General features: G+C 41.4%; 85 protein-coding genes and 2 pseudogenes (1 of these 87 cut by a window edge). 44 read left to right on the top strand and 43 right to left on the bottom strand.

The window, feature by feature from the left end; translation table 11 throughout:
• Positions 1-315 precede the first annotated feature (315 nt).
• The 5 genes from HLH18_RS07565 to HLH18_RS07545 all read left to right on the top strand — a co-directional run bounded on the left by HLH18_RS07565 (position 316) and on the right by HLH18_RS07545 (position 4,372).
• Positions 316-1,269, top strand: coding sequence for an MlaA family lipoprotein (locus HLH18_RS07565; protein WP_171546339.1), 954 nt, complete (start codon positions 316-318; stop codon positions 1,267-1,269).
• 110 nt (positions 1,270-1,379) lie between these two features.
• Complete coding sequence (gene gigA / locus HLH18_RS07560) at positions 1,380-2,348, top strand: RsbU family protein phosphatase GigA (RefSeq protein WP_131290227.1); 969 nt, start codon at positions 1,380-1,382, stop codon at positions 2,346-2,348.
• 113 nt (positions 2,349-2,461) lie between these two features.
• A complete protein-coding gene (gene gigB / locus HLH18_RS07555) occupies positions 2,462-2,980 on the top strand; it encodes an anti-anti-sigma factor GigB (protein WP_171546338.1) in 519 nt (172 codons plus the stop codon).
• Positions 2,981-3,003: 23 nt separating this feature from the next.
• Complete coding sequence (locus tag HLH18_RS07550) at positions 3,004-3,828, top strand: carbon-nitrogen hydrolase family protein (RefSeq protein WP_171546337.1); 825 nt, start codon at positions 3,004-3,006, stop codon at positions 3,826-3,828.
• Between the two features lie 118 nt (positions 3,829-3,946).
• Positions 3,947-4,372 carry an organic hydroperoxide resistance protein gene (locus HLH18_RS07545; protein WP_171546336.1) on the top strand — a complete coding sequence of 142 codons (426 nt, stop codon included), beginning with the start codon at positions 3,947-3,949 and terminating at the stop codon, positions 4,370-4,372.
• A gap of 430 nt (positions 4,373-4,802) precedes the next feature.
• Here the strand turns inward: HLH18_RS07545 and gspE are convergent, their stop codons facing one another.
• On the bottom strand, positions 4,803-6,290 hold the full coding sequence (gene gspE / locus HLH18_RS07540; protein WP_171546335.1) for a type II secretion system ATPase GspE: 1,488 nt from the start codon (positions 6,288-6,290) through the stop codon (positions 4,803-4,805).
• A gap of 99 nt (positions 6,291-6,389) precedes the next feature.
• On the opposite strand from gspE, the gene HLH18_RS07535 reads away from it, so the two are divergent.
• A complete protein-coding gene (locus tag HLH18_RS07535) occupies positions 6,390-7,211 on the top strand; it encodes a DUF432 domain-containing protein (RefSeq protein ID WP_171546334.1) in 822 nt (273 codons plus the stop codon).
• Positions 7,212-7,219: 8 nt separating this feature from the next.
• Positions 7,220-8,146 (top strand): mechanosensitive ion channel family protein, encoded by a 927-nt coding sequence (locus HLH18_RS07530; protein WP_171546333.1) that lies wholly within the window; start codon positions 7,220-7,222, stop codon positions 8,144-8,146.
• A 91-nt stretch (positions 8,147-8,237) separates the two neighbouring features.
• On the opposite strand, the gene HLH18_RS07525 is transcribed toward HLH18_RS07530, so the two are convergent.
• Entirely contained in the window at positions 8,238-10,931 is a 2,694-nt protein-coding gene (locus tag HLH18_RS07525) for a DUF2339 domain-containing protein (RefSeq protein WP_171546332.1), read from the bottom strand.
• A gap of 163 nt (positions 10,932-11,094) precedes the next feature.
• Between HLH18_RS07525 and polA the strand changes: the two genes are divergently transcribed.
• Complete coding sequence (polA, locus tag HLH18_RS07520) at positions 11,095-13,860, top strand: DNA polymerase I (protein ID WP_171546331.1); 2,766 nt, start codon at positions 11,095-11,097, stop codon at positions 13,858-13,860.
• A gap of 242 nt (positions 13,861-14,102) precedes the next feature.
• On the opposite strand, the gene HLH18_RS07515 is transcribed toward polA, so the two are convergent.
• The 5 genes from HLH18_RS07515 to ppx are packed head-to-tail and all read right to left on the bottom strand — an operon-like array spanning position 14,103 to position 19,240.
• Positions 14,103-14,672: a YggT family protein gene (locus tag HLH18_RS07515; RefSeq protein ID WP_067721822.1), complete on the bottom strand. Its 570-nt coding sequence runs from the start codon at positions 14,670-14,672 to the stop codon at positions 14,103-14,105.
• 27 nt (positions 14,673-14,699) lie between these two features.
• Positions 14,700-15,530, bottom strand: a complete 831-nt coding sequence (proC, locus tag HLH18_RS07510; protein WP_171546330.1) for a pyrroline-5-carboxylate reductase — start codon at positions 15,528-15,530, stop codon at positions 14,700-14,702.
• A 28-nt stretch (positions 15,531-15,558) separates the two neighbouring features.
• The gene (gene tilS / locus HLH18_RS07505) at positions 15,559-16,908 is read right to left on the bottom strand and encodes a tRNA lysidine(34) synthetase TilS (RefSeq protein WP_171546329.1); all 1,350 of its coding nucleotides are present in this window, start codon (positions 16,906-16,908) and stop codon (positions 15,559-15,561) included.
• Positions 16,845-17,669, bottom strand: coding sequence for an acetyl-CoA carboxylase carboxyltransferase subunit alpha (locus HLH18_RS07500; RefSeq protein ID WP_131267058.1), 825 nt, complete (start codon positions 17,667-17,669; stop codon positions 16,845-16,847). The genes tilS and HLH18_RS07500 overlap by 64 nt, the downstream gene beginning before the upstream one ends.
• 50 nt (positions 17,670-17,719) lie before the next feature.
• Positions 17,720-19,240 carry an exopolyphosphatase gene (gene ppx, locus HLH18_RS07495; RefSeq protein ID WP_131290264.1) on the bottom strand — a complete coding sequence of 507 codons (1,521 nt, stop codon included), beginning with the start codon at positions 19,238-19,240 and terminating at the stop codon, positions 17,720-17,722.
• 258 nt (positions 19,241-19,498) lie between these two features.
• Here ppx and trxA point away from each other — a divergent pair, with 258 nt between their 5' ends.
• From trxA to HLH18_RS07480, 3 genes are all read left to right on the top strand, one after another.
• A complete protein-coding gene (gene trxA / locus HLH18_RS07490; protein ID WP_086175779.1) occupies positions 19,499-19,825 on the top strand; it encodes a thioredoxin in 327 nt (108 codons plus the stop codon).
• Between the two features lie 329 nt (positions 19,826-20,154).
• Positions 20,155-21,423: a transcription termination factor Rho gene (gene rho, locus HLH18_RS07485; protein ID WP_131290267.1), complete on the top strand. Its 1,269-nt coding sequence runs from the start codon at positions 20,155-20,157 to the stop codon at positions 21,421-21,423.
• 420 nt (positions 21,424-21,843) lie between these two features.
• Positions 21,844-22,104 carry a hypothetical protein gene (locus HLH18_RS07480; RefSeq protein WP_171546328.1) on the top strand — a complete coding sequence of 87 codons (261 nt, stop codon included), beginning with the start codon at positions 21,844-21,846 and terminating at the stop codon, positions 22,102-22,104.
• A 189-nt stretch (positions 22,105-22,293) separates the two neighbouring features.
• On the opposite strand, the gene HLH18_RS07475 is transcribed toward HLH18_RS07480, so the two are convergent.
• The 3 genes from HLH18_RS07475 to pheS form a co-directional block, all read right to left on the bottom strand.
• A complete protein-coding gene (locus HLH18_RS07475) occupies positions 22,294-22,590 on the bottom strand; it encodes an integration host factor subunit alpha (RefSeq protein ID WP_004649746.1) in 297 nt (98 codons plus the stop codon).
• The gene (gene pheT, locus HLH18_RS07470; RefSeq protein WP_171546327.1) at positions 22,587-24,968 is read right to left on the bottom strand and encodes a phenylalanine--tRNA ligase subunit beta; all 2,382 of its coding nucleotides are present in this window, start codon (positions 24,966-24,968) and stop codon (positions 22,587-22,589) included. The genes HLH18_RS07475 and pheT overlap by 4 nt, the downstream gene beginning before the upstream one ends.
• A gap of 151 nt (positions 24,969-25,119) precedes the next feature.
• Complete coding sequence (gene pheS / locus HLH18_RS07465; protein WP_171546326.1) at positions 25,120-26,100, bottom strand: phenylalanine--tRNA ligase subunit alpha; 981 nt, start codon at positions 26,098-26,100, stop codon at positions 25,120-25,122.
• 156 nt (positions 26,101-26,256) lie between these two features.
• Here pheS and HLH18_RS07460 point away from each other — a divergent pair, with 156 nt between their 5' ends.
• A complete protein-coding gene (locus HLH18_RS07460; protein ID WP_171546325.1) occupies positions 26,257-27,300 on the top strand; it encodes a hypothetical protein in 1,044 nt (347 codons plus the stop codon).
• Between the two features lie 114 nt (positions 27,301-27,414).
• Here HLH18_RS07460 and HLH18_RS07455 read toward each other — a convergent pair whose 3' ends face one another.
• The 3 genes from HLH18_RS07455 to orn all read right to left on the bottom strand — a co-directional run bounded on the left by HLH18_RS07455 (position 27,415) and on the right by orn (position 29,877).
• The gene (locus tag HLH18_RS07455; RefSeq protein WP_171528120.1) at positions 27,415-27,924 is read right to left on the bottom strand and encodes a pyridoxamine 5'-phosphate oxidase family protein; all 510 of its coding nucleotides are present in this window, start codon (positions 27,922-27,924) and stop codon (positions 27,415-27,417) included.
• 443 nt (positions 27,925-28,367) lie between these two features.
• Positions 28,368-29,153: a tRNA threonylcarbamoyladenosine dehydratase gene (locus HLH18_RS07450; protein WP_171546324.1), complete on the bottom strand. Its 786-nt coding sequence runs from the start codon at positions 29,151-29,153 to the stop codon at positions 28,368-28,370.
• Positions 29,154-29,319: 166 nt separating this feature from the next.
• Complete coding sequence (gene orn / locus HLH18_RS07445) at positions 29,320-29,877, bottom strand: oligoribonuclease (RefSeq protein ID WP_131290284.1); 558 nt, start codon at positions 29,875-29,877, stop codon at positions 29,320-29,322.
• A 125-nt stretch (positions 29,878-30,002) separates the two neighbouring features.
• Here orn and rsgA point away from each other — a divergent pair, with 125 nt between their 5' ends.
• The 4 genes from rsgA to secB all read left to right on the top strand — a co-directional run bounded on the left by rsgA (position 30,003) and on the right by secB (position 32,333).
• Positions 30,003-31,061: a small ribosomal subunit biogenesis GTPase RsgA gene (gene rsgA, locus HLH18_RS07440; RefSeq protein ID WP_171546323.1), complete on the top strand. Its 1,059-nt coding sequence runs from the start codon at positions 30,003-30,005 to the stop codon at positions 31,059-31,061.
• A gap of 93 nt (positions 31,062-31,154) precedes the next feature.
• On the top strand, positions 31,155-31,562 hold the full coding sequence (locus HLH18_RS07435; RefSeq protein ID WP_131290290.1) for a rhodanese-like domain-containing protein: 408 nt from the start codon (positions 31,155-31,157) through the stop codon (positions 31,560-31,562).
• Positions 31,563-31,584: 22 nt separating this feature from the next.
• Positions 31,585-31,839 carry a glutaredoxin 3 gene (gene grxC / locus HLH18_RS07430; RefSeq protein WP_086175788.1) on the top strand — a complete coding sequence of 85 codons (255 nt, stop codon included), beginning with the start codon at positions 31,585-31,587 and terminating at the stop codon, positions 31,837-31,839.
• A gap of 38 nt (positions 31,840-31,877) precedes the next feature.
• Positions 31,878-32,333 (top strand): protein-export chaperone SecB, encoded by a 456-nt coding sequence (secB, locus tag HLH18_RS07425; RefSeq protein WP_131290293.1) that lies wholly within the window; start codon positions 31,878-31,880, stop codon positions 32,331-32,333.
• 146 nt (positions 32,334-32,479) lie between these two features.
• Here secB and HLH18_RS07420 read toward each other — a convergent pair whose 3' ends face one another.
• The 8 genes from HLH18_RS07420 to HLH18_RS07385 all read right to left on the bottom strand — a co-directional run bounded on the left by HLH18_RS07420 (position 32,480) and on the right by HLH18_RS07385 (position 43,619).
• The gene (locus tag HLH18_RS07420) at positions 32,480-33,286 is read right to left on the bottom strand and encodes an enoyl-ACP reductase FabI (protein WP_131290296.1); all 807 of its coding nucleotides are present in this window, start codon (positions 33,284-33,286) and stop codon (positions 32,480-32,482) included.
• Positions 33,287-33,447: 161 nt separating this feature from the next.
• A complete protein-coding gene (locus HLH18_RS07415) occupies positions 33,448-34,182 on the bottom strand; it encodes a Bax inhibitor-1/YccA family protein (RefSeq protein WP_171546322.1) in 735 nt (244 codons plus the stop codon).
• 175 nt (positions 34,183-34,357) lie between these two features.
• Complete coding sequence (locus HLH18_RS07410) at positions 34,358-35,179, bottom strand: TatD family hydrolase (RefSeq protein WP_171546321.1); 822 nt, start codon at positions 35,177-35,179, stop codon at positions 34,358-34,360.
• Entirely contained in the window at positions 35,179-36,156 is a 978-nt protein-coding gene (locus HLH18_RS07405) for an RsiV family protein (RefSeq protein WP_171546320.1), read from the bottom strand. Before HLH18_RS07405 ends, HLH18_RS07410 begins: the two co-directional genes overlap by 1 nt.
• A 66-nt stretch (positions 36,157-36,222) precedes the next feature.
• Complete coding sequence (locus HLH18_RS07400; protein WP_171546319.1) at positions 36,223-37,047, bottom strand: hypothetical protein; 825 nt, start codon at positions 37,045-37,047, stop codon at positions 36,223-36,225.
• A 108-nt stretch (positions 37,048-37,155) separates the two neighbouring features.
• Positions 37,156-38,748, bottom strand: a complete 1,593-nt coding sequence (locus tag HLH18_RS07395; RefSeq protein ID WP_131290311.1) for a peptide chain release factor 3 — start codon at positions 38,746-38,748, stop codon at positions 37,156-37,158.
• 124 nt (positions 38,749-38,872) lie between these two features.
• Positions 38,873-40,942, bottom strand: coding sequence for a bifunctional diguanylate cyclase/phosphodiesterase (locus tag HLH18_RS07390; RefSeq protein WP_171546318.1), 2,070 nt, complete (start codon positions 40,940-40,942; stop codon positions 38,873-38,875).
• Positions 40,943-41,420: 478 nt separating this feature from the next.
• A complete protein-coding gene (locus HLH18_RS07385; protein WP_171546317.1) occupies positions 41,421-43,619 on the bottom strand; it encodes a carboxy terminal-processing peptidase in 2,199 nt (732 codons plus the stop codon).
• Between the two features lie 200 nt (positions 43,620-43,819).
• On the opposite strand from HLH18_RS07385, the gene nagZ reads away from it, so the two are divergent.
• Both nagZ and HLH18_RS07375 read left to right on the top strand, forming a co-directional pair.
• Positions 43,820-44,842: a beta-N-acetylhexosaminidase gene (nagZ, locus tag HLH18_RS07380; protein ID WP_171546316.1), complete on the top strand. Its 1,023-nt coding sequence runs from the start codon at positions 43,820-43,822 to the stop codon at positions 44,840-44,842.
• Between the two features lie 182 nt (positions 44,843-45,024).
• Entirely contained in the window at positions 45,025-45,882 is an 858-nt protein-coding gene (locus tag HLH18_RS07375; protein ID WP_171546315.1) for a class I SAM-dependent methyltransferase, read from the top strand.
• Between the two features lie 32 nt (positions 45,883-45,914).
• On the opposite strand, the gene HLH18_RS07370 is transcribed toward HLH18_RS07375, so the two are convergent.
• On the bottom strand, positions 45,915-47,246 hold the full coding sequence (locus tag HLH18_RS07370; RefSeq protein WP_171546314.1) for an alpha/beta fold hydrolase: 1,332 nt from the start codon (positions 47,244-47,246) through the stop codon (positions 45,915-45,917).
• 302 nt (positions 47,247-47,548) lie between these two features.
• On the opposite strand from HLH18_RS07370, the gene HLH18_RS07365 reads away from it, so the two are divergent.
• The 4 genes from HLH18_RS07365 to pta all read left to right on the top strand — a co-directional run bounded on the left by HLH18_RS07365 (position 47,549) and on the right by pta (position 53,069).
• On the top strand, positions 47,549-48,814 hold the full coding sequence (locus tag HLH18_RS07365; RefSeq protein ID WP_171546313.1) for a glutamate-5-semialdehyde dehydrogenase: 1,266 nt from the start codon (positions 47,549-47,551) through the stop codon (positions 48,812-48,814).
• Between the two features lie 122 nt (positions 48,815-48,936).
• Entirely contained in the window at positions 48,937-49,338 is a 402-nt protein-coding gene (locus tag HLH18_RS07360; protein ID WP_131290333.1) for a hypothetical protein, read from the top strand.
• A gap of 312 nt (positions 49,339-49,650) precedes the next feature.
• Positions 49,651-50,871: an acetate/propionate family kinase gene (locus tag HLH18_RS07355; RefSeq protein ID WP_171546312.1), complete on the top strand. Its 1,221-nt coding sequence runs from the start codon at positions 49,651-49,653 to the stop codon at positions 50,869-50,871.
• 56 nt (positions 50,872-50,927) lie between these two features.
• The gene (gene pta / locus HLH18_RS07350; RefSeq protein ID WP_171546311.1) at positions 50,928-53,069 is read left to right on the top strand and encodes a phosphate acetyltransferase; all 2,142 of its coding nucleotides are present in this window, start codon (positions 50,928-50,930) and stop codon (positions 53,067-53,069) included.
• A 108-nt stretch (positions 53,070-53,177) separates the two neighbouring features.
• On the opposite strand, the gene HLH18_RS07345 is transcribed toward pta, so the two are convergent.
• Positions 53,178-53,636 (bottom strand): hypothetical protein, encoded by a 459-nt coding sequence (locus HLH18_RS07345; RefSeq protein ID WP_171546310.1) that lies wholly within the window; start codon positions 53,634-53,636, stop codon positions 53,178-53,180.
• Between the two features lie 16 nt (positions 53,637-53,652).
• Positions 53,653-54,300, bottom strand: a complete 648-nt coding sequence (locus HLH18_RS07340) for a class I SAM-dependent methyltransferase (protein WP_171546352.1) — start codon at positions 54,298-54,300, stop codon at positions 53,653-53,655.
• Between the two features lie 641 nt (positions 54,301-54,941).
• Here HLH18_RS07340 and HLH18_RS07335 point away from each other — a divergent pair.
• Entirely contained in the window at positions 54,942-56,468 is a 1,527-nt protein-coding gene (locus tag HLH18_RS07335) for a fumarate hydratase (RefSeq protein ID WP_171546309.1), read from the top strand.
• A gap of 104 nt (positions 56,469-56,572) precedes the next feature.
• Here the strand turns inward: HLH18_RS07335 and HLH18_RS07330 are convergent, their stop codons facing one another.
• The 4 genes from HLH18_RS07330 to tig form a co-directional block, all read right to left on the bottom strand.
• Entirely contained in the window at positions 56,573-57,286 is a 714-nt protein-coding gene (locus HLH18_RS07330; protein ID WP_131287343.1) for a DUF2846 domain-containing protein, read from the bottom strand.
• A 204-nt stretch (positions 57,287-57,490) separates the two neighbouring features.
• A complete protein-coding gene (gene clpX / locus HLH18_RS07325; RefSeq protein WP_131287345.1) occupies positions 57,491-58,801 on the bottom strand; it encodes an ATP-dependent protease ATP-binding subunit ClpX in 1,311 nt (436 codons plus the stop codon).
• Positions 58,802-58,828: 27 nt separating this feature from the next.
• Complete coding sequence (gene clpP, locus HLH18_RS07320) at positions 58,829-59,434, bottom strand: ATP-dependent Clp endopeptidase proteolytic subunit ClpP (protein ID WP_171546308.1); 606 nt, start codon at positions 59,432-59,434, stop codon at positions 58,829-58,831.
• A 192-nt stretch (positions 59,435-59,626) separates the two neighbouring features.
• Positions 59,627-60,961: a trigger factor gene (gene tig / locus HLH18_RS07315; RefSeq protein WP_171528140.1), complete on the bottom strand. Its 1,335-nt coding sequence runs from the start codon at positions 60,959-60,961 to the stop codon at positions 59,627-59,629.
• 806 nt (positions 60,962-61,767) lie between these two features.
• Between tig and HLH18_RS07310 the strand changes: the two genes are divergently transcribed.
• The 10 genes from HLH18_RS07310 to rdgB all read left to right on the top strand — a co-directional run bounded on the left by HLH18_RS07310 (position 61,768) and on the right by rdgB (position 74,698).
• Entirely contained in the window at positions 61,768-64,017 is a 2,250-nt protein-coding gene (locus HLH18_RS07310; protein ID WP_171546307.1) for a TonB-dependent receptor, read from the top strand.
• A 107-nt stretch (positions 64,018-64,124) separates the two neighbouring features.
• Positions 64,125-64,808, top strand: a complete 684-nt coding sequence (locus tag HLH18_RS07305) for a Fe2+-dependent dioxygenase (protein ID WP_171546306.1) — start codon at positions 64,125-64,127, stop codon at positions 64,806-64,808.
• A gap of 367 nt (positions 64,809-65,175) precedes the next feature.
• Positions 65,176-67,413: a catecholate siderophore receptor Fiu gene (locus tag HLH18_RS07300; protein ID WP_171546305.1), complete on the top strand. Its 2,238-nt coding sequence runs from the start codon at positions 65,176-65,178 to the stop codon at positions 67,411-67,413.
• Positions 67,414-67,789: 376 nt separating this feature from the next.
• Positions 67,790-68,473: a Fe2+-dependent dioxygenase gene (locus HLH18_RS07295; RefSeq protein ID WP_171546304.1), complete on the top strand. Its 684-nt coding sequence runs from the start codon at positions 67,790-67,792 to the stop codon at positions 68,471-68,473.
• Positions 68,470-69,582, top strand: coding sequence for an alpha-hydroxy acid oxidase (locus HLH18_RS07290; protein WP_171546303.1), 1,113 nt, complete (start codon positions 68,470-68,472; stop codon positions 69,580-69,582). The genes HLH18_RS07295 and HLH18_RS07290 overlap by 4 nt, the downstream gene beginning before the upstream one ends.
• Positions 69,583-69,840: 258 nt before the next feature.
• Positions 69,841-71,538, top strand: a complete 1,698-nt coding sequence (leuA, locus tag HLH18_RS07285; RefSeq protein WP_171546302.1) for a 2-isopropylmalate synthase — start codon at positions 69,841-69,843, stop codon at positions 71,536-71,538.
• Positions 71,539-71,626: 88 nt separating this feature from the next.
• On the top strand, positions 71,627-72,787 hold the full coding sequence (gene metX / locus HLH18_RS07280; RefSeq protein ID WP_171546301.1) for a homoserine O-succinyltransferase MetX: 1,161 nt from the start codon (positions 71,627-71,629) through the stop codon (positions 72,785-72,787).
• Entirely contained in the window at positions 72,787-73,380 is a 594-nt protein-coding gene (gene metW / locus HLH18_RS07275) for a methionine biosynthesis protein MetW (RefSeq protein WP_131287365.1), read from the top strand. Before metX ends, metW begins: the two co-directional genes overlap by 1 nt.
• Positions 73,377-73,964 (top strand): tetratricopeptide repeat protein, encoded by a 588-nt coding sequence (locus HLH18_RS07270; RefSeq protein ID WP_171546300.1) that lies wholly within the window; start codon positions 73,377-73,379, stop codon positions 73,962-73,964. Before metW ends, HLH18_RS07270 begins: the two co-directional genes overlap by 4 nt.
• Before the next feature lie 107 nt (positions 73,965-74,071).
• Positions 74,072-74,698, top strand: a complete 627-nt coding sequence (gene rdgB / locus HLH18_RS07265; protein ID WP_171546299.1) for an RdgB/HAM1 family non-canonical purine NTP pyrophosphatase — start codon at positions 74,072-74,074, stop codon at positions 74,696-74,698.
• A gap of 141 nt (positions 74,699-74,839) precedes the next feature.
• Here rdgB and HLH18_RS07260 read toward each other — a convergent pair whose 3' ends face one another.
• Positions 74,840-75,727: an AEC family transporter gene (locus tag HLH18_RS07260; protein ID WP_171546298.1), complete on the bottom strand. Its 888-nt coding sequence runs from the start codon at positions 75,725-75,727 to the stop codon at positions 74,840-74,842.
• Between the two features lie 154 nt (positions 75,728-75,881).
• Here HLH18_RS07260 and tatA point away from each other — a divergent pair, with 154 nt between their 5' ends.
• The 4 genes from tatA (at position 75,882) to HLH18_RS07240 (ending at position 79,792) form a co-directional block, all read left to right on the top strand.
• Positions 75,882-76,115 (top strand): twin-arginine translocase TatA/TatE family subunit, encoded by a 234-nt coding sequence (tatA, locus tag HLH18_RS07255; RefSeq protein ID WP_171528151.1) that lies wholly within the window; start codon positions 75,882-75,884, stop codon positions 76,113-76,115.
• Positions 76,116-76,121: 6 nt separating this feature from the next.
• Positions 76,122-76,589, top strand: a complete 468-nt coding sequence (tatB, locus tag HLH18_RS07250; protein WP_171546297.1) for a Sec-independent protein translocase protein TatB — start codon at positions 76,122-76,124, stop codon at positions 76,587-76,589.
• Complete coding sequence (gene tatC, locus HLH18_RS07245; RefSeq protein ID WP_171546296.1) at positions 76,586-77,365, top strand: twin-arginine translocase subunit TatC; 780 nt, start codon at positions 76,586-76,588, stop codon at positions 77,363-77,365. The genes tatB and tatC overlap by 4 nt, the downstream gene beginning before the upstream one ends.
• 171 nt (positions 77,366-77,536) lie before the next feature.
• Positions 77,537-79,792 (top strand): PhoX family protein, encoded by a 2,256-nt coding sequence (locus HLH18_RS07240; RefSeq protein ID WP_171546295.1) that lies wholly within the window; start codon positions 77,537-77,539, stop codon positions 79,790-79,792.
• Positions 79,793-79,834: 42 nt separating this feature from the next.
• Here HLH18_RS07240 and HLH18_RS07235 read toward each other — a convergent pair whose 3' ends face one another.
• Positions 79,835-80,617 (bottom strand): NRDE family protein, encoded by a 783-nt coding sequence (locus HLH18_RS07235; RefSeq protein ID WP_171546294.1) that lies wholly within the window; start codon positions 80,615-80,617, stop codon positions 79,835-79,837.
• A 93-nt stretch (positions 80,618-80,710) separates the two neighbouring features.
• Between HLH18_RS07235 and lgt the strand changes: the two genes are divergently transcribed.
• From lgt to HLH18_RS07220, 3 genes are all read left to right on the top strand, one after another.
• Entirely contained in the window at positions 80,711-81,523 is an 813-nt protein-coding gene (gene lgt, locus HLH18_RS07230) for a prolipoprotein diacylglyceryl transferase (RefSeq protein ID WP_171546293.1), read from the top strand.
• 82 nt (positions 81,524-81,605) lie between these two features.
• On the top strand, positions 81,606-81,992 hold the full coding sequence (locus HLH18_RS07225; protein WP_171546292.1) for a hypothetical protein: 387 nt from the start codon (positions 81,606-81,608) through the stop codon (positions 81,990-81,992).
• A complete protein-coding gene (locus HLH18_RS07220) occupies positions 81,992-82,357 on the top strand; it encodes a hypothetical protein (RefSeq protein ID WP_171546291.1) in 366 nt (121 codons plus the stop codon). Before HLH18_RS07225 ends, HLH18_RS07220 begins: the two co-directional genes overlap by 1 nt.
• 74 nt (positions 82,358-82,431) lie before the next feature.
• Here the strand turns inward: HLH18_RS07220 and rplT are convergent, their stop codons facing one another.
• Both rplT and rpmI read right to left on the bottom strand, forming a co-directional pair.
• Positions 82,432-82,791, bottom strand: coding sequence for a 50S ribosomal protein L20 (gene rplT / locus HLH18_RS07215; protein WP_131287394.1), 360 nt, complete (start codon positions 82,789-82,791; stop codon positions 82,432-82,434).
• Between the two features lie 11 nt (positions 82,792-82,802).
• A complete protein-coding gene (gene rpmI, locus HLH18_RS07210) occupies positions 82,803-82,997 on the bottom strand; it encodes a 50S ribosomal protein L35 (RefSeq protein WP_004278281.1) in 195 nt (64 codons plus the stop codon).
• A 239-nt stretch (positions 82,998-83,236) separates the two neighbouring features.
• Between rpmI and HLH18_RS07205 the strand changes: the two genes are divergently transcribed.
• On the top strand, positions 83,237-84,493 hold the full coding sequence (locus tag HLH18_RS07205; protein WP_171546351.1) for an MFS transporter: 1,257 nt from the start codon (positions 83,237-83,239) through the stop codon (positions 84,491-84,493).
• A 104-nt stretch (positions 84,494-84,597) separates the two neighbouring features.
• Positions 84,598-85,341, top strand: coding sequence for an energy transducer TonB family protein (locus HLH18_RS07200; RefSeq protein ID WP_171546290.1), 744 nt, complete (start codon positions 84,598-84,600; stop codon positions 85,339-85,341).
• 50 nt (positions 85,342-85,391) lie between these two features.
• Here the strand turns inward: HLH18_RS07200 and HLH18_RS07195 are convergent, their stop codons facing one another.
• The 3 genes from HLH18_RS07195 to HLH18_RS07185 all read right to left on the bottom strand — a co-directional run bounded on the left by HLH18_RS07195 (position 85,392) and on the right by HLH18_RS07185 (position 86,850).
• Positions 85,392-85,814: a YqaA family protein gene (locus HLH18_RS07195; protein ID WP_171546350.1), complete on the bottom strand. Its 423-nt coding sequence runs from the start codon at positions 85,812-85,814 to the stop codon at positions 85,392-85,394.
• Between the two features lie 18 nt (positions 85,815-85,832).
• Positions 85,833-86,117 (bottom strand): hypothetical protein, encoded by a 285-nt coding sequence (locus HLH18_RS07190; RefSeq protein ID WP_171546289.1) that lies wholly within the window; start codon positions 86,115-86,117, stop codon positions 85,833-85,835.
• Positions 86,118-86,226: 109 nt separating this feature from the next.
• Positions 86,227-86,850 (bottom strand): glutathione S-transferase N-terminal domain-containing protein, encoded by a 624-nt coding sequence (locus HLH18_RS07185; RefSeq protein ID WP_171546288.1) that lies wholly within the window; start codon positions 86,848-86,850, stop codon positions 86,227-86,229.
• A 317-nt stretch (positions 86,851-87,167) separates the two neighbouring features.
• Here HLH18_RS07185 and HLH18_RS07180 point away from each other — a divergent pair, with 317 nt between their 5' ends.
• Positions 87,168-87,635: an Hsp20 family protein gene (locus tag HLH18_RS07180; protein WP_171546287.1), complete on the top strand. Its 468-nt coding sequence runs from the start codon at positions 87,168-87,170 to the stop codon at positions 87,633-87,635.
• Between the two features lie 202 nt (positions 87,636-87,837).
• On the opposite strand, the gene infC is transcribed toward HLH18_RS07180, so the two are convergent.
• The 4 genes and pseudogenes from infC to HLH18_RS07160 form a co-directional block, all read right to left on the bottom strand.
• Positions 87,838-88,389, bottom strand: coding sequence for a translation initiation factor IF-3 (infC, locus tag HLH18_RS07175; RefSeq protein ID WP_131287406.1), 552 nt, complete (start codon positions 88,387-88,389; stop codon positions 87,838-87,840).
• Between the two features lie 5 nt (positions 88,390-88,394).
• Positions 88,395-90,317, bottom strand: coding sequence for a threonine--tRNA ligase (thrS, locus tag HLH18_RS07170; RefSeq protein WP_171546286.1), 1,923 nt, complete (start codon positions 90,315-90,317; stop codon positions 88,395-88,397).
• 232 nt (positions 90,318-90,549) lie between these two features.
• Positions 90,550-91,704: pseudogene (locus HLH18_RS07165) on the bottom strand (alanine racemase).
• A gap of 10 nt (positions 91,705-91,714) precedes the next feature.
• Positions 91,715-92,971 (bottom strand): annotated as a pseudogene (locus HLH18_RS07160) (D-arabinono-1,4-lactone oxidase).
• A 257-nt stretch (positions 92,972-93,228) separates the two neighbouring features.
• On the opposite strand from HLH18_RS07160, the gene HLH18_RS07155 reads away from it, so the two are divergent.
• Complete coding sequence (locus HLH18_RS07155; protein ID WP_171546285.1) at positions 93,229-94,869, top strand: acyl-CoA synthetase; 1,641 nt, start codon at positions 93,229-93,231, stop codon at positions 94,867-94,869.
• Between the two features lie 148 nt (positions 94,870-95,017).
• On the opposite strand, the gene yjgA is transcribed toward HLH18_RS07155, so the two are convergent.
• The 4 genes in view from yjgA to panC are tightly spaced (at most 25 nt apart) and all read right to left on the bottom strand, a layout consistent with a single transcriptional unit that may run on beyond the window.
• Positions 95,018-95,554, bottom strand: a complete 537-nt coding sequence (gene yjgA / locus HLH18_RS07150) for a ribosome biogenesis factor YjgA (RefSeq protein ID WP_131287412.1) — start codon at positions 95,552-95,554, stop codon at positions 95,018-95,020.
• Between the two features lie 2 nt (positions 95,555-95,556).
• Positions 95,557-95,826 (bottom strand): HPr family phosphocarrier protein, encoded by a 270-nt coding sequence (locus HLH18_RS07145; protein ID WP_010325935.1) that lies wholly within the window; start codon positions 95,824-95,826, stop codon positions 95,557-95,559.
• Positions 95,823-96,674 carry an RNase adapter RapZ gene (gene rapZ / locus HLH18_RS07140; RefSeq protein WP_131287414.1) on the bottom strand — a complete coding sequence of 284 codons (852 nt, stop codon included), beginning with the start codon at positions 96,672-96,674 and terminating at the stop codon, positions 95,823-95,825. The genes HLH18_RS07145 and rapZ overlap by 4 nt, the downstream gene beginning before the upstream one ends.
• 25 nt (positions 96,675-96,699) lie before the next feature.
• A protein-coding gene (gene panC / locus HLH18_RS07135; protein ID WP_171546284.1) for a pantoate--beta-alanine ligase crosses the window boundary here: on the bottom strand, positions 96,700-96,919 show its end. 626 nt of this gene lie beyond the right edge of the window; only the last 220 of its 846 coding nucleotides appear in the window; its start codon lies off the right edge, out of view; the stop codon is at positions 96,700-96,702.

Here is a 96,919-nt window from a genome sequence, read left to right as displayed (position 1 = left end):
CAACAGGTTTTATTGATTATTTTTAAACTTATTCAAGACTTCCAGATTCACACCACTCAGGCTAAATCCTTGTTTCTCAACAAGTTTTAATCAACATCACCGCCGATGGATGTGCATTATAGGGGATTTATTTTACCATGCAACCCCTTTTTTCAACTTTACTCACCATACGGGTATTTTTTAATCATTTTATCTTTTTTCCTACATATTTTGATCAAATTTGTTTTAATACCATCTCTCAAAGAACTGTTAATATACTTAATTAGGTATTTTTAGCTTTAAGCACCAGCTTACGATAAAGCTCTAGGATTTTTTATGCGTCACTTTCATTATGTTTGGGTTTGCCTTTTCTCTTTTGGACTTACTTCCCCTGTATTCGCAAATGATGCGATAGAAAATTCTGAATCTACTGCAACTAAAAACGTAGAAGCTTCCACAAAAAAAATCCAAACGGCTCAAAACCCTCGTCTTGAAGCATTGAAAGAATTAAAAAATATTAAAGCGAAAGATTTAAAAGTAAATGCAAATGCAACCCAACCTGAAAGTCAAAAAGATCCCTTGCAACCCTTGAATAGACAGATCTTTGCTTTTAATGATGTTTTGGATCGTCATGTGGCCCGCCCTTTGGCCGTTCAGTATAAGGAAAAAGTACCCACTGATGTACGTGGGTCGTATCGTCAGTTTCGCAAAAACTTGGGCGAACCTTGGAATGTGGTAAATCAGCTCATTCAAGGTCGTCCTCTTCGAGCTGCAGAATCTTTAGGACGATTTACGATTAATACCATCACTACTTTAGGTTTTGTAGATCCAGCTCGACGTATGGGATTAACTGCTGAAGAAGAAAATTTTGGTACCACATTAGGCTATTACGGTATCCCTTCTGGGGCATATTTAGTGTTACCCGTTTTCGGTCCAAGTACATTTCGTGATGGATTGGGTACCCTAGTAGACAGTCAAGCCCGCCCACAAAAATACCTTCTGGAAGATCATGACGGAATTTACTGGGCTGACCAAGCTTTAGGTGGCATTGATGCCCGCTCACAACTTTTAGATATAGAAGATGTGTTGCAAGGTGATAAATATGCTGCAATTCGTGATATTTACTTGCAACGTAAAAATTTCGCAATTGCAGAAAAAAAAGGGCTAGAATCTGAAAGCCTATTCATTGAAGATAATCTCGATAGCACTGAAGATGACGTGCCAGAAGATAATCAAAATAACAACCCAGATGAAATGCAAAATGATGATGTAGACACAACCACTAAATAAGTCTTTGCCATTGATTAAAAATATGATCAGCAGAGTATCTTTCTTTGCTGATCATTAGCTTGTTATAGTACAGCTATACGTTATTACCTTAAGGATTATACAATTTCTTTATGTATTTCATTCAACCGACTCGCAATATTCCTTATTTAGATGAGGTTCTAAGCACACTTCCAAGTGTGCAAATGATTCACATAGATGATATTGATTTGTATGATCCCACAATTTTAGCGATTGCAGATGTACAAGACTATCTGACTTATCAATGGTCACTCCCCACGATTGTGCTGGCTTTTGAAAATGAAGGCACAGCTTTAGCCCAAGCCTGGGAGCTGGGTGCTTTAGCTGGTTGGATCTGGAACAAATTACCCAGCGATCCCGAAGCCTCATTACTCAAAATTGATGCGCAATATAAACGTAATCAAGATAGTCGCGACCTTCCCTCAGCAGCACATTTGCAACAATGCCTACTTCCTAATCCGATTGAACTGATGAATTATAAAGTTGAAACCTTGTTTCAACCTTCTGCATACCTATCAGGTGATTGGTACGATTACTGGAAAATCAGCGATAAAGAAATTATGTTTTATCTGGCTGATGTTTCTGGGCATGGGGTAACCAGTAGTTTATTAACCTCTTGGATGGCTGCCTTTCATGGTCGCTCTAAAACACCGCGCGAGTTAATTAAAAAGCTCAACGGGATGCTGGTTCAAGAGAATATCGAAAAACATATTACGATGATTGCCGGGGTTTTAAATTTAGAAACGCATCAGCTACGTTGGTCCAGTGCCGGACATTACCCACCTGCAATTATCTTTGAACCGAACCAACCACCGCGCATTTTAAATACCAGCAGTTTCCCTCTAGGACTCACTGAAGATCTTGAAGTTGAAGAATTTGAATGTGTGTTGAATCGTCAGGCCCGGTTTATTATTTGTTCAGATGGTGCACTTGAACCTTACGATGGTGGTCTGAATGAACAATTTGAAAAATTAGTCTTCCATTTACAGAATCAATCCTTCCAAGCCCCTGAACATGTTGCAGACGATATTGCAATCCTAAGTTTACGTAGAATGAATTAATCATATAATCAATACGTTAACTTTCAACTAAGCGATATACGACTCTTGAGCACTTGAGTCTGTAGTAGCCCTATGTGATAATTTTAGGATCCTTCTCTGCAAATGGCATTTATATGTCAACAGGTCATGTTGAATATGCAAGCTTGAATGGAACGCATATTTTTAAGCTTATTGGCGAAGTGCGTGCCCAATCTTGTATCAGTCTAGACAAACTCCTTAGTAAAATTGAACAGCAATCAAATGTCGTTGGGGCAATCGTAGATTTAACCCAAACTACATTTATTGACAGCACTGTTTTAGGTGTACTTGCCAAGCTTGGTTTAAAGCTGAAACAGACTCACCAAATTCAGGCAGTTATGTTATCCACCAATCCAGATATTACCACCTTGGCCAATAGCATGGGCTTGGGTCAGGTTTTTGTGATCTTAAATTACTGCGGTGATCCAAAAGTATGTACCCGCGAATTAATTGAAGATCACATTACTCATAACGCAATGTTAACCACTGTTTTAGATGCCCATAAAACACTGATGAAGTTGAATGAAAGTAACCAAAATATGTTTGAGCCTTTGGTTAAACAATTACAAAAAGAACAAGACACCTTAGAACAAGTGTCTCAACAAAACGTATAAAAATTATTATTTAGAGCCATCACATGACTTTACTCTCTGTTGTACAAATGAATTCCCAAGATGATATTGAAGCCAATTTCATCGTGATCGAGTCATTGATACAACAAAGTAAAGCAGATGGTGCAGAGCTGATTGTTTTCCCTGAAAACTTTGTCTGTTTTGCGGGTGGAAAACAACGCGAGACGGCAGCGCAATTCGAAGCCATTCAACAGCGCTTGGAAAAACTTGCCCATCAATATCAAATCTGGATTGTAGCAGGCACTCTCCCATGCCCGTTCCGTCCAGATGGCTCTGTTATTACTGATGGTCGTGTACGTACGGTGAGTTTATGTATTAGTCCAGAAGGTACTGAAGCGCGTTATGACAAAATTCATTTGTTTGATGTACAAGTGGGTGATGCTGTCGGCGGATATCAGGAGTCTAAATTCTTTGAACCGGGAACAGATGTCGTTGTTGCAAAAACACCCTTCGGTAATATTGGCCTGATGGTCTGCTATGACTTACGTTTTCCTGAACTGGCGCTCACTTTACGTAGTCAAGGTGCAAATATCCTTACTGCACCCGCGGCATTTACCTACACCACAGGTCAAATGCATTGGCAGTTACTGTTGCAAGCACGTGCGATCGATAGCCAATGTCATGTCTTAGGCGCAGCTCAACAAGGCTGGCATGGTGAAAAGCGTCAAACTTGGGGACATGCCGGTGCAAGCAATAGTCGTGGTCAAATTTTAGATATCATTGATAGCGAAGGTGCAAGTTTAATTTCTGTTCCTTTTGACCTTACTGAACAAGAGGCTATTCGTGCATCTATGCCTTTAATTCAGCACCGTAAAATTATTAATTTCTAATTCAATTTAGCTTTAAACTTGAAATTTCTGCTTTATAAAAATTACAAAATCACTGCTTATTCTTTCATCAAAATCCCACACGATAACCGCTCATATCAAAATTTCAGGGATCATAAAAATGCCTTTAGAAAAAGCAGTCTATACAGCAAAAGCGAAAGCAACCGGCGGACGTGATGGGCGAGCCATTTCATCCTATGGAATTTTGGATGTCCAATTAGCCGTACCTAAAGAAATGGGTGGTGCGGGTGGTGGTACCAATCCGGAACAACTTTTTGCAGCCGGTTATTCAGCATGTTTCCTTGGTGCGATGAAATTTGTCGCCAACCGCGATAAATTAAATATCGCTAAAGATGCCTATATCGAAGGCGAAGTTAGGATTGGTCCCATCCCGACGGGCTTTGGGATTGAAGTAACACTGAATATTCATCTGGAAGGTATGGATCAGGCCGAAGCACAAAAATTGGTGGATGCTGCGAATATTGTTTGCCCTTATTCAAATGCAACACGTGGCAATATTAATGTGACGTTAAATACGATTACCTAACTAGAATCTAAATCTATCCTAAAATGAATCAGGTCATTTGAGGATAGAGTCTATTAATCATTTCTCAACTCTCTCATCGACATGAGCTATACCTACTGATCTGATTCAATCAGAAAAGCCAGGCAAATCCCCCAAGTAAATCTAGCCATCCAGAGATTACCAAAACCATCTTAAATTTAACGAATTTTATTAATAAATACTTTGCTCAGAAAAAATCTTAACAGCATCATTAACAGATATAAAAGGCTCAAAATCTAAGATATTTTTACTTTAGAGATGATTTGAACTGGGTAAAATTTTTATGAAAATGAAGCTTAGCTAATCGTAGTCATCCGACTGCCCCATTTCGCGCTCAACTGATGAAAAAAATTGCCGAACTTTGTTAAGTTCGGCAATTTATCAAATCATAAATAGTAAACAGAACTTGGTTTTAGTCCGCTGCTTCATTGGTGACACGAAGGACTTCTTCTAAAGTGGTTTTGCCTGCCAACACCTTACGCAAACCATCATCGCGGATGGAACCCGACTGTTTACGCGCATAGCTTTCCAGCTCATATTCCGCAGCATTGCCATGGATCAGACGGCGCATTTGATCATCGACAGGGACAATTTCATAAATAGCAGTACGTCCCATAAAACCGGTATGTGAACAATGATCACAGCCTTTCGGTTGCGGTAATTTTAGAGCAGTATCGATTTGTAAATGCTTGAAAATTTCGGTTTCAAAAGTATCCGCCTCATGCCATGTAGCACAGCGTGGGCATAAAGTTCGTACTAGGCGCTGCGCAATCACTCCAATCAGAGAACTGGCCAGCAGGAATGGTTCAATGCCCATATCTTTTAAACGGGTGACAGCACCAATTGCGGTATTGGTATGTAGGGTAGATAGAACCAAGTGACCTGTAAGCGATGCCTGAACCGCAATTTCGGCAGTTTCCAGATCACGAATCTCACCGACCATTACCACATCCGGATCTTGTCGTAACATGGCTTTTAAAGCACGGGCAAAAGTCATATCCACTTTGGTATTGACCTGAGTTTGCCCAATCCCTTCCAGCTGATATTCAATCGGATCTTCTGCCGTTAAAATATTTTTTGAACCATCATTGAGGTCTGACAATGCCGCATACAAAGTGGTCGTTTTACCTGAACCGGTGGGTCCGGTGACCAAAATAATGCCGTGTGGACGATGTACCAGATGGGTTAAGCGCTCATAGTCGGGCTGCATCAAACCCAAATGGGTCATATTGAGACGTCCAGCTTGCTTGTCGAGCAAACGCATCACCACACGTTCACCATGCGACGATGGCAAAGTCGATACACGGACATCTACTTCACGTCCGGCAAGACGTAAGGAAATACGGCCATCTTGCGGAACGCGCTTTTCAGCAATATCCAGTTTGGCCATGACTTTGATCCGCGACACCAACAACGGTGCCAATTCACGGCGCGGCTGAACAATTTCGCGTAGCTGACCATCGACACGTAAGCGTACGGATAATTTTTTTTCAAAAGATTCAATATGAATATCGGATGCACCGACGCGAATCGCTTCAGACAAAAGTGCATTAATCAGTCGCACAATCGGGGCGTCATCTTCCTGATCCATTAAGTCTTCAGCTTCAGGCACCGAATCTGCCAAACTAAGTAAATCGGGATGATCTTCCAGACCTGCAGCCACTTGTTGTGATTCGCCAGTATCTCCGGCAAAGCTTGAACTGAGCAATTGATGAAATTCTTGTTCGCTACATAATTGATGCTGTGCAGGATGACCCAAATATCGACGGGCTTCTTGTATCGCCAGCAATGGGGTATTTTCACGACGTACAATAAAGGCCTGATCACCCTCGTATCGAAGCAATACGCCATGACGCTTGGCAAAACTATAGGGTATTTGTAATTGTTTAAGTAGTTGCATCAAAGTTTATAATGATGAATAAATTGATTTGAGTGTACTCTAAGCATAAGACAGCGTGAAGTCTGTTTTTACTGATTAAGCAATAAAGGAAATGTGCCGTTGTCTAAAAGCAATGAATTGATCGAACCAGAGCACCCGAATTTAAAATGGTGGGGTGAACACACTTTTGAATTGAATCAGCCCAAAGCATGGCAATTTGGTTCACTGTTATTTCGCCTTACCCGTGGTCTGCAGGAATGGCGCATGGAATACCATCGCCCTCAAGTTCAGTACGACTATGAACAAAAGTGGCATGAAATTGAAGATCCCAATTTTGGTTTTCCACAACCGGTCAAAGTAGAACGCTATATGTTCAAGTCAACGCAAAACAAGTTGCAGCTTATGCCGCGTTTGGCTGATCGTTCCGTGGTGATCAAACCGGTTGATCCGATTTATATTCCTGCCGGACAACGTGGGACGCTGTATATCAGTACCCCCTTATGGATTGCCGGTTTTGTCGAAGGACAAAAAGATCCACTATTTGATATTCCAGTCATTCTGCCTAAAGACACCTGGTTTGGACCGAATCATCGCACTGGGGAGATTTGCTATGCCACTTCGGTCGATGGTCGGACTGAATTGCATCAGTTAAAACCACGGGCTTTTCGCGCTGTCACCCCGATTGAATTTCACAATACCAGTCATCAACAATTACGTTTTGACCGGATGAATGTACCTGTTTCTGCACTTCCCCTATTTTATAGTGAAAGCACCGGACGGTTATGGACTTCACAAATTAAAGTCTTGCATGAAGGTTCGGATCGACCGCCTCGAATTCGGATTGAAAACCGTACCCCGCCCCATGCAGGTGAAGTGATGTATCTGCATCCGCCACGTGCTCCAGCCAGTGCTTTGTTTAATATGTTTGATTCATTTTTCTAGGGGGTAATATGGCAGATTCAAATATTCCGAAAGAAATTACCCAAAGCGTCAAAGGCATTTTTACCAATATCAATACGGAACGCCTCACTGAAATTTTAGTGGCCGTGATCTTATCACTGATTGGCTTCCTGATTGCCCGCTTTGTCTCGAACGCCTTTATTCGCACCATTGGCTCACGTTTTAATGCACACCAGAGTCTAGTCTGGCGACGCGGTATTTTCTATTTCATCTTCCTGATTTTTGTGATGGCAAGCCTTAAAGAAGCCGGCTTTAAACTGAGTGTATTTTTAGGTGCTGCCGGTATTCTAACCGTAGCCTTAGGTTTTGCTTCACAAACTTCTGCCTCCAACTTAATCAGTGGCTTGTTCCTGATTGGTGAAGGTTCTTTTGAAATTGGCGATACCGTGCAAATGACCCTGATTCGCGGACATACCATTGAGGGTGAAGTGATTTCGATTGACTTGCTCTCGGTCAAACTGCTGACTCAGGACAATGTCTATGTTCGAGTTCCGAATGAACAACTGATTCGTGCACCCGTCTATAATCTGTCCAAGTTCCCCATTCGGCGTATTCCAATTACTCTAGCCATCAACTTTCATGAAGACATCATTAAAGTCCGTGAAGTGTTGCTCGATGTTGCCAATAAATATCCCCTGGTTCTGGCTGACCCAAAACCTGCCGTTACCGTCACCGCCTTCCGTGAATCATCCATTGAACTGTTATTTGCGATTTGGTGTGATCGTGAAAACTTTTTAAAAGTTCGTGACGAAATGCAGGAACGCATTCGTAATGGTTTCTTGGACAATCAGATTGAAATTCCTGTGCCGAAAATGGGCTTTGTCGATCGACCTGCGAATGTTCAGCCTTTAAATGAAGAAGATATTGATCAGTACACGAATGCCAAAGAAGTGAAGCGTGAGGCGGGGTTGAAATAGTTTTGATAAACCCCTCATCCTAACCTTCTCCCAAAGGGAGAAGGAAACAATTCCCTCTCCTATTAGGAGAGGGTTAGGGAGAGGTAAAATGTTAAATTTTTTCCACTTCAGGAATCGGTGCAATATACGCAATCACCAACATCACAAAACCTGCACCCAGGAATGAAATAACGCGGGTTATAGTCCCGATATGCGATAAATCAAACAGCACCAACTTCAAGGTCACAATCACCAGAATACTGCCACCTAGAATCCAGACTGAACGCAATTGTTTTCGACTAGCGAAGCTCATGGTCATAAAGGCCAAACTGACCCACAGCAAAGTCAAACTGAGTTGCACCGTGCCATCTTCCCATACAGCCAGTTCATTAAACGGCGTGCCCAAATACATGTGTAATGCGCGTAGCACAATATAACTGCTGAGCCAAAGCAGACTGAGTACCATAAGTACTGCCACGATGCCTTTATCTAAGCCCGATTTAACCTGCAATGACAGCATCCAGATAAAGCACGCCAGCATGGCGATACTGACCAGATCAAATGGATTAATAATCGGTAGAAAATAGCTTTGGAAAGCCTGTTGAGTAAAAAGTTGCGAACAGACAATCCATGTCGCCATCAACAGCAAACTACTTCGTGCTTGCCAGAACATTTTCCAGTCAGGATTATCCACTTGCCAATAACACCAGGCACAGAAAAACAAAGGTAAGATCACCACACTGATATAAGGCATGCTCGGAAACAAAGTTAAACTGGTCATGGCAAGACTGCTTAGCGTCCCAAAACTGACCCACTCTTTTTCAGTCCGCACACCTAACATCGGACGCAGCCATAATACAGTCAGCATCAAGCCAGAGAGTGCAAAACCAATGCGATCAAACATAGATAACCAAACAATAACCCCCTGCTTACTCTGATCAATCACAATAATCAGGGCAAATACAAAGACTGGAATTAAACCGAGCCATTTCGGAAATAACCACGACCACGTGGCTTTGCAACGTAACATGATCTCATTCATCAATAGATATAATCCACTAACAATCAACAGACTCATCACAAGCTGGTGAGGACTGTCAATTTCATCCAGCAACAGCACAATCAACATCGTGGTTGCAGACAGCATCTGCAAACAGTGAAAAGCGATGGTTGAATTGGTCAGCTGATTTCTAAAAGATTCTCGGCTATTAGCGACCAAGACCACGGCAAAATAGCTTAGGCATAGCCCCCAATACATCTCTCGTGGAAATTCATTCAACTCCACCAAGTAATACAAACTGGATAATCCGGCAACAATCAATAAGCCCATTGCAAGATAACGACTGATCTCCGACTTGCGATACAAGGCATAAGTAAAAATAACCAGCCCTTCCACTGCCCAGCCAATGACACTCCATTGTTTGTGTAAAAGAATCGGTGGAATCAGCGCCAGAAAAATCAGCATTAAACTAAAATAGCTTTGTGAAATTAGCTGCACTGCCTGATTGCGTTTCGACAGTTGATACAAACCTGCATAAACGGCTGCAAACGCCAGACTTGCACCGGCTTGTCGCAGCATTTCATCGAAATACATTAAATAAATAAAAATATAACCGACAATCGGTGCACCAAAAATCAGGGCAATATCTAAAGCAGGTTTGAGTTTGAATTGGGTAAGATCATCTTTGGCAATAAGCTGGCTAAAACGAAAACTCAACCATACAAATATGGCAGTATGGATAATAACCAACAACGTTAAAGTATTGCGTTCTTGTTCTTCACCCTGATAAAAGGCATAGCCTCCCCCGACAATCACCGTCATTAAAAAGGCAATTTGATTGAGGATTTTCCAGGGGCGTAAAGTACTTAAGATCGCAACGGCAAGATTGATCACCACATAATAGGCAATCAGTTCAATGGCGGTGGCATTACGAACTGGTAGGGTAAATGGTGCAATATAAGCAATGATCAGCGCCATCAGTGCCAGTTCAATGGATTGTTGTTTTAAGCTTAGCGCGAGTGTCACGCTCATAATGACGGCAAAACACAATGCAGCCATACCTAGAGTAAGAATCACGGCATTGTAATAAGCAAAGAATAGGGTCAAAAATAATGCCGCCAAACCCAGACCTTCTAAAGCCAGTGCAAAACTGCGGTTTTTAGTCTGCAACCAGTAACCGAGTCCGGTCACTGCAGCACTAACACTGGCAACAATCGCCAGCTTCAATGCCAGACTGAGTTGCCAATGTTCGGTAGCAAAACGCAGTAATAATACGATGCCAATCACCAACACCAATATTGCCACTTTTAAAACCGGATTACCTTGAAAAATCCACTGCTTTAACTGTTCAATCAATTCCGATGACGATGATGCAGGCTGAGTTTCATGAGGCTGAGACGGTGGATTTTCAACAACAGAAGAAGCCAGTGTTTGAGTGTGCGGCAATTGCGTTTGAATCTGGTTCAATAAACCTTCTAAACGGCGCAACCACCTCAGAAAGAAAAAAATCCACGCCGTGATGCCCAGTCCCACGACAAAATGCCACTCCATTGCACCACCGACAAGAGCAACAATTGAACAAAGATATAAAGGAACTTTAGAGCTTTCTTGAACTGAAAGATTTGTTTCTGCAGCAATTTTAACTACCGGTGTCTGAATAGCATCGACATATTGCATCAGGCTCATGACAAAGGCTAAACCACATAAATAGGTGAAGATGCGTACATCCAAAAACCAGGACCCCACGCCGACAATAATCAGTACCATCAGCCAAATCATCCGGATTTCGCCCTGTCCTTTCCTCATTTTTTCTTTATCTCAATCCTGATTGATTCGATGATACAACAGCTGTGACCTTGATTTTTAAGCATTCATCAGATATTCGGTAACACGCATCTTGAATGATGTGTCTATGTTCATGGGCAAAATCACGTACAATAAGGCCGATATTTGAATTAGGAATCTTTCAATGCCACCATTTGTTTTGGTCGATGGCTCATATTTTTTATTTCGTGCATATCATGCACTGCCACCACTAACCACTTCGACTGGTTTACAGACCAACGCAATTCGTGGTGCCATTTCTGCAATTCAAAAGTTGATGCGCCGTATTCAGCCAACGCATATGGCAGTGATTTTTGATACGCCTGAGCCGACGTTCCGTCATCAGCTTTCACCCATTTATAAGGGTGACCGTCCAAGTATGCCGGATGAACTGTCTCAGCAGATTCCCTATCTTCACAACCTGATCCGTGCTTTGGGTATTCCTTTGTATACCCTTCCAGGTGCTGAGGCGGATGACGTGATTGGTACCTTGGCTAAACGTGCAGAAGCCAAAGGCTATCAAGTGCTGATCTCGACTGGCGATAAAGACATGGCGCAGTTGGTCACCGACAAAGTGACCCTGGAAGACAGCTTTAAAGATAAGCCGATGGATGTCGATGGCGTGTTTGAAAAATTCGGGGTTTGGCCGAATCAAATTATCGATTATTTAACCCTGATGGGCGATGCCTCGGATGGCATCCGTGGCGTACCGGGCGTGGGCGCTAAAACGGCTGCTAAACTTTTGACTGAATACGGTTCAATTGGTGGCATTTTAGAAAATGTCGATCAAATCAAAGGTAAAGTCGGTCAAAACATTAAAGACAATGTTGAAGGCATTACTCTGGATCATCAATTAGCCAGTATTGTTTGCGACCTTGATATGGGCCTCACTTATGAAGATCTTAAACTTCTTGATCCCAATGTCGAAGAACTGCGTCGCCTGTATACCGAACTTGAATTCCGTAACCAGTTACAGTCTTTGGATCATCCAAACAATCCGAATAATTCAGTTTATAAACAAACCTCTAAAGTGATTGAAAAAACTGCGCACTCAGAAGTCGTCATTGAAACTGAAGATCAGGCAGATATCACCAGTGTAGATGATCAACTTGGCAAAGCCAATTATCATACCATTTTAACTCAAGCAGACTGGGAGCAGCTTTTCCAGCGCTTAAACAGCGCCAAACGTTTTGCCTTTGACACTGAAACCACCAGTCTGGATTATCGTGTTGCTGAAATGGTCGGCTTTTCACTGGCTTTTGATGCTAATGATGCCTATTACATTCCACTGGCACACGACTATGAAGATGCACCGGAACAGCTGAATCGTGAAACCATCCTTGCGCAAATCAAACCGATTTTAGAAGATGATTCAATACAAAAAATTGGACATCATTTAAAATATGATGCACACATTTTGCAAAATCACGGCATTGAATTACAAGGCTGGTATTTCGATACCATGCTGGCTTCATATGTTTTAAATTCTGTGGCGACCCGTCACGGCATGGATGATGTTGCGCGTTTATATTTGAGTCATTTGACCACCACCTTTGAACAAATTGCCGGCAAAGGGGTTAAACAAAAAACCTTTAACCAGATCGAGATTGAAACTGCCGCGCATTATGCTGCTGAAGATGCGCATGTGACCTATCGTCTCTACGAAGTCTTGTCGAAAAAGTTGCAGACCATTCCTGAGCTGAACAATATTTTGCACAATATTGAAATGCCGGTAGCGCGTGTGCTGACCATTATGGAAGAAAACGGCATTGAACTGGATCTGAAATTTTTAGATCAGTTGAGTGTCGATTTTTCGAATACTATCCAAAATCTGGAAAACCAGATTATCGAATTGGCCGGTCAGCCGTTTAATGTCAGCTCGCCGAAACAGGTCGGTGAAATCCTGTTTGATAAACTGGGACTGAAAGGTGGCAAAAAAACCTCCACCGGTCAATACAGCACCAGTGAAAGTATTCTGGAAAAAATCGACCATCCGATTACCGATTTAATTTTGCAATACCGTGGTCTTTCCAAACTGAAAAGCACCTATACCGATGGTCTACAAAAACAGGCCAACAATGACAGCGGACGTGTACATACCAGCTATCATCAGGCTTTAACGGCAACAGGTCGTTTGTCATCGACTGATCCTAACTTACAAAACATTCCAATTCGTGAAGAAATTGGCCGTCAGATTCGTAAAGCTTTTATTGCACCTGAGGGTCGGGTCTTGCTTGCAGCCGATTATTCACAAATTGAATTGCGTTTAATGGCCCATCTTTCCCAGGATGAAGCCTTGGTCGATGCCTTTAAGCATGGTCAAGACGTGCATCGCCGTACTGCGGCTGAAGTTTTGGGGATTGCGCTTGAAGACGTAACTAATGATCAACGTCGTCAAGCCAAAGCCGTCAACTTTGGGCTTCTATATGGTATGTCGGAATTTGGTTTGATTCGTCAACTGGGCTTTACCCGCCAAGAATCGCAAGACTATATCAAGCAATATTTCCATCGCTATCCGGGCATTTACGAGTATATGCAACGTACGCGTCAGGTGGCTTTGGAACAAGGTTTTGTTGAAACGATTTTAGGTCGTCGCCTTTATACACCGGATATCGACGCACGAAACATGATGGTCCGTAAAGGCGCTGAACGTGCTGCAATCAATGCACCGCTACAAGGCAGTGCAGCCGACATCATTAAAATGGCGATGATTGAAGTCGATAAAATGTTACCGAAAGATCAAGCCAAAATGCTGTTACAAGTACACGATGAATTGGTATTTGAAGTCGATGCCGACATTGCCGATGAACTGGCACCTAAACTGGCTGAAGTGATGCAATCAGTGGTTAAACTTTCAGTTCCATTGATTGTGGAAGTGGGTAAAGGCATGAATTGGGATGAGGCGCATTAAAGAAGTAGAGAGTTCCTTCTCCTTTTAGGAGATGAAGATTCTCGAAATTTCGAGTCTGCAAGGGAGAGGTTAAGTTTGAAAGCCCCTCTCTTGCGTAGCCGTGCTGCTCATCTCCCGGAGGGAGAGCACCTGTCAATACTCTCCCATAAATCCCCGATCTATTCCCTATTTTCATAAATCATAGAGCATTTCAACAGACCATAAAAAAGGACTCCATCGAGTCCTTTTTTATTGAGCAAATTTTAAAGCCCTGTCAAAAGCACAATCGCCACTTGATTCATGATGATTTCAGCAATATACAAAGTCAAAAATGCAATGATTGGAGATAAATCAATCATCCCCATATTCGGCAAAATACGACGGAATGGTGCCAATAATGGTTCTGCCAGTTCTTGAATTACTTCAATATAAGGTGAGCGCGACTGTGTAAACATCACTACCCAACTTAAAATAATCGTCGCAAAAATCAAATAACGGCAGAAACGGATCAAGTCCTGAATCATGGTGACAAAAGTCAAAATCACCAAATGCACAGGGCTATTCGGCATGGCACCTGAAAGGTACATCACCCCAAAAATCTTGAGCAAATATAACAGTACCACCAATGCCAAAGCCGCTAAATTGACACGACCTTTTGCCACAGTGGGAAAAATACGACCAAAAACATCAACGATTTTCGTGGCTTTTACCGTAGACATGACCACTGGATTATAAGCATTCACCGCTGCCAACTGCATGAGAAAACGGAAGAACACGAGCAAAATCGCTACGTTAATGATAATGCCAAAAATTAGCGCAGAGTTTGCACCCATACTGGAACTTTCCTAAATAAAAACGAGTTATTTGCTACTTTCACTTAGCTCTTGAGCAAGTTCTTGACTGCGCTTTTGAGCTGCAGCCAAAGCGGCCTGAATATTTTGAGAGATTTGTGCACGATCAAATACTTCGAGTGCAGCCTGTGTTGTACCGTTTGGAGAGGTCACATTTTTACGTAACTCAGCAGGTGTGTTTGCACTGGTGATTGCCATTTGTGCAGCACCTAAAGCCGTTTGTAAAGTCAGGGCTGTCGCCACTTTCTCATCCAAGCCCAAGTTTTTCCCTGCACGAATCATGCTTTCCATCATATAAAAGAAATATGCTGGACCAGAACCAGACACGGCAGTCACTGCATCAATCTGTGCTTCTGAATTCACCCAAAGGGTTAAACCGGTTGCTGCTAAAACCTGGCTTGCAAGCTCACGGTCTTTTGCATTCACCGCGTCATTTGCATACAAACCATGTGCCCCGGTTTGTACCAAAGCAGGCGTGTTCGGCATGACACGAACAATTCGATCGGTGTCTAACAGATTTGCGATGGTCGCAATTTCTGCCCCTGCAACAATCGACATCACCAATTTGCCATTGAACAAACCTTTAAGGGGTTTTAATACGCTGGCCAACACTTGTGGCTTCACCGCAAAAAGTACGATATCGGCATCACGAATAGCAGCAATATTGTCATCGGTGACATGCACATCTTTTTCTTCTAATAAAAGACGGACTTTTTCGACCGGATCAGAAACTGTAATACGTGTTGGCGGCAAACCACGCGAAATAAGTCCGCCAATCAAGGCTTGAGCCATATTACCGCCACCAATAAAACAAATATTACAATTTAAAGCTGCATTCATGAATCATACTCGAATTAGAATTTTTTAACTAAGAGATCAAATTTGGTTGCCAACCACCGAATTCACAATATTCAGATTGAGCTAACCAAAACCCTTTCGGTGTAAAAACACCAAGCATAACATTATCTATGCTTAATATTTGAATTCTATAACGCTGCCAAGGAAAAATTTGTGCTTCCTGAATGGCTTTTTTTAACGGCCAAGCCCCCACTCGTCCATACAAATGAATTTTTTCTCCGCCTTGGCGCATCACCAGATTCAATTCTTTACCTAACAATGACGCTGACAATCCAGTTTTTGCAGTTTCAGCAAGATACTCTCCTGAAAGGACATTCACTTTTTGACCTAGTTCCAGACAGACGGTTTGTTCGGGAATATGGCTTTGATTTTTTTCAGCCAGATATTCTTCAGGACTTAAACGATAAAGTTTTTGCTGATAACGCACATAATAATATTGGTTCCAGTGCAATGCTGCCTGTGAATCCGACTTGGATTCAATCACTTCATGCAACAAGCGTTCCACCATTTCAAAACTAGGTCGATAGGTATCCGTCCCTTTCATCCAGGCGGATAACAGTTGTCTTTGACGCGCGTTTGATAATTGGGATAATTTTTTTAAATCAATTTTTGTTGTTGATCCGCAAAGTGCTAAATCTTGTTGTAATACTTCTTGCAGAATTTCGTCAGCATCTTGCATTAAATAGCTGGTGCGACTGAGTGCCTGTTGCATTTTAGGATAACGGTTTTGCAACACTGACCACAATTCATGACGGCACCAGGCACGATCATAATAGGTATCTAAATTAGTGGGATCTTCAATATTTTGCACATTGAGTTGTATTGCCCATTGGCAAATCTGCTCACGTGAGAGATCCAGCAGTGGTCGCCAAATCGTGAATTGCTCACGAACATCAACCTGTTTCATGGCAGCTAAACCATGCACGCCTGCACCGGAGAGCAAACGCAACATTAAAGTTTCCGCTTGATCTTGCTGATGATGTGCCAGAACTAAAATTTCATTGGATTTTAAATGTTTTGAATAGGCTTGATAACGTGCGCTACGTGCCTGATGTTCCAAGTTGCCGGCTTGCACCTTGACTGTTTCTACAACACAAAGAACATTCAGCGCAGCACATTGATCAGATACAAACTGTCCCCAATCTGCACTCATTGCTTGCAACTGGTGATCTATATAGATGGCACGGATTTTTTCAGGATATAAATAAGACATTAAATGCAGCAGCAGCATGGAATCCATGCCGCCACTACATCCAATTAAAAAAGTGCTCTCTGAAGGAAAGCACTGGATTTGATTTAAGACGCCAGACCTAAATTGTCGCTGCCAAACTTCATTAAACGCTGGTAACGTGCTTCGCATCTTTCATTCGCATCCATCGATTGCAATTCTTCTAAAGCCTGTTGTAACACATCTTTAAGAGCTTGCATGACTTGTTCAGGCTGCAAATGTGCGCCTTCACCTTCATCCACTACATATTCCACAATACCCATTTTTTGTAGTTTTTCAGCAGTCAATGCCAATGCTTCACTGGCTTGTTCCGCTTTTTCTGCTGTTTTCCACAAAATGGATGCACAACCTTCAGGTGAAATCACTGAATAAATACTGTGAGAGAGCATCACCACACGATCTGCTACACCAATACCCAGTGCACCACCAGAACCGCCCTCACCCAATACTGTTGCAATCACAGGTACTTTCAAGCTTGAAAGTTGCGCAAGGCTGGTGGCAATCGCTTCTGCCTGACCACGTTCTTCTGCACCCACACCTGGATATGCACCCATGGTATCGATAAAAGTAAATACTGGCAGATTAAATCGCTCAGCCATATCAAGCAAACGCTGTGATTTGCGATAGCCTTCAGGATTACTCATACCGAAGTTATGTTGCAATTTTTCACGCGTGCTACGACCACGGTGTTGCCCAACAATCATGACTGGCTGACCATTAAAACGTGCCAAGCCACCGATCATTGCACCATCATCACCAAACAACCGATCACCATGTAGAGCATCGAATTCAGTGAAGATTTCACCAACATAATCCAAAAATTGCGGACGTTCCGGATGACGTGCAATTTGAACCGTTGTCCATGCCTTAGATTGAGCAGCTTTATTTTTCATAGGTCGACCATTATCCCAAAACTAACAATAGCTTGTTAACCAGTAACTTGTTAATAGATAAATTGTTCCGACTGAATATTCAATTCAATATCCCAATGCTTGAACTGCACCTGTTCATCGTGCAAGTCTGCTACAAGCAAAGGCCATTGTTTGGCATCGCCAGAAACGCTTAATTGCCATTGTTGCTCATTGTCGACACTTAATTCAATGGCAGGAAGCATCTCATCGCTACGACTATGATTTAGTAAAACAGCTAAACGAAGCAATAGACTTAGGTAAACTAATTTGCTACCGCCCACCTTCATCACATCCACTCGGCCGTCACTGCGTAACTTGCGACGATGATGTGCAACTAAGTGTGAAAGGTGGTTTTGGTCAATTTGCGAGAAGCCGGCAATATCTGAATGTTGTAATAAATACGCCCCATGACGGTGATAACCCGCATGACTAATCGCCAAGCCTATTTCATGTAAATAGGCTGCACGACGTAATAAATCACTGTCTTCACTGTTTAAATTCAGCACCTTAGCGACACCATCAAATAAATACTGTGCAGATTTCACCACCCGTTCAGCCTGTTTTGGATCTGCGTTATAGCGTCCCATTAAAGCTTGTACACTTCGGTCACGAATATCTTCATGCTGGAAACGACCCAGCAAGTCATACATCACCCCTTCGCGTAATGCCCCATCGGAATACACCAGCTTGTTCAACTCTAGTACGTCGAACACAGCATATAAAATGGCAACCCCTGCTGGCAAAACTGCTCGACGGTCTTCTTTTAAACCATCAAAATCAACTTCAGAGATATGCTTAAATTTGAGTAATTTTTCTTTGAGTTTTTCCAGACCTTCGCGAGTCAAGTTCTCCTTCTCATCGCTCCAGCCCATATTGACAGTAATTTGACGACAGGCTTTAATGGTGCCGCTTGAACCGACAACCGTATCCCAACCCGCTGTTTTATAAGTGTTGGCAATACCTGAAAGTTCTTTACGTGCAGCAACGACTGCTTTATCAAAACTTTTCTGATTAATTTCACCTTCACTAAAATAAGCTTTAGTAAATGCTACACAGCCCATTTGCAAAGATTCGGTATGAATTGGCTCGAATTCTTCACCAATAATGAGTTCAGTTGAACCACCACCAATGTCAATCACCAGACGACGACCACTATTGGCCATGGTATGAGAGACACCCAAATAAATCAGACGCGCTTCTTCACGACCGGCAATGATTTCAATCGGTTTAGGTAAAATTTCCGCAGCCTTTTGAATAAATTCATGACCATTCTTGGCTTGACGTAAAGCATTGGTCGCTACAATTCGCATCCGGTTCGCCTGTACTGAACTTAAGCGTCCGACAAAGCGTGCCAAACAAGCCAACCCCCGTTGCTGTGCAGCTTCAGTCAGGTTTTTATTTTCATCCAGACCAGCAGCCAATTGTACTTTTTCTGACATTGAAGCAACTTTCTTTACTTCGCCATGATCTACACGTGCAATAGCAAGATGAAAACTGTTCGACCCCATATCGATGGCAGCAAGTAACTCTTCATCAATCAAAAAATCAGACATTATTCAACGAACCTATAAGAATTATGCTTAGAGTAATTCACATGCATCCAATTTAAAAGCCATTTATCAGCTCAAATGAATCAGTTTTTATGTTTTTATAATTGACAATTGCATGACACGATTATCAATATCGTGAGCATCAATTAGACAAACTCAATATAATGTTTGAAAATCTACATATCCCACTACATAGTTAAACGAGGCTATGTAATACTTATAGATATAGAACTATCTTAAAATTTTATCTGGAGCATATCCATGTCTGGCAATATCGTAAACACAACTGATGCAAACTTCGAAGCTGACGTTTTACAATCTGACGTTCCTGTACTAGTTGATTTCTGGGCAGGTTGGTGTGCACCATGTAAAGCCATTGCACCTGTATTAGAAGTACTCTCTACAGAATTCGAAGGCAAAGTTAAAGTTGTTAAAGTTGACGTGACTGCTTGTGAAGCAACTGCCGTGAATTACAACATCCGTAACATTCCTGCACTTTTGATGTTTAAAAATGGTGAAGTAGTCGCTCAGCAAGTAGGCGCAGCACCAAAATCTAAATTGACTGCATTTATTGAAGAAAACATCTAATTCAAAAACAGTACAATTTAATCAAATACGCTATCTCCGGATAGCGTATTTTTTTCGTCTATAAATTGACAAAACTTGTATTCTCTCTTATATTGCATGTTCAAGGAATAAAGGATTTTCAATCCGCAATTTTCTTACAAGACACAACACATAAGATCGCCGCTCGGCAACAGAAATTGTTTTTACACTTTTTTCTTCGAAACAATGAATCAGACCTCTGAATTGTTATTGTGCAAATACAATTACGTTACTTTTATTGCGTGCACGCGGCTGAATGTTGCTCCCTTTCCTCATCTGTATTCCAGAATTTTGATTCTATCTGACCACCTATGAATTTAACTGAACTCAAGAAAAAACCGATTGGCGAACTCATCAAGATTGCCGAGTTTATGGGCCTCGAAGGAATGGCTCGTAACCGTAAGCAAGACATCATTTTTGCCATCTTAAAGCGCCATGCAATGAATGGCGAAGAGATTTTTGGTGATGGTGTTCTAGAAATTCTATCTGATGGTTTTGGTTTCCTCCGCTCTGCAGCAGGTTCATATCTTGCAGGTCCTGATGACATTTATGTCAGCCCATCTCAAATTCGTCGCTTTAACCTACGTACAGGTGACACCATCACAGGTACGATTCGCCCACCGAAAGAAGGCGAACGCTATTTTGCTCTATTAAAAGTTAATCAAATTAACTACGACACGCCTGAAAACTCACGTAACAAAATCCTATTCGAAAACTTAACCCCATTGTTCCCAACGGAACAATTGGTGATGGAACTGGGTAACGGTACCACGGAAGATTTAACTGCACGTGTGGTTGACTTGGTGGCTCCAATTGGTAAAGGTCAACGTTCAATTATTGTTGCACCGCCTAAAGCCGGTAAAACAATGTTGTTGCAAAATATCGCGCAGTCGATTGTACGTAACAACCCTGAAGTGTTCCTGATCGTTCTTCTCATTGACGAACGTCCAGAAGAAGTAACTGAAATGGAACGTACAGTTCGTGGTGAAGTCGTTGCATCAACATTTGATGAAGCACCTGCTCGTCACGTACAAGTCGCTGAGATGGTCATCGAAAAAGCAAAACGTTTGGTCGAACACAAGAAAGACGTGGTGATTTTGCTTGACTCAATTACTCGTTTGGCACGTGCATATAACACGGTTATTCCTTCATCAGGCAAGGTACTTACCGGTGGTTTGGATGCACATGCACTTGAACGTCCAAAACGCTTCTTCGGTGCAGCACGTAATATTGAAGAAGGTGGTTCACTGACAATCATTTCTACTGCCTTAATTGAAACAGGCAGCAAGATGGATGACGTGATCTACGAAGAATTCAAAGGTACCGGTAACCAGGAAATTACCCTTGATCGCCGTATTTCTGAAAAACGCGTATTCCCTGCCATGAATATCAAGAAATCAGGCACACGTCGTGAAGAACGTCTCATGAGTGAAGATAACTTACGTAAAGTTTGGATTCTGCGTAAGCTGCTTCACCCGATGGATGAATTGGCGGCAATGGAATTCTTGCTTGACCGCATGAAAGAAACCAAAACCAATGATGATTTCTTCGATCAAATGAAACGTAAAGCAACCAGCTAATTCGATTCATTATTATTTTATGTATAAAAGGCTATCTATAACGATAGCCTTTTTATTTGGTTGACTTCACTTACATAACGCTACAATTGACCTTTTTCTTTGTAAACTTTTATGCAAGCTTATGATTGTTAAAATATTCATACAAAAAAAACCATAGTTTTTAGCAAGTTATTTAGTAATTATCCAATATAAACCCTCTACTTGATTGTTATTTTCTGTTAATAAATTGCTCATTTCTCATCATTTTTTGCATTTTTTGCTCGCTCCCTAGTAGTAATTCAAAAGATGCAGTGATAGCATATTTGCAGACCAGTTAGACTGCCTTTGCATTGTTACTGCCTAACAAATATTAGGAAGAATAAAAGCACTCAACAGGCTAACATAGGTTTTTTTTAATCTCATATTTTAGAGAGTGATGCCATGTTATTCAAAAAAATCGCTATTGCTGCTGCAGTTGCTACTACTTTAGCTTTCGTTGGTTGTGCTAAAAAAACTGAAGAAGCTCCTGCTGCTGAAGCTGCTGCTTCTGAAGCTGTAGCTGCTGCATCTGAAGCTGAAGCTGCTGCTTCTGCTGCTACTGTTGAAGCTGCTCCTGCTTCTGCTGCTGAAGCTGCTGCTTCTGTAGCTGTTGATGCTGCTGCTGCTGCAACTGATGCTGCTTCTGCTGCTAAAGCTCAATAATCTTTACGATTATTAAGTAAAAAAAGAGAGCCTTTGGCTCTCTTTTTTTATGGCTAAAATAAAGATCAGTAAAATAAAAATTATTCAATCTTATGTTCAGCTACAACTTTACTTCCAGTCATAGCCGACAACCTACCCCCTCTCACTCAAGTGATAGAGTTTCGCAAATTTTAAAATAAAAAAAGCAGATCAATCGATCTGCTCATTTCCTACGCGCTGGCGGAATTTCTGCCCTGCACGGAATGTGACTACACGGCGTGCAGAAATTGGAATTTCTTCACCCGTTTTCGGGTTTCGACCTGGACGTTGACGTTTATCACGCAACTCAAAGTTACCGAACCCCGAAAGTTTTACTTGCTCGCCTGAGATTAGCGCTTGGCTAATCTCATCGAAGAACAACTCGACCATTTGTTTTGCTTCACGACGGTTTAAACTCGTGAGCTCACTTAAATGATCAGCCATTTCTGCTTTTGTTAGTGCTGTCATGAAGCCCTCAATGTCGCTTGGTAAGTGTTTTCCAACACTTGAAGGATATTATCCATACCTGATTTAATTTCAGCATCTTCCAATGTACGGTTTGGATGCTGCCAGAGAAGTGCAAATGCCAGTGAGCGTTTCCCTTCTTCTACTCCTTGTCCAGTGTACACATCGAATAACCATGTCGAGTCTAGCATCTCTCCACCCATTTTTTCGATAAGTCCCTGAATTTCGCTAACATTAATCTTATCATTAATTAAAAGCGCAATATCACGTCTTACTGATGGAAAACGTGATAATTCTGTAAAATTAGATACATAAGTTTGCAAAACAGCCTTTTGGTCCAGTTCAGCAACCCAAGTCATACCCAAATCGAGTTCATCTTCCAAAGACGGATGTAAGCGCCCCAGGTAACCGATCGACTGACCATCAACCAGAATTTCAGCCGATTGTCCAGGATGTAACCAGCTACGCTCTGAACGTACATATTCGACTTTAACACGTCCTGCTGTCAAAATTTCCTCAACTTCACCTTTCAAGTCAAAGAAATCCATCGGCTGTGCTTTACCATGCCAAGATTCAGCGGTTTTAGCACCCACAGCGATTAAAGCCAAAGTCGGTATTTGTTTCAGATCATGAATGCTTTTTGCATCTTGATAATCAAAACGTAAACCGAGTTCAAAGAAACGTACGCGGCTTTGTTGACGGTTAATATTGTACTGCACACATGGAATCAAACTGGATAACAAAGTCGAACGCATCGCAGCCAATTCACTTGAGATCGGATTTGCCAACATCAATGGATTAACTGCAGGATTCAATTGTTTTTCAAGTTTGGCATCGGCAAAGCTAAAGCTAATCGCTTCTTGATAACCTAAAGTTACCAATGTTTGACGAAGTTGAGCCAATTCAAACTGATCTTGATGTTTTGCTAATTTCACATCGATCACAGGCAGGCTGATTTGAATATTGTCATAACCGTGAATACGGGCAACTTCTTCAATCAGGTCTTGATAAATGGCCATGTCATAACGGTGTGAAGGAGGAACAACGCTCCACTCGCCTTGTGCTTTTACCGTTACGATACAACCGAGACGTTGTAACGCATCAGTAATAAAGTCACTTTCTACGGCGTAACCCAACAGTTGATCCACTTGAGCTTGATTCAGTTCAATCGCATCACGTGTTGGTAAAAGTTCAACCTTTTCTGCAACAGTAATCGGACCAAACTCACCACCGGCAAGATCAGCAATTAATTGAGATGCACGGTTCATTGCGATTAATGGCAATTCAAAATCTACACCACGTTCATAACGCTGCGATGCATCGGTATGTAAACCATAACGACGTGCACGGCCAGCAATGTGCAAAGGAGCGAAGAAAGCAGATTCCAGGAAGATTTCAGTGGTTTCATCGGTGACTGATGAAGATAGACCGCCCATGATGCCGGCAATCGCCAAGGCTTTTGCATCATCTGCAATCACCATCACATCTTCAGTCAATTCAACTTCTTGTTCGTTTAACAATACCAATTTTTCGGCAGCTGTTGCCTGACGAACATGAACTGAACCTTGAACTTTACCGCCATCAAATGCGTGTAGAGGCTGACCAAGTTCAATCAGAACATAATTGGTAATATCGACCAAAATGCTGTGCTGACGGATACCAGAACGAGCAAGTGCACGCTCCATCCATACCGGTGTCACAGCTTTGGTATTGACGTTTTTAATGACACGACCTAGGTAACGTGGACAACCTTCAGTATCGACAACAACTTTTTTCTCTTCAGAAATGGTCGCAGCCACTTCCTTGATTTCAGGTGCAGTGACTTGAAGTTGGTTGATCACCCCCATTTCACGGGCAATACCACGGATACTGAAACAGTCACCACGATTTGGCGTGATACTGATATCAATAACGTTGTCATCAAGGTCTAAGTATTCACGGATGTTCACGCCTACAGGTGCATCCGCTGGAAGCTCTAACAGGCCATCAATTTTATCTTCAAGATCAATTTCAGAAGCACCGCAAAGCATACCTTGTGATTCAATACCACGAAGCTTGCCTTTTTTGATTTTAAAATCGCCCGGCAATACTGCACCAATCGTTGCCACTGGCGCTTTCATACCTGCGCGTACATTTGGCGCACCACATACAATTTGTAAAGGCTCACCTGATCCAATGTTTACTGTGGTTACACGTAAACGGTCAGCATCCGGATGTTGTTCTATAGTCAGAACTTCACCTACAACCACACCTGTAAATGGTTTAGCCGCTGGAGCCAACTCATCCACTTCCAGACCAAGCATAGTCAATTGATCAGACAGTTTTTCACTATCAATGGCTGGATTGACCCAGGTGCGTAACCAATTTTCGCTAATTTTCATAAATTCAATTTCCTTAATCTCCCCTAACCCCTCTTTTAAAAAGAGGGGAAAGCCACACACTCTATTTTGACTGTGGAAGTCCCCCTTTCTTAAAGGGGGATTTAGGGGGATTTCTATAAACCTTTAAATTGTTAAATCTGTATTTAAACCATTAAGCAAATTGGCGTAAGAAACGCACATCATTTTGGAAGAACATACGCAAGTCATTCACACCGTAGCGAAGCATTGCAAAGCGTTCTACACCCAGACCAAAAGCAAAACCTTTATATTTTTCAGGATCGATGCCCGCTGCTTGAAGCACGTTCGGATGCACCATACCGCAACCTAGAACTTCTAACCAACGACCGCGTTCATCCATGATATCCACTTCGGCACTTGGCTCAGTGAATGGGAAGTAAGATGGACGGAAACGTACGGTTAAATCTTTTTCAAAGAATTCGTTCAGCAAGTTAATCAACAAACCTTTCAGTTCTGCGAAGCTGGTATTTTCGGCAATGTATAAGCCTTCAATTTGGTGGAACATTGGCGAATGGGTTTGATCCGAGTCACAGCGATAGACACGGCCCGGGCAGACAATGCGAATCGGCGGTTGTTGAGTTTCCATGGTACGGATCTGCACACCTGAAGTATGCGTACGCAATAAATGGCTCACATCAAAATAGAACGTGTCATGCATGGCACGTGCCGGGTGATGACCCGGAATATTCAATGCTTCAAAGTTGTGATAATCATCTTCAACTTCAGGACCTGTCGCAACCGTAAAACCTGCTTTGGTAAAGAATTGGCAAATACGTTCTTGCACTTGAGTCACCGGGTGGATACTCCCCACGCTTTGACCACGACCTGGCAAGGTAATGTCGATCATTTCGCTAGCAAGTTTTTGTTCTAGTGCAGCTTTTTGTAATTCCGCCTGGCGTGTCGTTAATGCACCCGTAATGGCTTCACGTACAGCGTGAATTTTCGCCCCAAAAACTTTACGTTCTTCAGGGTCCATTTTACCGAGTGCCTTCGATTGTTCCGCGAGCTGGCTTTTCTTCCCTGTAAATTGCACTCGTACTTGATCGAGTGTAGCAAGGTCTTGAGCTGCTGCAATCGCAGCGAGCGCTTCAGTGGTCAGGGCTTCCAGTGACATAGTAACTCTCAAAGCAACAATTTAAAAATATAATAAAACCCCATATTCTAACAGTTTTTGAACGGATTGATGAAGTTCCCTGTAGAGGAAAATTAGATTGGCATCCAGATTTATAAAAAGTATAAGATAAAGCCATTATTCATGAGATCAATAACAATGGCACTCGATCCAATTTGGAAACAACAATTGACTTTGGTAACGTATGGTAATGAGTATCTCAGCCAGAATTTAAGCTTTAACCATTGGGTCCAGCATTCCATTTTTAACCAGCATAACTTGCGTTTCCGTGATCTCATGTCACAACATTTACTGGCGCAACATTTTCAAATCTGGCTTGAAGGATTGAAAAAACAAGGCAGCCACCGTATTAGCTTGCATAGTTCAAGTCTTTTAATTGACGAAAAAAATCCAAATGCTAATGTAGAGCTACTCGCGATTCCACATTTTATTGTCAGCCATGAACATAACAAAAAAACCGCATGGATTTTTGGTAAGGAATTACCTGAATGGTATAGCGCTGACAATGACTATGAAGCGCCTAAACCCCAACAAGAACAATGTCGTCAGGAAACATTTTGGCGTTTTGAATTAAATCCCAAGCTTGCAAAACGTGTAGATGCCGATTTACAACAGCCCAATTGGGATGATATTCAGACCTATACCGATAATGAATTATTTGACAGCAAATTTGCACAAGGCTTTAGCGAACCCGCAAACCGGGATTTTCCTTATTACGGCATCACTCAAGCTGAGACCGAAAATGCCGATGGCTCGCCTTTGCTTGAAAGTAAATATCTGCCTTTACTGCCAAGTGAATATCAGGCGGATTATGCGCATAGCACCTTACATCGTTTAGAAGCATTATCGACTTACATTCAGCACAAACTGCAACATCCGTTTCATGCTGATGGCAGTGAACTTACAGCTGAAGATCAACTGAATCTGCGTCACTTTTCGCAAAAACTGGATGATTTAAGAGCAAAATTTATTGTCAAAGTTGCCAATCATTATCAGTCTGCAAAACTGAGTAAAGTAGAAATTGCCAATCCTTTAGACGGCGCACATGCCACTCCGCCCGCATCACCCCATTTAAAAACCCACAAAGCAGCGGCTTCACATAAAGTCGGTGCATCGGGGGTGATTAAACTGATTTTGTTGACCATCGTGATTTGTCTGTTGGCTTATTATTTTGGACTTTAAATTTTATAAAGATACTAAAAAATTCAGCTCAATAGCTATAAAAAGAAGAACACGTCTCTTATCTATACATGTTCTTCTTGTTTTTTGTTTTTATTAGCCTTAAAGATAAGCGGATTATAAGTCTAGTTTTTTGTGATCCGTTTCCACTCCGTCGGCATGACCAGTAAGACTGCCTTTAAGCAATTTAAAGAGTTGAGTCACTTTATTGTCGGTCACGTTCCAATATTCCGCACTCACCGCTTCAGCAACCAAAATGCGTATGCTCGGATCCTCCTTTCCTTCAAACCAGTTTTCAGCCCACGGATTCCATATCTTATCAATCAAGGTTGCATCTGTGCTGATATGGGCATGTGCGCTAATCGAGACATAAATACCATCAGCGGGTTTGGCATAAGATAATCCAATTTTATTACGCCCCGAATTGACTGCATTCACCAGATCATTGCTATCACTCATGATAAAATACAGACTGTGACCTTCACTTATCTTCTCAGTCTTCTCGGAATTCAGCATGGTCATCGGTTGTGAATGTAATTCCTGCGTTTCAGTCGTATGACTGATCATGGCATATCGTACTTCCTTGATCAGTTGCCATAATTTTTCGCGATTATGATTATCCGTCATTGCTCTTCTCCTGAAGCTAAACTTTAGAAATAAGAAATTATTTAATTTTGTGTATTCGCTTCTTTACTAGAGTAGTGATATTTTTCACTTTGGATATCCCACCTTACTCAACTTATACATTTGAATAATAAAAAATTGGCTTAAAGATCATAAGAAACAACGAAAAAGAATTTGCTTATAAACAGAGTTAAGAAGTCGAATTTATCTTTAGATTGATTAAAGGCTCATGAGCGATAAATTTTACAGTTGCTCGCATACCTGAACTATTTTTAACTGGGTTAAATATCTCTGCTTCAATTGTTTTAATTTTTATGAATTGTGCATTAATAGTCTGCTGAAATTTAACAGGAGCGTTCAAACGTATTAATGCCCAGCTTAAAAATCAACAGGAGCGTTCAAACGTATTAATGCCCAGCTTAAAAATCAACAGACTCGGGTTTAGCTCATGATTTTGATGCTTCCGTTTTCGCTTTTTTAAGCGTCAGCTTTTTCAATACCTCTGACACAGCCACCATGGCAAAACTTGAAGTCACCACCACGGCTGAACCATAACCGCCACAACGCAAGCCGGCACTTGGACAGACATCGGCACTTGAGAATGGATTATCAATCGAATAGACACAGGTAATGCCAAATTTCTCTTTGGGCTTTTTACAAATTCCTTTGGCACGCAATTGACTGCGTAATTTGGCCAACATCGGATCCTGTTCAGTTTTAGACAAATCTGCAACACGAATTTTTAAGGGATCCAGCTTGCCGCCTGCACCGCCCGATACAATCAAAGGAATTTTATTAAATCGGCAATGCAGCATTAACGCCAATTTGGCTTTGACATCATCAATGCAGTCTAGAACCACATCGGGTTTGTTTTCTAACAGTTCTTTGACATTCTCGGGCGTTAAATAATCATCCACCAAATTAATTTTGATACGTGGATTAATCGAATGACAACGCTCTGCCATCACCTCAATTTTTTCACGCCCCAAGGTCGAACTCATGGCAGGCAACTGACGGTTAATATTGGATGCAGCAACGACATCCATATCAATGATCGTCAGCTCAGCAATGCCGGTACGTGCTAAAGCTTCAACTGCCCAAGAACCGACACCGCCAATTCCAATGACCATGACATGGCTGTGTTCATACTGACGAAAAGCTTCATCTCCATAAATTTTTTCCACACCTGCAAAGCGGCGCTCATATTCATCATCTTCAGGAAGATCAGTCATTCGTCATCTGGTATCTAAAAAACACCGGCGCATTTTATCAAATTCAACCTCAATGCGATAATCTATATCTTTAAGTCTATTCAATAGCCCCAATCAAAGATGAAATAAAGAGAATTCTTAACGATAAAAAAAGAGGCTTGCGCCTCTTTTATTCATCCTAGTAGGATCAGTCTTTATTCATGATAAAGAAATACTCACGATAATATTTGAGTTCAACAATCGAATCACGAATATCATCCATGGCTAAATGTGAGGCATTCTTTTTCAAGCCACTCATAATTTCTGGACGCCAGCGTTTCGCCAACTCTTTTACTGAAGATACATCAAGATTACGGTAATGGAAGAATTGTTCCATTTCCGGCATTAAACGGTGCAAGAAACGACGGTCTTGGCAGATGGAATTACCACACATTGGTGATGATTTTGGCGTCACCCATTTTTTCAGGAATTCTAAGGTTTGTTGTTCGGCATCTTGTGCAGTGAGTTTACTACGGCGTACACGTTCAATCAGACCCGATTGTCCATGTTGACGGGTATTCCATTCATCCATCGCATTGAGCACGCGATCTGACTGATGCACAGCAAGCACAGGGCCTTCCGCCAAAATATTGAGGTTATCGTCTGTCACAATTGTTGCAACTTCAATAATTTGGTCGTTATCTGTATCTAGACCTGTCATTTCAAGGTCAATCCAAATGAGGCGAGTATCAGGAGTGCTGCTCATAAATGTGCAATCTTATTAGGCTTAAAAACGGCTATAGTAGCAAATTTATTGCATCTTGGCTGTAACTCGTACCCCGCTTCATGCTATTTTTGACATCCTTAGTTCATGGTTTTCTTAGGATATGAATGGCTTTAATTCGTAAACGTCGTTTAACTGAACAGCAGCAACGTCGCATTCAGAAACAACATCAAACACGTCAAGAAGAACTCGACACTTCAAGTGATTTAGAAGGCTTGGTGGTACAGCACTATGGTCGTCAACTTGAGGTTCAAGCCCTATCAACGCCTGATGAGCATCCGATCAAACCTGAAGTACTCGCAGGTGAACCAGAACCTTTTTGGAAGCCGATTGAACTCGGCAGTGTATGGCGCTGTCATACACGTACCAATTTAGAAGCCTTGGTCACCGGTGACCGGGTCAAATGGCAGGCCGATCCGAATACCGGACTCGGCATTATTACTGCGATTCATCCACGTCAATCACTACTGACACGTCCTGACCGCTACCATAAAGTTAAGCCGGTCGCCGCTAATGTCAGCTTGATTGTGATTGTGTTTGCATCCTTCCCCGAAGTCGCTCCCAGCTTAATCGACCGTTATATCGTGGCATGTGCCGATGCAGAAATTCCTGCACTTTTGGTGCTGAATAAATCTGATTTGATTAAAGAAAATGATCCGATCTTGATCCTGATGCAAGAGTATCAGGCATTAGGTTATGAAATCATTCAAACACAATCTGGTGGTGATTTATCGGAACTAGCCAATCGTTTGGCTGGTGAAACTGTGGCCTTTGTGGGACAGTCCGGTGTCGGGAAAAGCTCACTGATTAATGCCATGGTTCCTGATGCTGCGCAAAAGACCAATATCATTTCGGAAAACTCTGCACTGGGTCAGCACACCACCACCTCTACACGTCTAATTGCGTTTGGTGAAGGTGCAGCACTGATTGACTCACCGGGAATTCGCGAATTTGGCTTATGGCATTTGAACCCGGACAAAGTTCAGCAAGGTTTCCCTGAAATTGAAAATCTGCTTGGACATTGCCAGTTCCGTAACTGTACCCATAAGCATGAAAAACAATGTGCTTTGCGTCAGGCAGCGCAATCGGGTGAAATTTTGCAGCGTCGTTTAGACAGTTATTTACGTTTAACCGATGAAATTGCTGAAGCTCAGCAAAAAAATTAGTTTTTCTTAACCCTTAGCCCTTGAAGCGGTGATTTTGATCGCCATATTTATGAGCTATACTCTACGCAATTTAAAATTGTACTTAGGTGACTTGTGGAACGTTGGTTGGAATTTATGGGGAATCACCCCTTCTTGTTTGGAACACTTGGGGTTCTCATTGTTTTGTTCTTCGTTTTAGAAGGACAACGCCATGGTCGTAAGATTTCACCACAATCTTTGGGCATTTTAGTCAAAGCTAAGAATGCCATGCTGATTGATTTACGCGATGCCAAAGACTTCCGTGAAGGTCATATCAGCGGTAGCCGCAACATTCCGTATAGCCAAATTACAAGCCATCTTGAAGAGTTAAAATCTTCAGATCGTCCACTGGTGTTTATTTGTAACCTCGGTCAAATCGCAGGTACAGCTTTGCAACAGGTCGGTCATGCTGATAGCTACCGTTTAGACGGCGGTATCAACAACTGGAAAGTCCAAGGCTTACCACTGATTAAAAGCAAGTAATTCGCTTAAGGAGATTATTTTAATGGCTGAAGTAACTATCTATTCAACGACTGTATGCCCTTACTGCGTTCGCGCAAAACAACTTCTTGAGCGTAAAGGCGTTGCATATAAAGAAATTAATTTATCTAACGAAGCGCCTGAAGTACGTGTTGAACTGATGCAACGCACCAATCACCGTACTGTTCCACAAATTTTTATTAACGACCAATTTATCGGTGGTTTTGATCAACTTTATGCTTTAGAGCGTGAAGGAAAACTCAACGAATTATTGGCTTAATACTTTCATTAAGTCACCCTCATATTAAGGATTAAAAAATGAGTGAACAACAAGCTCAAGCACAATTAGCACTTGAACGTATTTATACTAAAGATATTTCTTTTGAAGTACCTGGGGCTCAAGTATTTACCAAAGAATGGCAGCCTGAATTAAATATCAATCTGTCTTCTTCTGCAGAAAAAATTGATGCGACACATTATGAAGTTTCATTACAAGTGGTTGTTCAAGCAAATAACGCAGGTGAAACCGCATTCATCGTTGATGTAACACAATCTGGAATCTTCTTGGTTGATAGCGTTGAAGAAGAACGCCTTCCTTATATTTTGGGTGCATACTGCCCAAATATTCTGTTCCCATTCTTACGCGAAGCTGTAAATGACATGGTAACTAAAGGAAGCTTCCCGCAATTGCTACTTACTCCAATTAACTTCGATGCTGAATTCGAAGCGAATATGCAACGTGCTCAAGTTGCCGCTGCTGAAGGTCAGGCTTAATCGTTTAAGCCAACCTCATATAAAAAGACCGCATATGCGGTCTTTTTTATTGGCGTTTAAGCCCCTCTTTATCAAAGAGGGGTTGGGGGAGATTACAGAATCCCTCCCACCCCCCCTTTAAAAAAGGGAGGAGCTTTTAGATGAATTTATTCACCATCCATCATTAAATCTGCGCTCATACCGACTGTATTGAAGCCAGCATCAACATACATAATTTCACCAGTAATACCATTTGCCCAAGGTGAGCATAAGAATAATGCAGCATTACCCACTTCTTCAATCGTGACATTACGTTTAAGTGGCGCAACTTTTTCATTCAGGTCTAACATTTTACGGAATGATTTAATGCCTGATGCAGCCAATGTACGAATTGGCCCCGCTGAAATGGCATTCACACGAATACCATCGCTACCCAAGCTTGACGCTAAATAACGTACGCCTGCTTCCAATGAGGCTTTAGCCATACCCATCACATTGTAATTTGGCATCACACGTTCAGAACCTTGGTAAGTCAACGTCAGTAAGCAACCTTGACGAACTTTGAGTAAAGGTTTCGCAGCACGTGCCATTGCAACAAAACTGTATGCACTAATGTCGTGGGCAATGTTAAAACCTTCACGGTCAGTCACATCGGTAAAGTCACCATCCAAAGTGTGTGCAGGCGCGAAACCGATTGAATGAACTACGCCATCCAGACCATCCCAATGTTTTGCCAAATCTGCAAAGGCCTGGTCAATTTCAGCATCAACTGCCACGTCACAAGGGAAAACTAGCGTTGAACCAAATTGTTCAGCAAAATCATCAACACGTTTTTTTAATTTTTCATTTGGATAAGTAAATGCAAGTTCCGCACCTTCACGGTGTAAGGCTTGAGCAATACCAAATGCAATTGATAACTTACTTGCAACACCCGCGATTAAAAAGCGCTTACCCGCCAATAGTCCTTGTGCCATGTGAATCTCACTCAAAATAATTTACAAGCATAATGCCAAGTCTGGAGCATTTGCGAAATTGCATAATGCGCCTTTTTTTACCATGTTCTGTAAAAGTCATAAAAAAATGCCCCCACGATCTGGGAGCATTTTTATTTAGATGCATTTTACTTTTAAGATGATTAATCATCGCCTTGTAATAAACTGAGCAAACGCAGGAATGAATAATACATCCAGACCAAAGTCGCTAACAAGGCAATACCACACAACCATTCCATCGCTTTCGGGGCGTATTGCGCAGCTGATGATTCAATCAGGTCAAAGTCGAGAATCAGGTTTAAAGAAGCAATCACTGCAACAAATGCAGCAAAGCCGATACCGAGCCAATTGCTTTCAAAAATGTAAGGAATGCTTGAACCAAAAGCCAAACGCATGACAATTTGCACCACAAAGACAATTGCGATCGCAATGGAGGCGGACAAAACCACGGCTTTAAATTTTTCTGTAGCACGAATAATTTGAAAGCGATACAAGGCAAACATCACCAAGGTGGTAATAAAGGTGGCCAGTAATGCCTGTAAAGGTACGCCCGGGAATTTCACCTGGAATATTACTGAAATTCCGCCTAAAAAGGCACCTTCAAATAAGGCATAAGGAATCGCCAATACCGGTGCTGTATTCGGCTTAAATGTAGCGATGAGTGCCAGGATCAATCCACCAACCGCACCGACCATTGCACCCGCATAGGCCAATGATAAATTTAAGCTGATGAAGCTATAAAAAAACAGAGACAAACCTACTGTAGCAGCAATGACTGTCAATAACACAGATTTTTGAATCGCGCCTTGTACAGTCATGGTCTGGTTATAATCACTGTGGGTTTCCACCCGGGTTAAAATGGGGTTATTACTTTGCATAATTCACTCATTATTTTTCATTTCAATTTTTAAAATAGTATAGACAGGTTTTAACCATAGAAAATGGATCTTTTCAATATTCCACAAAACAGGATGACTCAACAAAATATATTCATAGCAAATTATGTAATCAAATACGAATATTTATGGATAAAAGGTTATTTAATAACGTTTTTTAAGCATCAAGCTGTAAAGCATTGAGCGAGTTTTGCCAGAGTTGCAGGGCAAGAATATCTGGTGCAAGATGAAGAGATTGTGCCAATCCGGCTAAAACATAAGGCAAATTGACAGGGGTATTTCGGGTTCGCTGCTCGGTTGAGCTTTGACAACATAAAGGTGTCATATCTGGACAATCGGTTTCCAATACCAGATGTTCCGCCCCAATGGCCTGAACCACCGCATGTATTTTTTTTGCATTCGGATTAGTAATTTGCCCGGTGACCCCAATTTTAAAACCCAGTTTAATAAAAGCCTTGGCTTCTTCTATCCCACCGCTAAAGGCATGGGCAATACCGCCCAATTTAAATTGATGCTGCTTCAAGATAGACAAGGTTTCAGCATGCGATTTACGAATATGCAACAACACAGGCTTATCAAATTGTTGCGCCAATTCAAGTTGTGCCGAAAAAAAATCTTGTTGCTTTTGAAAAGCATCTGCTTGCTTGTGCTGTTTTAAAAAGCTATCCAAACCGATTTCACCAATCGCCACACATGCTTCAGTTTTTAAAAGTCGCTCTAAATCGGCAAGGTGAGATGCTTGATGCTGTTCGATATAAACCGGATGCAGACCAGGAGCTAAATAGCTTTTGGGTGCATCCGGTAATTGATTTAAAAAATGCTGACTTTGAACTAAATCATTAAAGCGAGATTGCACAAAACCAATCAAAATTAACCGTTCCACCCCCACTGCTTTTGCAGCATGCGCCAGTTGCTCCCGATCATGATCAAAATCGGGAACATCAAAATGGGTATGGGTATCAAACAGTGGATAAGGCATTAAGATTTAGCTTTATTTGCCGTAGCTGTACTTGCCGGCGCTTCAACCTGAGGTAAATACTGTTTCTTCAGCACGGTTTGCAATTGATCATAAGAAATGGTCAAACGTGGCAATCCCACCACATAAGGGCCAATTTCATATTCGCCATATTGCAAAATCAAACCTTGGCTAGATAAATAGAAATTATCCGATAAGGTGAATTTCCATGCCTGTTCATATTCATCAACGCTATTCGCCAACTTGGATTCAATCACCCAAGTTTTAAACACTTCATGGGCTTTCTTTTCCAAAGCGGCTTTTTGATTTGGCGCCAGAATACCATTCAGCTCAACCTGTTTTTTCTTTTCCAGGTCAAAATTATAGTAGCGCTGTGATGCTGAACCATGTGCCCCACCCAAATAACTACTCGAATTCAAAACTACAGTCGCTAAAGGCAAGTCTGCATTTAAGATTTTCGGCTTGATCATTAAACTAATTTGATGATTGGCGCTTAAAGCCTTCAATTCTTTATCCAATGACAAAAAATTCACTAAATAAGGTGCAACTTGTTGTTCCAGTTTTTGCTTTGGCGTTTCAATCGCTACTGATGCGGCCTGTTCAGCAGCCTGATCCTGAGCTTTTGAATCTTTCGAATTTTCTGCTGTTGTTGCCTGTTGATTTTCTTTTGCCAACTTCGGAGAAATATCTAAAATATGATCCAGCTGTTTTAAAATTTGCTGGTCAATGAATTCATCAATAAAGGCCTGGTTACTGGAAAGACGTTCTATCGAAATTTCAGGACAACTATTGCCATCACACTCAGGCAAATCTAAAGTTAACTTTTCAGAATCCCCTGCCAATTTTAATACTTCAGCTTGAACCGCTTCCGATGCCGGCGTTTGATCCTGTTTAGGTTCGGTCTGTTTAGGCTGGCATGCACTCAATGCAATCGCTGATGCAAGAATACTGATGGTAAATATTGTTTTATTTTTCAACATGAGGCTGACCTATAACTTTAATCGGGTAAAGTGACTCTGTTAGATGTCTGTATTTAAAATAGATAACTAGAACATATGCTGATAAACATCAACTTTCAATAACTGTTGCGTTTGTTGTTTGGTTAAATAAATATCCAGTTGTGCTCCATCCTGAACAATTTCATGGGTACGATAATGTACACCAATGCCTTCCTGATCAAAGAACCAGTCGGCTTGTCCCCAATACAGTTTTTTCGGCGCCTTCTGCTTCACTTCAGCCGTTTGTTCATTTAACCATTTTTGATAAGCCTGCTGCACAAGGCTATTCATACTGTTTTGCTGTTTCGGTTCAATCACATCCAATAAAGTGACCGCTTTCTGTTTTTTACGGTCGGCCACAAAGAAGTAATAACGTTCCTTAACCTTAATGCCTTCTTGGTTGGTATCTACGCCTAATTGCATCAACACATATTGATTACGCTGATAGGCAATTCGCGTATACATCGACAGCTCATAAGCTTTATTTTTGGAAAATTCAGCTTGCCATGCGTCCGACTTTTTCACATACGCATTGATGGCTTGTTGCAGGCTCATATTTTGTTTCATACCGATTTGATCTTGAATCACCAGCGCCTGGCTTTTCGCAATCCAGTCATTTAACCAGGCATCTTCGGTATGTACGGTTTGAATACTCAGATCGATACAATTTTTGGTTTCACAGAAAGGCAAAGCAATTCTTGCATCTTGCTCTTGAATATTTAAATATGGCAAAACTTCTGCTTTTTCTGTTTTGAATACAGAAGTTTCAGACTTTTCATGTGATGGGTCTGGTTGTTCTTTTTTTGAAGCATCGCAGGCACTGAGTATCAAACCAATGGCGATCACTGATGCACCCACTATTTTCCCATTCATGCTTACAACTCTTTTTCTAAAGTGACTGATCTATATAAATGTATCTATATAAATGATTTTACATAATAAAACAGCTTCATAAAGAAGCTGTTTTATTTTTCGTTATGTTTAGTGTTCGCGTGTAGCACGGAATTGAATATCCGGATAACGCTCTTGCATGAGTTGCAAGTTCACACGACTTGGCGCCAGGTAAGTCAAATGACCGCCACCATCAATCGAAAGCTGGTCATGCGCTTTTTTCTTAAATTCGTTGAATTTCTTTTCATCATCACATGAAACCCAACGTACGGTATTAATGTTTACAGGCTCATAAACACAATCAACCTTGTATTCTTCTTTCAAGCGATACGCTACCACTTCAAACTGAAGTACACCGACTGCCCCGACAATCAAATCATTATTAATTTGCGGCATAAATACCTGAGTCGCGCCCTCTTCCGAAAGCTCTTTCAAACCTTTTTGCAGTTGTTTTGATTTAAGCGGATCTTTAAGACGTACACGGCGGAACATTTCTGGTGCAAAGTGTGGAATACCAGTGAAGTGAATATTTTCACCCGATGAAAAAGCATCACCGATTTGAATGGTACCGTGGTTATGCAAACCAATGATGTCACCTGGCCAAGCTTCTTCTAGCTGTTCACGTTCACCCGCCAAGAAAGTTAATGCATCACTAATCCGTACATCTTTACCCAGACGGACATGATTCATTTTTAAACCTTTCTCATACTTACCTGAACAGATTCGCATGAATGCAATACGGTCACGATGTTTCGGATCCATATTGGCCTGAATTTTAAATACAAAGCCGGTGAAACCTTCTTCAGTGGCTTCTACAGTACGTTCTTTGGTTGGATGCGCCTTAGGTTCAGGTGCCCACTTAATGAAAGCATCCAAAACATGATCCACCGCAAAGTTACCTAAAGCAGTACCAAACAAGACTGGGGTTTGTTTACCTTGCAAGAATAGCTCACGATCAATCGGATCATTGGCCATTTGCACCAGTTCCAAAGATTCTTCAAAAGCAGCAAAAGCAAGATCACCGACTTTTTCACGCAAGTCTGGATAATCATAACCCTCACGGATTTCAATGTCGGTAATGGTTGAACCAAAACCGGCTTTGTAGACGTAAAATTTTTCTTCTAAAAGATTATAGACACCGGCGAAATCACGTCCTGTACCCATTGGCCAGGTCAGTGGCACACAACGGATTTTTAACACGTTTTCAATTTCATCAAGCAATTCTAACGGCTCGCGGATTTCACGGTCCATTTTGTTGACGAAAGAAATGATCGGTGTGTCGCGCATACGACACACTTCCATCAATTTAATGGTACGTTCTTCGACACCTTTTGCACCATCAATCACCATAAGTGCAGAGTCAACCGCAGTTAAAGTACGGTAAGTATCTTCCGAGAAGTCTTCATGTCCCGGAGTGTCAAGTAAGTTAATCACATGCTTTTTATAAGGAAACTGCATAACCGATGTGGTGATGGAAATACCACGTTCTTTTTCCATTTCCATCCAGTCAGAAGTTGCAGCACGGTCTGACTTACGGCTTTTGACCATCCCAGCAACCTGAATCGCTTTACCCCATAACAACAGTTTTTCTGTCATGGTGGTTTTACCAGCATCGGGGTGGGAAATAATCGCGAACGTCCGTCGCTTCGCGACCTGTGCCGCTAATTCGTCTTTAAAACTCATGAAAGATACCTACTGCAGAATGGCAGTGTAAAAGATCAGAACTGATCAATATAAAAATTTGGCGATATTGTAGCAGATCATCAAACTTTTGAAATGAACTAAACTTGTTCAAAGCTCAGCAAGCTTAAATAGGCAGCGCGTATCTGCTCTCTTCCAATCGATCAACATTCACCGGCATTCCTAACAGATATCCTTGCAATTGCTGGCAACCTAAACGGGTCAAGATGTCTGCCTGCGCTGGCGTTTCCACCCCTTCCGCGGTAACCACCAAACCCAATTTAATCGCTAACTGGATAATACTTTCCAAAATAATTTCATCTTTTGAACCCATGCACAGATCACGAATAAACTCTCGATCTATTTTCAATTCATCTACAGGCAAATTCTTTAAATACAAGAAACTGGAATGGCCGGTTCCAAAGTCATCAATCGCCAGTTTGATACCCATCTGACGCAGGCGCTCAAAACTGCGAATACTGGCATCAATATGATGCATCGCGGTAGATTCAGTAATTTCAATGGCTAAATGATTGGGATGAATTTGATACTTATCAAATAAGCGCTCAAGGGTTGAAAATAAATGCTTATGTTCAAACTGTACTGCAGATAAATTCACAGCGAGCGGGAAATAATTTGAATCATTTTGTTCCCAAATCTGAATCTGCTTGCATGCTTGCTCAAGTGCCCAATAGCCCATTTGAATAATGAGTCCGGTTTTTTCAGCACCATCGATAAACATATTCGGGGTCAACAGTCCCAAGCTGGGATGATTCCAGCGGATCAGTGCTTCCACACCACAAACTTCATGGCTGTTGGTGGTAAATTTAGGTTGATAAAATAGAATAAATTGTTGCTCTTCAACCGCTTTGTACAAATCATTGATCAACTTGGTCTGGCTTTTGGTTTCTTGTTGATCAACACTGTAATTAAACACCGAATAGGTATTTCTGCCCTGATATTTAGACATCAACATTGCAGCATCGGCATTGATCAGCAAATCTTGTAAATTATTTCCATGATTTGGATACATCGCTATGCCGATACTACTGGAAATATTAATCTCTTTGCCGGCAATCAAGAAACTGTCTTGGATCAGCCGCAATACTTTTTCTGACTTTTCAATCGCCTGTTCAATGCTTGCTCTTTCGAGCACCATCAAAAATTCATCACTACCGATACGAAGAAGTTTTTCCTTTTCTGTGAGTATGCGCTGAATGCGTGTAGCGAGTTGCACCAGCAATTGATCACCCACATGATGACCAAATACATCATTTACTGCCTTAAAGCGATCTAAATCAATATAAAGAAATGCAATTTTATCATCTCGATAACGATGCTCAGTAAATAGCAAATGTGAATATTCAGCCAGGAATAAACGATTCGGCAACTTGGTTAAATTATCTTGGACGGCTTGATTGGCAAGCTCACGATTGGCTTTAGAAAGCTGTTTATTGCGCGCTTCCAAGCGTAGTTCTAATAAAGCTACGGTGAATGCAGCAACCAGGATTAAACTGCTTACAAAGATGATGCTAAATAAAATTAACCCTTGTCCAGTTTTATCATTTGAAACCAGTGGATTCGCATCAATCGCATAAAAAGCGGCAGAGGCCATACCCGTATAGTGCATACCCACAATGGTGAGTGCCATCATGAAAACAATAGAGGTTTTAATATGCGGTAATTTATGTACTGCCTTTTTATATTTAAAGGTCAGCCAAAACGTTAAACCAGAACCAATAATGGCAATCAAGACTGAACAAATGGTTAAGTGTGGATCATAATAAATTTGATGTTGATCAACGATCAAACCCATCATTCCGGTATAGTGCATCCCTGCAATGCCCAAGCCCATCAGGATCGCGCCTAAAACAAGACGTAAAAATGGTAAGGTTGCTCGGGTGGTTAGCCAAACCGCAAAGGTAGATGCGATAAACGCGATCACATAAGAAAGGAAAGTAAGGCCGTAGTCAAAAGAATACTCAGCAGGTAAATCACAGGCGAGCACCCCCATATAGTGCATACACCAAATTGCAGCACCCAACATGCAACCACTTATAACAAGAAGAATTTTTTCATATTTCTGACCTAAGCCACGGAATAATGATTGTTCAATCGACACTGCAAAATAACAGCCCAAAACAGCAACAATAATTGAACCTACCACGAGACTAAGATCATAATTTATATGAGCCATATTAAGCTTCCATATAGGTTATCTTTCTTGTTTTAATCCACGTTATTAATACCATTTATCCTTTCACAAAAGTTTTTCGTTCATTAAAGAGTACTTATAAAAACAATCAATTAAAACAAGCATCTAATACTATTCTATTTTGGTCAAGTGATTATTACTCTATTCATTTTTTTACTAATTTATTTATTTAATTAATTAAAGATAGATCAAACTTTTGATCATTATCCCCACACTGTTCATATTTCCTGTGGTTCAAGGCATTCCATATTTTCCCATAGAACTCAGTGCTGGTAAAAAATCTGGCGGCCAATGACAAGCAAAAGTCCAATCGGATGCATTACATCTTGTTGCCTATCCCTTTATTTTTAAATGAGCTATTTCAAATTCAAAACCACCAATACACAGACAAATAAAAAGCCAGTCAGATGAACTGACTGGCTTTTTGCATATTTAAAGGGATAACGCGTAATGCTTAAACTTAGTTTGCAGCAGCTTTAGCAGATTGTAATTTCGCATAATCCAATAAAATATTGGCAGACTCTGTGACAAACGCTTCTTCTTCAGGTAAATAAGGTCTTTGAGTTGCCTTCATTTTTGCACGTGACTCAATCAATGCATCCATAGAAGCCTGGTAGCTTTCCCAATTGGCATAAGGTTTTTGACCTGTCACCGCACGACGTTGATTCTCTGCCTCTAAAGTTTTTTGTTCCAGCGCATTTAACTCCGCTTTACGCTGATCAATATCAAGAACAACCCGTTTTTGCTCTTCAGTTTTTTTGGCAATCGCTTTGCGTTGTTCTAAATATTTAAATTGCGGATCAACCACTACGCGTTGCTGTGACATTTGCGCCAGATTTTGCACATATGGTTGTACAGAACCTTCACGCTTGAATGGTGCAGTTGGAATGGTATCCCATTTCAAGGCATTCTTGGCTTTACGTTCACCAAACTCTTCATTGTAGATATCCACCAGTTTGATGTCAGGCACTACGCCTTTATTTTGGGTACTACCACCCGTAACACGATAGAACTTACGTTGCGTTAAGGTGGCTTGACCATGTGCCAAAGTATCCAGTTGAACTTGCGCTGTACCCTTACCGGTAGTGGTACTACCAATCACGATACCGCGTTCATAATCCTGAATGGCCGCAGAATAAATTTCACTGGCTGATGCTGACGCCAAGTTCACCATAACTGCAAGTGGACCTGCATAGGTTTGTGCACCGCCATCATCATCTTCAAACACGCTGACATTGCCACTACCATCACGAATTTGCACCACTGGACCTGACTTGATCACCTGACCCAACATGCGTGCAACTTCTTCAAGTGAACCGCCCGGGTTATTACGTAAATCAATAATAATCCCTGCCACATTTTTCGCAGCCAAAGCTTTTAAAGCGTTGTTGGTATCTTCAGAAACCGAGCGATAATCGGTACCTGCACGGCGCGCACGATAGTTTAAATAGAACGATGGAATTTCAATCACACCAAAGGTATAGTTTTTACCATCGCGCTTAATATCAACCGTACGTGAACGTACACCGGCATCTTCTTCCTGAATCACATCACGAACCAAACTCACGGTACGTGCCTGACTCATTGATGCACCGGCACCCAGTAAACGCAGGCTGACTTTGGTTCCACGCTTACCACGGATTAAACCGACCACTTCGTTACTTGCCCAGCCGATGACATCGACCATTTTTTCGCCGTCTTGCGCAACACCGATAATACGATCACCCGATTTAATCTGACCGGACTTACTGGCCGGACCACCTTCGACGATGGTTTCAATCTTGGTGTAATCCTCATTACCGCGTTCAGGGCGAATCGAAACCCCAATCCCCTCTAATTGCAAGGTGGTTTGACGGTTCAATTCCATTGCATCTACAGGCGGGAAATAGTTACTGTGCGGATCATAGGTCAACATCATCGCATTTAAAGTTTTGTCTAAGACATCATCACTTTTAACACGGCTAATTCGTTCAAGTTGACGGGTATAACGCTTGGTCAAGGTTTGAACTGGGGTCAAATCTTCCGGGCTGGCTAAATCCTGTCCATTGGCTAAAGCAGGATCAGCTTTTAACGCTTTTTGCTTCGCAGACTCTTCTTCTTTACTAATGTTTAAGTTGATGAGTTGCGACACCAGCATTTTTTGCCAATGTGCACGTTGTTCTGCTGCGGACTTGAAATAAGGTGCTTTTTCGCGATCAGTATCAATATAGACGTTGGTTTGTTTCAAGTTTTGCGGCTTTTTCAACTCAGCCAACATGAACTGATAAAACTGTTTTAAACGTTCACGATATTGGGCATGAATTAAATATGGACCCGATAAATCCCCGGCTTTTAGTGCAGCACCAAAATTGGCACCATAATTTTTCTTATATTGTTCAACTTCAGGGGCTAAAAATAATGAATGATCTGCATCTAGGCTATCTAAATAAAAATCAAGAATTCGATTAGAGGTAGCCGCATCTAAACGCTGATTTAAATAATGCTGACGGTCAACCAAAGTCGCCAGTTGGCGTGATACCAGCGCTTGTTCTTGCGTTGGCTGTATAGATTGAGAAACTGCAACAGTCGTATTTGCAGCAATTGCCTCGTTTACTACATGAGTAAAGAAAAACCCTCCAGTCGCAATTGCAACTGCACAAGCTAATGTCTGAAGTTTCATAAATAATTCTTACTTCCTTGGTCTTTGACCAATATTCCAACGTCATTTTTCAACATGAATGCAGTATATTCAAAATCTTAAACAACTTAATATGTGTATGTCGTGTAGTTTTATCATATTCTGTACTGTCAAAATGTAGCAAATCATTGCAGAATTCGGGTATTGTTTTTTCTTTATAAAATTCCAACACGGACACCGATATGATTGGCGCATTGATGCTAGACATCGCTGGCACAGAACTTACTCAAGAAGATATTGAACTATTACGAACACCGCAAGTAGGTGGCATGATTTTATTTGCTCGAAATATAGAATCACCACAACAAGTTCGTGCTTTAACAGATCATATGCGTCATATAAGACCCGATATTTTAATTGCGGTGGATCAGGAAGGCGGTCGCGTACAGCGTTTAAGACAGGGTTTTACCTTGCTTCCTGCCATGGGTCGTTTGGGTGAACTCTATCTAACCGAACCTGAAAAAGCGGTTGATTTAGCGGAACAATGCGGTTGGCTGATGGCAACTGAAGTCCTCGCTGTTGGTATCGACTTTAGTTTTGCCCCAGTATTGGACTTAAACGATGTCAGCGATGTGATTGGCGATCGTGGATTTGCCAAAAATATTCAGGATATTGTCCCGCTTGCCAGTGCTTTTATGAAAGGCATGAAACGTGCAGGCATGGCCAATACCGGCAAACATTTCCCGGGTCATGGTTCAGTTAAAGCAGATTCACACGTGGCAGCACCCGTCGATTCACGTTCTTATGATGAAATCTACAACAAGGATATGCAGACTTTTATTCAGCTGATGCCACAACTGGATGCACTCATGCCAGCACATGTGATTTACGATCAGGTAGATCCCAACCCTGCCGGTTTCTCGCCGTACTGGATTCAAAAGATTTTACGTCAAGAATTGAACTTCGACGGCGTGCTGTTTTCCGATGATTTAACCATGCAGGCCGCTTGTGTTGCAGGTGGTGCAGATGCACGTATTAAAGCTGCTCTCAAAGCCGGTTGCGACATGGGTCTGGTGTGTAATGACCGTTCAGCGGCTTGTCTTGCTTTAGAAGGGATTCGTGACTTGCCTTTACCTAATCAAGAGCGTTTGGAGCGTATGCGCGGTCAAATCCCAGAAATTACGGTTGGCGAAACACTGGACTTGGGTAATGAATGGCAAAAAGTCCGCGATACGATCGAAAACTTTAAAAATTCATTGAATTAATGCGACAAAAGGAACACGACAAGGTGTTCCTTTTTCTTTATGATCATTAAAAATAAAGTCAGAGACTTCTTGTACATAGTTGCTGATATTAACTTTTAAAAGATATGAATCAGTCATATAAGAAGCCTATCAAACACTCACTTATACATTTAAAACTACAAAAATACACAGGTCAGGATGACATGACACAACAGCTTTCAGAACATCGACACATTTCATTTACTGCACATTACACCGGCTATATTTGGTACACCATGGGGATTTCACACCCTGTTTTTGCAACCTCTAAAGGGAAAATGCTCGCCAAACTGGTTCACCCTTTAGAAAGTTGGGCTGAAAAATTTGTTGGTGGCAGTATGCGTACCACGCTAAAACAAAGGCATCGCATGATTGATCAGCATCTCAGCCAACTGATTGAGCAACACCCGGATTTACAGGTGCTTGAAATCGCCTGTGGTTTATCACCACGCGGTTGGAACTTTCGCCAAAAATATCCCCACATTGATTATCGCGAACTTGATTTACCCGGTATGGCAAAAGTCAAAAACCAAGCTCTAAAACAGATTGATGCCAATAGTCCGGAAGTTTTATCGGTGGATTTATTCACTGCTGATTTTGAGCAGGCTTTTCACGTATTTGATCCGAATCGTCCCTTGGTGGTGATTAGTGAAGGTTTGATTAACTACTTCAACAAAGACATGCTATTGCAATTGCTGCAAGCGATTACACATTACGGTCAGGACTTTAAAGAACTGCATTACCTGACCGATATTTATCCAGAACCAGTCAAAAACAAATTGGCCAATTTTATTTGGGCCAGCAGTAAATTACTGAAATGGATGTCCAAGAGTGCATTTAGTTTTCATTTTACGCATCCTCAACAAGTACAAGACTTTTTCCAGCAAGCAGGTTTTGAAAATATCACGGTTGTTCAACCTCAACAGTATTTTCAAGACCAGCCGACGAATGAGTCACCTGGCGATGAACACCTCGGGGATTTGGTGTGGATGATTCATGCGAGCAAAAAAAAACAGCGTTGAATAACGCTGTTTTCATCTTGACAAGGAAGCACCTAACTGACTGATTCCAGTACCAGCATCGCTTCTTTTTGTCGTTGTACATAACGCAATAAGCGTTCTGCCACTTCAAAACTGCCATGTTTAAATAAGGCGCGAATTTGTGTTGAGTCTACGGCAAAAATCAAACATTCAATCTTGAATTGACCTTCTTCATCTTCCAGATGCAAAGCCAAATCACGTGGATATTGCTCAACTTTTGCAGTTAGACCTTCAGCAAATTCAAGTAAAACCCCAAAGAAATTTAGATCAATAATATGAGTGGGCAATTGCAACTCTGAATGACGATGGGTCAATAAAGTCATTGGGCTTTGTACTGCAATACGTTCTTCACCGCGACGCTCTAAGGTCAGTAACTGTGCACGTGTCATCGGGATAATCCCTTCCACAGTATGAATCGATTGACCCTGCAAGAACGTTGCAAACAAATTCATGGTTTCCTTACGGCGCTGTAATTGCGGTACATGATCTGCATTGGCGATCATGGCAAATTCCATGTCTGGACATTGCAAGGCAAAATTGGCATTTTCATGAGGCAAGGTAAAACTGTCATATTGCCCACATGCGACCAGTACTTTACATTCAGGAATTGGCACGTCCGTTAAACGCAGTAAACGGCTACAGTTAATTTCATAACGGTCTTGCTCGGTTGCAGTAAATTCAGCCATCTGCTTAAAGAATAAACGTTTTGCAGTGGGTGACATTTTGGTTTGATCAATTTTGGCATGATTGACCAAATACAAAATCACCGCTTGACCAAATTCGTCCATGCGTTGTTCTTTCATTAAATGTAAGGATTCTTCTAGCAACATGCGCCAGCTTTTACGAGTTTTTTGCATCACGCCCATCAGAATCATGCGGTCAATCAATTCAGGGCGTTGATGTGCCAAGCCTGAAGCGACCACGGAACCTAGCGACATCCCCATTACTGAAACTTTGGACAAATTTTCTATATCCAGCCATTCACCGAGCATACATGCCAAATCCGGCAACTCCAAAGTTCCTGCAGAAACACCGGTATCCCGATTGGTAATTTGCTGATTTGCGCCCATAGACGGTAAATCAATGAGGATGATTGGACCTGCACTGAGCAACTGTTCTACACAATATTTATAAGAGTTGAAATTTTGAAATGCCCCGCCAATAATGACGATTGGAGTATTGTGAATCGTTTCAGGTTGAGTAATCGCCATATATTCAATTTTCCAGCCATTGATCCACGTTGTACGTGCAGGCTCTTTAAAACTGTTTCTGTGGTAAAGATCAAAAAAGCCAAAACTCGTGTTTGATTCTTGTACTTCCGAGTCCATTTGGATCATGGAATTCATATCCCTTCCTCCATTCTTGCCTTATTGTTATTTTGCAAGAAAATAAATATAGAATTTCTGCGCTACACTGCATCCATTCATTTGCTTTAATTATCAGACATCAATGTCATTATTTTTTATTCTATACAGAGGATGATTTGACACGCAACTTATTCCATGACCACTTATCTAAATTTACAAATAAAACAATTTCCAAATATGAATTGCTTGAAAAGTTTCAAAAAAATTTTCCAGATAGATGCTTCATTGTCTTGTTCCAGACTGTTACTATCGAAGGTGTAATTTCTAAGTGATCAACCGCTATGCAAGATTCAATTGAACAATATATGCAAACGGTAGGACAACAGGCACGCCAAGCTTCTCGCGTGTTAGCAAGCGCTTCTACCCAAACAAAAAACAATGCTTTATCTGCAATTTACACTGCTTTAGAAGACAGTGAAGCTGCAATTTTAGCTGCGAACCAAATGGATATGACCAAAGGTCGTAACAGCAATTTGGACAGTGCATTACTTGATCGCTTAGAACTTACCCCCACACGCTTTAAAGGCATGCTGCATGGTTTAAAAGATGTGATGAGCCTGATTGACCCAATTGGGGAAATCACCGATTTAGCCTTCCGCCCTTCCGGAATTCAACTCGGTAAAATGCGTGTACCTTTAGGTGTCGTCGGCATGATTTATGAATCACGTCCGAATGTGACCCTTGAAGCTGCCTCTCTTGCGTTAAAGTCTGGCAATGCCATTATTCTGCGTGGTGGTTCTGAAGCACTGGAATCGAATAAAGCCATTGCTGAAGCGATTCAACATGGTTTAAAAGCTTCGGGTTTACCTGAAACTTCAGTACAAGTCATTAACACGCCTGACCGTGCAGCGGTCGGTCATCTGATTACCATGTCTGAATATGTGGATGTGATTGTTCCACGTGGAGGCAAAGGGCTGATTGAACGTGTAAGTAATGAAGCACGTATTCCAGTGATTAAACACCTAGATGGCAACTGTCATGTCTTTGTTGAAGCACAAGCCGATTTGCAAAAGGCTTTACCGATTGCGCTGAATGCCAAGACACATCGTTATGGCGTATGTAATGCCATGGAAACCCTGTTGGTGGATGAGAAAGTCGCTGAAGAATTCTTGCCTAACATTGCTGAACTCTATGCAGAAAAACAGGTTGAACTGCGTGGCTGTCGCGAAACACAGCGCATTTTAGGTTCAACTGTGAAACCTGCCAGCGAAGAAGATTGGTACACCGAATATTTAGGCCCAATTTTGGCTGTTAAAGTTGTCAGCGGGATTGATGAGGCGATTGACCATATCAACAAATATGGTTCACATCATACCGATGCCATCATTACTGAAAACTATACTCTTGCGCGCCAGTTCTTGGCCCGTGTAGACTCAAGCTCAGTGATGATTAATGCTTCTACGCGTTTTGCAGATGGTTTTGAATATGGTTTGGGTGCAGAAATTGGGATCTCAACTGACAAGATTCATGCCCGTGGTCCTGTAGGTCTTGAAGGTCTGACTTCGCAAAAATGGGTCGTCTTTGGTGATGGTCAAATTCGCCAATAAATCCTGCAATCAATAAAAGCATTCCGTGTTCAGCTTCAAAAATGAGGCTGAACATAGCCACTACAATATCTCTAAGCTAAATTTCATAAGATGATAAAAATAACCATAAAAAGGAAAATGCGATGTTTTATTATTTAATGATCTGCACCTTTGTATTGGCATTACTGGTTTCCTTTACCGTAATGAAAATTTTTTCCCATTCTATCAATCAAATTCTGGCTCGAATTATTAACGATCCGATTCATGAAGCATGGGCAAAATACACCAAATTTGCAGGCATGGTCGTGGGTACATCTTCCGGGATTCGTATTTACGATATGGAAAAATACATTACGCCCCTGACCTACACCGAGAATGACAAAAAAATTGTCATCGAGCTGACACAGGAACGCTGGGTACTGGAAATTTATCGGACGATTATTGAAACCCTACAAGGCTTGGCCTGGATGATGCTGGTGTTTTTTATGGTGGCACTGATTGCTTATGTGATCGTACGTTGGTCAGAAATAAAGTATCAAAACTAAGCATTAAAACTACACTTATATCCTGCTCAAAATTGATCGTGCATGCTATGTTTAAAATTCATACAAAGACATACTTTACAATTAAGTACTATTTTATTAATAAATGAAATCTATCAGCTGATAAATTTTAATTATTATTATCCTACTGGTCGATAGTGCTTAAGTCTAATCTCCTAAAGTCTAGCTTGTGGCTATAAAAACCAACATGGTACAACTATTAAACAGATCGGATGATGCCTAGCAAAATGAATATCAACGATCAGGGGTAATACAACAATTCAAGTACGATAATTTTTAGTTAAGGAATACGTCATGCCTAAATCAGTACTCGTCATCAATTGCGGCTCTTCATCGATTAAATTTGCATTATTGCTTGAAGATCAAGAATTCCGCATCCATGGTTTGGCTGAAAACTTGGGTACGCCTGAAGCGCGGATTAAAGGTGTGACTGTAGGCAATGAACCTGTTGATATCCGTATTCCGAATGCTGATCATAAAGAAGCGTTAGAAGTAGGTTTAGAGCGTTTAGCTAATTATAAACCTGACGCAATTGGTCATCGTATTGTACATGGTGGCACGCTCACCAAAGCAGAATTATTGACTGATGATATTATTGAAAAAATCCGTACAGCAACACCACTTGCACCGCTGCACAACCCTGCACATTTAGTGGGTATTGAAGCCACCAAACGTCTTTTCCCAGACCTACCACAAGTGGCGGTATTTGATACGGCGTTCCACCAAACTATGCCGGAACATGCTTTCCGTTATGCATTACCAAAATTCTTATATACCGAACACAATGTCCGCCGTTACGGTTTCCACGGAACCAGTCACGCCTATGTATCTGAACGCGGTTCAGAACTGGCAGGCAGCTTTAAACAAGGTGGCTGGTTAACAGCACATTTAGGTAACGGTAGCTCGACTTGCGCAATCTGGAATGGTCAAAGTGTGGATACCTCTATGGGTCTAACTCCACTTGAAGGCATTGTTATGGGCACCCGTAGCGGTGATGTCGATCCAAGTTTACACAGCTTCCTGGCTGCTAACCTTGGCTGGGATCTCTACAAAATTGACAAGATGCTTAACAAAGAAAGTGGTTTGCTCGGTTTATCAGACAATCTTTCAAATGACATGCGTACCCTGATTGAAGCATCACAACAAGGCAATGAAGATGCCACGATTGCGATTGAAGTATTCTGCTACCGTCTGGCTAAATCTCTGGCTGCTTTAAGCTGTGGCTTGCCACGTCTTGATGGTCTGTTCTTTACCGGTGGTATTGGCGAAAACTCGGCTTATATCCGCGAAAAAACCATGGCTTACTTACCTCATTTCGGTTTCAACTTAAGCAAAGAACAAAACGACAACTTGAAACGCGGAACGGAAGGCCGTATCGATGCAGGTACAGGTCCGCAAATCTGGGTTGTTCCTACTGATGAAGAAGGTCGCATCGCGCAAGAAACTGAGCATGTTGTGAATGAGGTGAGTCAATTCGCTGCAAAAAAGTTTGAAGCTGATGTTGCGATGGCTTAAGCCATCGCACATTTTATGATGCTCATCATTGAATCCTTTTTATTTAGAATCAAGCTATGAAAACAATTTTATTAGTTCCAACCGGGGAAGGCGTAGGATTAACTTCAGCCAGTCTAGGCCTAGTTTACGCTTTGGAATGCCAAGGTGTGAAAGCCGGTTTTCTTAAACCTTTTTCACAAGAAAAAAATCAGCAAATAGATGGTACAACAGCACTGTATCGTCATTTATCCAAAAGCGAAACGGTTGAACCGATTGCTTATGAAAATCTCATCCAGCGACTGAGTCTGGGTGAAAGTGATGAGTTACTTGAAGAGGCTGTACGCCTGCATCGCCAAATTGCAAAACAGCATGATGTCATTATTGTGATGGGCTTAGTCCCGACCAGTCGCGATGCTTTTGCAGCAGAATTTAATGCAACTTTAGCCAAAGCCTTGGATGCCCAAGTCATTGTGGTGAGCAATGCAGATGTGAATAACCCTGTCGCGACTGCCGACAAAGTGGATACGCAATTACGCCATTTAGGCGGTGCTGCCAATGACCGCACTGCAGGTGTACTCTTTATGCGCACCAAAGGTTTGCCAGAAGATTCTGCACAAATTCCTGTCACGCTTGATCCAAGTATCCGCTTAATTAGCGACACCAATAAATTTGTTGCAGCGATTCAAAAAACCCATGCGCATATTGGTTCTGAACATCTTCCAGTGATTGGTTTAGTGCCGTTTAGTAACACCCTGAGTGTTCCGCGCATCTCTGATCTGGCAGCACATATTTCAGCAGAATGGATTAACAAGGGTGAAGCATCACAGCGTCGTGTGTTACACAGCAGTTTAATTGCTTCAAATATTGAACATGAACTGAAGAAATTTGTAGCTGGTGAACTGATCATTAGCGCATCTGACCGTATTGATGTTTTATTGGCAAGTAGTTTGGCAAGTTGCAATGGTATTCCCCTAGCAGGATTAGTGTTGACAGAACGCCATGAACCGAATGCAACTGTTCTAGAATTCTGCCAAGCTGCAATTAAAAATGGCCTACCGATTCTGCATACTTCATTAAGCACCTTTGAAACTGCTCAAAGCTTGTCAAATTTAAGTAATGAAATTCCAGTCGATGATACTGAACGTGCAGAACAGGTGACGCGTTTCGTATCCAGTCACATTAATCTGGATTGGCTGGTACAAATCCTGAATGGTTCATACAAACCACGTTTATCCCCTTCTGCTTTCCGCCACGAATTGGTTCAAAAATCAATTGCGGCGAAAAAACGTATTGTCCTGCCTGAAGGTGATGAACCACGTACCATTCAAGCGGCTGCAATTTGCCAAGCGCGTGGTATCGCACACTGTGTGTTATTAGCGAAACCTGAAGTTGTAATTGAGGTTGCCAAAGCACGTAATATCGAATTACCGCATGATCTTGAAATTATCGATCCGGATCTGATTCGTATCAATTACGTTGAAAAGATGGTGGCATTGCGCAAAGGTAAAATTAACGAATTACAGGCACGTGAACAACTGCAAGATACCGTTGTACTCGGTACCATGATGCTTGCTCTCGATCAAGTTGATGGACTGGTCTCTGGTGCTGTACACACCACTGCGAATACAGTTCGTCCTGCATTCCAGCTGATTAAGACTGCACCTGATTACTCACTAGTATCCTCTGTGTTCTTTATGTTGTTGCCAGATGAAGTCTACGTTTACGGTGACTGTGCAATCAATCCTGATCCGGATGCTGAACAGCTGGCTGAAATTGCAATTCAATCTGCAGACTCAGCAAAAGCCTTTGGTATTGACCCACGTATTGCCATGATTTCTTACTCCACTGGTACTTCTGGTACAGGTGCAGATGTAGAGAAAGTGGCTGAAGCAACACGCATTGCTAAAGCGCGTCGTCCTGATTTGCTGATTGATGGTCCACTTCAATACGATGCTGCATCAGTTGAAAGTGTAGGTCAATCGAAAGCACCTGGTTCACCTGTTGCCGGTCGTGCCAATGTGTTTATTTTCCCTGACTTAAATACCGGTAACACCACTTACAAAGCCGTACAACGTGCTGCGAATGTGGTGAGTGTAGGACCAATGTTGCAAGGTTTAAATAAACCGGTGAATGACTTGTCACGTGGGGCATTGGTAGATGACATCGTGTTCACGATTGCTTTGACTGCGATTCAGGCAGAGCAACAAGCTGCTCAATAACGCTTAAAATCAAGTTCTCCATGCCACCTGATTGAAAAATTGGGTGGTTTTTTTATGCGGATTCCATATAACAACCATTATTTTAAATAGCTGATGATTTAGCTGAAATTAATCGGTTAAGGCGACTCTTATCTTTCTTATAGCTGGATCATTCGTTTTAACGAGAGAAATATTTCCATCAGATTTTATACAGGGAATTTTACTGTTAGCGTCAAAAAAACTTGACCTAAAAATTTGCTGAATTTTATTGTCTCTAAAGCCTACTAGGTAAAGACTCTGATCGGGATAAGAGGGTGTTTTTTCCAAATACTTTTGGTTATCGTTGAGTATTTTTTTCAAAAAATATTTATGGTATTTCGGATCAGTGAGACTTTGATAAGGTCCTAATATACAAACGGTATCACTATAAGGAAATATTGAGCTTACTTTCAACGGCTGATCTAATATCTTTAGATTCCAGTATAGATGGAGTGCTTTATCAAAAGGCTTATCTAAATAAATCGGCCAAAACTTAACAAATAAATATAACAAGCCAAAAGTTATGTAGCCTAATAATATTCTAATCATACCAACTGCTCTTTATTTAATTATTGTTCCACATTTTATTTAGAATGTTCTCATCAATTTTCTTTGTCAACCATACGGTATGCTCTGCACACTCCTTGTCTTCGGTGACCATCTTCACCACTTCAAAACCATGAGCTTTTAATAATTGTCGATATTCATCTGACGATAAACTGGCATGATACAAAGCGTCGCCAAACATATCCCCTATCACTTCACCATGACTTGGACCACTAGTAAACATCAATGCAGCTCCCGGCTTGGTATGCTGTTGAAATATTGAAAACATCGCTCGCTGATCATCTGGAGTCAAATGAAAAAAACTATCCCAAGCCAAAATGCCTTGGAAATTTTGTCCTAAATCTATCTGACGCATATCTGCCTGAATCCAGCGCTGTTGAGGAAAATTTTGTTGTGCCATTTCAATCATGACCTCGGAACTATCGACACCGACCACTGAATGACCCTGTGCAATTAAATAGGCTGCAATAGGTTTCGCTGAACCACAGCCCAAATCAAGGATTGTTGAATGTTCTGGAAGAAGTGAAAGAAAATGATCGAGCCATGCTTTTTCATAAAGAAATTGACCACGCAACTCTGTCCATACACGTGCATGTTTTTTATAAATTTCAATAATATTTTGCGCAAGTTCAGACTGACTTTTCATCATCAACAGTTTCGTATTCTTTAAAAGAGTATACGCAGATTTAGATCGAGATTTGAAGATTTGAAGATTTGAAGATTTGAAGATTTGAAGATTTGAAGATTTGAAGATTTGAAGATTTGAAGATTTGAAGATTTGAAGATTTAGAATGTTTTTATTTTGATAAAATTTAAAGCAAAAAAAAAGAAGATAGAGCTTAGACCTGATCTTCTTTTTGACCGTAAAACCATGTCGCTGCGATATATAAAGAGAAACCAACGACTGAAACTACTGCAGTAATCATACACTTATAACATTCTAGATTTGATAAGCTCATTATGTAAAAGTTTTATGACAAATTTATGACAATATTGTCATATTTAATACAACTTAAAATAATCACATTAATTCATAATTTTCAATAATTTAAAATATAAAATAGATTCTTAATATTTTAATTGCTGCTTTAAATGACATATTTCCACTGAAATATGACAGCCTTTTGTCATATTTATGACAGAAATACCCCACAAAAATGACAGTTAAATTGAGTTGAAATTCGCTATTAAACTTTTGGCCAAAAAGCAGTCAAAACGCCCACAAAACTTGCTTTTTATCTTATAATTTAGCCCGCTAGCTAACAGCCCGCTCAAGAGATATTTGATATGACAACTATTATCAAGCAAGATGACTTGATCACATCGGTAAAAGATGCGCTTCAGTTCATTTCTTACTATCATCCACAAGACTTCATCCAAGCGATGAGCCGTGCTTATGATCGTGAAGAGAACAAAGCCGCAAAAGATGCTATTGCACAAATCTTAATTAACTCTCGTATGTGTGCAGAAGGCCATCGCCCGATCTGCCAGGATACCGGGATTGTTAACGTATTTCTTGAAGTGGGTTTAGACGTTAAATTTGATTTAACGATGAGCTTAGACGATGCAATTAACGAAGGTGTACGTCAGGGTTATTTAGAAAACTCGAACATTCTTCGCGCATCAGTTTTAGCTGATCCTGCTTTTGGTCGTAAAAATACCAAAGACAATACACCTGCGGTGATCCACTACAAACTCGTACCAGGTAACAAAGTAGACATTACTGTTGCTGCTAAGGGTGGCGGTTCAGAAAACAAATCTAAACTTGCGATGTTGAATCCATCTGATTCAATTGTGGATTGGGTACTTAAAACTGTTCCAACCATGGGTGCAGGCTGGTGTCCTCCTGGCATGCTGGGTATAGGTATTGGTGGTACTGCTGAAAAAGCCATGATGCTTGCCAAAGAAGCATTGATGGAAGAAATAAACATGGACGAATTGCTTCGCCGTGGTCCACAAAGCAAAATGGAAGAACTCCGTATCGAAATCTTCGAAAAAGTAAATGCTTTGGGTATTGGTGCGCAGGGTCTTGGTGGTTTAACCACAGTTCTTGATATTAAAATCAAAGATTACCCATGTCACGCTGCGGGTAAACCAGTCGGTATGATTCCGAACTGTGCTGCAACCCGTCATGCACACTTCCAGTTAGACGGTTCTGGTGTTGCCCACATTCAAGCACCTAAACTTGATGACTACCCTGCTGTAACTTGGGATTCTTCAACCTCTAAACGTGTTGACCTAGACAACATCACCCAAGAAGAAATGAACTCTTGGCAACCAGGTGACACATTACTTCTTAACGGTACAATCTATACCGGTCGTGATGCTGCGCACAAACGTATGGTTGACATGATCAACAATGGTGAAGAATTACCTGTCGATCTTAAAGGTAAATTCATTTACTACGTTGGCCCTGTTGATCCAGTGGGTGATGAAGTTGTTGGTCCTGCAGGTCCAACAACAGCTACACGTATGGACAAATTCACACGCCAAGTTTTAGAACATACTGGTTTGTTCGGTATGATTGGTAAAGCGGATCGTGGTCCGACTGCTATTGAAGCAATTAAAGACAATAAAGCGACTTACTTGATGGCTGTAGGTGGTGCTGCTTACCTGGTATCTAAAGCAGTTCGTCAAGCTGAAGTGGTTGCATTTGCGGACTTAGGTATGGAAGCAATCTACAAATTTGTAGTTGAAGATATGCCTGTATCTGTAGCAGTTGACGTGAATGGTACTTCTATTCATGCCACTGCACCAAAAATCTGGCAAGCGAAAATTGGTAAAATTCCAGTAGTTGATGCTGCTGCGGTTTAATTTTCCAAGCTAAAAAAGCACCCGAATGGGTGCTTTTTTTGAATCTAGATAAATGTTTTACTTAATCGAAACTTATTTTCAGCTTCAAATTGAGAAATGTGTATTTACCAGGTCATTGGATTCCACAACTTAAATGGTGTGGTCAGTTGCACATCTTCCGCAGGATCATATTTAGCCGGTTTAAGCTTTTGAGCTTTTTTACGTATTTTACCTGTATTTTGATCTTGAGCCACAAAGTTAAAACTTTCCGACTTTAACTGGGTAAATGCAATTTCGTTTAAGCCTGCTTTTTCAGGCACCATCATCAATGGGCCCGAAACTTCACGACGGGTACTTAAATTTTCTTCATCATATTTAATAAAATAGGATTGCCCAGCTTCCACGGTAAAATCTAAATATTTAGGCTTTTGAAAATGCTGTGCACCCAAAGGACGACTGCTCGATAAACGATAGGTTCCTGCCGGCAATTCAATCCAGTAATAATGATTATTCAATAAACTGGGAATGCGCTCACTATTAATAAAAAGACTGGATGCCACAATTTCTTGACGGTTCCATTTACTGTCAGGACGGTACATATACACAATGGCAGCTTGATCATTTTGTGCTTGTACAGGCTGAAAACGCTGGCCTAATTTTTGGTTGACCCAAGCACCAATGGTAAACATACCGAGACGGTGCTGCTCAATAAAGCCTGGCTTGCTGTTAAAATCAACAGGTTTTAGGGTTGATGTTACTTGGGCATGTTCAACAGCAGATTTGCCATGACACCCCATTAAAATAATGCTTGCACAGACCGCAATACAGACTCCACGCATGATTTTCCCTCACCGCGTATTTTTTATTTTTGTACTCAATTAAACACTTAATTTTTCGCTATATTGATCGCGACATTGATCTGAGTTAGTTGATCTTATTTAGGCATCCACGCCTAGTGTTTGAGATTAACATTGCGTTTTATTTTTGGAAATAAAAAACGTGCGAAAACACAAGTTTTCCGCACGTTTCAGACGAATAGCGAATTAAGCAGATTTAGAATTTACAACTTTCAAATCTACTTTAGGCGCAGCTTCAGTCTCTGCTTTAGGTTGACGCTCTGCCTTTAACTCTGGCTTTCCTTCACCATTAATCACCGCATCAGTTACGACCACAGTCCCTACATCGGTACGGCTTGGTAAATCATACATGGTTTCAAGTAAAGAATTTTCCAGGATTGAACGCAGACCACGTGCACCTGTATTACGTTCTAATGCTTTTTTGGCAACAGCACGCAATGCAGAATCTTCAAATACAAGGTCAACATTTTCCATACCGAATAAATACTGGTATTGGCGTGTTAAGGCATTTTTCGGTTCAGTCAGAATCTGCATCAGTGCTTCTTCATCCAACTCTTCCAAAGTTGCAATCACCGGTAAACGACCAATGAATTCTGGAATTAAACCAAATTTCACCAAATCATTCGCTTCCACTTGACGGAATAAATCAGACAATTTCTTAGTTTCGTCTTTTTTCTTCACGTCCGCAGTGAAACCAATACCGCCTTTTTCTTGACGTTGTTGGACGATTTTCTCAAGACCCGAGAAGGCACCGCCACAAATAAACAAGATATTCGAGGTATCAATTTGAATGAACTCTTGTTGCGGATGCTTACGACCACCTTGTGGTGGAATTGAGGCAACCGTACCTTCGATCATTTTCAATAATGCTTGCTGTACACCTTCACCCGATACATCACGGGTAATCGACGGGTTTTCAGACTTGCGGGTAATCTTGTCGATTTCATCGATATAGATAATACCCTTTTGCGCTTTCTCTACATCGTAATCCGCTTTTTGAAGAAGTTTCTGTACGATGTTTTCAACGTCTTCACCGACATAACCGGCTTCGGTTAATGTCGTTGCATCTGCCATAGCAAATGGAACATCGAGAAGACGCGCTAAAGTTTGAGCAAGTAAGGTTTTACCTGAACCTGTTGGTCCAACCAGCAGAATATTACTTTTCGCAAGTTCTACCGCATCATCAGGTTTATGACCTGAGTTGGTGACTTTTAAACGTTTGTAATGGTTATAAACCGCAACTGAAAGCGTTTTTTTCGCAACATCTTGACCAATAACATATTGATCAAGCGCAGCACGAATTTCATGTGGTTTTGGCAAAGGTTTAGTTGCCCAATCACCAGATTCGACTTGCTGACTGGTCTGGACTAAATCTAAGCATACGTCCACACACTCATTACAGATGTAAGCGTCCTCACCTGCAATCAGTTTCCCGACTTCAGACTGCGTTTTACCGCAAAATGAACAATGCTTTTGTCCTTGAGGATGTTCGGACATATTCACTCCAATATTAAAATCTGAAAATTATGGACGTTTACTTAACACTTCATCCACGAGACCGTATTCTTTAGCAGCCTGGGCTGTCATAAAGTTGTCACGGTCAGTATCTCTTGCAACAGTTTCATAGTCTTGACTACTATGCTCTGCCATTAAACGGTTTAAACGTTCTTTAATGAATAGAATTTCACGTGCGTGAATTTCAATATCCGATGCTTGACCACGGAAACCACCGAGTGGCTGGTGAATCATCACACGGGCATTTTCCAAGCAATAACGCTTACCTTTCGCACCGGCATTCAACAAGAACGCACCCATAGATGCCGCTTGACCCATACAATAAGTCACTACATCGGGTTTAATAAACTGCATGGTGTCATAAATGGCCATACCTGCAGTCACCGAACCACCTGGTGAATTAATATAGAGGTGTATATCTTTATCTGGGTTCTCTGCTTCTAAAAACAACATTTGCGCAACAATTAAGTTGGCCATGTTGTCTTCAACTTCACCTGTTAAAAAAATTACACGCTCACGCAAAAGGCGTGAATAAATATCAAAAGAACGCTCACCACGAGAAGACTGTTCTACGACCATTGGCACTAAAGCGTTATCAATTGTTGGAACATACATACGTTATTTATTCCTAAATTTTTTGTTACTCAACTCATAGTCACAATATGAGGGATAATTGTCTAAATTGCAAAATATTCCCAATTAAATAACAGATATTTTTTGCATAAGCTTTGTTAATTCAGGACACGTTCAATATAAGCCAATACATAAAAAAAGGCGCATGATGCGCCTTTTTTTAATCAGCTAAACTTAGCCTTGTTGACGAGCTTGTTGCTCTTTCAACAATTCTTCATAGCTTACAGCTTTATCAGTCACTTTAGCAGACGCTAAAATGTGATCAACGATTTGATCTTCTAACACAACAGCTTCGATTTGAGCACGTTGTTGTTTGTCATTGTTGAAGTATTCAATAACTTCTGTAGGATCTTCATAAGAAGAAGCCATGTCATTGATGTAAGCTTCAACACGAGCAGGATCAACTTCGATTTTAGCATCAGCTAAAACTTTGCTTACCAACACACCTAATTTAACTGCTTTCTCAGCTTGTTCTTTGAACAAGTCATCTGGAAGCATGCTGCTGTCAAATGCTTGCGCACCTTGAGCACCAAACTGTTGAGTGAATTGCTGAATCATTTGTTGACGTTGACGGTCAATTTCTTGAGCCAACATAGACTCAGGAACTTCAACTTCGTTTGCAGCTACAAGCGCGTCAAAAGTCGCAGCTTTAACTTGGTTACGAAGACCGTTTTTCACTTCACGATCCATGTTTTTGCGAACGTCAGCTTTTAATTTTTCAACGCCTTCTTCTTCAGTCAAACCAAAGATTTTTAAGAATTCAGCATCAATTTCTGGAAGTTTTGGTTTTTCAACTTGCTTAACAGTGATTTTGAACTGTGCAGCTTTACCAGCAAGGTTTTCAGCTTGGTAGTCTTCAGGGAAAGTTACATCAATAACTTTCTCTTCGCCTTTCTTCATACCAACGATACCGTCTTCGAAGCCAGGAATCATACGACCAGAACCTAAAACAAGTTTAAAGTCTTCAGCAGTACCGCCTTCAAACTTCTCACCGTCAACAGTACCTTCGAAATCGAAAGTTACTTGCATGTCTTTTTTAGCCATGCCTTTGGTTTCAGCCCAAGTTTGACGTTGTTTTTGAAGGTTTTCAATCATTTGGTCAACGTCTTTGTCGTTAACTTCAGTTGTTTTACGTTCAACTTCCAAAGCATCAAAAGCTTTCACTTCAACTTCTGGATAAACTTCTACAGTTGCTTGATAAACAAGAGCGTCTTCTTTGTTTTCAACTTTATCAATGTTTGGCATGCCAACAGCATTGATTTTTTCTTGCTGAATTGCTTCGAATACTGTGTCACGAATTACATCGTTCACAACTTCTTGATAAATGCCTGCGCCATATTCACGACGTACAACATTTAAAGGCACTTTACCTGGACGGAAGCCGTTGATCTTCACAGTTTTAGCAGTGCGTTTTAAACGAGCTTCAAATTGCTCGTTCACACGGCTCGTCGGTACAGATACATTTAAACGACGGGCAACGCCCGAAACCGCTTCAGAAGTTACTTGCATGGCTTCCTCGATATAGAAATAGTAATTGCAATTTTGAAAGTGCCATATTATATGACAACATTGGAAGATATACAAAACAGGATGATTTAACCATTAAATTTTAAGCTTTCTTCTGATAAAAATCCGTTTTTATTTCAATTTCCTAACACTTTATCTGACAAATACGCTCATTTTGTATGCTCTTTCGCTAAAAGCGTAAATTTTCTTAATTTTGAGTACTTAGAGCTGATTGAGTTCGTGCATCCTAACTTAGAGTTGCATCACTCTTTGTAACTGCCAATAAAAAACGTGCTTCAACTTGTAACAATCTCAATCACTGAAGATCACTTTTTTAATTGCATTACAAAATTTATAACGCACCAATACTCGCTGTTTAAATCCGGTTCATAACCTTTATCACCCAAAACAAACACGGATGAACTTTGTATAAGTTCATTACAAGAGATCGCGAACAAAGTTTAGTAGCGCTTCGACTCGAGTGAAAATCGTGCATTGATAATGAATACAACCTACTCCATATAAGAAACACGATGTAACATCAAATTAACGGTTCGACATCACAAATTGCTTAAAAAATTCTTAATATGAGTATGATTAAAATTCACAATCAAAAATTACACATTAAATGATTTTATAGATATACAAATAAAATCAAAAACTTAAATCCATATTACTATATTCTTTTATTTAATAAAAAAATCAATACAAGAATAATGATCGTAAACCACAATCAAAATTAATAGTTATACAAAATAAGAATCATTATTATTCTCATACATTTTCACAGTTCACCTTTTGAGTTAGAAATGGCCTTCATAAAAACACGCAAAAAAATCGTATCTTCTGCGATTGTGTCATCACTTTCAGTCATGGCAGGGAATGCAATTGCACAAGATCAAGTGACTCAACTTGATACTATTCGTACTCAAGCAGAAGTAGAAACAACTCAGGGTTTAAAAGTAGATAAATCTGCAAACACGAAGTTCGTTGCTCCGCTGCTGGATACACCTAAATCAGTTTCTATCATTTCTAAACAACTGATTGCAGATACTCAAGTAACAACTTTAAGCGATGCTTTGCGTACTGTGCCTGGTATTACTTTAGGTGCAGGTGAAGGTGGTAACCCAAATGGCGACCGTCCATTTATTCGTGGTTATAACTCTGAAAGTTCAATGTATGTGGATGGTGTGCGTAGCGCAACTTCACAAAACCGTGAAATGTTTGCTGTAGAACAGGTTGAAGTCACTAAAGGTTCTGCCTCTGCAATGGGTGGTGCGGGAACCACTGGTGGTAGTATCAACATGATTTCTAAAGTTGCGAAACAAGGTGACTTCTTAGAAGGTTCTGTTGGCGCAGGTACAGACAATTACCAACGTATTACCTTAGATGGCAACAAAGATTTTGGTAATGGTATTGCAGCCCGTGTTGCAGTATTGGGTCACAAAAATGAAAAAGCCGGCCAGGCGGATGGTACTGAATACGCACGTGCTGGTATCGCGCCAAGTATTACTTTTGGTTTGGACACAGCGACTCGTGCAACTTTAAGCTACTATTACTTAAAATCTGACGATACACCAGATTCGGGTGTTCCCTATTGGAATGGTTCCGCTGCTATTGGTAAGCCTTTACATGCCAAACAAGGTATTTACTATGGTTGGTTAGACCGTGATTTCCAGAAACAGGAAAATCAAATTGGTACATTTAAGTTAGAACATGATCTAACTGACAATTTAACGATTAGCAACACAGCTGTTTATGGCAACTCTAAAAATGATTATGTCTGGACACAGCCAGATGACTCAAAATTAAATATTGCTAACGGTCAAGTAGTTCGTCGTGCAAATACCCGTATTACGGATACTGATACATTTAGCGATCAACTTGCATTAACAGGTAAATTTAATACCGGTACTCTAAAACATAGCTTTAATATTGGTGCAGAATATTCGAAACAGGAATCTGAGAAAGGAAGTTATTTACTAACGGATTTAGGTCAAGCAGCAACCTCAACTCTTCCAGCTAATTTGAGTGCAAATAAAGCATGTAGTACATTCACCAATGTAACTTCAAACTATTGGTGTACAAGTGCCTACAACCCTAATTCAAAAGATCCTTGGTTAGGTTCAATCGCAGCCGCACCAAAAGCCAGCACAACTGAAACTGAAAGTACTTCTGTGTATGTTCTAGATAATATTGAACTTACACCTAAATGGTTATTAGACCTGGGTGTGCGTTGGGATAAATTTGAAACTGAGCAAGATATTCATGCTACAGGCACAAAATATGCAAATGACAGCGATTTCTTTAATTACCAAGCGGGTGTAACGTATAAACCATTAGAAAACGGTTCTATCTATGCAAGCTACGCAACTTCATCCAACCCAGTTGGGGTGGATGCTGCTGATGGCTCAGAAGGACTTTCTGTTCCTGGACGTAATACGACTGAAGCACAAGCTCAAGTAATAAACAACCTCAAACCAGAGGAAGTTCGCACCATGGAACTTGGCACAAAGTGGGATTTATTTAATGATAAATTAAACTTAACAGCTGCTATTTTCCGTACTGAAAAAACCAATACACGAGCTGTTGATACTGATGGTTTTACACGAAATATTGGTGAAACTCGCGTAGATGGTCTTGAGCTTGGCGCAAGCGGTAACATCACTGATAAATGGGCGGTTTCTGCGGGTTATACTTATCTAGACAGTGAAATTGTCGATGATGGTACTGGTACGAATGATGGCAAACAAGTTCAAAACGTCGCGAAAAACTCAGCAACACTTTGGACAACTTGCCAAGTATTACCGCAATTAACTTTAGGCGCTGGTGCAACTGCTATGGATAAAGTCTATGGCGATGCTGCTAACACCAAATATGTTCCAGGTTATGTACGTTACGATGCCATGGCGCGTTACAACGTCAACAAAAATGTTGACCTGCAGTTGAATGTCAACAACCTGTCTGATGAACGCTATTTCACTAAAGCATATTCATCACATTATGCAACTGAAGCAGAAGGTCGTAGCGCAGTATTATCGCTAAACTTCAAATACTAAGTTCAATTAAAACCATAAATTAATTATGGTTTTAATCTAAAATAGCCTCATAATAATGAGGCTATTTTTATAGCTAAAAGAATTCATTCTTCCAAAGGTGTATTGCCGTGATCCATCATATTCCTAACGTCCTGACTAAAGAACAAGTTCAATATTTTCGTGAAGAAATGAATAAAATTGAATGGGTCAATGGTAAAGTCACTGCGGGTACACTTTCAGCCACAGTCAAACAAAATCAACAACTTCCGGAAGATCTTCCGCTAACCCATCATTTAAGCACCATTATTTTAGAATCATTAGGACAACATCCTTTATTTCTGTCTGCCGCCATTCCTTTAGATATCATTCCTCCCCTGTTTAACCGTTATGAAAATAATGAAGCCTTCGGTTTTCATGTCGACAATTCGATTCGCAGAATTCGTGGAACCAATGAACGCTTAAGAACAGATTTATCCTGTACGGTTTTTTTAAGTGAACCAGATGAATATGAAGGTGGGGACTTAGTGGTAGAAGATACTTATGGCTACCATGAGGTCAAACTTCCTGCAGGCGACATGATTCTCTACCCTTCAACCAGTTTGCATGAAGTAACGCCAGTAACCTCAGGTTGCCGTATAGCATCATTCTTTTGGGTACAAAGCATGGTTCGTGATGAAGCTGAACGTCATATGCTCTTCAATCTTGATCAAAGTATTCAGAACCTGCGTATGCAGTTGAGTGATCAGCATGATGAAGTGATCAAGCTGACCAATCTTTATCATAATTTAATGCGTAAATGGGCTGAACTGTAATTATTTTAACCCCCAAAAATTAAATGGGCGGCCGAGACTTTATATCGGCTAGCCTAGTCAATGACTTATAAATATAAGAATATCCGTTTTATCTGTGAGCCAGATTTGACTGTCATCGTATCGTTTTCCCTTTGAGCATGAATGCTTTATCTAATGAACAAGCTTGAGTTAAGTCATATTCCAAACCATTTTCATGATAATTAAATACTTACCACCACTATTGCTAATGATAATAATTATCATTATAATTCGTATCAATTGTTACAGGCCATAACAATATCTCCACTTTTGCTGCTATTTTGCCGACTTTAAAAGTGGCAAGGCAGTAATGGAATTCTGTCATATACGATATTAGGGATTAGCCACCATGGCACAGATTAAAAGCCGTAAACATAATCGAAATGCGCAACTGGTTGCTTTAGCCGCATCTCTCCCTCTCATGGCTCATGCAGCAAATACACAAGGTGTCACTCAGCTTCCAACCATTACAGTAAAGTCAGATGCAGAAAATAAATATAAAGCGGATAAGGTGAGTTCGCCCAAATACACTCAACCTCTGGTAGATACCCCGCAAACCGTTTCAGTGATTAAAAAAGAATTATTAAAAGAACAAGGTGCAACCTCCCTAGTTGAAGCCTTAAGAAATACGCCGGGAATTACCCTGCAACTAGGTGAAAATGGCAATACCAGTGCCGGCGATGCCTTTCAAATGCGCGGTTTTTCTACACAAACCTCTACCTATGTCGACGGTATTCGCGATTTGGGTGCCGTCACTCGTGATGTCTTTAACCTGGAACAGATTGAAGTGGTCAAAGGCCCTTCTGGCGCAGAAGCAGGACGTGGATCGGCATCGGGTTATATTAACTTGGCCACAAAACTGCCTCATGCAGAAAATAGTCGTGAAGTTTCTACAACTTATAACACGGCGGAACATGCACGCCTGACTGCTGACATTAACCAGATGATTAATGATGGCATTGCTTTTCGTTTAAATGCGATGGGACAAGACGGCGGTGTTGAAGGTCGGGATTTTATTGAAAACAATAGCTGGGCCATTGCCCCTTCAATTGCTTTCGGTCTAGATAGCAATACGCGTCTGTATCTCTACTCACAGCATATTCGTCAACGTAATATTCCAGATGGCGGTATTCCGACTGTCGGCATGGAAGGTTTTTACAATGCAGATTCAGCTTTAGCTTCAGCACCTAAAGTCAACCGTGAAAATTATTATGGTCATGTGAATGATTATGAAGATGTCGACGCAGACATGTTCACTGCAAAAATCGAAAGTGATTTGGCAGAAAACCTGAAACTGACCAATATCACCCGTGCAGGTAAAACCAACATGCAACGGATATTAACCGGGATTAATAGCCTGAGTACCAACGGTTCGACCAATCCGAATAACTGGACAGTGAGCCGCTCTCGCCAAGGGGTAGATCAGGAAAATAAGATTCTTGCCAACCAGACTACTTTAAATTTAAATTTAAAAACCGGTGCTATTGAACATGATGTGGTTGCAGGTCTGGAATTTCTAAAAGAACAGCAACATAACAAAACCCTAGCTACGCAAATGCCGGGGCAAACCACTGTTACTCCGACTGCAGCTAACTTATATAATCCTGATCGTAACCAAGTGCTACCAAGCTTAGTTTATACAGGTGGTTATACCAATGGCGAAACAGATACTGCCGCAGCGTATTTATTTGATACGCTCAAATTTGGTGAACGTTTCCAGCTGAATGGTGGGGTGCGGGTCGATTATTATGACACTGAATATGATGCTTTAACCCTGCCATCAGGCAGCAGCAGCTTAGTACCTGCCAGTTTTGCTGCACACGATACTTTAGTCAGCTGGAAACTCGGGGGGCTATATAAACCTACTGCTTACAGCAGTGTGTATGCCTCTTATGCCAAATCTCTGACCCCTCCCGGAAGTGCCAACTTTAACCTTTCAGCAGAAGGAATTAACAGTGCAGCTGCAAAACCACAGGAAACCAACCACTATGAAGTTGGAACAAAGTGGGATCTGCTCAATGATCAATTGGCGATCAATGCTGCAGCCTATTACACTGAAAATGAAAACCAGTTTACTCAGGATGCGATTACCAGAGAATCCATTCAGGAAGGTAAAACAACCGTCAAAGGTGTAGAACTCAGTGCTGTAGGTAAAATCACTGATGCATGGAATGTCTCTGCGGGTGTTGCCCATATGAAAACCGAGCAAGAAGACCAGTTAAGTGTTAATGCCACCACCGGAGCAATTACCCATACCAATAACGTACGCTGGTCACCAGAATGGACTGCAAGCCTATGGTCTACTTATGATATTGCCGGTTTTAAACTGGGTCTGGGCGCACGCTATGTAGATGAACAAAAACGTGTGATTACCGACAGCACGGCAGCGGCGAATATGCCAAGTATTCCGAGCTATGTGGTATTTGACGCCATGGCCGGTTATACCTTCAATAAAAATGCCTCTGTAAACCTAAATGTCTATAATCTGGCAGATAAAGAATATATCAGCACCCTAAACAATGGTGGCGGTCGTGTGGTATTGGGTCAACCACGTTCAGCAGCATTGACCTTTAATTATAAATTTTAAGCCATTCGCCAAGTCTGAGCAGATTGAGTATAAATGTAGTGTGTTAGAGCTAGGGTCTGTTGACACTTCCTCTATGTTTGCGACGACGCATATTTTTTAGCTGATATGAGGCATGGAGTAGGAAATTTAGTCATTCTAAATGACTACTTCATAACGATATAGCAGCAAAAAATATGCTTGTCCCGTAGGGCTGTGGCTAAAATTATCTCAGATTTCGTTTTGAAACTTGATAATAGTCTCGCTATTCTATACGTTTCATGCCTCATCTGCTCAATTTTAGCCTACAGCGCAAATCATTTATGAAGTATCAACAGACCCTATGCACTACATGATTTATTTTTGAGTCCACCTCATTCAAGGGATGCAGATAAAGCTGATGATGTTACATATTCCTGAAATTTTAACCAAACAGCAGGTCACTGAATTACGCCAGCAACTGGATGCGAGTCATGCCTGGATTCAGGGTCAGCAAAGCGCAGGCTTTCAGGCTCAAAAAATAAAAAATAATCTGCAAATCGATGTGAACAGTATTATCTATCAATCCCTATCTCCCAAGATCTTGCAAGCCTTACAAAGAAATGCTCAGGTCAAATCTGCGGCACTGCCCAAACACATACTCTCGCCTTTGTTTAACTGCTATCAAGATGAGGGCAATTATGGCAATCATGTCGACAGTGCGGTGCAATATTCAGATGCGACAGGACATGCAATTCGTACCGATGTTTCGATCACCCTGTTTTTATCTGAACCGGATGAATATGAAGGTGGTGAACTGATTATTGAAGATCATTATGGCAGCCATGAAGTAAAACTGGATGCAGGTGATGCCATTCTCTACCCTGCTACAAGTTTGCATCGAGTGGAACCAGTAACGCACGGTAAACGGATTGCAGCATTTACCTGGTTACAAAGCATGGTCAAAGATGACTGGCAACGCAGTATGCTATTTAACTTAGATATGACTATTATGAAACTACGACTACAAGTGGGCGATTCAGAAGAAATTATCAGTTTAACTAGCCATTATCATAATTTATTGCGCCAATGGGGCGATTTATGAAACCAGTGACACCGCTTGACCCATTCAGCCAAATTCCAGCACATTTGCAAACCCTTGCCGATTATGAACGACAAGCTGAAAAGCACCTTCCAGAAAGTACCTGGCATTACTTACAAGGCGGTGCCATGGATGAAGTCAGCCTTCAGGAAAACCTGGATCAGTTTAAAAAAATCCAGCTGATTCCTAGACATTTAAATGACCTGACTCAAGGCAATACCGTATGTGAAATTTTGGGACAAACCTTTCCACATCCAATTTTTTTGGCACCGATTGGTCATCAACAACTGTTTCATGCCGATGCTGAACTGGCGACGGCTTTAGCGGCTGAAGTACTACAGAGCAACCTGATTTTGAGTACTTTCAGCAATACCGATATGCGTAGCCTCAAAGCTGAAGATCCTTACAAATGGTTTCAACTCTATTGGCAGGGTGACCGGGAAAAATCGCTTGCCCTAGTGAAACTGGCAGAGCAGCACAACTTTAAAGCTTTGGTCATTACCGTCGATTCACCGCATACCGGTATTCGGGATCGTGAACGTCGGGTATTTTTCCAGTTACCCGAAGGTATGCACCATCCGCATACGCCTGCGCATCTTCCCCTGCCTGAAATTGGTAAAGATCAACATCCGGTATTTAATGGCTTAATGCAGATTGCTCCGAAATGGGACGATATCCAATGGCTGATCAAGAACACCTCACTCCCTGTGATTTTAAAAGGGGTTGTTCATCCCAAAGATGCAGAAATTGCGATTCAATACGGTGTTCAAGGATTGATTATTTCCAATCACGGTGGGCGGGTTTTAGATAGCTGCATTTCACCCCTCACCGCCCTGCAGCGTATTAAAGCAGTGGTTCCTCAGGATTTCCCTTTAATTGTCGATGGTGGAATTCGTCGTGGAAGCGATGTTTTTAAAGCGCTGGCTTTAGGTGCTTCAGCGGTCTGTATTGGTCGTCCCTATATTCATGGTTTAGCCGTGGCAGGTGCTTTAGGGGTTGCCCATGTGCTTAAAATTTTAAAGGAAGAATTTGAGATTACAATGGCTTTAGCGGGAACTGCGACATTAAATGAGATCACTTCCGACTATATTTTTCACAAAAAATCAAATTAAAGGAAAATATTTTCTATAAATCTGCTGTAAACGCAAAAATAGAAATTTATTTTCGGAATAAGTGGATTAATATTTAGTTATAGATTTGCAAGTGCTGCGATAAAGCTAAGTCGTAATAATTTATCAATATTTTACGACTTTCGACTAAAGTACCCGAAGCAGCGCTTGTAAATGGTTAGAATAGACACAATCTATATTCGTAGTACGTTGCCGTTATCCACGATTAAAAGCAATACATGCTACACAAGGAGTTACCTCATGATGTTGGCTGATCCAAGTAAAAAATATCGTCGCATGTACCAACGTGTAGACTTGCCAGACCGCCAATGGCCAAATAACGAAATTAACAAAGCGCCAATGTGGATGAGCACCGACCTTCGTGACGGTAACCAAGCGATTTTCGAACCGATGGATATGGAACAGAAATTTAAAATGTTCCAGATGTTGGTGAAAATTGGCTTTAAGCATATTGAAATTGGTTTCCCTTCTGCATCGCAAATTGACTTTGATTTCACGCGTAAATTGATTGAAGAAAATCATATTCCAGATGACGTTTACATCGAAGTTTTGGTTCAGGCACGTGATCACTTGATTCAACGTACTTTTGAATCGTTGATTGGTGCAAAACGCGCGATCGTGCATATCTACAATTCAAACTCACCGACTTTCCGTCAAAAAGTCTTGAATGTTGATGTTGCCGGTGCAAAACAGTTAGCAGTAAATGCTGCGACAAAAGTGAAAGAATATGCAGCGCAATATCCTGAAACCGAATTTATTTTTCAGTACAGCCCGGAATGTTTCTCTGCGACTGAATTAGAAGTGGCAAAAGCGGCCTGTGATGCAGTAACTGAAGTTTGGGAAGCATCACCGACAAATAAAGTGATCTTGAACTTGCCGGCTACGGTGGAAGTGTCGACACCAAACGTCTATGCCGACCAAGTGGAATGGATGCATCGCAATATCGAGCGTCGTGATGGCGTAATTATTTCTGTGCACTGCCACAATGACCGTGGTTGTGGGATCGCAGCTTCTGAATTGGCGATTATGGCCGGTGCTGACCGAGTCGAAGGCTGTGTGTTTGGTAATGGCGAACGTACCGGTAACGTGGATGTTGCAGCAATTGCCTTGAACATGTACACCCAAGGTGTTGCACCAAACTTGGATTTCTCCAATATCAATGAAATTATTGCCACTGTTGAAGAATGCACTGGCTTGCCCGTTCACCCACGTCATCCGTATGCAGGCGACTTGGTGTTCACCGCATTCTCTGGTTCGCATCAAGATGCGATCAAGAAAGGTTTCGAGTTCCAGAAGAACCAAGAAATGTGGGATATGCCTTACTTGCCAATCGACCCTAAAGATTTAGGTCGTGACTACGATGCCGTGATTCGTGTCAATTCACAGTCAGGTAAAGGCGGTATTTCTTACTTGTTGGAATCGAACTACAACGTGGTGTTGCCGCGTCGCTTGCAAATTGAATTCTCACAAGCGGTTCAGCAAGTCACGGATGAACAGGCGAAAGAAATTTCAGCACAAGATATCTGGGCTTTGTTCAAACAGAATTATGTTGCAATCAAAGACGCTCATTACTCTGCGAAAAACTACAGATTGTCTGATGACAATGGCAATCAGGTGATTGAGTTAGATATCGAAATTAACGGTGAAAATCAACACTTACGTGGTGAAGGTAACGGTCCGATTTCTGCCATCTTGAATGCATTACAATTACCAATTGACGTGTTGAACTATGAAGAACGTAGCATTAGTTCGGGTGCTCACGCCAAAGCCTTGGCTTTAATTGAGCTTCAAGTGAAAGGCACAGGTAAATCTGCATTCGGTGCAGGTGTTCACGACAACATTGTGACTGCTTCAATCGAAGCAATCATTGCCTGTACCAACCGTTTGATCGAACAAGGTGTATTAAGTACCGATCAGGTCGTTGCTGCCGCCGTATAAACGATATCAAATAAAAAACTTTAGAAAGGATACCCTCAAGTGGTATCCTTTTGTTATTCATCCTAAAGATTTAAGGCGAAAATTTCCTGTGTCTTTTCCAGCTGACTCAGTGGGTCTAGTTACCCCACAAAAGTTCTCATTCGAAGAGCCGTTAGAGCTTGAATGTGGTCGCATTCTCCCACGTTTCGAAATCATGGTTGAAACCTACGGTACACTCAATGCAGATAAATCCAATGCGATTCTGATTTGCCATGCGTTGTCGGGTCATCATCATGCAGCAGGCTATCATCACGAAGATGATAAAAAGCCAGGCTGGTGGGATGCCTGTATTGGTCCGGGCAAAGCGATTGATACCTCTAAATTCTTTGTTGTTGCCCTCAACAACATTGGTGGTTGCAGTGGCTCAACGGGTCCAATATCGCCAAATCCTGAAAATGACAACCGCCCTTATGGTCCAGACTTTCCCTTAGTTACCGTTCGTGACTGGGTCAAAACCCAAGCCATGCTGTCTGACCGTTTAGGCATTGATGTCTGGTACTCGATTATTGGTGGTTCACTGGGTGGCATGCAGGCTTTGCAATGGTCGGTGGACTATCCCGATCGTTTAAAAAATTGTGTGATTATTGCCAGTGCACCAAAACTGTCTGCACAGAATATTGCCTTTAACGAAGTGGCGCGTCAGTCGATTTTGTCGGATCCAGATTTCCATAACGGCCGTTATTTGGAAAATGACAGCTATCCGAAACGTGGCCTGATTTTGGCACGTATGGTCGGTCATATTACTTATTTGTCTGAAGAAGCCATGAAACAGAAATTTGGCCGTGACTTGAAGTCGGGCAAATTTATGTATGGTTTTGACGTTGAATTTCAGGTGGAAAGTTATTTGCGTTATCAGGGTGAACAATTCAGCCGTAACTTTGATGCCAACACTTACCTGATTATGACCAAGGCACTGGACTACTTTGACCCGGCACGTGAGTATGAACAATCCCTAGTCAAGGCCATGTCGAATACCAAATGCCGTTTTCTGGTGGTTTCATTCACCACCGATTGGCGTTTTACACCGAAGCGTTCACAAGAAATTGTGGATGCACTGATTACCAATCATAAACCGGTTAGCTATGTTGATATTGATGCAGAACAAGGTCATGACTCGTTCCTGTTCCCTATTCCGCTTTACGTTAAATCATTACGTGCATTTTTAGGTGGCGCAGAACACCTTGAAGCAACACCTCAGGAGACTGTGTAATGCGTATCGATCATCAACTTGCAGAAACATGGATTAAACCTGATTCAAGCGTACTCGATTTAGGTTGTGGCGATGGTGAACTGCTGGCTCATATGGGAAAAAAGCACAATATTCGTGCATATGGATTGGAAATTGATCAGGAAAAGATTGCAATTGCGGTCAGTCGAGGGTTAAATATTATTCAACAAGACTTGAACCTCGGTTTAAGCCGCTTTGCAGACCAGTCCTTTGACTATGTTGTGATGGCACAGGCTTTGCAAGCAGTAGATGCACCAGACGTATTATTGCGTGATATGGTGCGTGTAGGGAAACAAGCGATTATTACCTTTCCTAACTTTGCCCATTGGAAGACGCGTTCTTTCTTGGCTTTAAAAGGAATGATGCCTGTTTCAAATGCTTTACCGTATATGTGGTATAACACGCCTAATATCCATTTATGTACTTTCCGTGATTTTGAAGCACTTTGTGCGGAAAACGATATCCGGATTATTAACCGACTCGCCGTGAATGGGGATCAGCAAGGTAGTTTACTCAGTAAACATATCCCGAATCTGTTTGGTGAAGTCGCTATTTATAGAGTGAGCGCACTATGAAAAAAATATTATTAAGCACACTATTAGTTGGACTTTTCAGCCTTCAAGCCCATGCAGATTATGTTGCACCTGCACCCTCTATTTCCAGTCAAGCTGCACAATATTCTGTTATGGATATTAATAGCCTGATTAAATCAGCAAAATCAGGTCAAGCCGCTGCACAGTTTTATTTGGCGACCAAATATCAACTCGGCAAAGATATTCAAAAAGATCAACAGCAGGCTTTTACCTGGTACAAAGCAGCTGCCGATCAAGGTCTGACTGCTGCACAATTGAATGTCGGTCGTATGCTGGCGGATGGTCTTGGCACCAAAAAAGACGAAACCTTAGCACGTAAATACTTTGAAAAAGCAGCCAGCCATGGTGACAACCGTGCCAGCTTTAATCTTGCGATGATGGAAGAGCAAAAGAAAAATTACATCGGTGCATACCAATGGTATGAGCTTTCTACACGTGATGGCATGCTCGATAATAAAGTTATTACCCTGTCTGAAGGCAAGAAGACCGCTTTGGCTGCCAACCTGACCCAAGAACAGATTCGTATGGCCCGTGACCGTGCCGACAAATGGATTCAAGCTCAATAATCATTGATGGATTCTATAAAGCACCTTCGGGTGCTTTTTTATTGCCTAAATTATTCAAATAAGTTTGCTAAAATACTCACAATTATTTTCAAATTAAGATCTACATAATGGCTTCTAAAAATTGGTTATCCCAAGGCACCCTTGTACTTGCGAGTAACAACAAAGGTAAAATTGCTGAATTTGAAAAACTATTTGCAGAATTGAACTTACCTGTTGAAGTGCTTGCTCAAGGTAAACTCAATATTGAAGATGCAATTGAAGATGGTTTAAGCTTTGTCGAAAATGCGATTATCAAAGCCCGTCATGCATCTAAAATTTCTGGAAAACCAGCCATTTCAGATGATTCGGGTATTTGCGTGCCTGTTTTGGGCGGTGCACCAGGCATCTATTCTGCGCGCTATGCAGGCGATCATGGTAATGATACTGCCAATAATGAAAAACTGTTAGCTGACCTTCAACCACTACGTAAAGACGGCGAAGCGATTGAAGGCATGTTTGTCTGCGTACTTGCACTGGTGCAACATGCAGAAGATCCACTTCCACAAATTTTCCAAGGCATCTGGAAAGGTGAAATTTTAGAAGCTGCACGTGGTGAAAATGGTTTTGGTTATGATCCATTGTTCTGGTTGCCTGAACTCGGTATTTCTAGTGCAGAACTGTCTAAAGAAGAGAAAAATAAAATCAGCCACCGTGGTCAGGCGATGCAGTTGTTTAAGGCAAGTTTGGACAAGTAATTTCTTGCTCTCAAAGTCCCCCCTTCTCTCTTGTGCAAAGATTTAAAGTATCGCTTTAAATCTTGATCAGGATAGGGAATTACATGTGATTGAATCCAAGCATAATTTTAAATCGATGTCCTCCCTCCCTTTGGGAGGGAGTTAGAGGGAGGGCAATAAAAGATGAAGTATCACCCCATACAGCATCACCACTACACAACTCATAATCGTTCCCGAAGCAATATATTTCGCTGAAGTTCCCGTGCCTTGATAATGGGTTTCTAGCGCCACAATATTGGCGGCTGGCGGTAGACAGAACAATAAAAACATCACGCCTATATAATTTTCAATATTTGGAATTGGAATAAAGAAATAAGTCAGGCTACAGATCACCATGCCTATAGCGATTTTGATCAAGAAAATTTTGCCACTGCGCCGTAAATCTTCCGCATGCACTTTGGTATGTCGTAGCCACATGCCGAGTACGCACATTCCGGTAAAGCTCATGCCCACTTTTGCAAAACTATAAATTATATCTAGCCAATCATGCTGTTGCAGATGCTGTAAACCTATAATTCGACAGATTAAAGCAATCAATAAGGCGAAAACTGGGGGCGACAGAGCAACTTTTTTGATTACCGTTACAAGAGGTTGAACATCCAGACTGACTGCAGTCACCGCCCAGATATTGCCAAATATGGAACCGCCAACATATAGCGCTACCATTGCCGCACTAATTTCAGGACCAAACAAAGCCAAAGCAAATGGGAAACCGAGCCATGCTAGATTGACATAACTAACGCAGAGTGCACGAAGCTTATCTTTAAAAATAAAGTGAAAAGCATAGAACATGAAAATAGCCACAACAAAGCTAAATATCATCAGGCTGAGACTACCCGCCTGATAAAATACCATGTTGTAAATAATCACAATCGGAATAAAAAACCGTGCTAACAGACTCGCGAATAGTGGTTTTAAAGCTGCGGAAAATTGCGTTGAAGCGAGTCCCCATCCACATAAAAAGCCGAAAAGTGGTAAAAGCAAAGCCACAACATCATCCTGAATGAGCAATACAAATATGCTAGCAGCAAATCAAACACAAAAGCAGCTTTAATCCAGTTTGTCTTTAAACTGAAATTTTTCAGTCACATTGCTGTCATCGCAACATGTTCAGATGATCTTAAATAAAAAATGAGTAAAGAACATGGCAGGATTATCAATTTGGCACGTTGTGATTTTTGCAATTGTGGTAATTTTATTGTTTGGTACATCAAAACTGAAAAACCTGGGTAAAGATGTCGGTGGTGCAGTCAAAGATTTTAAAAAGTCGATCAAAGAAGATGAAGCAACTACTTCAGCATTAAATGAACCAAAAATTATTGAACATCAAACCAGTCATTCCGATGTTAATTCCACGGTAAAAACCCATTCAGGCTAAAACGTTATGCTTAATATTGGTATGACTGAACTGCTGGCTTTCGGCATTATTAGTTTATTGGTGCTTGGGCCGGATAAGCTTCCGGAAGCTGCACGCTTTGCCGGGAAATGGTATGGGAAATTTAAACGTACGATCAGCAATGTACAAAATGATATTGATCGCGAGCTGCGTTTATCTGAACTACGGGAACAGATGCAAAATGAAATGCAAAGGATTCAAGAGCTAGAACAAAAGATGCAAGCTCAAATGCATGAACTAAAACAACAATCCCAACCTGCAACAGAAAAACAATTACAAAATGCAGTGCCCAATAATAAAAATGTTGCCACTTTTTATTATTTTATTAAACAACCTCAGCCTTCGTGCATTTATTTGAGCGCACAAACTGCTTGCAGTATTACGCCGTCAATAGAACAGCCTTTAAACATCATACCTCCAATTTCACAGTTAAATGAATTAAAGGTGGCAGTATGAGCACTCAAATAGAAAATCAATTGCCGATTTCCCTTGCAGATCAACAATCCTCTAATCTTGAAGAAATGCCGATTACCCAACATCTCATGATCTTGCGTCAGCATCTCTTTAAAATTGTCGGTTTGTTGTTGGTATTATTTTTTTGCTTATTGCCTTTTGCCAATCAAACCTATCAGCTTTTGTCTGAACCTTTACGTGCACAGCTCCCCGTTAGCTCATCGATGATTGCCACTGATGTCACGGCGACATTCATGGCACCCTTTAAGTTAAATTTCTTTGTTGCCTTGATGTTGGCGATGCCTTTTATCATTTTTCAACTCTGGAGCTTCCTAAAACCTGCGCTCTATGAAAAAGAAAAAACCTTAGCGATGCCATTACTGTTGGGTAGCATCAGTTTATTTTATGCCGGGATTGCTTTTGCATATTTCGTTGCGCTACCTTCTATTCTGCATTTTTTCATCAGTGTTTCACCTGAAACGGTTGCACCAATGACCGATATTAACAGTTACCTGGCTTTCTGCTTAAAATTGTTTTTGGTGTTTGGATTTACCTTTGAAATCCCGATTATTACCTTAATCCTTATTTTAATTGGACTAGTTTCTACGCAACAATTGGTCGAAAAACGGCGCTTTATTGTGGTCGGCTGCTTCTTTGTGGCGATGTTCGTAACACCACCGGATGCAATTTCCATGATCATGCTCGCCATTCCCATGTGGTTGTTATTCGAAATGGGCTTGTTCTTTGGCAAAATGATTGAAAAACGACGGGCGGCTTAAATGCTGGCAGCAAATTTTTAGGCAGACTTCGGTCTGCTTTTTTCATCAATTTTTTTTTCATCAGCGCAACTCATTTTCTTCACCAGACTGTCATTTAAACGTCAGCGCGCTGTCATATATTTCACCTAAGTTTGATACAACTTTATAACAACCATATACTTGGGAAATATCATGACAGACTTTACGCCATATCATGAAGAGCAAGAATTAGACAACAATACTTCTGACAATGTCCATTTCCGTGACATTTTAGAGCAAGCGATTACACGCCGCAGCCTCATTACCAAAACTGCGAGCGGCGCAGTTGCCTTGACTTTGGCTTCAACTTTGACAGCTTGTGGCAGTGATAGTGACTCAGGAACAACAACTCCACCTGCTGATCCAAAAAAATTACCGACAAAGTTGAGCTTTACCCCAGTCGCGAAGAACCTGAATGACATTGTTACCGTTCCTGAAGGTTATGAAGCCAAAGTACTTTACGCGATGGGTGATTCCATCAATCAATACATTGAGGAGTGGGATGACAATAAAGTCCCTTCAGGCCCAAGCTTCCAGTTCCGTTCTGGCGACTGTCATGATGGTATGAGCTATTTTGGCTTAAATACTACAACAGGCCGCTATGATGACACTAAATCGGATCACGGTTTGTTGGTATTAAACCACGAATACATTAATCAGACTTTCTTGCACCCTCAAGGTCCAACCACAGATGTGAATGGTCGGCGTCTTGAAGATGAAGTGATTCGTGAAGTGAATGCTCATGGTGTATCCATCGTTCATGTAAAAAAAGATAGTAAAACTCAAGCCGTTGAAATTTTGAAAAATTCAATTTTCAATCGCCGTATCACAGCCTCTACAGAAATGACTTTTTCCGGTGTTGCTGCAGGTAACTCATTACTTTTCACTCGTTTCTCTCCATTGGGTGTAAAAACCCGCGGCACCCAAAATAACTGTGGTAATGGTTATACACCTTGGGGTACCTATCTGACTGCTGAAGAAAACTTTATTGGTTATTTTTTCCGTTCAGGCGCAGATCAATACGAGCGAACTGCCAATGAAAATGTGGCATTAGGACGCTACGGTTTAGGCTTAGAAATTTCTTATCAAGATACAGCAAAGACAATTGAAAATAAGGATGCTCAAGGACGTACTCTTTATAAAGATAAAACATCTCGCTATCAGTGGGAAACAGCCCTTGCTGGTGTAGAAGATCAAGATATGTATGATCGCTGGAATGCTTCCGTAGTGGGCGCATCTACGACTGCTGACTACCGCAACATCCCAAACAATTTCGGTTGGATTGTCGAAATTGATCCATTTGACAGCCGTCAAGCTCCTGTAAAACGCACCTCACTTGGCCGCTTTGCACATGAAGACTGCCGTACTAGCCGTGCCATTGAAGGTCAGAACCTGGCATTCTATATGGGTGATGACTCACGTGGCGAATACATCTATAAATTCGTTTCTGATGCAAAATGGGATACAAAAGATGTCAACGGTGGCTATGCAGCCGGCGATAAATACATGAATAGCGGTAAACTGTATGTTGCCAAATTCAATGCCGATGGTACAGGTCAGTGGATTGAGCTATCGACTAGCAACCCAGCAATTTCTGGTTATCCAACTTACGCATTTGCAGACCAAGCGGATGTATTGACGCATGCACGTATCGCTGCAGATGCTGTTAGCGCAACCAAAATGGACCGTCCTGAATGGGTTGCAGTCAATCCAAACAATGGTGAAGTGTATGTAACGCTCACCAATAACAGTAACCGTGGTACTAGCTATACAACTGATGCCGCCAACCCACGTAACTATACAGATCCTGTAGGTAGCAATGGTAAAGGTAACGTGAATGGTCATATTATCCGCTTCCATGAAGATGCAAATACCACAACAGCCACCACATTCAAATGGGATATTTACCTGTTTGGTGCTGAAGCACAAATGCTTGAAAATGTTAACCTATCTGGTCTAACTGACAATAATGACTTCTCTAGTCCGGATGGTATGTGGTTTGACCCACGCGGCGTGCTTTGGATTCAAACAGATGATGGCGCTTACACTGACGTGACCAACTGTATGATGCTGGCTGCATTGCCTGGTACGATAGGTGATGGTGGCAAAGTGACTGCGCTTTCAGGTACTGCTACACAAGATACCTTTATGGGTGCCAAAGTGACCGATGAAAATCTACGTCGCTTCCTGACCGGTCCAACAGAATGTGAAATTACTGGTGTGACCATGACGCCTGACTACAAAGCCATCTTTATTAACGTTCAGCATCCTGGTGAAGATTCAACTGCTTATAATAACGCAACCAGTCACTGGCCTGCGACACAAACAGATCCAACCAACACCACTGCACGCCCACGTTCAGCAACTGTGGTGATTACCCGTAAAGATGGTGGAGTGATTGCTGGATAAGTTTCCAAATCCTAAAAAATACCGGCTTTATGCCGGTATTTTTTATTTTGTAATTGGAATTTTTAACTTGATAATCCTACCCTGATGTTCCCCTTGTTGGGATTTTTCTTGCCACAGCCATGTCTGATTTTTCATTCTTAAAAAATTCGAACAGCGAGTGCCATAAACGGGGCTTTGAATAAAAGTCGATGAGAGTAATTCTTCCATCTCTGCACTAATACCGGTTTGTGGAAGCAGTTCAGGGATGATTTTTCGTTCATCTTCCAGAATATCCCACACTGCAAATTCGATATCTGCTTCAGGTGTAGCTGCATGCTGTAACATCGGCAAAAATTCTTGAGTAAAGCGCTTACGTAAATGTTTGGTCTTTTCCCAATGTTCAGTCATTAACCCATTGGATACTACATACACGCCTTTGGCTAAAACCTGGGGAGCTTCACCGCGGTTACTCATATAAACCGCCTGATCTTGATCGCCGAGCAATAAATTAAAACCGGCATAGTCACATTGGCGTTTTTCTAATGCTTGAGCAAAGCGGATAGGAGCCAAATCAGATTCTAAAAAAGCTTGAATCAGATGACCGCGTGAAGTCGGATATGTTTTTTTATCGGTTGCATCTCGAAAGTTGGTCACTACCGCCCATCGTCCCGATTTCGTTATCCCCATCCAGGTGCCACCCGACTGTAGATCTTGTCCGGCAATAATCGGGCTATTTCCCCAAGCTTTTAAACCACTGGTCGGGCGCTGATAAAACTCATCACGATTGGAAATCAGACACAAAGGCGTATCTTCCAAGACTTGCCAAGCTAAAGCGACAATACACATAATCCATGCTCTTTATCTTTACACATTGAATGTACAACATTTTTCATCACATTCAGCTAAAATCTATGCAAAACAGAATCACAAGGAACAGGAATGCTGACCTATCCAAATATTGACCCAGTTGCCGTATCGCTGGGACCGTTACAAGTCCATTGGTATGGACTGATGTATTTACTGGCATTTTTATTTGCCTGGGGACTTGCCACTTATCGCACCAAACACCGTGATGGCTGGACACCCGACATGGTGTCTGACCTGATTTTCTATGGCGCCTTAGGTGTAGTGATTGGTGGTCGAGTAGGCTACGTGTTCTTTTATGGCTTTGAACAGTTTCTGGCCAATCCGCTCTGGCTATTTCAGGTCTGGACTGGTGGTATGAGCTTCCATGGCGGCTTCTTGGGCGTGATGATTGCCATGCTGTTCTGGTGCAAGAAATACAAGATGACCTGGTTTCAAACGCTCGACTTTATTGCTCCTTGCGTACCAACGGGTTTGATGTTCGGCCGTATTGGTAACTTCATTGGTGGCGAGCTCTACGGCCGCCAAGTCACTGACCCAAACTTTGCATTGGGCATGATTTTCCCGACCGATCCACTACAGTTGGTTCGTCACCCATCACAGCTTTATCAGGCATTGGCTGAAGGTTTAATTTTGTTTATTGTGTTGTGGTGGTTCAGCTCAAAACCGCGTCCACGTATGGCCATTTCAGCCTTGTTCCTGATTGGTTACGGTATTGCACGCTTTGTAGTGGAATTCTTCCGCGAACCGGACAATGGGCAACTGTTTATTGGCTGGATGAGTAAAGGTCAATTCCTGACTGTACCGATGATTTTGATCGGCCTCTGGATGATGTGGTACGCCTACCAAAAGAAAATTTATGATTGGGGTCCACAGAAAAATACTTAATTTTTAGCGAGGCAAAAGCCTCGCTTTTTTATCTTTGTTTTTGCTACAGTGCAGTCAGTCCTCGTTTATCTATCAGAAGAATATGCTCGAATTTTGGTTTGATCCTAAAGTTTCCATCCTCCGCAAACTCATGATCTTTGTATCCATTGCGATTGCAACAGGCATACTTTACTGGATGGATCCGCTAAAACCTGATGCAATTCTCATGTTCTTAGGAACAGGTATTATTTTTCTGATTTGTCGTTATTGCAAAATTCATTTTGCCTCAAAAAATCCAACCGGATTGCTATATCGCCTCCTGACTTGGATTCCGATTGCGCTATTACTGGCCCTTATTTTTATGCAGATGAAAGAAGGTGAAATTTTAATTCCGGGTGCACAAGGTATTGGTTTTACGGCTTTAGCCATCTGTTTATTTTCACCTTTATCTTTACTGAATAAAAATGATGCTTCAGACGAGAAAAAATAATGCTGGAATTTTGGTATTCAGATAAATGTACCCGTCAAATAAAGCTGATTGTCTGTATTGCCACCTGTGTGATGATTTATCTGTGTTCCACAGTGCAACAACTTTCACCAATGTTTACGGGCATTAGTATTGCAATTGGGATGAGCCTGCATGGGTTAAGGGCTTTAAGCTTAAAAATTGCAGCAGATAATCCTTATAAAAAAGGTTTTGCCATTTTAACTTTTGTGATGCCACTGATCGCTTTAATTACTTTAATTTCAATGCTGCCGGCAGAACATAGACTGATGCTTATTATTCAACTCATCGGCTTTGCTGCAATTGGTTTATTCATCTTATCGACATTTCCAAAACGCAGATTTGATTAAAATTGTTCGGTATTTTTGGAAACTCAAAATAAAAAAAGACCGCTAAAAGCGGTCTTTTTTAAAGTCATAAAGACTTATGCAGCCAAAGCATCTTTCGCTTTAGTCGCCAATGCAGCAAACGCAACTGCGTCATGCATAGCGATGTCAGCAAGTACGCGACGGTCGATAATTACTTGAGCTTTTTTCAAGCCAGCAATCATACGGCTGTATGACAAACCGTTAAGACGCGCACCAGCATTGATACGTGCAATCCACAAAGCGCGGAATTGACGTTTCTTCTGACGACGGTCACGGTAAGCATATTGACCAGCTTTGATTACTGCTTGGAACGCTACGCGGTAAACGCGTGAACGAGCACCATAGTAACCTTTAGCGCGAGCAAGAATTTTTTTGTGACGGCGATGAGCCTGTACACCACGTTTTACACGAGCCATTTATAATCTCCTTAGATGTACGGGCACATACGGCGAACTGAAGCAACGTCACTTACGTGAACCATTACACAGCCGCGTAATTGACGAATACGCTTAGCAGATTTTTTGGTCAAAATGTGGCGTTTGAACGCTTGTTTACGCTTAAAACCGTTAGCAGTCGCTTTAAAGCGTTTAGCTGCACCACGGCGAGTTTTCATCTTAGGCATAACAACCTCTTTTGAACACCTGTTCGGCTCGTTTGCACCATTACAAAACGACCTGCAGGTAAGGGAGCCAGTATTCTAAAGCATCTTTGCTTAAAACAAAAGCAAATATCCTTAAAATACACGACTAATCGTCCGCTTCTCTTAGTCTTATTTCCAATATCAAATGCGCGATGTTTTTATTAATAAATCAACTATTCAGCACTATAATTATCACAACATAAGAATATTGGACCAATATGATTCCCGCACAGGATGCTTTTGCAGCACTGCGCTATCGTGACTTCTCTATTGTTACGGTAAACCAGTTCTGTCTCACCCTCGCCATTTTAATTCAAGAAATTATTGTCGCGTATTCACTTTATCAAATTACCAAAGACCCACTGACGCTCGGTTTAATTGGTTTAGCCGAAGCGATTCCGTTTATCACCTTGTCTTTATGGGGCGGCTATTTTGCAGACCGCTTTAATAAACAGACCATTATGAAAATCTGTTTGTTCTTTGCCGTGCCCTTACCTCTGGTTTTATGGTGGCTGTTTCATGCCTATGGCGTAGGTGAAATTGGGATAAATACCCTGTCTTGGGGAATCTATGCCGTCATTTTTGGCTTGGGCACGATTCGTGGTTTTTACAACCCCTCTGCTACTTCCCTCAAGCCTTTCCTGATTCCACGTGAACTGTATGCCAATGGTGCAACCTGGACCACGATCGGTTGGCAAAGTGGCGTGATTATTGGTCCCATGCTAGGCGGTTTCATGCTGGCATTTTTAGGTCGCGAAACCAGTTTGCTATCAGTCGCGGTATTGTTGAGTATCTGTTTTATCCTGATTAACCTGCTGCAAAACCGTAGCTTCCCCAAAATTGAAACGAATAATTTGATCGAAAGTTTGGGTGATGGTTTCCGCTTTATCTGGAAAACTAAAATCGTACTGTGGGCAATTTCACTGGATTTGGTTTCTGTTCTCTTTGGTGGGGTAATTGCTCTGCTGCCTATTTTTGCAGAAGATATTTTAAAAGTCGGTCCTGAAGGTTTAGGTTATCTGCGTGCCGCACCTTCCATTGGTGCGCTTTTTACCATGATTGCTCTAACCAAGTTTCCACCCACACAAAATGCCTGGCGCAATATGCTGCTTGCCGTGGCAGGTTTTGGGGTATTCACACTGCTGTTTGCCTTCTCAAATAACATGTGGTTGTCCTTGTTTGCTTTAGCCATGACCGGAGCCTGTGACAGTATTTCAGTGGTGGTTCGTCAAACCATCCTGCAAATTTATCCACCCGAAAATATGCGTGGCCGCGTTGCCGCAGTAAACGGCATGTTTGTCTCAAGCAGCAATGAACTTGGGGCATTTGAATCTGGCTTAGCCGCAAAATATATGGGCACCATTATGGCAACGGCCTTTGGTGGATGCATAACAATGGTGGTGGTTGCGATAAGTTGGGCAAAAACCCATGATTTATTTGGCGTAGATATCACTCAAGGTGATGATCAAATACGTTAATTCACTTTTTAGACTTGCGAGTATTTCTAATTCAGGAAATACTTCGCACTCACAATGCTCCGCTACCGATACAACCTCTGGCCTGATTAAAGAAATAAATATTTATGAAGAAAATCCTGTGTTTTTCTCTACTTATGAGCTTACCGTTAAGTGCTACTTATAGCGCTTCACTTAAAGCACCAAAACAACTCTCGGTTCAGAAAAGCGCAGCCCTTCCCGCGCATTTAACCACGCGCATTCAGTGGAGCAAATTTCCACGTCCAAGCTATAAAAATGAAGATTTAGAAGATCAAAATCGTAGCGCGATTATTCGTATCTATGCCGATGAAACCGGCATTATCAGCAAAGCCAGCGTACAAGAAAGTACCGGCTTAACGCATTTAGACGATCTTTTAATTAAAGCGGTTCGTGAGGCACAGGTCAAACCCTATATCGAAAATGACACTGCCATTCCACAAATTGGCTATCAAACCTTTAGCCTTAAACTCAGCCAAGAAAATGATGCAGAAGTTTGCCAATACACCTTTAATTCTAAAAACTGGCAGGCTCAGCAGCAAGACAAGAAAGCCCCCTTTTCATATCGTGTTCAACCCGCTTTAGATATCGATTCTGAACAACTCAATGGGCACAATCGTGCAGTGAAATTCACCTTTAAAGTGAATAAACAGGGTGATGTGAAAAAAGTAAAAGTGAAAAAGGGTTCTGGCATTTACGCTTTAGACCAACAAATTGTGCAGGCTGTATCAAACAGCCAGGTTTCAGTGAAACGTACAGCCAATACATTATGGTTGTATAAAAAATCGAGCCTTAAAGATGAAATCAAGTTCGATTTAAATCAATGCCTGTAATTTAAAGACTAATCTGAGTCATCAAAAGAGATGCGCAATGTATCTCTTTTTTAAAACATTGAAAAAGCGCCATAGATAAATAAATAGCGCCCTACTTTCGCAAGACTCACCATCAATAAAAACTGCCAAAAGTTTTCTTTGAGTAAGCCGGCAATCAAGGTAATTGGATCGCCAATGATCGGCACCCAACTCAATAGCAACGACCAGTAACCATACTTTTGATAGATTCCCTGTGCTTTCAACATTTTCTGCTCTGAAACAGGAAACCATTTTTTATCTTTATAGTGTTCGATTTGCAAACCTAGCCACCAGTTCACACAGGAACCCAAAATATTTCCCAAGCTTGCAACAAACAGCAGCCCAATAACTGAATGACTACCCTCGGCCAACAGTGCCAATAAAACGGCTTCGGACTGTAATGGCAATAAAGTCGCTGCGCCAAAGGCAGAAATAAACAGTAAAGCGTAGGACAGCATTATATGAACAACAGTTTAAAGACCGAGCTTTTTCTTGGTAGATTTGTATTCATAAATAGACCAAACAATGAATAAAGCTATTACCACCCATCGCGTCAAACTATAACGATGTGCAATCACACCAAATATTTCTTTGGATACTGATGGATCATTGGCTTTTAGCGTCTCTGCCACTGACTGCATGTGCACCACTTCAGCAATAAACAACAATAAGCAAGCTGCAATACCAAAGATAATTGCCCAATAAATTTTCTTATTTGTTTCAATAATATGCGTTAAATTTAAGAAAAAGTCTTTCATAGCCATGAGGTCCAATAAAAAACCACCGCAACGGGTGGTTTATTTTTGCGAGATTTAAGCGGTGTTATTCCGCAATCTTAGCACAAAAAACATTTCTCAATTTTTATCATCAGGCATCCACTTGAATTGCCAAGGCCTTCTGAACTGCTGGGCGTGCAGTCAAGCGATCCACATATTCTTTTACGTATGGATAATCTTCGAGTTGAATCTGCTGCCACTCATAACGCAAAATCCACGGCAAAATTGCCATATCGGCAATTGAATATTCACCTGCCACGTACTTTTGACCAATCAACTGCCTGTTCAACACACCGTACAAACGTTTGGTCTCAGCTACATAACGATCAATCGCATAGGGGATTTTTTCAGGCGAAAATTTACCAAAATGATGATTCTGCCCAAGCATCGGACCCAAACCGCCCATTTGCCACATTAACCACTGTTCGACTTCAACACGTTGCTGTTCATCCTCTGGATAATACAAACCTGTTTTACGCCCCAAATATTGTAAGATTGCACCAGATTCAAAGACCGAAATGGCTTCGCCACGCGGTCCATCCTGATCGACAATTGCTGGAATTTTATTGTTTGGAGAGATACGTAAAAAATCAGGTTGAAACTGATCATTTTCCATAATATTGATGGGAAAAATTTGATAATCCAAGCCCATTTCTTCTAAAGCGATTGTAATTTTATGACCATTGGGCGTTCCCCAATAATATAGATCAATCATGTTTCCTACCTTTTGCTGTTCTCGTTTTGCATGACATTATTGAACTGTGTTCATACTTATATCATGTTTTATATTGATAAATCATTAAGCTTTACTGAAGTTTAAAACACAAAACAATCAAGCATAATTAATTGTTTTTATTCAATATTAAAAGCTTATAAATTTTTCAAGCTGAATTCTTGAAAGCACTAAAAACAGTACAATATATAACAGAGGACAATGATCTTATCAGATATTGTTCTACATACTGTTCATGCATGCATAACAGAATTGCAATCTTGTTTATAAAAATTATTTGCACTCAAGAGGTTATATCAATGAGCAATATCAGTCTTACTCCCCTATTTCGTCGTAGCATTGGTTTTGACCGTCTCAATGATCTATTTGATTACGCCATGCAAAGCGATACCCCCAATTATCCGAACTATAACATTGAAAAAACAGGTGATAACAACTATCGAATTGTCGTTGCTACAGCGGGCTTTAATGAAGATCAACTTGAGATTAATCTTGAAAATCAGCTACTCACAATTACAGGTAAAGCAGTAGAAGAAAAGTCAGATACCACGGTTGAATTTTTGCATAAAGGCATTGCCAGTCGCTCATTTAAACTGTCGCTACGCCTAGATGAACATATTGAGGTACAACAAGCCAATTATGAAAATGGTTTATTGAAAATAGATTTGCAACGCTCTGTTCCTGAAGAAGCCATGCCGCGCCAAATTCCGATTGGTAAAAAGACGGCGATTGAAAATATGGAAAAGACCAGCGTAGACGCACAATAAATTTCTCTTATTTAGAAAGACCCTTCTGGGTCTTTCTTTTTGGATCAAAAAGCATAGATTGGCATTTTAGGAATAAAAATAATCATCCTTACCAATAGATTATCCAAGTCCTGTCCCAGTATTGGAATTTTAAACCAAATCCCCAGACATAAAAAAAGCACTGCATTGGCAGTGCTTTTTTTATCAATGGATCAATGAGTGCTTACTTTTTACGTTTTGGTCCAAGTAGCATACCCATTTGACGACCTTCCATTTTTGGTGATTGTTCGACTGTACCGTATTCGATTACGTCTGCTTCAACTTTTTGCAATTGAGCAAGACCTAATTGTTGGTGAGCCATTTCACGACCACGGAAGCGTAAGGTGATTTTTACCTTGTTGCCTTCTTCAAGGAACTTGATAATTGCACGTAATTTTACGTTGTAATCACCAACATCAGTCGCAGGGCGTAGCTTGATTTCTTTCACCTGTACTTGATGCTGTTTTTTCTTCGCTTCTTTCTGCTTTTGCTTAAGATCAAACAAATGCTTGTTGAAGTCCATGATCTTACAAACGGGTGGCTCTGCATTGGCAACAATCTCTACAAGATCAAGCTCAACGCTTTCTGCTGCACGTAAGGCATCAGCCAAGCTTACGATACCTTTTTGCTCGCCATTTTCGTCTACAAGACGGACTTCTTTTGCACGAATTTCATCATTCAAGGCAGGACGGTTTGATTTGTTACCGCCCTGTTGATTACGGTCAGGCTGTTTAATCGCTGTTACTCCACAATGTACCGGCCGCGTTCGGCTACGGCTGCTTTCACTAGGTCAACGAAGGCATCGATTGACATAGTACCTAAATTTTTTCCTGAGCGGGTACGGACATTCACAGTACCTTCCTCTACTTCACGGTCTCCAAGAACCAGTAAGTAAGGAATACGCTCTAAAGTACGTTCACGAATCTTAAAGCCGATTTTCTCATTTCTCAAGTCAGAAATGGTACGAATTCCACTTTCTTTAAGTTTAGCGATGACTGACTCACATGCCTCGGCTTGAGAATCAGTGATATTCATTACACACGCTTGAACTGGTGATAACCATGGTGGCATGAAACCAGCGTAGTGCTCAATAAGTATACCAATAAATCGTTCAAAACTACCTAAAATTGCACGATGCAACATCACAGGCTGATCACGATCATTGTCTTCAGTGACATATGAGGCATCTAAACGACCTGGTAAATTGAAGTCACACTGAATAGTACCACATTGCCAGATACGACCTAAGCAGTCTTTCAGTGAGAATTCAATTTTCGGACCGTAGAATGCGCCTTCACCTGGTTGTAAATCCCAAGCCAGACCTGCAGCATCTAAAGCATCAGCTAAAGATTTTTCCGCCATATCCCAAAGTGCATCTTCACCAACACGTTTTTCAGGACGCGTCGACAACTTCATTTGTACTTCTTCGAAGCCAAAGTCTTTGTATACATCCAGTGTCAATTTGATAAAATCTGCAACTTCCTGACCAATTTGTTCTTTGGTACAGAAGATATGCGCATCATCCTGAGTAAAGCCACGAACACGCATAATGCCGTGTAATGAACCCGATGGTTCGTTACGGTGACATGAACCGAATTCTGCCAAACGTACAGGAAGATCACGGTACGATTTCAAACCTTGGTTGAACACTTGTACATGACAAGGACAGTTCATTGGTTTAACCGCGTAGTTACGGTTTTCAGAATGCGTAGTGAACATGTTGTCTGCATAGTTTGCAGCATGTCCTGATTTTTCCCACAGCGTGAAATCAACCACTTGCGGGGTACGGATTTCTTCGTAGCCATTGTCTTGCTGAACTTTACGCATGTATTGTTCAAGTACTTGGTAAATGGTCCAGCCGTTCGGATGCCAGAACACCATACCTGGTGCTTCTTCTTGCATATGGAACAAATCTAGCGCTTTACCAATTTTACGGTGATCGCGTTTTTCTGCTTCTTCAATACGTTTTACATAGGCTGCAAGCTGTTTCTTGTCCGCCCAGGCTGTACCGTAGATCCGTTGTAACTGTTCATTCTTCGCATCACCGCGCCAGTAAGCACCCGAGATTTTAGTCAGCTTGAACGATTTTAGGAATTTAGTATTTGGAACGTGCGGACCACGGCACATATCCAGATAGTCTTGATGGTAGTACAAGCCCATTTGTGTTTCTTCAGGCATGTCTGCAATCAAGCGTAATTTGTATTCTTCGCCACGCGCTGTGAATTCTGCAATCACTTCGTCACGCGGTGTCATTTTTTTCACAACATCATAGTCTTGATCGATGAGCTTTTTCATACGCTCTTCAATCGCTGCCATATCGTCTAATGTGAATGGACGTGGCATCCAGATGTCATAGTAGAAACCTTCTTCAATGACTGGACCAATCACCATTTTTGCTTCTGGGAACAATTGCTTAACAGCATGGCCAACCAAATGCGCGCATGAGTGACGGATAATCTCGACACCGGCGTCGTCTTTAGGCGTAATAATTTGTAGTGTTGCATCTTCAGCGATGAGATCAGACGCATCGACTAAACGGTCGTTAACACGACCAGCAACTGTATTTTTTGCAAGACCAGGACCAATGCTAAGAGCAACGTCCATCACAGATACGGCGTGATCAAACTGTTTTTGATCGCCATTGGGCAAAGTGATAATTGGCATAAGAAATCCTTAAGGAGTGATGCCCCGTACCATAGGGCATATCACCGCGAGATTATGATCGAGGAGAACCTCAAAAGATAAAAACGGTGGATAAATAAAAATCGATTAGAATTTTACACGTCTTACCCCAAGGATTAAACCTTTTCACCTAGAAAATTCGCGATTTGGCTGATTTTGAATTTATTTGCCAATGCTCTCCCCTCATCAGAATCAGGGAATCTTGCTTCTCATTTTATTCTCTAAAGGTATCCCACTCTGCAAATTCTGCTTGAGCATAGGCATAAAGCTGGGCAAATTGTGGAATAATCGCTTCGCTCTGTTGTGGTCTTAAAAACACATAATCATCGACAGAAATTTCGTACTGTTTGGGAACCTGAAGCGTTTCCTGATTGCTACTGCGACCATACAAAATGTGCGGCTGACTTTTTTCAGGATAGATATAATCCGCTCGCCAATACCCGCCATACACAAACAAAGCTTTGTATTTATGGGGAAGATGATTCAATACCTCTAGACCGGGTAATTGGCTATACGGCAAAACTTTCAATACTGGTGTGGCAATCCAGAGTGCACACTTTAAAGCGGATAAATTTTCCAGATCAAAATCACTGGGCTTGAGCAGCATCGAACCAAAAGCCAGATCATTACAGACACTTTACTGACAATGCTGCATAAAGGTCGGACTGCCACCACCGTTAAAGCACAAACCTTCATGCCATAAATCCGGAAATTGCTGCTGAAGAATACTTTTGTATTGTTGATAAATGTGCTGTGATTTTTGATAACTTTTTTCAGGACTTTTTATGATTTTTGGCAGTTTTGCTACATGTGCATCATAGCCCATCAGACCGGCTAGTTTTAAATGCCTTGTATGCAGTTGAATCAGCTGGAGTAATGCAACAAATTGCTGCGAATTTTGAACTCCACCACGATGCAAACCCACATCAATTTCAATATTTACGTTCAGGCAGATATTCAGATTTTGAGCGAGTTTCAGATATTGTTGTAATCGCGCCACATCATCAATCAGCCATTGAATATGAATATTCTGCTGCGTAGTGCTTCGATAAAATGCTTCTACCGCCCGTATCGGCATGGGTTTTCCCAGCAAAATATCGGCCTGATCAAAGGTCTGTAGAATCTCTGCAATATGCGGCAGATGAAACACCATAAAGCGCTGGGTATTCAGTTTTTCACTGGCCAGTTTGAGTAGCTGAATGCTGGCTAAGGATTTCACCACCAGACGTGGTTTTAACTGCACGGGCAATTTTGACTGTACATAATCCAAATTATGTTGATAGGTTTTTAAATCCAGAATCAGTTGCGGCGTTCCTGTTCCCTGTTGTTTTAAATCCTGAGTTAATTGCTGAAAATAATTTGATTGCATCGCCCTCTCCTCATTTTCCAGACAAAAACAATTGCTTTAAATGTGGATTCAGCCATTTTTGCTGCGGATCCAGTTGCTGACGCAACGCCATAAAATCGTCCCATTTCGGGTATAAATCGCGAAGCGAAGCTGCGGTCATGCTATGCAATTTCCCCCAATGTGGACGCCCCTGATATTTCTGTAAAATTGGCTCGACCAGATCAAAGAGCGCGTGGTAATCCTGTTTATAAAACTGGTGAATGGAAATGGAGACTGAATCACGTGCGTAAAAAGGACTCAGCCAGATATCATCCCCTTTGACATAACGGAACTCGATCGGGAAAAACATCGGTACTTGATGTTTGCGTAAGGTATATAAAACCTCGTCCAGACACTGCAAACCGAACTCAACCGGAATCTGATATTCCATTTCATTAAATTTGGTCTTGCGCGGGTCGGGAAAATCTGGTTGGACCAATCCACATAGCAAGTCGGTTTGACAAACACGCTCAGCAGTTTTTGCAGATAGGGATTTGTCCTCGGGAAGAGTCGCGTAAATTCAGAGCAGAGGGTTAATAAAGTATCTTCCGAAGGCCAGCTCTCCTATCTCAACTGAATGTCATTTTCCGTTTCATCCAGTGTTTTTAACATGATCTGAATAAATAAATGCCCAAAATTCAATATGTCGGTGCTGATGTTTCCATTGATCGATATTTGCAAATACCTCATGTAGCGGACACAGTTGAATCTGTTTTTTTAATTTAAAGCATGGTCGATTTTGCAGGGTGATTTGGGTCAATATGCCCAAGCTGCCCAATGCTACCCGTCCAGCCTGAAATATTTCGGTATTCTGCTCACGGTTACATTGCAACAGCTCTCCATCTGCGGTCAGTAATTCAAAGCCTTCCACAAAAGCAGATATGCAGGGTAAATCGATGCCTGTGCCATGCGTTCCAGTAGAAATTGCTCCGGCCAAACTTTGCTGATCAATATCACCCTGATTGGGTAAAGCCTGATTGATCGGGGCAAGATATTCCCCTAAATCATATAAACGCATGCCCGCTTGAAAAGTGCATTAAGTTTTATCTTCATCAAAGGCAACCACGCCTTTGAACTGATCGAGATTGATCAGCACCGTATTTGTCTTGACCAAAGCACTGAACGAATGCCCGGCACCCACTGCACGAATGTGTGCATGTGACTTCACCAGACCTTGTAATTCACTGATCTGACTGGGCTGAAAAATCCGCGCAGCACTGGACTGGCTTCCTGACCAATTCCGCCACACTTCATCCGCCTATTGTATTTTCATTATTCTTCCTGGGCTGATATTATTTTAATGGCTCAACTAGAGTAAAATACCTAAAAAATCAAACATGGGAACCCATGCGTTCAAAACATTTAAGTACGGTTAAATATTTTCATTAATATTCAATAGCTTAAAATTTATAAAAACGTACTCGACTAAAGCATAAATGCAACATTCATGATAAATACATATCTTTTCAACAGGATATGAAAATAAATATACAACGGAGTTTCCCAATGGTTAGCGCATATGATGAATTACCGCGTACCCCCGCAAATTTTGTAGCGTTGTCACCTTTACGCTATCTTGATCGTGCAGCTTATATCTATCCCAATCAGAACGCGATTATTCACGGTAAGCGCCGAATCACTTGGCGTGAGAAATACAACCGTTGTCGTCAGTTTGCCAACCAACTCCAAAAATTAGGCATCGGTAAAAATGATACCGTTTCGGTACTGCTACCTAACGTTCCTGCCATGATTGAAGCGCATTTTGCTGTGCCGATGGCAGGCGCTGTACTCAACACCTTAAATACCCGTCTAGATGCCAAAACACTCGCATTCATGCTTGAACATGCTGAAAGCAAAGTACTCTTGGTTGATCCTGAATTTACTGCGCTTGCAACTGAAGCACTTGCCTTGGTTCCACAAGATATCTATGTGATTGATGTGGCCGATGAAGAGTTTGAAGGTGAAGACAGCCGTATTGGTCAAGTTGAATATGAAGACTGGATTGCCCAAGGCGATGCAAATTTTGAATGGCATTTGCCCCAAGATGAATGGGATGCCATCAGCTTAAGTTACACCTCCGGCACCACGGGCAACCCTAAAGGTGTGGTTTACCATCACCGCGGTGCCTACATTAACGCAGCCAGTAATATCATTGCTTGCGGCATGATGCCTCGTGCCACCTATTTATGGACACTGCCCCTGTTCCACTGTAATGGCTGGTGCTTTGCCTGGACCATGGCGGCGAATGGCGGTACCAACGTCTGCTTACGTAAAGTCGATGCTGAACTGATCTTCAAATTGATTGCTGAACATAAAGTGGATTACTTCTGCGGTGCGCCAATTGTCCTGTCAATGCTGATCAACACGCCTGAAGAGAAAAAGGCTAAAATTGACCACCGTGTCGAAGTGATGGTGGCTGGTGCTGCACCACCAGCTGCGATCATTGAAGGAATGCGCAATATCGGTATTAACGTGACTCATGTTTACGGCCTGACAGAAACCTATGGTCCTTCTGCACTCTGCGCATCCCAAGCCGGCTGGAGTGATTTGTCGATTCAGGAACAAGCGCAGTTGCATTCACGTCAGGGCGTTCCTTACCCATTACAAGACGGTATGAAAGTACTTGATCCTGAAACCATGCAAGAAGTTCCACATGATGGTCACACCATGGGCGAAATCATGTTCCGTGGCAATATTGTGATGAAGGGTTATCTGAAAAACCCTGAGGCAACAGCGGAAGCCTTCGCTGGTGGCTGGTTCCATACCGGTGACCTTGCTGTTTGCCAGCCCGATGGCTATGCCAAAATCACCGACCGTTCCAAAGATGTAATCATTTCAGGGGGCGAAAATATTTCCTCACTTGAAGTGGAAGAAGTGCTGTATCAGCATCCTGCTGTACTGACTGCGGCGGTAGTGGCAAAACCTGATCCACGCTGGCAGGAAGTTCCATGTGCCTTTGTGGAACTGAAAGAAGGTAAAACAGCAACACCTGAAGAACTGATTGAATTCTGCAAACAACATCTAGCACGTTTCAAAGTGCCTAAAGATCTGGTGATTACAGAAATTCCAAAAACCTCAACCGGGAAACTGCAAAAATTCATCTTGCGTGACTGGGCAAAAGAACGTGCCACAGGTGAATTTCAGTAATTTACCCTCACCCCACAACCCTCTCTAACTCTCTCCCTGAGCAAGCGACAATGCACTGCCTTGTCGCAAAGCGCAAGAGAGAAATATCAAAGCATAAAAAAGCGACTCATATGAGCCGCTTTTTTATTTTTATCACTGAACAAAAAAATCAGTTATCTGAAATCAATGCCACTTGCTGAATATAGTTAAATAATTTTAGCTTAGAAGCAGCGACTTGTTCTTCAGGCAATTGTTTGGTGATATCACGCTGAATACGCAAGATATGCTGACGAATCGGATGATGTTCAGCCGCATTATGCGCTTTCATGAATTCTTTGATTGCTGGATCACCCTGTGCAATCATTCGGTCAACCCAACGCTGCAATTGTGCAGTTTTTTTCGCACCTTGTTGCGGAGTTAAATAAGACAAAATCACTGCCTCATCTTCATTACGCAATAATTTACCAATCCGGAGAAATTGGCGACGGCGTGCTTCATGTGACGTAATATTACGTACGTCTAACAACGCATCAATTAAACGTTCTTCCACAGGGAGTTTCTGAATTTGTTTAAGACTCAATTCAGAGAGTTGTTCACCTAAAGCAGCCATACGCTGAACTGCTTTTTTTTGTTCGGTTTTGCTTGCACGTCCTTCTAAAGTTTCAAAGTCATCTTCAGTAAAACGCTGTTGCGGTCGACGTGCCACGATTAATCTGCCTCGTAAAATTTTGCTGCAAATAGCGCCTGAATTTCAGATAAAGCTTGTTCTTCATCTGCACCTTCAAGCACTAAACGTAAAGTTGTGCCTTTGCCTGCACCGAGCATGAGCAAGGACATAATATTTTTTGCATCGACTAATTTGTCACCTTTACCAATTTGAATCGATGAACGAAATTTGGTGGTAACTTCAATTAGCTTACCAGACGCACGCGCATGTAAACCTAGTTTGTTAATTACGTCAACAGTTGTGTCAATCATGACCAGTGCTTCATTTCCCTGTGTAAGACCTGAATAGACCATTTTGCCTCAAGAGCCTTTTTGAGTCTATCCACAATATATACTGAACGGTGCTGCCCTCCCGTACACCCAATCGACACTGTCATATAATGACGATGCCCCTCTGCAAAGGCAGGCAACCATTTATCTAAAAAATGATAAATATCTTCGAACATCTCATTGGTTTGTTCACTTTGCAGCAAAAACTGTTGCACAGGCAAATCTAAACCTGAATATTTTCGCAATTCCAGATCCCAATGTGGATTAGGCAAATGACGTACGTCAAACACATAATCGGCATCGAGGGGAATACCGTGTTTATAACCAAAAGATTGTAAAATTAAAATTAAGTTATCGGATTGTCCAAGTTTAGACAACAAAGTGTGTTTTAGATCATGCACACTTTTATCACTGGTATCAATATGAACTGTGGAACGTAATTGTATCGGAAGCAATAAGGTTTTTTCTTCCTGAATACACTGATTCAAACTTTTAAAACGGCTGGATAAAGGATGTGGACGACGCGACGCGCTAAAACGGGAAATCAATTGTTGATCTTGAGTAGTCAAATAAATGATATCCACCGAACCATGCCTTTGCAGTTGTTCAAAAACATGATCAAACTCTTGTAGATCTGCGCGGGTACTGCGTACATCCACCCCTAAAGCCAATTGTTCTAAATTATTTTCACTGTCCAGTTTGGCAACAATTTCAGGCAGCAATGCCAATGGTAAATTATCAATACAGTAATAGCCCAAATCCTCAAGCACCTGCAAGGCAGATGATTTTCCTGATCCAGATTGTCCTGTAACGATTAAAATACGCTTCATGGCAAGGCTGTCCTATGACTAAATTTTATGCAGTATACTTAACTTGCAAGTTATCAATCAGTCGAGTTGTACCTAATTTAGCAGCTATAAACAAAACGACATCCTGATCAAATGCTTCAATTTTTTGTAATTCTGGAGTACGTGCTTCCACATAATCCACAATAAAACCCGCTTGTGTCAACTTTTGCTTAATATTTTCCAACACTTCAGCTAGAGCAACACCATTTTGCAGTTCTTGTTCAGCC

The organism is Acinetobacter sp. ANC 5414 (assembly GCF_013004295.1).
Lineage (GTDB): Bacteria > Pseudomonadota > Gammaproteobacteria > Pseudomonadales > Moraxellaceae > Acinetobacter.
This window is presented reverse-complemented; position numbering and strand designations above follow the sequence as displayed.

Coding starts and splice junctions, on each gene's coding strand:
- polA (WP_171546331.1), top strand. CDS start 11,095: ATGCCACCATTTGTTTTGGTCGATGGCTCATATTTTTTATTTCGTGCA.
- HLH18_RS07400 (WP_171546319.1), bottom strand. CDS start 37,047: ATGAATGGGAAAATAGTGGGTGCATCAGTGATCGCCATTGGTTTGATA.
- HLH18_RS07385 (WP_171546317.1), bottom strand. CDS start 43,619: ATGAAACTTCAGACATTAGCTTGTGCAGTTGCAATTGCGACTGGAGGG.
- tig (WP_171528140.1), bottom strand. CDS start 60,961: ATGCAAGTAACTTCTGAAGCGGTTTCGGGCGTTGCCCGTCGTTTAAAT.
- HLH18_RS07390 (WP_171546318.1), bottom strand. CDS start 40,942: ATGGCTCATATAAATTATGATCTTAGTCTCGTGGTAGGTTCAATTATT.
- HLH18_RS07330 (WP_131287343.1), bottom strand. CDS start 57,286: ATGCGTGGAGTCTGTATTGCGGTCTGTGCAAGCATTATTTTAATGGGG.
- HLH18_RS07295 (WP_171546304.1), top strand. CDS start 67,790: ATGATGTTACATATTCCTGAAATTTTAACCAAACAGCAGGTCACTGAA.
- HLH18_RS07185 (WP_171546288.1), bottom strand. CDS start 86,850: ATGATTGATCTATATTATTGGGGAACGCCCAATGGTCATAAAATTACA.
- lgt (WP_171546293.1), top strand. CDS start 80,711: ATGCTGACCTATCCAAATATTGACCCAGTTGCCGTATCGCTGGGACCG.
- HLH18_RS07405 (WP_171546320.1), bottom strand. CDS start 36,156: ATGTTGAAAAATAAAACAATATTTACCATCAGTATTCTTGCATCAGCG.
- pheT (WP_171546327.1), bottom strand. CDS start 24,968: ATGAAAATTAGCGAAAATTGGTTACGCACCTGGGTCAATCCAGCCATT.
- gspE (WP_171546335.1), bottom strand. CDS start 6,290: ATGCAACTACTTAAACAATTACAAATACCCTATAGTTTTGCCAAGCGT.
- HLH18_RS07345 (WP_171546310.1), bottom strand. CDS start 53,636: ATGATTAGAATATTATTAGGCTACATAACTTTTGGCTTGTTATATTTA.
- HLH18_RS07190 (WP_171546289.1), bottom strand. CDS start 86,117: ATGAAAGACTTTTTCTTAAATTTAACGCATATTATTGAAACAAATAAG.
- HLH18_RS07310 (WP_171546307.1), top strand. CDS start 61,768: ATGGCCTTCATAAAAACACGCAAAAAAATCGTATCTTCTGCGATTGTG.
- HLH18_RS07480 (WP_171546328.1), top strand. CDS start 21,844: ATGTTATTCAAAAAAATCGCTATTGCTGCTGCAGTTGCTACTACTTTA.
- HLH18_RS07565 (WP_171546339.1), top strand. CDS start 316: ATGCGTCACTTTCATTATGTTTGGGTTTGCCTTTTCTCTTTTGGACTT.
- HLH18_RS07530 (WP_171546333.1), top strand. CDS start 7,220: ATGGCAGATTCAAATATTCCGAAAGAAATTACCCAAAGCGTCAAAGGC.
- HLH18_RS07450 (WP_171546324.1), bottom strand. CDS start 29,153: ATGACTGATCTTCCTGAAGATGATGAATATGAGCGCCGCTTTGCAGGT.
- rdgB (WP_171546299.1), top strand. CDS start 74,072: ATGGCTTCTAAAAATTGGTTATCCCAAGGCACCCTTGTACTTGCGAGT.
- HLH18_RS07360 (WP_131290333.1), top strand. CDS start 48,937: ATGTTTTATTATTTAATGATCTGCACCTTTGTATTGGCATTACTGGTT.
- HLH18_RS07290 (WP_171546303.1), top strand. CDS start 68,470: ATGAAACCAGTGACACCGCTTGACCCATTCAGCCAAATTCCAGCACAT.
- HLH18_RS07355 (WP_171546312.1), top strand. CDS start 49,651: ATGCCTAAATCAGTACTCGTCATCAATTGCGGCTCTTCATCGATTAAA.
- HLH18_RS07235 (WP_171546294.1), bottom strand. CDS start 80,617: ATGTGTATTGTCGCTTTAGCTTGGCAAGTCTTGGAAGATACGCCTTTG.
- gigA (WP_131290227.1), top strand. CDS start 1,380: ATGTATTTCATTCAACCGACTCGCAATATTCCTTATTTAGATGAGGTT.
- HLH18_RS07225 (WP_171546292.1), top strand. CDS start 81,606: ATGCTCGAATTTTGGTTTGATCCTAAAGTTTCCATCCTCCGCAAACTC.
- HLH18_RS07200 (WP_171546290.1), top strand. CDS start 84,598: ATGAAGAAAATCCTGTGTTTTTCTCTACTTATGAGCTTACCGTTAAGT.
- HLH18_RS07220 (WP_171546291.1), top strand. CDS start 81,992: ATGCTGGAATTTTGGTATTCAGATAAATGTACCCGTCAAATAAAGCTG.
- HLH18_RS07270 (WP_171546300.1), top strand. CDS start 73,377: ATGAAAAAAATATTATTAAGCACACTATTAGTTGGACTTTTCAGCCTT.
- pheS (WP_171546326.1), bottom strand. CDS start 26,100: ATGTCACTGGAAGCCCTGACCACTGAAGCGCTCGCTGCGATTGCAGCA.
- rplT (WP_131287394.1), bottom strand. CDS start 82,791: ATGGCTCGTGTAAAACGTGGTGTACAGGCTCATCGCCGTCACAAAAAA.
- rapZ (WP_131287414.1), bottom strand. CDS start 96,674: ATGAAGCGTATTTTAATCGTTACAGGACAATCTGGATCAGGAAAATCA.
- HLH18_RS07180 (WP_171546287.1), top strand. CDS start 87,168: ATGAGCAATATCAGTCTTACTCCCCTATTTCGTCGTAGCATTGGTTTT.
- clpP (WP_171546308.1), bottom strand. CDS start 59,434: ATGTATGTTCCAACAATTGATAACGCTTTAGTGCCAATGGTCGTAGAA.
- HLH18_RS07525 (WP_171546332.1), bottom strand. CDS start 10,931: ATGAGGAAAGGACAGGGCGAAATCCGGATGATTTGGCTGATGGTACTG.
- ppx (WP_131290264.1), bottom strand. CDS start 19,240: ATGTCTGATTTTTTGATTGATGAAGAGTTACTTGCTGCCATCGATATG.
- HLH18_RS07420 (WP_131290296.1), bottom strand. CDS start 33,286: ATGGCACAAGGACTATTGGCGGGTAAGCGCTTTTTAATCGCGGGTGTT.
- gigB (WP_171546338.1), top strand. CDS start 2,462: ATGTCAACAGGTCATGTTGAATATGCAAGCTTGAATGGAACGCATATT.
- tatC (WP_171546296.1), top strand. CDS start 76,586: ATGAGCACTCAAATAGAAAATCAATTGCCGATTTCCCTTGCAGATCAA.
- orn (WP_131290284.1), bottom strand. CDS start 29,877: ATGAGCAGCACTCCTGATACTCGCCTCATTTGGATTGACCTTGAAATG.
- HLH18_RS07455 (WP_171528120.1), bottom strand. CDS start 27,924: ATGACGGATAATCATAATCGCGAAAAATTATGGCAACTGATCAAGGAA.
- tatB (WP_171546297.1), top strand. CDS start 76,122: ATGCTTAATATTGGTATGACTGAACTGCTGGCTTTCGGCATTATTAGT.
- rho (WP_131290267.1), top strand. CDS start 20,155: ATGAATTTAACTGAACTCAAGAAAAAACCGATTGGCGAACTCATCAAG.
- secB (WP_131290293.1), top strand. CDS start 31,878: ATGAGTGAACAACAAGCTCAAGCACAATTAGCACTTGAACGTATTTAT.
- leuA (WP_171546302.1), top strand. CDS start 69,841: ATGATGTTGGCTGATCCAAGTAAAAAATATCGTCGCATGTACCAACGT.
- clpX (WP_131287345.1), bottom strand. CDS start 58,801: ATGTCCGAACATCCTCAAGGACAAAAGCATTGTTCATTTTGCGGTAAA.
- HLH18_RS07240 (WP_171546295.1), top strand. CDS start 77,537: ATGACAGACTTTACGCCATATCATGAAGAGCAAGAATTAGACAACAAT.
- proC (WP_171546330.1), bottom strand. CDS start 15,530: ATGAATGCAGCTTTAAATTGTAATATTTGTTTTATTGGTGGCGGTAAT.
- HLH18_RS07340 (WP_171546352.1), bottom strand. CDS start 54,300: ATGAAAAGTCAGTCTGAACTTGCGCAAAATATTATTGAAATTTATAAA.
- HLH18_RS07300 (WP_171546305.1), top strand. CDS start 65,176: ATGGCACAGATTAAAAGCCGTAAACATAATCGAAATGCGCAACTGGTT.
- rsgA (WP_171546323.1), top strand. CDS start 30,003: ATGGCTTTAATTCGTAAACGTCGTTTAACTGAACAGCAGCAACGTCGC.
- HLH18_RS07145 (WP_010325935.1), bottom strand. CDS start 95,826: ATGATTGACACAACTGTTGACGTAATTAACAAACTAGGTTTACATGCG.
- HLH18_RS07550 (WP_171546337.1), top strand. CDS start 3,004: ATGACTTTACTCTCTGTTGTACAAATGAATTCCCAAGATGATATTGAA.
- rpmI (WP_004278281.1), bottom strand. CDS start 82,997: ATGCCTAAGATGAAAACTCGCCGTGGTGCAGCTAAACGCTTTAAAGCG.
- grxC (WP_086175788.1), top strand. CDS start 31,585: ATGGCTGAAGTAACTATCTATTCAACGACTGTATGCCCTTACTGCGTT.
- HLH18_RS07395 (WP_131290311.1), bottom strand. CDS start 38,748: ATGAGTTTTAAAGACGAATTAGCGGCACAGGTCGCGAAGCGACGGACG.
- tilS (WP_171546329.1), bottom strand. CDS start 16,908: ATGCGAAGCACGTTACCAGCGTTTAATGAAGTTTGGCAGCGACAATTT.
- HLH18_RS07335 (WP_171546309.1), top strand. CDS start 54,942: ATGACAACTATTATCAAGCAAGATGACTTGATCACATCGGTAAAAGAT.
- HLH18_RS07365 (WP_171546313.1), top strand. CDS start 47,549: ATGCAAGATTCAATTGAACAATATATGCAAACGGTAGGACAACAGGCA.
- HLH18_RS07375 (WP_171546315.1), top strand. CDS start 45,025: ATGACACAACAGCTTTCAGAACATCGACACATTTCATTTACTGCACAT.
- HLH18_RS07475 (WP_004649746.1), bottom strand. CDS start 22,590: ATGACAGCACTAACAAAAGCAGAAATGGCTGATCATTTAAGTGAGCTC.
- tatA (WP_171528151.1), top strand. CDS start 75,882: ATGGCAGGATTATCAATTTGGCACGTTGTGATTTTTGCAATTGTGGTA.
- trxA (WP_086175779.1), top strand. CDS start 19,499: ATGTCTGGCAATATCGTAAACACAACTGATGCAAACTTCGAAGCTGAC.
- HLH18_RS07415 (WP_171546322.1), bottom strand. CDS start 34,182: ATGCAAAGTAATAACCCCATTTTAACCCGGGTGGAAACCCACAGTGAT.
- HLH18_RS07500 (WP_131267058.1), bottom strand. CDS start 17,669: ATGAAAAATAAAGCTGCTCAATCTAAGGCATGGACAACGGTTCAAATT.
- thrS (WP_171546286.1), bottom strand. CDS start 90,317: ATGCCAATTATCACTTTGCCCAATGGCGATCAAAAACAGTTTGATCAC.
- HLH18_RS07155 (WP_171546285.1), top strand. CDS start 93,229: ATGGTTAGCGCATATGATGAATTACCGCGTACCCCCGCAAATTTTGTA.
- HLH18_RS07410 (WP_171546321.1), bottom strand. CDS start 35,179: ATGCCTTATCCACTGTTTGATACCCATACCCATTTTGATGTTCCCGAT.
- HLH18_RS07370 (WP_171546314.1), bottom strand. CDS start 47,246: ATGAATTCCATGATCCAAATGGACTCGGAAGTACAAGAATCAAACACG.
- HLH18_RS07460 (WP_171546325.1), top strand. CDS start 26,257: ATGGCACTCGATCCAATTTGGAAACAACAATTGACTTTGGTAACGTAT.
- HLH18_RS07515 (WP_067721822.1), bottom strand. CDS start 14,672: ATGGGTGCAAACTCTGCGCTAATTTTTGGCATTATCATTAACGTAGCG.
- HLH18_RS07545 (WP_171546336.1), top strand. CDS start 3,947: ATGCCTTTAGAAAAAGCAGTCTATACAGCAAAAGCGAAAGCAACCGGC.
- nagZ (WP_171546316.1), top strand. CDS start 43,820: ATGATTGGCGCATTGATGCTAGACATCGCTGGCACAGAACTTACTCAA.
- metW (WP_131287365.1), top strand. CDS start 72,787: ATGCGTATCGATCATCAACTTGCAGAAACATGGATTAAACCTGATTCA.
- pta (WP_171546311.1), top strand. CDS start 50,928: ATGAAAACAATTTTATTAGTTCCAACCGGGGAAGGCGTAGGATTAACT.